Origin of the sequence: Micromonospora sp. NPDC002389 (assembly GCF_040296095.1) — a bacterium.
Lineage (GTDB): Bacteria > Actinomycetota > Actinomycetes > Mycobacteriales > Micromonosporaceae > Micromonospora.
In genome coordinates, this window is the sequence record NZ_JBEOWP010000003.1 from 1 (window position 1) to 108,198 (window position 108,198).

General features: G+C 72.4%; 101 protein-coding genes and 3 pseudogenes. 69 read left to right on the forward strand and 35 right to left on the reverse strand.

Annotated elements, in window-relative coordinates; all coding sequences use genetic code 11:
- Positions 1–113: 113 nt before the first annotated feature.
- On the reverse strand, positions 114–1,349 hold the full coding sequence (locus ABT008_RS06130; RefSeq protein WP_350694108.1) for a PucR family transcriptional regulator: 1,236 nt from the start codon (positions 1,347–1,349) through the stop codon (positions 114–116).
- Positions 1,350–1,433: 84 nt separating this feature from the next.
- Between ABT008_RS06130 and ABT008_RS06135 the strand changes: the two genes are divergently transcribed.
- Both ABT008_RS06135 and ABT008_RS06140 read left to right on the forward strand, forming a co-directional pair.
- Complete coding sequence (locus tag ABT008_RS06135; RefSeq protein ID WP_350694109.1) at positions 1,434–2,525, forward strand: ferredoxin reductase; 1,092 nt, start codon at positions 1,434–1,436, stop codon at positions 2,523–2,525.
- Positions 2,526–2,542: 17 nt separating this feature from the next.
- Positions 2,543–3,691, forward strand: coding sequence for a fatty acid desaturase family protein (locus tag ABT008_RS06140; protein ID WP_350694110.1), 1,149 nt, complete (start codon positions 2,543–2,545; stop codon positions 3,689–3,691).
- A gap of 25 nt (positions 3,692–3,716) precedes the next feature.
- Here ABT008_RS06140 and ABT008_RS06145 read toward each other — a convergent pair whose 3' ends face one another.
- Together ABT008_RS06145 and ABT008_RS06150 are read right to left on the reverse strand one after the other, a co-directional pair.
- Positions 3,717–3,893, reverse strand: coding sequence for a hypothetical protein (locus ABT008_RS06145; RefSeq protein ID WP_350694112.1), 177 nt, complete (start codon positions 3,891–3,893; stop codon positions 3,717–3,719).
- A gap of 72 nt (positions 3,894–3,965) precedes the next feature.
- Positions 3,966–4,709 carry a polyamine aminopropyltransferase gene (locus ABT008_RS06150; protein ID WP_350694113.1) on the reverse strand — a complete coding sequence of 248 codons (744 nt, stop codon included), beginning with the start codon at positions 4,707–4,709 and terminating at the stop codon, positions 3,966–3,968.
- Positions 4,710–4,813: 104 nt separating this feature from the next.
- On the opposite strand from ABT008_RS06150, the pseudogene eccB reads away from it, so the two are divergent.
- Positions 4,814–6,186, forward strand: a pseudogene (gene eccB, locus ABT008_RS06155) (type VII secretion protein EccB).
- A 66-nt stretch (positions 6,187–6,252) separates the two neighbouring features.
- Here the strand turns inward: eccB and ABT008_RS06160 are convergent.
- Positions 6,253–6,858 carry a class I SAM-dependent methyltransferase gene (locus ABT008_RS06160; RefSeq protein WP_350694114.1) on the reverse strand — a complete coding sequence of 202 codons (606 nt, stop codon included), beginning with the start codon at positions 6,856–6,858 and terminating at the stop codon, positions 6,253–6,255.
- A 23-nt stretch (positions 6,859–6,881) separates the two neighbouring features.
- Positions 6,882–7,484 (reverse strand): class I SAM-dependent methyltransferase, encoded by a 603-nt coding sequence (locus tag ABT008_RS06165; RefSeq protein WP_350694116.1) that lies wholly within the window; start codon positions 7,482–7,484, stop codon positions 6,882–6,884.
- A 104-nt stretch (positions 7,485–7,588) separates the two neighbouring features.
- On the opposite strand from ABT008_RS06165, the gene ABT008_RS06170 reads away from it, so the two are divergent.
- The 10 genes from ABT008_RS06170 to ABT008_RS06215 all read left to right on the forward strand — a co-directional run bounded on the left by ABT008_RS06170 (position 7,589) and on the right by ABT008_RS06215 (position 16,500).
- A complete protein-coding gene (locus ABT008_RS06170) occupies positions 7,589–8,950 on the forward strand; it encodes an MGH1-like glycoside hydrolase domain-containing protein (protein WP_350694117.1) in 1,362 nt (453 codons plus the stop codon).
- A gap of 119 nt (positions 8,951–9,069) precedes the next feature.
- On the forward strand, positions 9,070–9,714 hold the full coding sequence (gene phoU, locus ABT008_RS06175) for a phosphate signaling complex protein PhoU (protein WP_350694118.1): 645 nt from the start codon (positions 9,070–9,072) through the stop codon (positions 9,712–9,714).
- Positions 9,715–9,928: 214 nt separating this feature from the next.
- Positions 9,929–11,005, forward strand: a complete 1,077-nt coding sequence (gene pstS, locus ABT008_RS06180) for a phosphate ABC transporter substrate-binding protein PstS (protein WP_350694120.1) — start codon at positions 9,929–9,931, stop codon at positions 11,003–11,005.
- Between the two features lie 85 nt (positions 11,006–11,090).
- Positions 11,091–12,080 (forward strand): phosphate ABC transporter permease subunit PstC, encoded by a 990-nt coding sequence (pstC, locus tag ABT008_RS06185; protein ID WP_350694121.1) that lies wholly within the window; start codon positions 11,091–11,093, stop codon positions 12,078–12,080.
- Positions 12,080–12,994, forward strand: a complete 915-nt coding sequence (pstA, locus tag ABT008_RS06190; protein ID WP_350694122.1) for a phosphate ABC transporter permease PstA — start codon at positions 12,080–12,082, stop codon at positions 12,992–12,994. Before pstC ends, pstA begins: the two co-directional genes overlap by 1 nt.
- Before the next feature lies 1 nt (position 12,995).
- Positions 12,996–13,859, forward strand: coding sequence for a phosphate ABC transporter ATP-binding protein PstB (gene pstB, locus ABT008_RS06195; RefSeq protein ID WP_350694124.1), 864 nt, complete (start codon positions 12,996–12,998; stop codon positions 13,857–13,859).
- Between the two features lie 105 nt (positions 13,860–13,964).
- Positions 13,965–14,714 carry a response regulator transcription factor gene (locus ABT008_RS06200; protein WP_350694125.1) on the forward strand — a complete coding sequence of 250 codons (750 nt, stop codon included), beginning with the start codon at positions 13,965–13,967 and terminating at the stop codon, positions 14,712–14,714.
- Between the two features lie 77 nt (positions 14,715–14,791).
- Positions 14,792–15,316: a hypothetical protein gene (locus tag ABT008_RS06205; protein WP_350694911.1), complete on the forward strand. Its 525-nt coding sequence runs from the start codon at positions 14,792–14,794 to the stop codon at positions 15,314–15,316.
- A 120-nt stretch (positions 15,317–15,436) separates the two neighbouring features.
- Positions 15,437–15,820: a DUF2267 domain-containing protein gene (locus ABT008_RS06210; protein WP_350694126.1), complete on the forward strand. Its 384-nt coding sequence runs from the start codon at positions 15,437–15,439 to the stop codon at positions 15,818–15,820.
- A gap of 197 nt (positions 15,821–16,017) precedes the next feature.
- Entirely contained in the window at positions 16,018–16,500 is a 483-nt protein-coding gene (locus ABT008_RS06215) for a type II toxin-antitoxin system PemK/MazF family toxin (protein WP_131055938.1), read from the forward strand.
- A gap of 15 nt (positions 16,501–16,515) precedes the next feature.
- Here the strand turns inward: ABT008_RS06215 and ABT008_RS06220 are convergent, their stop codons facing one another.
- Both ABT008_RS06220 and ABT008_RS06225 read right to left on the reverse strand, forming a co-directional pair.
- Complete coding sequence (locus ABT008_RS06220) at positions 16,516–17,166, reverse strand: flavodoxin family protein (protein WP_350694128.1); 651 nt, start codon at positions 17,164–17,166, stop codon at positions 16,516–16,518.
- Positions 17,167–17,245: 79 nt separating this feature from the next.
- Entirely contained in the window at positions 17,246–17,893 is a 648-nt protein-coding gene (locus tag ABT008_RS06225; RefSeq protein ID WP_350694130.1) for a GGDEF domain-containing protein, read from the reverse strand.
- A gap of 254 nt (positions 17,894–18,147) precedes the next feature.
- Here ABT008_RS06225 and ABT008_RS06230 point away from each other — a divergent pair, with 254 nt between their 5' ends.
- The 5 genes from ABT008_RS06230 (at position 18,148) to ABT008_RS06250 (ending at position 22,407) form a co-directional block, all read left to right on the forward strand.
- Complete coding sequence (locus ABT008_RS06230) at positions 18,148–18,387, forward strand: DUF397 domain-containing protein (protein WP_350694131.1); 240 nt, start codon at positions 18,148–18,150, stop codon at positions 18,385–18,387.
- 137 nt (positions 18,388–18,524) lie between these two features.
- Positions 18,525–19,406, forward strand: a complete 882-nt coding sequence (locus tag ABT008_RS06235) for a Sco1979 family transcriptional regulator (RefSeq protein WP_502890369.1) — start codon at positions 18,525–18,527, stop codon at positions 19,404–19,406.
- 104 nt (positions 19,407–19,510) lie between these two features.
- On the forward strand, positions 19,511–20,566 hold the full coding sequence (locus ABT008_RS06240) for a LacI family DNA-binding transcriptional regulator (RefSeq protein WP_350694133.1): 1,056 nt from the start codon (positions 19,511–19,513) through the stop codon (positions 20,564–20,566).
- A gap of 3 nt (positions 20,567–20,569) precedes the next feature.
- A complete protein-coding gene (locus tag ABT008_RS06245; protein ID WP_350694135.1) occupies positions 20,570–20,776 on the forward strand; it encodes a hypothetical protein in 207 nt (68 codons plus the stop codon).
- An 89-nt stretch (positions 20,777–20,865) separates the two neighbouring features.
- Positions 20,866–22,407 carry a serine/threonine-protein kinase gene (locus ABT008_RS06250; protein ID WP_350694137.1) on the forward strand — a complete coding sequence of 514 codons (1,542 nt, stop codon included), beginning with the start codon at positions 20,866–20,868 and terminating at the stop codon, positions 22,405–22,407.
- 6 nt (positions 22,408–22,413) lie between these two features.
- Here the strand turns inward: ABT008_RS06250 and ABT008_RS06255 are convergent, their stop codons facing one another.
- Positions 22,414–23,121: a carbon-nitrogen hydrolase family protein gene (locus ABT008_RS06255; protein WP_350694139.1), complete on the reverse strand. Its 708-nt coding sequence runs from the start codon at positions 23,119–23,121 to the stop codon at positions 22,414–22,416.
- A gap of 81 nt (positions 23,122–23,202) precedes the next feature.
- Here ABT008_RS06255 and ABT008_RS06260 point away from each other — a divergent pair.
- Positions 23,203–23,988: pseudogene (locus tag ABT008_RS06260) on the forward strand (DedA family protein); the annotation flags it as partial.
- A gap of 338 nt (positions 23,989–24,326) precedes the next feature.
- Positions 24,327–24,749: a protein-tyrosine phosphatase family protein gene (locus ABT008_RS06265; RefSeq protein WP_350694140.1), complete on the forward strand. Its 423-nt coding sequence runs from the start codon at positions 24,327–24,329 to the stop codon at positions 24,747–24,749.
- Positions 24,750–24,857: 108 nt separating this feature from the next.
- Here ABT008_RS06265 and ABT008_RS06270 read toward each other — a convergent pair whose 3' ends face one another.
- The gene (locus ABT008_RS06270) at positions 24,858–27,131 is read right to left on the reverse strand and encodes an ATP-binding cassette domain-containing protein (protein WP_350694142.1); all 2,274 of its coding nucleotides are present in this window, start codon (positions 27,129–27,131) and stop codon (positions 24,858–24,860) included.
- Positions 27,132–27,314: 183 nt separating this feature from the next.
- On the opposite strand from ABT008_RS06270, the gene ABT008_RS06275 reads away from it, so the two are divergent.
- Positions 27,315–28,043, forward strand: coding sequence for a MerR family DNA-binding transcriptional regulator (locus ABT008_RS06275; protein WP_350694143.1), 729 nt, complete (start codon positions 27,315–27,317; stop codon positions 28,041–28,043).
- Between the two features lie 40 nt (positions 28,044–28,083).
- Here ABT008_RS06275 and ABT008_RS06280 read toward each other — a convergent pair whose 3' ends face one another.
- Together ABT008_RS06280 and ABT008_RS06285 are read right to left on the reverse strand one after the other, a co-directional pair.
- The gene (locus ABT008_RS06280) at positions 28,084–28,815 is read right to left on the reverse strand and encodes a class I SAM-dependent methyltransferase (RefSeq protein ID WP_350694144.1); all 732 of its coding nucleotides are present in this window, start codon (positions 28,813–28,815) and stop codon (positions 28,084–28,086) included.
- A gap of 161 nt (positions 28,816–28,976) precedes the next feature.
- Positions 28,977–30,227 (reverse strand): hypothetical protein, encoded by a 1,251-nt coding sequence (locus tag ABT008_RS06285; RefSeq protein ID WP_350694145.1) that lies wholly within the window; start codon positions 30,225–30,227, stop codon positions 28,977–28,979.
- Positions 30,228–30,539: 312 nt separating this feature from the next.
- Here ABT008_RS06285 and ABT008_RS06290 point away from each other — a divergent pair, with 312 nt between their 5' ends.
- From ABT008_RS06290 to ABT008_RS06300, 3 genes are all read left to right on the forward strand, one after another.
- Positions 30,540–31,826 carry a D-alanyl-D-alanine carboxypeptidase family protein gene (locus ABT008_RS06290; protein ID WP_350694147.1) on the forward strand — a complete coding sequence of 429 codons (1,287 nt, stop codon included), beginning with the start codon at positions 30,540–30,542 and terminating at the stop codon, positions 31,824–31,826.
- 98 nt (positions 31,827–31,924) lie between these two features.
- Positions 31,925–33,145, forward strand: a complete 1,221-nt coding sequence (locus tag ABT008_RS06295; protein ID WP_350694149.1) for a D-alanyl-D-alanine carboxypeptidase family protein — start codon at positions 31,925–31,927, stop codon at positions 33,143–33,145.
- A gap of 16 nt (positions 33,146–33,161) precedes the next feature.
- Entirely contained in the window at positions 33,162–34,001 is an 840-nt protein-coding gene (locus ABT008_RS06300; protein WP_350694150.1) for a M15 family metallopeptidase, read from the forward strand.
- Here ABT008_RS06300 and ABT008_RS06305 read toward each other — a convergent pair.
- Positions 33,979–34,800 (reverse strand): helix-turn-helix domain-containing protein, encoded by an 822-nt coding sequence (locus tag ABT008_RS06305; RefSeq protein ID WP_350694152.1) that lies wholly within the window; start codon positions 34,798–34,800, stop codon positions 33,979–33,981. The genes ABT008_RS06300 and ABT008_RS06305 overlap by 23 nt on opposite strands.
- A gap of 132 nt (positions 34,801–34,932) precedes the next feature.
- Between ABT008_RS06305 and ABT008_RS06310 the strand changes: the two genes are divergently transcribed.
- From ABT008_RS06310 to ABT008_RS06370, 13 genes are all read left to right on the forward strand, one after another.
- A complete protein-coding gene (locus ABT008_RS06310) occupies positions 34,933–35,301 on the forward strand; it encodes a nuclear transport factor 2 family protein (RefSeq protein ID WP_350694154.1) in 369 nt (122 codons plus the stop codon).
- Positions 35,302–35,509: 208 nt separating this feature from the next.
- Positions 35,510–36,439, forward strand: a complete 930-nt coding sequence (locus ABT008_RS06315) for an ion transporter (protein ID WP_350694156.1) — start codon at positions 35,510–35,512, stop codon at positions 36,437–36,439.
- 202 nt (positions 36,440–36,641) lie between these two features.
- A complete protein-coding gene (locus tag ABT008_RS06320) occupies positions 36,642–39,464 on the forward strand; it encodes a Na+/H+ antiporter subunit A (RefSeq protein WP_350694158.1) in 2,823 nt (940 codons plus the stop codon).
- Positions 39,461–39,934, forward strand: coding sequence for a Na(+)/H(+) antiporter subunit C (locus tag ABT008_RS06325; RefSeq protein ID WP_350694160.1), 474 nt, complete (start codon positions 39,461–39,463; stop codon positions 39,932–39,934). Before ABT008_RS06320 ends, ABT008_RS06325 begins: the two co-directional genes overlap by 4 nt.
- The gene (locus ABT008_RS06330) at positions 39,931–41,505 is read left to right on the forward strand and encodes a Na+/H+ antiporter subunit D (RefSeq protein WP_350694161.1); all 1,575 of its coding nucleotides are present in this window, start codon (positions 39,931–39,933) and stop codon (positions 41,503–41,505) included. The genes ABT008_RS06325 and ABT008_RS06330 overlap by 4 nt, the downstream gene beginning before the upstream one ends.
- The gene (locus ABT008_RS06335) at positions 41,502–42,131 is read left to right on the forward strand and encodes a Na+/H+ antiporter subunit E (protein WP_350694163.1); all 630 of its coding nucleotides are present in this window, start codon (positions 41,502–41,504) and stop codon (positions 42,129–42,131) included. Before ABT008_RS06330 ends, ABT008_RS06335 begins: the two co-directional genes overlap by 4 nt.
- Positions 42,128–42,391 carry a monovalent cation/H+ antiporter complex subunit F gene (locus ABT008_RS06340; protein ID WP_350694164.1) on the forward strand — a complete coding sequence of 88 codons (264 nt, stop codon included), beginning with the start codon at positions 42,128–42,130 and terminating at the stop codon, positions 42,389–42,391. Before ABT008_RS06335 ends, ABT008_RS06340 begins: the two co-directional genes overlap by 4 nt.
- Entirely contained in the window at positions 42,388–42,765 is a 378-nt protein-coding gene (mnhG, locus tag ABT008_RS06345; RefSeq protein WP_350694166.1) for a monovalent cation/H(+) antiporter subunit G, read from the forward strand. The genes ABT008_RS06340 and mnhG overlap by 4 nt, the downstream gene beginning before the upstream one ends.
- A gap of 400 nt (positions 42,766–43,165) precedes the next feature.
- Positions 43,166–44,365, forward strand: a complete 1,200-nt coding sequence (locus tag ABT008_RS06350; RefSeq protein WP_350694168.1) for an RtcB family protein — start codon at positions 43,166–43,168, stop codon at positions 44,363–44,365.
- Positions 44,366–44,489: 124 nt separating this feature from the next.
- Positions 44,490–45,716, forward strand: a complete 1,227-nt coding sequence (locus ABT008_RS06355; RefSeq protein WP_502890360.1) for a glycosyltransferase 87 family protein — start codon at positions 44,490–44,492, stop codon at positions 45,714–45,716.
- A complete protein-coding gene (locus ABT008_RS06360; protein ID WP_350694170.1) occupies positions 45,713–46,738 on the forward strand; it encodes a glycosyltransferase family 2 protein in 1,026 nt (341 codons plus the stop codon). The genes ABT008_RS06355 and ABT008_RS06360 overlap by 4 nt, the downstream gene beginning before the upstream one ends.
- Positions 46,735–47,730, forward strand: coding sequence for a lysylphosphatidylglycerol synthase domain-containing protein (locus ABT008_RS06365; RefSeq protein WP_350694172.1), 996 nt, complete (start codon positions 46,735–46,737; stop codon positions 47,728–47,730). The genes ABT008_RS06360 and ABT008_RS06365 overlap by 4 nt, the downstream gene beginning before the upstream one ends.
- A gap of 55 nt (positions 47,731–47,785) precedes the next feature.
- A complete protein-coding gene (locus ABT008_RS06370) occupies positions 47,786–48,409 on the forward strand; it encodes a class I SAM-dependent methyltransferase (RefSeq protein WP_350694173.1) in 624 nt (207 codons plus the stop codon).
- Positions 48,410–48,424: 15 nt separating this feature from the next.
- Here ABT008_RS06370 and ABT008_RS06375 read toward each other — a convergent pair whose 3' ends face one another.
- Genes ABT008_RS06375 through ABT008_RS06385 form a run of 3 tightly spaced genes read right to left on the reverse strand, consistent with a single transcriptional unit; the run spans position 48,425 to position 50,978 of the window.
- Complete coding sequence (locus tag ABT008_RS06375) at positions 48,425–49,231, reverse strand: AfsR/SARP family transcriptional regulator (protein WP_350694175.1); 807 nt, start codon at positions 49,229–49,231, stop codon at positions 48,425–48,427.
- Positions 49,231–49,980, reverse strand: a complete 750-nt coding sequence (locus tag ABT008_RS06380; protein WP_350694177.1) for a polysaccharide deacetylase family protein — start codon at positions 49,978–49,980, stop codon at positions 49,231–49,233. Before ABT008_RS06380 ends, ABT008_RS06375 begins: the two co-directional genes overlap by 1 nt.
- Positions 49,977–50,978 (reverse strand): glycosyltransferase family 2 protein, encoded by a 1,002-nt coding sequence (locus tag ABT008_RS06385; RefSeq protein ID WP_350694178.1) that lies wholly within the window; start codon positions 50,976–50,978, stop codon positions 49,977–49,979. Before ABT008_RS06385 ends, ABT008_RS06380 begins: the two co-directional genes overlap by 4 nt.
- Before the next feature lie 277 nt (positions 50,979–51,255).
- On the opposite strand from ABT008_RS06385, the gene ABT008_RS06390 reads away from it, so the two are divergent.
- From ABT008_RS06390 to ABT008_RS06415, 6 genes are read left to right on the forward strand one after another with little or no spacing between them, the layout of a single operon-like run.
- On the forward strand, positions 51,256–52,566 hold the full coding sequence (locus ABT008_RS06390; protein WP_350694914.1) for an aspartate aminotransferase family protein: 1,311 nt from the start codon (positions 51,256–51,258) through the stop codon (positions 52,564–52,566).
- Complete coding sequence (locus ABT008_RS06395; protein ID WP_350694179.1) at positions 52,560–53,579, forward strand: NAD-dependent epimerase/dehydratase family protein; 1,020 nt, start codon at positions 52,560–52,562, stop codon at positions 53,577–53,579. The genes ABT008_RS06390 and ABT008_RS06395 overlap by 7 nt, the downstream gene beginning before the upstream one ends.
- Positions 53,580–53,589: 10 nt before the next feature.
- Complete coding sequence (locus ABT008_RS06400; RefSeq protein WP_350694181.1) at positions 53,590–54,555, forward strand: UbiA prenyltransferase family protein; 966 nt, start codon at positions 53,590–53,592, stop codon at positions 54,553–54,555.
- Positions 54,555–55,568: a glycosyltransferase family 2 protein gene (locus ABT008_RS06405; protein WP_350694182.1), complete on the forward strand. Its 1,014-nt coding sequence runs from the start codon at positions 54,555–54,557 to the stop codon at positions 55,566–55,568. The genes ABT008_RS06400 and ABT008_RS06405 overlap by 1 nt, the downstream gene beginning before the upstream one ends.
- Positions 55,565–56,602, forward strand: coding sequence for a glycosyltransferase (locus tag ABT008_RS06410; protein WP_350694183.1), 1,038 nt, complete (start codon positions 55,565–55,567; stop codon positions 56,600–56,602). Before ABT008_RS06405 ends, ABT008_RS06410 begins: the two co-directional genes overlap by 4 nt.
- Positions 56,599–57,702, forward strand: coding sequence for an endonuclease/exonuclease/phosphatase family protein (locus tag ABT008_RS06415; protein ID WP_350694184.1), 1,104 nt, complete (start codon positions 56,599–56,601; stop codon positions 57,700–57,702). Before ABT008_RS06410 ends, ABT008_RS06415 begins: the two co-directional genes overlap by 4 nt.
- A 6-nt stretch (positions 57,703–57,708) precedes the next feature.
- On the opposite strand, the gene ABT008_RS06420 is transcribed toward ABT008_RS06415, so the two are convergent.
- Together ABT008_RS06420 and ABT008_RS06425 are read right to left on the reverse strand one after the other, a co-directional pair.
- On the reverse strand, positions 57,709–58,503 hold the full coding sequence (locus ABT008_RS06420; protein WP_350694185.1) for an NPP1 family protein: 795 nt from the start codon (positions 58,501–58,503) through the stop codon (positions 57,709–57,711).
- 550 nt (positions 58,504–59,053) lie between these two features.
- Positions 59,054–59,680: a hypothetical protein gene (locus tag ABT008_RS06425; RefSeq protein ID WP_350694187.1), complete on the reverse strand. Its 627-nt coding sequence runs from the start codon at positions 59,678–59,680 to the stop codon at positions 59,054–59,056.
- Between the two features lie 325 nt (positions 59,681–60,005).
- Between ABT008_RS06425 and ABT008_RS06430 the strand changes: the two genes are divergently transcribed.
- A complete protein-coding gene (locus tag ABT008_RS06430) occupies positions 60,006–61,040 on the forward strand; it encodes an ion transporter (RefSeq protein WP_350694188.1) in 1,035 nt (344 codons plus the stop codon).
- A gap of 151 nt (positions 61,041–61,191) precedes the next feature.
- Here the strand turns inward: ABT008_RS06430 and ABT008_RS06435 are convergent, their stop codons facing one another.
- Positions 61,192–61,956 (reverse strand): ABC transporter permease, encoded by a 765-nt coding sequence (locus ABT008_RS06435; protein ID WP_350694190.1) that lies wholly within the window; start codon positions 61,954–61,956, stop codon positions 61,192–61,194.
- Entirely contained in the window at positions 61,953–62,696 is a 744-nt protein-coding gene (locus ABT008_RS06440) for an ABC transporter ATP-binding protein (RefSeq protein ID WP_350694192.1), read from the reverse strand. Before ABT008_RS06440 ends, ABT008_RS06435 begins: the two co-directional genes overlap by 4 nt.
- Positions 62,697–62,806: 110 nt before the next feature.
- Between ABT008_RS06440 and ABT008_RS06445 the strand changes: the two genes are divergently transcribed.
- Complete coding sequence (locus ABT008_RS06445; protein WP_350694193.1) at positions 62,807–63,910, forward strand: sensor histidine kinase; 1,104 nt, start codon at positions 62,807–62,809, stop codon at positions 63,908–63,910.
- Positions 63,907–64,551, forward strand: coding sequence for a response regulator (locus tag ABT008_RS06450; protein WP_350694195.1), 645 nt, complete (start codon positions 63,907–63,909; stop codon positions 64,549–64,551). The genes ABT008_RS06445 and ABT008_RS06450 overlap by 4 nt, the downstream gene beginning before the upstream one ends.
- Before the next feature lie 3 nt (positions 64,552–64,554).
- On the opposite strand, the gene ABT008_RS06455 is transcribed toward ABT008_RS06450, so the two are convergent.
- The 4 genes from ABT008_RS06455 to ABT008_RS06470 form a co-directional block, all read right to left on the reverse strand.
- Positions 64,555–65,475 carry a Gmad2 immunoglobulin-like domain-containing protein gene (locus tag ABT008_RS06455; RefSeq protein ID WP_350694197.1) on the reverse strand — a complete coding sequence of 307 codons (921 nt, stop codon included), beginning with the start codon at positions 65,473–65,475 and terminating at the stop codon, positions 64,555–64,557.
- Positions 65,472–66,914 (reverse strand): ATP-binding protein, encoded by a 1,443-nt coding sequence (locus ABT008_RS06460; RefSeq protein ID WP_350694198.1) that lies wholly within the window; start codon positions 66,912–66,914, stop codon positions 65,472–65,474. Before ABT008_RS06460 ends, ABT008_RS06455 begins: the two co-directional genes overlap by 4 nt.
- Before the next feature lie 55 nt (positions 66,915–66,969).
- Entirely contained in the window at positions 66,970–67,650 is a 681-nt protein-coding gene (locus ABT008_RS06465) for a response regulator (protein ID WP_350694200.1), read from the reverse strand.
- Positions 67,651–67,758: 108 nt separating this feature from the next.
- Complete coding sequence (locus ABT008_RS06470) at positions 67,759–68,328, reverse strand: AMIN-like domain-containing (lipo)protein (protein ID WP_350694202.1); 570 nt, start codon at positions 68,326–68,328, stop codon at positions 67,759–67,761.
- 230 nt (positions 68,329–68,558) lie between these two features.
- On the opposite strand from ABT008_RS06470, the gene ABT008_RS06475 reads away from it, so the two are divergent.
- The gene (locus tag ABT008_RS06475) at positions 68,559–69,743 is read left to right on the forward strand and encodes a snapalysin family zinc-dependent metalloprotease (protein WP_350694204.1); all 1,185 of its coding nucleotides are present in this window, start codon (positions 68,559–68,561) and stop codon (positions 69,741–69,743) included.
- Between the two features lie 149 nt (positions 69,744–69,892).
- On the forward strand, positions 69,893–70,921 hold the full coding sequence (locus tag ABT008_RS06480; protein WP_350694205.1) for a TRM11 family SAM-dependent methyltransferase: 1,029 nt from the start codon (positions 69,893–69,895) through the stop codon (positions 70,919–70,921).
- Between the two features lie 50 nt (positions 70,922–70,971).
- On the opposite strand, the gene ABT008_RS06485 is transcribed toward ABT008_RS06480, so the two are convergent.
- Positions 70,972–72,837, reverse strand: a complete 1,866-nt coding sequence (locus ABT008_RS06485) for a sulfatase-like hydrolase/transferase (RefSeq protein WP_350694207.1) — start codon at positions 72,835–72,837, stop codon at positions 70,972–70,974.
- Positions 72,838–72,923: 86 nt separating this feature from the next.
- A pseudogene (locus ABT008_RS06490) lies at positions 72,924–73,655 on the reverse strand (CDP-alcohol phosphatidyltransferase family protein); the annotation flags it as partial.
- A gap of 94 nt (positions 73,656–73,749) precedes the next feature.
- Here ABT008_RS06490 and ABT008_RS06495 point away from each other — a divergent pair.
- The 7 genes from ABT008_RS06495 (at position 73,750) to ABT008_RS06525 (ending at position 79,580) form a co-directional block, all read left to right on the forward strand.
- Positions 73,750–74,730 carry a zinc-dependent alcohol dehydrogenase gene (locus ABT008_RS06495; protein ID WP_350694208.1) on the forward strand — a complete coding sequence of 327 codons (981 nt, stop codon included), beginning with the start codon at positions 73,750–73,752 and terminating at the stop codon, positions 74,728–74,730.
- Between the two features lie 3 nt (positions 74,731–74,733).
- Entirely contained in the window at positions 74,734–75,150 is a 417-nt protein-coding gene (locus tag ABT008_RS06500; RefSeq protein ID WP_350694210.1) for a 6-pyruvoyl trahydropterin synthase family protein, read from the forward strand.
- Between the two features lie 130 nt (positions 75,151–75,280).
- Positions 75,281–76,309, forward strand: coding sequence for a glycosyltransferase family 4 protein (locus tag ABT008_RS06505; protein WP_502890370.1), 1,029 nt, complete (start codon positions 75,281–75,283; stop codon positions 76,307–76,309).
- A gap of 76 nt (positions 76,310–76,385) precedes the next feature.
- Positions 76,386–77,207 carry a small ribosomal subunit Rsm22 family protein gene (locus tag ABT008_RS06510; RefSeq protein WP_350694212.1) on the forward strand — a complete coding sequence of 274 codons (822 nt, stop codon included), beginning with the start codon at positions 76,386–76,388 and terminating at the stop codon, positions 77,205–77,207.
- Between the two features lie 62 nt (positions 77,208–77,269).
- On the forward strand, positions 77,270–78,232 hold the full coding sequence (locus ABT008_RS06515; protein ID WP_502890361.1) for a lysylphosphatidylglycerol synthase domain-containing protein: 963 nt from the start codon (positions 77,270–77,272) through the stop codon (positions 78,230–78,232).
- Between the two features lie 11 nt (positions 78,233–78,243).
- On the forward strand, positions 78,244–78,876 hold the full coding sequence (locus ABT008_RS06520) for a GTP cyclohydrolase II (protein WP_350694214.1): 633 nt from the start codon (positions 78,244–78,246) through the stop codon (positions 78,874–78,876).
- A complete protein-coding gene (locus ABT008_RS06525; protein ID WP_350694215.1) occupies positions 78,873–79,580 on the forward strand; it encodes a RibD family protein in 708 nt (235 codons plus the stop codon). The genes ABT008_RS06520 and ABT008_RS06525 overlap by 4 nt, the downstream gene beginning before the upstream one ends.
- 40 nt (positions 79,581–79,620) lie before the next feature.
- Here the strand turns inward: ABT008_RS06525 and ABT008_RS06530 are convergent, their stop codons facing one another.
- From ABT008_RS06530 to ABT008_RS06540, 3 genes are all read right to left on the reverse strand, one after another.
- Positions 79,621–80,349, reverse strand: coding sequence for a class I SAM-dependent methyltransferase (locus ABT008_RS06530; protein WP_350694217.1), 729 nt, complete (start codon positions 80,347–80,349; stop codon positions 79,621–79,623).
- A gap of 330 nt (positions 80,350–80,679) precedes the next feature.
- The gene (locus ABT008_RS06535; protein ID WP_350694218.1) at positions 80,680–81,249 is read right to left on the reverse strand and encodes a GNAT family N-acetyltransferase; all 570 of its coding nucleotides are present in this window, start codon (positions 81,247–81,249) and stop codon (positions 80,680–80,682) included.
- Positions 81,242–83,317, reverse strand: a complete 2,076-nt coding sequence (locus ABT008_RS06540; RefSeq protein WP_350694220.1) for a penicillin acylase family protein — start codon at positions 83,315–83,317, stop codon at positions 81,242–81,244. Before ABT008_RS06540 ends, ABT008_RS06535 begins: the two co-directional genes overlap by 8 nt.
- Before the next feature lie 638 nt (positions 83,318–83,955).
- On the opposite strand from ABT008_RS06540, the gene ABT008_RS06545 reads away from it, so the two are divergent.
- Genes ABT008_RS06545 through ABT008_RS06560 form a run of 4 tightly spaced genes read left to right on the forward strand, consistent with a single transcriptional unit; the run spans position 83,956 to position 89,219 of the window.
- Positions 83,956–85,506: a pyridoxal phosphate-dependent decarboxylase family protein gene (locus ABT008_RS06545; RefSeq protein WP_350694221.1), complete on the forward strand. Its 1,551-nt coding sequence runs from the start codon at positions 83,956–83,958 to the stop codon at positions 85,504–85,506.
- Between the two features lie 34 nt (positions 85,507–85,540).
- Complete coding sequence (locus ABT008_RS06550) at positions 85,541–86,821, forward strand: lysine N(6)-hydroxylase/L-ornithine N(5)-oxygenase family protein (RefSeq protein ID WP_350694223.1); 1,281 nt, start codon at positions 85,541–85,543, stop codon at positions 86,819–86,821.
- Between the two features lie 5 nt (positions 86,822–86,826).
- Entirely contained in the window at positions 86,827–87,396 is a 570-nt protein-coding gene (locus tag ABT008_RS06555) for a GNAT family N-acetyltransferase (RefSeq protein ID WP_350694918.1), read from the forward strand.
- The gene (locus ABT008_RS06560) at positions 87,393–89,219 is read left to right on the forward strand and encodes an IucA/IucC family protein (RefSeq protein WP_350694225.1); all 1,827 of its coding nucleotides are present in this window, start codon (positions 87,393–87,395) and stop codon (positions 89,217–89,219) included. Before ABT008_RS06555 ends, ABT008_RS06560 begins: the two co-directional genes overlap by 4 nt.
- Positions 89,220–89,330: 111 nt before the next feature.
- Here the strand turns inward: ABT008_RS06560 and ABT008_RS06565 are convergent, their stop codons facing one another.
- Positions 89,331–89,924, reverse strand: a complete 594-nt coding sequence (locus ABT008_RS06565; RefSeq protein ID WP_350694226.1) for a TetR/AcrR family transcriptional regulator — start codon at positions 89,922–89,924, stop codon at positions 89,331–89,333.
- Positions 89,925–89,986: 62 nt separating this feature from the next.
- On the opposite strand from ABT008_RS06565, the gene ABT008_RS06570 reads away from it, so the two are divergent.
- Positions 89,987–90,715, forward strand: coding sequence for a CPBP family intramembrane glutamic endopeptidase (locus ABT008_RS06570; RefSeq protein ID WP_350694228.1), 729 nt, complete (start codon positions 89,987–89,989; stop codon positions 90,713–90,715).
- On the opposite strand, the gene ABT008_RS06575 is transcribed toward ABT008_RS06570, so the two are convergent.
- From ABT008_RS06575 to ABT008_RS06585, 3 genes are read right to left on the reverse strand one after another with little or no spacing between them, the layout of a single operon-like run.
- The gene (locus ABT008_RS06575; RefSeq protein WP_350694229.1) at positions 90,712–91,716 is read right to left on the reverse strand and encodes an aminoglycoside phosphotransferase family protein; all 1,005 of its coding nucleotides are present in this window, start codon (positions 91,714–91,716) and stop codon (positions 90,712–90,714) included. The genes ABT008_RS06570 and ABT008_RS06575 overlap by 4 nt on opposite strands.
- Before the next feature lie 34 nt (positions 91,717–91,750).
- Positions 91,751–94,459, reverse strand: a complete 2,709-nt coding sequence (locus tag ABT008_RS06580; RefSeq protein WP_350694231.1) for a hypothetical protein — start codon at positions 94,457–94,459, stop codon at positions 91,751–91,753.
- A gap of 49 nt (positions 94,460–94,508) precedes the next feature.
- On the reverse strand, positions 94,509–95,525 hold the full coding sequence (locus tag ABT008_RS06585) for a LacI family DNA-binding transcriptional regulator (protein WP_350694232.1): 1,017 nt from the start codon (positions 95,523–95,525) through the stop codon (positions 94,509–94,511).
- Positions 95,526–95,802: 277 nt separating this feature from the next.
- On the opposite strand from ABT008_RS06585, the gene ABT008_RS06590 reads away from it, so the two are divergent.
- From ABT008_RS06590 to ABT008_RS06600, 3 genes are read left to right on the forward strand one after another with little or no spacing between them, the layout of a single operon-like run.
- On the forward strand, positions 95,803–96,954 hold the full coding sequence (locus tag ABT008_RS06590; RefSeq protein ID WP_350694234.1) for a Gfo/Idh/MocA family protein: 1,152 nt from the start codon (positions 95,803–95,805) through the stop codon (positions 96,952–96,954).
- A complete protein-coding gene (locus ABT008_RS06595; protein WP_350694236.1) occupies positions 96,951–98,105 on the forward strand; it encodes a dihydrodipicolinate synthase family protein in 1,155 nt (384 codons plus the stop codon). The genes ABT008_RS06590 and ABT008_RS06595 overlap by 4 nt, the downstream gene beginning before the upstream one ends.
- The gene (locus tag ABT008_RS06600) at positions 98,102–98,920 is read left to right on the forward strand and encodes a sugar phosphate isomerase/epimerase family protein (RefSeq protein WP_350694237.1); all 819 of its coding nucleotides are present in this window, start codon (positions 98,102–98,104) and stop codon (positions 98,918–98,920) included. Before ABT008_RS06595 ends, ABT008_RS06600 begins: the two co-directional genes overlap by 4 nt.
- Positions 98,921–99,128: 208 nt before the next feature.
- Here the strand turns inward: ABT008_RS06600 and ABT008_RS06605 are convergent, their stop codons facing one another.
- Complete coding sequence (locus ABT008_RS06605) at positions 99,129–100,328, reverse strand: helix-turn-helix domain-containing protein (RefSeq protein ID WP_350694239.1); 1,200 nt, start codon at positions 100,326–100,328, stop codon at positions 99,129–99,131.
- A 325-nt stretch (positions 100,329–100,653) separates the two neighbouring features.
- Here ABT008_RS06605 and ABT008_RS06610 point away from each other — a divergent pair, with 325 nt between their 5' ends.
- Together ABT008_RS06610 and ABT008_RS06615 are read left to right on the forward strand one after the other, a co-directional pair.
- Complete coding sequence (locus ABT008_RS06610; protein WP_350694241.1) at positions 100,654–101,865, forward strand: helix-turn-helix domain-containing protein; 1,212 nt, start codon at positions 100,654–100,656, stop codon at positions 101,863–101,865.
- A gap of 11 nt (positions 101,866–101,876) precedes the next feature.
- Positions 101,877–102,404 carry a GNAT family N-acetyltransferase gene (locus ABT008_RS06615; RefSeq protein WP_350694243.1) on the forward strand — a complete coding sequence of 176 codons (528 nt, stop codon included), beginning with the start codon at positions 101,877–101,879 and terminating at the stop codon, positions 102,402–102,404.
- Here ABT008_RS06615 and ABT008_RS06620 read toward each other — a convergent pair.
- Complete coding sequence (locus ABT008_RS06620) at positions 102,401–103,309, reverse strand: 5'-3' exonuclease (protein WP_350694920.1); 909 nt, start codon at positions 103,307–103,309, stop codon at positions 102,401–102,403. The genes ABT008_RS06615 and ABT008_RS06620 overlap by 4 nt on opposite strands.
- Positions 103,310–103,403: 94 nt before the next feature.
- Here ABT008_RS06620 and ABT008_RS06625 point away from each other — a divergent pair, with 94 nt between their 5' ends.
- The 3 genes from ABT008_RS06625 to ABT008_RS06635 all read left to right on the forward strand — a co-directional run bounded on the left by ABT008_RS06625 (position 103,404) and on the right by ABT008_RS06635 (position 105,635).
- A complete protein-coding gene (locus ABT008_RS06625) occupies positions 103,404–103,784 on the forward strand; it encodes a VOC family protein (RefSeq protein ID WP_350694244.1) in 381 nt (126 codons plus the stop codon).
- A 137-nt stretch (positions 103,785–103,921) separates the two neighbouring features.
- Positions 103,922–105,064, forward strand: a complete 1,143-nt coding sequence (locus ABT008_RS06630) for an acyl-CoA dehydrogenase family protein (protein ID WP_350694245.1) — start codon at positions 103,922–103,924, stop codon at positions 105,062–105,064.
- A gap of 64 nt (positions 105,065–105,128) precedes the next feature.
- Positions 105,129–105,635 (forward strand): Lrp/AsnC family transcriptional regulator, encoded by a 507-nt coding sequence (locus ABT008_RS06635; protein ID WP_350694246.1) that lies wholly within the window; start codon positions 105,129–105,131, stop codon positions 105,633–105,635.
- Here the strand turns inward: ABT008_RS06635 and ABT008_RS06640 are convergent.
- Complete coding sequence (locus ABT008_RS06640; RefSeq protein WP_350694248.1) at positions 105,565–106,176, reverse strand: histidine phosphatase family protein; 612 nt, start codon at positions 106,174–106,176, stop codon at positions 105,565–105,567. The two genes, ABT008_RS06635 and ABT008_RS06640, sit on opposite strands and share 71 nt — an antisense overlap.
- 202 nt (positions 106,177–106,378) lie before the next feature.
- Between ABT008_RS06640 and ABT008_RS06645 the strand changes: the two genes are divergently transcribed.
- Complete coding sequence (locus ABT008_RS06645; protein WP_350694250.1) at positions 106,379–108,052, forward strand: ABC-F family ATP-binding cassette domain-containing protein; 1,674 nt, start codon at positions 106,379–106,381, stop codon at positions 108,050–108,052.
- The last annotated feature ends 146 nt before the right edge of the window (positions 108,053–108,198 follow it).

Sequence of the window (108,198 nt, forward strand, 5' to 3'; positions counted from 1 at the left end):
CGCGCCGCACCGCGCCGCGCACCGCGCCGCACCGCGCACCGCGCCGCACCGCGCCGCGCACCGCGCCGCACCGCGCCGCGCACCGCGCCGCACCGCGCACCGCGACGCGACGCTCAGGTGGTTGCGGCGGGCGGGGTGGGTGCCGGCAGCGCCAGCGCCACGGTGAGGTCGAGCAGGCTGCGCGGATCGGTGAGCCGCTCGCCGTAGAGCTGGCGGAGCTGACCCATCCGGTACCGCACGGTCTGCGGGTGGACGAAGAGGTCGGCGGCGACGTCGTCGCGTCGACCCTGGTGCAACAGCCAGGAGCGCAGCGTTTCGGCGAGCCGTTCGGCGCTGGCCGCAGGCAGCGTGGCCAGCGGTTGCAGGACCCGGGCCCGCAGGTCGGCGAGGGCCTCCAGGTCGGCGCTGAGCAGGAGTTCGGCCAGGTGACGCTCGGTGTCCACCGGCTCGCCGTCGTCGGGCGGCGCGATGCCCAGGGCGCTGACCCGCAGCACCCGGTGGTAGGACGAGCAGGCCCGAGCCCAGGGGCGGGCCGGCCCGAGGACGGCGCGTCGGCCCTGCAACACCCGGGCGAGCTGCCGTCGCCGGTCGCCGTGCATGTCCGGTACGAGCAACACGGCCGTCTCCGCGCCCGACTCCCCGGCGGGCAGTTCCTCGGTGCTCTCCAGCGTGTGCTCGTCGAGCAGGGCCAGCGCGCCACGCAGTTTCGTCTGCGGCAGCAGCGCGACGGTCAGCGTCTGCGGCAGCGGCCAGTCGGCCCGCTCCGCGCTGCGCACCAGCACGTCCTCCGGCTCGCCGAGGAGCAACTGCTGGGTGAGCCGTTCCAGGTTCCGTCGGCGGGCCCGCCCGACGCTGGCCAGTTCGTCGGCGTGCCCGGCCACGCTGGCGGCGGAGAGTTCGTCGATGTAGGCGAACATCAGCTCGGCGAACTCGGCGACCGCGGCGGCGGGTGACCCGATCGACACGGTGGTCGCGGCCAGTTCCCGCCAGGAGACCCGGGCGCCGATCCGGTACGCGGCCAGTAGCGCGTCCACGCTGCGACCCGACCGGGCCTCGCCGCTGCCCAGCGCGTACGCGGCCTCCAGCGCCGGGACCAGCGGTGTGCTGGGGTCGCCGCCGTGGGAGCGTTCGAGCAGTTGCAGGAACGTGCCCAACGCGATCTGCACCGCGTTCTCGATCTTGTCCCGCATCTGTCCGGTCAGGGTGCCGGAGTAACTGGGCACCTCCGCCGTGATCGCGGTGACGGTTCGTTCGGCGACCAGCGGCAGACGGTCGCGCAGCTCACCGGCCACCCGCTGGTCCAACTCGATGCGGGCCGCCCGGTGAGTGGTGCCGGAGTTTTCCGCCACGTTGTTCTCCCCGCACAAAACGGATGGGTCACTTTACCTTCGCCGGCCAAGATTTTATGCCCAGCACACCGCGACCATCGTCCTATGACCGCCACCGTTCCGCGACCGGGCGCCAAGGTATCCCTCCGACGCCGTCTGTGGCGACTCGCCGAGTCGGTGACCACACCGGTACTCCCTGCGGACTACCTCGACCTGGTCGCCCCGCTGCGGTCCGGCGCCGACCTGCGCGGACGGATCGTCGAGGTACGCCACGAGACGGCGGACGCGGCGACCGTGCTGATCCAGCCGGGACGCAGTTGGCGTGGCCACGTCCCGGGCCAGTACGTACGCCTCGGTGTCGACGTCGACGGCGTACGCCAGTGGCGGGCCTACTCGGTGACCTCGGCCCCCGGACGCCGCACCGACCCGATCTCGGTGACCGTCAAGGCGATCCCCGACGGCGTGGTCAGCAACCACCTGGTGCGGCGGGTGCGCCCCGGCACGCTGGTGCAGCTCGACCAGGCGCGCGGCGACTTCGTGCTGCCCTCTCCGGCGCCGGAGCGGGTGCTGTTCCTCACCGCCGGCAGCGGCATCACCCCGGTCGCCGGCATGCTGCGCTCCGGCGCGCTGGACGGCAGCGACGTGGTGCTGGTCCACTCCGCGCCGACCGCCGACGACGTGGTCTTCGGCCCGGAGCTGCGCGCCCTCGCCGCGCGCGGCGCCCTCCGGCTGGTGGAGCGCCACACCTCCGTCGAGGGACTGCTGGACGTCGCCGAACTCGACACCCTCGTCCCCGACCACCTGGAGCGTCGCACCTGGGCGTGCGGCCCGCTCGGCCTGCTCGACGCGGCCGAGGCGCACTGGGACGCCCGTGGGCAGGCCGAGCGTCTGCACACCGAACGCTTCCGGCCCACCATCATCACCGCCGGTGACGGCGGCACGGTCACCTTCACCACCTCGTCGGTGACGGTGGCGGCCGACGGCACCACCCCGCTGCTCGACGCCGGTGAGAACGCCGGTGTGCTGATGCCCTCCGGCTGCCGGATGGGCATCTGCTTCGGCTGCGTGCTGCCACTTCGCCAGGGCGCTGTCCGCGACCTGCGCAACGGACAGCTCACCACCGCCCTGCCGGGCGACGGCGTACGCGTGCAGACCTGCGTGTCGGCCGCGGCCGGGCCCTGCGAACTCGAGATCTGAATCGGAGAACCGCCGCCGTGACCGTGATCCAGAAGAAGGCCAACAACCCGATCGCGCACCTCACCGCCGAGGACATCGAGAACCTCGGCCGGGAGCTCGACGCCCTGCGGGAGCGGGTGATCAACTCCCGGGGTGAGCGGGACGCCGCGTACATCCGCAAGGTCATCTCGACGCAGCGCAAGTTGGAGGTCGGCAGCCGGGTGGTGCTGCTGTTCTCGCTGTTCCCGCCGGCCTGGATCATCGGCACCGCCGGTCTGTCGGTGGCCAAGATCCTGGAGAACATGGAGATCGGGCACAACGTCCTGCACGGCCAGTGGGACTGGATGCGCGACCCGAAGATCCACTCGACGAGCTGGGAGTGGGACCACGCCACCCCGGCCTCGCAGTGGAAGGAGTCGCACAACGAGCTGCACCACCGCTACACCAACGTGGTCGGCAAGGACAACGACCTCGGCTACGGCATCATGCGGGTGGACGAGGACCAGCCCTGGCACCCGGCCTACCTGGGTCAGCCGGTCTACAACTTCGTCAACGCCTGCTTCTTCGAGTACGGCGTCGCCGCGTACGACCTCGACCTGGCCAACAACCTCAAGGACGGCAAGCACAAGAGCCCGGAGTTCCGGGCCCGGCTCCGCGCGGTCGGCCGCAAGATCCGCCGCCAGGCGCTCAAGGACTACGTGATCCACCCGCTGCTGTCCGGCCCGTCGTTCTTCCACACCATGGCCGCGACCTTCACCGCCAACCTGGTCCGCAACCTGTGGAGCCACTCGGTGATCATGTGCGGGCACTTCCCGCAGGGCGTGGAGACCTTCGAGAAGACCTCGATCGAGGGGGAGACGCGGGGCGAGTGGTACCTGCGGCAGATGCTCGGCTCCGGCAACATCAGCGGTAGCAAGCTGATGCACATCATGACCGGCAACCTGTCGTTCCAGATCGAGCACCACCTCTTCCCCGACCTGCCCAGCAACCGTTACCAGGAGATCGCCCCCGAGGTGCGGGCGCTGTTCGACAAGTACGGCCTGAAGTACGTCACCGGCTCCCTGCCGCGACAGGTGCTCTCCGCGTGGGGCAAGGTCTTCCGCCTCGCCCTGCCGAACCGGCGCCGGCGCACCGACGTCACCGACGACCGTCCGGCGACGCCCGCACTCGTCGCCGCCGGCGTCTGACGCTGCCAGCGTCCGTCGCCGCCGGTCAGCGGCGGCTCGGATAGTTCTGGGCCGACTGCCGGCCCTTGACGAAAGCCAGCACGATCACCGCGGCGAGCGCGATGACACCGATGATGAGCAGCCAACGGACCGCTTCGAGGAGCAGCCCGAGCAGGACGAGCACACCGGCCACCACGGCGACCACCCAAAGCAGGGCACGCATCTGAACCTCCTGAGCAGGTCGCCCGGACGATCCGGGCGGCCTGCCTGGTCAGCTACCCCGTCCGGCCCGACCTCATGCCTGTTCGACCAGGTCGGGCCCGGTCGAGGTCTGCGCCACATAGACCGTGTTGGCCGATTCGCCACCGGTCAGCGGGTTCGGGAAACGCACCACGTGACTGCGGTGGGTCGGGAAGACCTCGGCGAGGACCTCCTCGAATCTCGCCTCGGGCGGGTCGTCGGACCAGAGCGCGAACACCCCGCCGGGACGGAGTAGCCGCGCCAGGCGGCGCAACCCCACCGGGGTGTAGAAGTCGGCGTGACTCGGGTGCAGCACGTGCGCGGGGGAGTGGTCCACGTCCAGCAGGACGGCGTCGAAACGACGCCCGGGCGCATCGGGGTCGAGGCCGTCGCCGCCGGCCACCCGGGCGAAGAAGTCGGCCCGGGCCAGCCGGGTACGCGGATCGGTGGCCAGCCCGGCGGCGAACGGCAACAACTCGCGCCGGTGCCAGTCGATGACGTCCTCGACCGCCTCCACCACCAGCAGCGCGCCCACCCGATCGTCGGCCAGCACGGTCCGCGCCGTGTAGCCGAGCCCGAGACCGCCGACGGCCACGTCCAGGCCGGTCCCCGACAGCGGTGCCAGGCCCAGCTCGGCCAGCGCGACCTCACCGGCGGTGAACAGGCTCGACATCAGGTACTCGTCGTCGAGCTTGACCTCGTACACGTCGAGGTCGAGACGGGGGTCCCGGCGTCGGCGCAGGCTGATCTCGCCGATCGGGGTCGGACGCCAGGCCAGTTCCTCGAAACGTACGCTCACCGGCCGGATGCTACGCGCAAGCCGGCGGGCGGTGACGCACGGTCCACGCGACATCGACGCGCCGCATATCCTGTGCGCCGACCGTCTCGCGCGGAGGAGATCGCATGCCGTCGCGGCAGGACCAGCTCCACTCGTACCAGTTCACCCTCCAGCGGGTGGTGGCGGCGCTGGTGATGCGCGAGACCGACCCGGTGCAGTCACCGATGCGGCGGCTCGCCGGTGCCGCCCTGGCCAGCGTCCTGGTGGCGGTCGTCGGGCTGGGCGCGTTCGCCCTCTACGGCCTGTTCACCGGCGGGGGCGCGACGTGGCGGGACACCGCCGCCGTCATCGTCGAGAAGGAGTCCGGTGCCGGTTCGTCTACCGTGACCAGCGGCTGCATCCGGTCCACAACTACGCCTCGGCCCTGCTCATCGTCGGTGCGGACCGACCGAGAACCGTGCTGGTGCCACGTCGCTCGCTCGACGGGGTGCCGCGTGGCGTACCGCTGGGCATCGGCGACGCGCCCGACTCGCTGCCGGACACCGGGCGGCTTACCACCGCGCCGTGGACGGTCTGCTCGTCGGTGACGACCCCGGCCGCACCGGAGCGGCCCCGCTCGGTGCTGCTGATCGGTTCCGGGGTCGACGGCGGTCGGCCGCTCGGCGCGCACGCCCTGCTGCTGCGCGCCCCCGACGGCGCGTTGCACCTGCTCTGGCAGCAGCGGCGGCACCTGGTCCGGGACACCGACCGGGTGCTGGCCGCGCTGGCGGTCACCCGGGCGCGGGCCGTGCCGGTCGCCGCAGCCCTGCTCAACGCCGTCCCGGCCGGCGCGGACCTGAAGCCGCTGGAGATGCCCGGCCTCGGCGACCGGTCCGCTCGGGTCGCCGGTGCGCGGGTCGGTGACGTGCTGGTGGTGCGCAACCCCGGCGGCGGACGACAGTACGCGGTGGTGCTCCGCGACGGTCTGGCCGGCATCACCGAGTTGCAGGCCGCGCTGCTGCTGGCCCGCACCGGCCAGCGCGAACCGGACCAGGTCAGCCTCGGCCGCTTCGCCGCCCTGCCGCAACTCGACGACCTTGCTCCGACCGGCCCGGGCGCACCGCCGGAGGAACCGCCCCGGCTGGCCACCGGCGACGCGCCGACGCTCTGTGCTCAGGTCGGCGACGACACCGGCCCGGTCGAGCTGCGCCTTGGCGTGGACCTGCCGGAGCCGGCCGTCGCGCCGCACCGACAGACCGGTCAGGTGGCCGACCAGGTGCTGGTGGAGCCGGGGCGCGGGGCCGTGGTCGAGTCGGTCGCCGCGCCCGGCGCCACCGGTGGGGCGATCTCCCTGGTCACCGACCTCGGTCGGCGGTACGTCCTGGCCGACGCCGCCGTGGCGGCCATGCTCGGCTACGGCGAGGTGCGTCCGGTCCGGCTACCCGCAGGCGTGGTCGACCTGATCCCCGCCGGAGCGCCCCTGGACCCCGAGGCAGCCCGCCAGGCCGCCACCCCCTGATGAAAGGAAGGGTCCCCTACTAACGCCTGGTGCATAGGAAGGGTCCCTTCCTAACATCCGGGGGCGTTACGGGGCGGGGCGGCGCAGGATGGTGACGGCGAAGTCGGCGTCGTCGTGCCACGGGCGCAGGTCCCAGGTGGCGAAGCGGTGCTCGAGGCGCAGTCCGGCCGCGACCACGTCGGCGTCGAAGTCGGTCAGCGGATAGCCCCGGTCGGTGCCGAAGCCCACCGCCGCCACCCCGTCCGGGCGCAGGTGCGCGGCGACGCGCCGGAGCACCGCGCCCTCGGTGCCCGCCGCCACGAAGGCCATCACGTTGCCGGCCAGCACGGCCGCGTCGAAGGGCTCGTGTTCGCCGGCCGTCGCCAGATCCAGCTCGGTCAGGTCGGCAACCAGCCAGCGCGGCCCCGGGTGGTCGGCGCGGGCCGCCTCGACCAGGACCGGATCGGCGTCCACACCGACCACGGTGTGACCCCGGGCGGCCAGCTCGGCGCCGACCCGGCCGGTGCCACAGCCGGCGTCGAGGACCCGGGAGCCCGGCGGCACCAGCGTGTCCAACAACCGGGCCTCCCCGGCCAGGTCGACCCCGTCGGCCGCCATGCGGCGGAACCGGTCGACGTACCACTGGGAGTGCTCGGGGCCGGTCTCGGTGGCCCACCGGGTCGGGTTGCCCATGCGCCCCACGGTATCCGGCGGCCTCAGGGCAGCCGGGCGACGGTCACGAACTCGTTGTAGGTGAACGCCCGCCCCGCGATCCGGGGGAACGGGAAGGAGTACTGCCGCAGCATCGTCAGCCCGAGCTCCCGGCAGGTTTCGGCCGCCTCGGCGAAGCCGACGAACCGGACGTGCGACGCGTCGCTGTCGTACCCGCGCTCCTGTGGGGTGATGAAGACGGCCCGGCCGCCGGAGCGGACGAACGGCAGGTACGACGCGACCACCTCGCGGGCCTGCTCGGCTGGCATGTGTTCGAGCAGATGCGCGGCGAGCATGGAGTCGAACGCGTCCGGACGCGCGTGCTCGCTGCGGAAGAACTCCTCCGTGGTGTACGCCTCCAGCCCCCGCGAGCGGGTGTGCGCCACCGAGGTCGGGTTGTGGTCCACGCCGACCGCTCCGGCCCCCAGGTTCACCAGGTTGCGGCCCAACCCGGACCCGACGTCGAGGGTACGGCCGAGGCCGAGTCGCCGCAGGTTCCACCGGTACGGCGCCTGCACGTCCAGGAGTGTCTTCCACCGTGCGCCACTGAGCTGCTGCAACCGGTGGGTGTAGTCCTCGCCCTCGGTTCCCGTGGGACCCTGCTGCATCGATGGGCTCCTTCGCGTCGAATCGTTCGCGGGCCCCCGTGCGCGGTGACTGATGCCACGATCGTCTAGCCTAGCGAGGACGTAGCGCTACCTGGATGTGACACATGGTTAACCGGACAGTTCCGTCGGCCGAGCCGAGCCCGGCGGCGGCCCTCCCGGCCGGCGGGCGGTACGCCCGGCTGTGGCAGTCGGCGCGGGCCACTCTGGACGGGAACTGGGAGCACGACCACACCGTCCCGTCGCGCACCCTCTATCCGCACCAGTGGAGTTGGGACTCGGCGTTCATCGCGATCGGCTGGGCCCACGTCCGTCCCGAGCGGGCCTGGTCGGAGTTGTCCAGCCTGTTCGACGCCCAGTGGCGCGACGGCCGGGTGCCGCACATCGTGTTCAATCCGGCGGTGCCGGCCACCGCGTACTTCCCGGGCCCGGTGTTCTGGGCCTCGACCGAGGTCGAGGGCGCACCTGCCGTGGACACCTCGGGTCTGGTCCAGCCGCCGGTGCACGCGCTGGCCGCCTGGCACGCCTACCAACGGGCACCCTCGCCGCAGGCCCGCGACGCGTTGCGTCGGCTCTATCCCCGGCTGGTGGCACAGCAGCGCTATCTCGCCACCCACCGGGACGTCGGTGGTGCCGGGCTGGCCGCCGTCGTGCACCCGTGGGAGTCCGGCCTGGACAACAGCCCGGCCTGGGACGAACCGCTGGCCGCCGTGCCCGCCGAGACGTCGGTCCTGCCGGCGTACCGGCGACGCGACATCGTGCACGCCGCCGCCGCGCACCGGCCCACCGACCTGGACTACGCGCGGTACGTCGCCGTCGTCACCGCCTATCGGGCGGCGGGTTACCGGGACGAGGGGCTGGCCGAGCGGCATCCGTTCCTGGTGGAGTGTCCGCTGTTCAACGCCGCGATGGGCGTCGCCGAGCACGCGTTGGCCCGGATCGCCGGCGAGGTCGACGCCGACCCGGGACCGCACCGGGAGAACGCGGCGCGGATCACCGCGGCCGTGGTGGACCGGCTGTACGACCCGACCACCGGCACGTTCCACCCCCGCGACCTGCGTACCGGCCGGTTGACCCCGGCCCGTACGGTGCTCGGGCTGGCCCCGCTGATCCTGCCCGACCTGCCGGCGCGGCAGGTCGAGGCGGTGCTGGCCGAGGCGACCTCGGCGCGCTTCGGTCTGGGCGCCCGCATGGATCGGCCGCTGCCCAGCCACGACCGCACCGCGACCGACTTCGAGCCGCTGCGCTACTGGCGCGGTCCGAGCTGGATGAACGTGAACTGGCTGGTGCGGCAGGGTCTGCTGGCGCACGGGCAGGACCGGCTCGCGGCCGGCCTGCGGGCGTCGATGATCGAGCTGGTCGAGACCGCCGGGTGTCACGAGTACTTTCACCCGCAGACCGGTGCTGGTCTCGGCTCGGCGGGTTTCGGGTGGACGGCGGCGTTGCTGCTGGACGTGCTGGCCGACTGACCGCTGTCGGGGATGCGCGCGGCGGGTAGCTTTGCGGGCCGGGCCGGGCCGGGCCCGGCCCCGGCGCGGCGGTGACGAGCCACCGGCGGTGGGACGGCCTGGACGGACGGAGGGGCGCGATGAGCCGGGACAGCTACGACGAGCAGCTCGACCGACTCACCGGCGTGCTGGCCTCGATGAGTCGGGACGCCAGCGCGGCGATCCGGGGTGCCAGCACCGCCCTGCTCGACGTCGACCGGGGCGCCGCCGACGTGGTGATCGCCGCCGACGCGGTCCTCGACCAGCGGCGGGCCGAGGTCGAGGCGATGATTCCGCAGGTGCTGGTCCGGCACCAGCCGGTCGCGTCCGACCTGCGGCTGGTGGTGTGCGCCCTGCGGATCGCCGGTGCCCTGGAGCGCATGGGTGATCTCGCCGTGCACGTCGCCAAGGTCGTCCTGATGCGGTATCCGGTGGGTGTGGTCCCGGAACCTGCGGTCCCGGTGATCACGGAGATGGCCGACGCGGCGGCCCGGATCGCCGACAAGACCGCCGTCGTGCTGGCCACCCGCGACCGGTTGGACGCGATGCAGCTCGGGCTCGACGACGACGAGGTCGACGCCGCTCAGGAGCGGTTGCTGTCGCAGCTCGTGGCCGGCTGGCCGTACGGGGTGGAGTCCGCCATCGACCTGGCGCTGGTCGGCCGCTACTACGAGCGGTACGCCGACCAGGCGGTCAACGTGGCGCGGCAGGTGGTCTACCTGACGACGGGCACGATCCGGCTCTGACCGGGTCCCATCCCGCTCTGGTCGGGGGTTCCATTCCGGGCATCCGGCACGCCGCTCCCGGAACGTCACATCCCGACTCCGGTCCGGCCACCGGTCGAGCCGCCAAGTTCACTTTTCGTTCACCTGGGTCCGGGAGTCCGGCTACCTGGGCCTCCTACCTTGACTCGCGTACGGCCCGGACGGGCTGATGCACCCCGATAGAGAGGCTTACCTGGTGAACCGCAACGTGCTTTCGCGGCGCGTCCTCGCCGGCGTCGCGCTTGCCGCGCTCGCGCTTACCGGCTGTGGTAGCAATGACAACAGCACGGAGCCGGGCGGTAGCGGCGGCGACAGCGCCTACGCGAACCTGTCCGGCGCGTTGAACGCCTCCGGCGCCAGCTTCCCGGACGCGTATTACCAAGAGGTCATCGAAGAGTTCAAGGGCGTTGCCTCCAACGTCACGGTCACCTACAACGCGACCGGATCCGGCACCGGCAAGAAGCAGTTCGGTGAGGGCCTGGTCGACTTCGCCGGCACCGACAGCCTGGTGAAGGACACCGACGGCGTGGCCGCCGACTCGTTCCTCTACGTGCCGACGGTCGCCGCGCCGATCACGATCTCCTACAACCTCCAGGGCGTCGAGAAGCTCCAGCTCAGCCCGGAGACGCTCGCCAAGATCTTCCAGACCGACATCAAGACCTGGGACGACGCCGCCATCAAGGCCGACAACCCGGGTGTCGAACTGCCCAGCACGCCGATCGTCGTGGCGCACCGCTCGGACGGCTCCGGCACCACCAACAACTTCACCAAGTACCTGGCGGCTGCCGCCGGCTCCACCTGGAAGCTCGGCAGCGGTGACACGGTGGCCTGGCCGGCCAGCACCCAGGGCGGTGAGAAGAACACCGGTGTCGCGCAGATCATCAAGCAGACCAACGGCGCCGTGGGCTACGTCGACCTGAGCGACGCGAAGGCCACCCAGCTCACCTTCGCCGCCATCAAGAACAAGGACGGCCAGTTCGTCGAGCCGTCGATCGAGGGCACCACCGCCGGCCTGGAGGGCGCCGCGATCGAGGCGGACCTCAGCTACAACCCGCTCGACGCCGCCGGTGCCAGCTCGTACCCGATCACCGCGCCGACCTTCATCATCGTCAAGACCTCGTACGGCGACGCCGCCAAGGCCGAGCTGGTCAAGGGCTTCCTCACCTACCTGCTCAACGAGGGCCAGGAGCTGGCTCCGGAGATCGACTTCGCGCCGCTGCCGGCTTCGCTCAAGGAGAAGGCGCTGGCCCAGGTCGAGAAGATCCAGGGCTGATCAGATCAAGATCGCTGGGCGTTCCATCCGGGGACGGGATCGACACGATCCCGTCCCCGCCAGGGGTACCTGAGCTGGAGTGAAGATGACCTTGACAACCAAGTCCCCCGACCCCCGGCCGACGCTGGCCCAACGCGGCTCCAGCGCCCTCGGCGACCGGGTTTTCTCCTGGTGGACGCTCGGCACCGGCCTGCTCGTGCTGGCCGTCCTCGGGCTGATCCTCATCACCACCGTGACCGAGGCGTGGCCGGCGTTCGACGCGATGGGGCTGCGCTTCATCACCGAGCGGGTCTGGGACCCGAACCCGGCGACCGGCGACGCCATCTTCGGCGCGCTGTCGTTCGCGTTCGGCACGGCCGTCTCGTCGCTGATCGCGCTGCTGTTCGCGGTGCCGGTCTCGATCGGCATCGCGCTGTTCCTCACCGAGTTGGCGCCCCGGCGGCTGCGTGCCCCGGCGGTGACCGTGATCGACCTGCTGGCCGCCGTCCCGTCGGTGGTCTTCGGCCTGTGGGGCATCCTGGTCGTCGCGCCGGCGCTGGTCCCGGTCTACCAGGCGATCCACAACGTGCTCGGCGGCGTGCCGGTGCTCGGCAGCCTCTTCGGTCCGGTGAGCAGCGGCCGGAACTTCATGACCGCCGGCATCATCCTGGCGATCATGGTGACGCCGATCATCACCTCGATCACCCGCGAGGTGTTCGGCACCGTTCCCCGCGCCGACAAGGACGCGGCCCTGGCGCTCGGCGCGACCCGCTGGGAGATGATCCGGGGCGCGGTCTTCCCGCACAGCTTCGGCGGCATCGTCGGTGCGGTGATGCTCGGCCTGGGCCGGGCGATGGGGGAGACCATCGCGGTGGCCCTCGTGATCGGCGGTTCGACCCAGATCACCGCCAACCTGTTCGCCTCCGGCAACACCATGGCCGCAGTCATCGTGCAGCAGTTCGGCGAGTCCACCGGCACCTTCACCGCCGCCCTGATCGGCCTCGGTGTGGTGCTGTTCGCGATGACGGTACTGATCAACGTGCTCGCCCAGGTGGTCGTCCGCCGGGCCGAGGCGCGGATGAAGGGAAGCAGGTAATGACCGTCACCGCACCTCCGGCCCCCCGGGCCGCAGCCGGCGGGCCCGACCTCACCAGGTCGGCCCTGTCCGGCCGTCGGCGGTTCCGCAACCACCTCGCCACGGCGGCCATCTGGGCGGCCGTGCTGCTCGCGGTCGTCCCCCTGGCCCTGGTGACGTACGAGGTCATCGTCAAGGGCTCCGGCGTGATGAGCCTGTCCTTCCTGACCGAGGACATCCCCAACTCCTACCGCCGCGACGGCGGCGGCATGTCCGCGGCGATCGTCGGCACGCTGACCATCACCGGCATGGCCGCCCTGATGGCCATCCCGCTCGGCGTCTTCGGCGCGATCTACCTCAACGAGTACGGCAAGCAGAAGCCGCTGGCCCGGATCATCCGGTTGATGGCCGACGTGATGACCGGTGTGCCGTCGATCGTGATGGGCGTGTTCATCTACATCGCCTGGGTACTGATGGTCGGCAAGCAGACCGGTTTCGCCGGTTCGCTGGCGCTGGCCTGCCTGATGTTGCCGGTGGTGATCCGCAGCAGCGAGGAGATGCTCCGACTGGTCCCCGAGGAACTGCGACAGGCGAGCATGGCGCTGGGCGCCCGCAAGTGGCGTACCACGCTCACCGTCGTGCTGCCGGCAGCGATCTCCGGCATCACCAGCGGTTCGCTGCTGGCGGTGGCCCGGGCGGCCGGTGAGACCGCCCCGATCGTCATCGTCACCGGCATCGTGTTCGCGCCGAACTGGAACCTCTTCGACGGCACCAACACCGCGCTGCCGGCACAGATCTTCCGCAACGCCAGCCAACCCTTCGAGGCGGCCCAGTCCCGGGCCTGGGGTGCCGCCCTGACGCTCATCGTGATCGTGCTCGGCTTCACGATCATCGCCCGACTCATCGCAAGCCGGTTCGCCATCAAGGAGCGCTGACATGGCCAGTAACGACACCGAACTCACCACCCGGCCGTCCGTCGCGGTGCACGCCCCCGGCACCACCGCTTCGGGGACCGTGTCGTCGACCGCACCGGTGATGCAGCTCAACGACGTCAGCGTGTTCTACGGCAGCTACGAGGCCGTCCGGGGCACCTCGATGCCGATCCAGCAGAACCAGGTCACCGCGATGATCGGGCCGTCGGGTTGCGGCAAGTCGACGGTGCTGCGGGCGCTCAACCGGATGAACGACCCGATCCCCGGCGCCCGCGTCGGCGGCGAGGTCCTCTTCCACGGCCAGAACCTGTACGCCAAGGAGGTCGACCCGATCCAGGTCCGCCGCCGGATCGGCATGGTCTTCCAGAAGCCCAACCCGTTCCCCAAATCCATCTTCGACAACGTCGCGTACGGGCTGCGGATCAACGGCATCAAGGGCCGGCTCGACGACCACGTCGAGGAGGCGCTGACCCGCGCCGCGCTCTGGGACGAGGTCAAGGACAAGCTGCGCAAGAGCGCCCTGGCGCTCTCCGGCGGTCAGCAGCAGCGGCTGTGCATCGCCCGGACCATCGCGGTCAAGCCCGAGGTGATCCTCATGGACGAGCCGTGCTCGGCGCTCGACCCGATCGCCACCGCCAAGATCGAGGACCTGATGTTCGAGCTGGCGAGTGACTACACCATCGTCATCGTCACGCACAACATGCAGCAGGCCGCCCGGGTCAGCCACTACACCGCGTTCTTCACCGCCGAGGTGGACGACAAGCAGGTGCGGCACGGCCGGCTGGTCGAGTTCAGCCAGACCGGCAAGCTGTTCACCAACCCCGCCGACAAGCGGACGGAGGACTACATCACCGGCCGCTTCGGCTGAGCCGGTGCAACGGCGGGCCGCACGCCGTCCTGCCGTGCGGCGGACCGTCCTGCGCGGCGTGTCGACGTCGCGCGGGGCCCGAATCTGAACCGGAGCCGGTGTGGAATGAACATCCTCGTCGAGGCCACCAGGGGTGACCACCGAGCCGACGGGCGATTCGTGCTGCTCGTGGTGGACGACGACGAGAGCGTCGGCGCCGCGCTGGTCGCGCAGTTGGCCGACCATCGCGTACGCGGGCACCACTTCCCGCACGCCGCGGAGGCGCTGCTGGCCACCGGTGCCCTGCAACCGGACGCCGCCGTGGTCGCCGCCGGGCTGGGCACCATGAGCAGCGCCGACCTGGTGCGGCTGCTGGCCGGTCGGGCCGGCATCCCGACGGTGGTCGGGGTGGGCGACGACGACGGGGGCGTGGCCGTGGCGGCGCTCAAGGCGGGTGCCACCGCCGGTGTCCGTCGTCCGTACCGGGCCGAGGAGGTGCTGCCGATCCTGCGGGCCATCCGTCCGGAAACCTCCGGCGCGCTCGACCCGCCGATCGAACTCGGTGGGCTGCGGGTGGATCCGGCCACCTTCGAGGTGAGCCTGGACGGCCGGTCGGTCGCCCTGCCGTTGAAGGAGTTCAAGCTGCTCTACTTCTTCATGAGCCACGCGGAGCGCACGGTCACCCGCGAACAGTTGCTCACCGCCGTGTGGGGCGGGGTCCCGGACGACAGCTCCAACACGCTGACCGTGCACATCAAGCGCCTGCGTCGGCGTCTCGCCCTGGACGGGGACCAACCACCGGTGATCGTGACCGTACGCGGCCTGGGCTACCGGTTCGTGCCCGCCACGGCCCCGGCCGCCCGCCCGACCTCGTGACCGCCCCGGCACCGCCGCCGTACCCGCCCCGGGCCGGGTGGGCGCCGACCCCTGAGTCGGGCCCGGCACCGGACGGGATGGTGCTGGTGGCGGTGCCCCTGGCGTACGTGCCGCACGTCGCGCGCCTACTGGCCGACCTCGACGCCGGTCAGCGGGCGGGACCGCCGCGTGCCCGGGTCGAGCCTCCGCCCGGCCCACCCACCGCCGACTGGACGGTCGAGGACCTGCGCCGACTCAGCCGGGGACGCAGCGCCACCCACCGGACCGTGGCCGCGGTGCTCGACGCGCTCGCCGCCGACCCCGACCGGCTGTTCACCGTGCGAGACCTGGCCCAGGCCACCGGGCGACCGCGTAAGAAGATCGTCGGGGCGATGGCGGGTCTGACCCGGCTGTTGAAGGCGCACTACGACTACGCGGGCCGGGGACTTCCGTTCGCCCGGCTGGACGGGCGGCCGGAGGCGCCCCGGGAACTCTGCTACACCGTTGACGCGCGGCGGGCGGCGCGCTGGCGCGAGGCCCGCTCGCCCCGGTCACCGGAGACCAGTACCCCGGGCGACCCCATGCCGTCGACCGCCCCCGAGCCGGCACACCCGTCAGGCTGAGCGCCGTCGGGCGCGGGCTGGGTGTTAGGAAGGGTCCCCTGCTATACACCAGGCGTTAGCAGGGGACCCTTCCTTACGCCCAGGGCGGTTTGTGTGGGGGTGGCCGGGGTAATCGGCGCCGTGCGGTTTCCCCTCTTCGTCGCCGCGGTGTCGCGCCGGTCGGGTCTGCCGTCCGACCAGGCCGCGGCCGTGGCCCGCGCGGTGCTGGACACCGTCGTCGAGCGGATGGCGGGCGCGGCGGCGACCGCCGACCCGACCGGGTACCTGCCGGACGAGTTGACCGGTGAGCTGCCCGCCGGATCCGGGCCGACCCGGCCGGTGGAGTTCCTGCGCCGGGTGGCCCAGCGGGCCGGGGTGGACGGGAAGACGGCCTCCGCCGGGGCGGAGGCGGTCTTCGCCACGCTGCGCGAGACCGTCACCGTGGACGAGTTCCGGCATCTGGTGGCACGGCTGCGGACCCCGTCGGCCGGGCGGGTCGAAGGGCCCGGCGGCCACCTGCCGTGACGCGGCCGGCGGCCGGGATGGGGGAGTGCCTGCGGCAACTCGACGCGGACATGCACCTGCCCTGACGCGGCCAGTCGCCGGAGTGGGGAAGTGCCTGCGGCGACTCGGCGCGCGGTGCCAGCCGGACAGACCGGTGCGGGGCCGGGGCGGCGCTCCCTGCCCGTGGGGCGGTCGGCGGCAGCGGATAGGCTGCCGCCGTGGCAGGTCTGTTGAGGAGTATGGCGGCCCGCGTCGGCGCGGTGATCCCGGGTCCCCGGCGTAGTGGGCCGACCCCGGCGAAGACCGCGCGACCGCGCCAGGTCACCGCGTTGCAACGCCGTGTGCTGTCGTACGCGCCGGAACCGGACGGCCAGGCTGACCCGGGGGAGATCGTCTGGACCTGGGTGTCCTACGAGGACGACCCCCGTCAGGGCAAGGATCGCCCGGTGCTGGTGGTCGGACGGCACAGCCGGACGCTGTTCGCGTTGATGCTGTCCAGCCGTAGCGACCGGGACGGCGAGCGGCACTGGCTGGCGCTCGGGCCCGGCGAGTGGGACCGGGAGAAGCGGCCCAGTTGGGTGCGGCTGGACCGGGTGCTGACCATGCGGGAGGACGGCATCCGCCGGGAGGGCGCGGTGTTGGACCGGGCCCGCTTCGACCGGGTCGGCCAGGCGTTGCGCGCCGGGTACGGCTGGCAGTGACGTTCCCGCCGGCGCTCAGCCCGATTCGGGGCGGGGGCCGGTGGCCGCGTGCCGGGTGTCCGGCGGCGGGTACGGCTGTTCGGCGAGCAGCCGGGCGAGGTGGGCGCTGTTGAGCGCGAGCGCCGAGGTCGTCCGGCCGGTGGTGTCGGGTTTGGGGCCGGCGTCACGGTAGTCGGTCTTGTGCAGGGCCTCACCGACCCAGTAGGTCGCGGCGGCTGCCGGGCAGGTGAAACCCACCTCGTTGAGGGCCTGCTGGACCTGGCCGATGGTGTGGTGCGCGCCGTCCTCGTTGCCGACCACCGCGACCGCGCCGACCTTGCCGTAGGTGAGCAGCCTGCCCTGCTCGTCGGTCTCGGAGAGTTCGGCGTCCAGCCGTTCCAGCACCATCTTGCAGACGCTGGACGGCTGACCCAGCCAGATCGGCGTGGCGATCACCAGGATCCGCGCGGCGAGCAGCTTCGCCCGGATGTCCGGCCAGCCGTCGCCGTCGCCCTCGTCGGTGGAGACGCCGAACCGGACGTCGTGGTCGACGACGCGGACCAGGTCACCCTCGACGCTCTGCTCGGCGAGGGCGTCGAGGACCTCGCGTCCGAGCACCTCCGAGCTGGAGGGCGCCGGTGAGCGCTTGAGGGTGCAGTTGAGGACCAGGGCCCGGATGCTCGCCACGATCGTCCCTCCGGTCGTCGTTCCGCCTGATCCGGAGCGAGTACCCCACTTCGGGCCGGCCACGCACGGGAGGGTCGGGTCAGCACTCGGCGAGGTGGGGACTGTCGTGCAGTTCCCGGCGGGCCCGGCCGGCGCCGATGCCCTTGGCCTCGTACATCGCGGCGTCGGCCCGGCCGAGGGCCTCGGCGAGTTGGGTGCCGGTCACCGGTGCCAGGCCGACCGAGGCGGTCACCCGGAGGGTGACGGTGTCCAGCGGGATCGGCGCGGCGAGCATGTCGCAGAGTCGCCGGGTGGCGTGGTCGATCCACCGGCGGTCCACCGTGGGGCTGGCCAGCAGCCCGGCGAACTCGTCTCCGCCGAGTCGGGCGACCAGGTTGTCCCCGGCGAAGGTGGCCAGCCGCTCGGCGACGCTGATGAGCACCTGGTCACCGGCGGCGTGCCCGTACCGGTCGTTGATCTGCTTGAAGTCGTCCAGGTCGAGCACCACGGCGACCAGTGGGCGGCCTGCGCAGTCGGTGAGCAGGGTCGCGGCGAGACGATAGAAGGCACGCCGGTTCGGCAGGCCGGTCAGCGGGTCGTGGCTGGCGGCGTGCCGCTCGGCGGTCAGCTCGGCCTGGAGGCGGCCGATCTCCGTCTCGGCGCGTACGGCCCGACGCCCGAGCTGCCAGGAGGAGAGCAGGGCACCGACGGCACACAGACCGGACGCGACAGTGAGCGGATCCGGCACCCACCTCTCCCTTCGCCGCGAGCGCGTCCCGCGCCCGGCCGACGGGTGTGTGCCAGACACCTCGTTTCCCCTGGTGGCGGCCGGGATCGCGTGACAGAAAGTGAGCGGATGGGCACCGCTCACTTGCGCTATCATGCTCGCTGTCCATTGCAGATGCAATAGCAGATGCACGTGCAGATGAGTGGACTCCATCCCTTTTGCCGCTACCGCTCCTCCCACGGCACCGGCGCCTACCGGAGAGAACCGACGCCACCATGCAGCAGCCGCCGAACGGCGTTCCCGTCGCCCAGTTGCCTCCCCTCGTCTGGCAGAAGAGTCGGCGCAGCAATCCCAGTGGGAACTGCGTCGAACTGGCGGAACTGCCCGAAGGGGCGGGGATCGCCATGCGCAACTCCCGCCACCCGGAGGGGCCGGCGTTGATCTACACCGTGGACGAGATCGCCGCGTTCGTGCTCGGCGCTCGGGACGGGGACTTCGACCATCTGATCGACTGACCGCCTGTCCCATCGCTGGGATTCGCCGCGCGCGGGACGGAGGTTCACCTCACTGATGGTTCATGGCATGCTTACACGTCGGTCGGACCGGTCCGTCGGTTCGATCGACGACGGCGTGCGGAGGACGGCAGGTGACCATGGTTTCCGCGGAGGAGGGTCCGGCGGCGGGCCCCACCGTGCTGCGGATGCTGCTGGGTGCCCAACTGCGACGGTTGCGTGAGTCGCGCGGGGTCACCCGGGAGAACGCCGGCTGGGAGATCCGCTCCTCCGAGTCGAAGATCAGCCGGATGGAACTGGGTCGGGTCGGGTTCAAGGAACGCGATGTCGCCGACCTGCTCACGCTCTACGGCGTCACCGCCGAACAGGAGCGCGGTGCGCTGCTCAAGCTGGCCCGGGACGCGAACAACCCGGGCTGGTGGCACCGGTACGGCGACGTACTCCCGTCGTGGTTCCAGTCGTACCTCGGCCTGGAGGCCGCGGCGGCGCTGATCCGCAGCTACGAGGTGCAGTTCGTGCCGGGCCTGTTGCAGACGCGCGAGTACGCCCGCGCCGTGGTGCTGCTCGGGCACGGCCAGGCCTCGCCCGCGGAGATCGACCGCCGGGTGGACCTGCGGATGCGTCGGCAGGAGGTGCTGCACCGGGCCAAGCCGCCCCGGCTCTGGGCGGTGGTCGACGAGGCGGCGCTGCGCCGCCCGATCGGTGGCCCGCAGGTGATGCGGGGCCAGTTGGAGGCCCTGCTCAAGGCCACCCAGACGCCGAACGTCCGGGTGCAGGTCATCCCGTTCGCCGCCGGTGGGCACGCCGCCGCCGGCGGCGCCTTCACCATCCTGCGCTTCGGCGACCAGGACCTGCCGGACATCGTCTACATCGAGCAGTTGACCAGCGCGATCTATCTGGACAAGCGCGAGGACCTCGACTTCTACGCGGTGGCGATGGAGCGGCTCTGTGTCGAGGCCGAGCCGCCGGAGCGTACGGCGGAGATCCTCGAACGGATGATCGCCGACCTCGACCCCAGGTGATCCACCAGAACCGCTGACGACAGTACGGCATTGACACCCGGCGAACTGCTGGCTAATCTCTGGATCGATCCAGTTACTGAATCGATCCAGAAGGGCGGAGTCGCATGAAACCGACCCTGCGGGCCGTCGCCGAGGCGGTCGGCGTCTCGCGCAGCACCGTCTCCAACGCCTACAGCCGCCCCGACCAACTCTCCAGCGAGCTGCGCGAACGCATCCTGGAGGCCGCCCGGCAGATGGGCTACCCGGGGCCCGACCCGACCGCCCGATCGTTGCGCCGGGGCTTCGTCGGCGCCATCGGTGTGCTGTTCACCTCGCGGCTGTCGTACGCGTTCACCGACCCCTTCGCGGTCCGGTTCGTCACCGGCGTCGCCGAGGCGGCCGAACGCCACGACAGCAGCCTGCTGCTGGTGCCGCTGCCGCCGGACGCGGCCGGTGCCCGGCGGGCGGTGGAGAACGCCGCCGCCGACGGGTTCTGCGTCTACTGCACCGGTGGCGAGGAGGGCATCCTCGACACCATCCGGCGCCGTGGGCTGCCCTTCGTCACCACCTCGTCGCGGCCCCGCGCGGACGACCGGTGGGTCGGCATCGACGAGCGGGCCGCCGCTCACTCGGTGGCCGCGCACCTGGTCGACCTCGGCCACCGCCGGGTCGCGTTGCTCGGCCACGACGTCCTGCCGCGCGCCGAGACCGGGCTGCTGCGCGTGGCCGACGTGACCGACGTGCCACATCCCACCACCCGCGAGCGGCTCGCCGGCTTCGCCGACGCCTTCGCGACGGCCGGCGTGGCCTGGAGCGGGCTGACGGTGCTCACCGCCGCAGACAACACCCGGGATGCCGGGGCCGCCGCCACCCGCGCACTGGCCCGGATGCCCGAGCCGCCGACGGCGGTGCTGGCCGCCTCCGACGTGCTCGCCCTCGGCGCGCTCGACGCCCTGCGCGAGCAGGGCGAATGGGGGCCACAGGTCTCCGTCACCGGCTTCGACGACATCGCCGAGGCCGCCACCGCCGGTCTGACCACGGTGCGCCAGCCCGCCGAGCAGAAGGGGCGCACCGCCGCCGAACTGCTCCTCGACCCGCCTGAGGACACCCGAGCGGGTCAGATCCTGCTGCCCACCACGCTCGTCGTCCGGACCACGTCCGGACCTGTCCCGAGGAGCTGACCAATGGAACAGCCCACCGGCTTCGTGTTCGCCATCGACGCGGTCACCCGCCACGTCAACTCCGCCCGACCGGACGCGCCGATCCGTCCCGATCCGCCCCGCACCGCGCGCTTCGCCGCCGGCCGTCGTCGCACCGCCGGAGCACTGCGCCGGCTCGCCGACCGGATCCAGCCGGCCCCGATGCCCAGTCCGACCAACTGCGTCCGATAAGAGCGACCGGTCCGGATCTGCCCGGACCGGTCGCCGATCGGGCCGCTCGGCTGGTGTGCGGGGCGGTGTACCAGGCAGACTGGAGACCCATGTCAGCCTTCACCCCCAGCCTGCGGTTGCACGACCGCTACGTGCTGCGCGACCGCATCGGCCTCGGCGGGATGTCCGAGGTCTGGCAGGCCGACGACGAGATCCTCGGCCGACCCGTCGCGGTGAAGGTCCTCGCCGGCTCGTTCGCCGTCGACCCGGACCTGCGGGCCATCCTCCGCCGCGAGGCCCGCGCCGCGGCGCGCCTGGCCCATCCGCACGTCACCCAGGTCTACGACTACGGCGAGGCCGCCCTGGACGGCGGCACCGTGGTGCCGTTCCTGGTGATGGAACTCGTCGACGGGCAGAACCTCGCCGACCGGCTGGCCGACGGCCCGCTGCCCTGGCCCTCGGCGCTGCGCACGGCCGCCCAGGTGGCCGCCGCACTGGCCGCCGCGCACCGCATCGGCGTGGTGCATCGCGACATCAAGCCGGGCAACGTGATGCTCACCGAGACCGGCGCCAAGGTGCTCGACTTCGGCATCGCCGCGCCGGCCGGGCCGCTGCACGCCCGGCCCGGCCCGACCGGCGAGCCGATGATGGGTACGCCCGCGTACACCGCGCCCGAACGGTTCGGCGCCGGCGCCCCGGACCCGGCCAGCGACGTGTACGCCCTCGGCGCGCTGCTCTACCGCACCGTCACCGGTGAGCCCCCGCTGCCCGTGCACAGCTGGGAGGACGCCCTGGTGGTGCACGCCAACCGACGTCCGGTGCCGCCGCCTCGCGTACCCGGGCTGCCGGCCGACATGGCCGACCTGATGCTGGCCTGCCTCGATCCCGATCCGAGCCGCCGTCCCACCGCGGGTCAACTGGCGGCGCGGTTCGCCGCCGGCGCGAGCGGAGGGGTGTCGTCGGCCACCACCGTGCTGCCGATCGTCACCACCGCCGCAGGCCCCGACGCGGCGGACCCGCCCGCCGGGGCCCGTACGGCGGCCGCCGCGCACCCGGCGACGCTCGTCGACCGGACCGGCACCTGGTCGGCGACGGCTCGACCCCCCTCCGGTGCCCGGTCCACGCCGGACGGTCCGCCCCGGAGCGTCGCCGGTCGCCCACGGCGTCCCCGTCGACCGGTCGGCGCACTCGTCGCGACCGGGCTGGTCCTGATGGCCGGCATCGGCACGGCGGTTGTCCTCAGTAGTGGCGACGAAGGGGTGCCGGCGGCCACGCCCAGCACCGCACCGGCGGCCCCGCCGCCGACCTCCTCGCCCCCGGCCACGTCGGCCGCCCCACGCCCCAGCCCCACGCCGTCGACCGCCCGGCCCGAGCCGGTGAACCTGCGCCAGACCGCCGGCGAACTCATCGCCCTGCTGACCGAGGGGCAGTTCACCGGCGACATCGACCGCAAGGTCGCCGACCGGCTGCGCAAGGACCTGGCCGAACTCGCCACCGGCAAGCCCAAGGACCGCGAGAAGCGGATCGAGAAACTGCGCGACCGCCTCGACGACGAGGTGGATCGCGGCCGGGTCCCGGCCGACTTCGCCGACCGCCTGGAGCGCCTGCTCGACCAGGTCGAGGACTCACTCGACGACGAGGACGACGACTGACCGGCCTCAGGTGAGCGTGGCCCGGACGAACTCGCCCGGCGTCGTGCCCGTGCGGGCCAGCACCGCGCCGTCGGGTGCCCAGATCGCCGACCGTCCGGCGGCCTCGGTGTAGCCACCGCCGGTCGAGCCGGCGAAGCTCGCCACCGCCACCACCACCCGGTGCGTGGTGGAGATCCGCAGCGCCCGTTCGTCGGGGACCGCCACGTCGGCCGCGTGGTCGAGGATCGACGCGACGTAGACGTCGACGCCGAGCGCGCAGGTCCGGGCGGCGTGCTCCGGCACGCCGGTGTCCTTGCAGATCGCCAGGCCCAGCCGCCAGCCGTCGACGGTCAGCACGACCGGTTCCGGGCCGGGCGTGAACCGCCGGGCCTCCACCGGGCCGACCGACATCTTCCGGTATGCCACGCGCGCGCCGGTGTGGTCCACGGCGAGGGTGGCGATGTGGTCACCGGCCACCGGCGCGCCGGCCAGCGCCAGCGTCCCCGTCTGCGCGCATGCCTCGACGAGCGGTGTCAGCCGTGGGTCGGTCGGGTCGAGCGCCGGGGCGTCCAGTTCGTACCCGGTCAGCGAGAGCTCGGGGAAGACCACCACCCGGGAGGCCGCGGCCCGGACCAGCGCAGCGTGTGCCGACACGTTCGCCTCGACGTCATAGGCCACGCACGACGGCTGGGTGACGGCGATCCGCAGTGGGCTGCGCGCTGGTGTGCCACTCATGCCGAGTAGCCTAGGGGCCGCTCCTTGCCGGATCGACGGGTGATTGTGCGATTCTCAGCTTGAGTTCGTAGCGTGTGGGCCATGATTCATGCCCCGCAGGCTCCGTCTGTCGCCGACGTCGTCGGCCAGTCCGCACCACCCGAGGACGGCCTGGTCGGCCTGGTGACCGACCTGATGGAGCGGCTCGGTGCCCCGGGGGCGGGGCTGGCCGTGGCGTTGGAGAACCTCTTCCCGCCCATCCCCAGCGAAGTGATCCTGCCGCTCGCCGGTTTCGTCGCTGCACAGGGCCGGATGAGCCTGGTCGGGGCGATCTTCTGGACCACCCTCGGGTCGGTGGTCGGTGCCCTGGCGCTCTATTGGATCGGTGCGGCGCTGGGCCGGGAACGGACCCGGGCGATCGCGGCCAAGCTGCCGTTGGTCAAGCTCAGCGACGTCGACCGGACCGAGGAGTGGTTCCTCCGGCACGGCGTCAAGGCCGTCTTCTTCGGCCGGATGATTCCGATCTTCCGCAGCATGATCTCCATCCCGGCCGGCGTGGAACGGATGCCGCTGCTGACCTTCACGCTCTACACCACGCTGGGCAGCCTGATCTGGAACACCACGTTCGTGATGGCCGGATACCTGCTCGGCGACAACTGGCACCTGGTCGAGGGGTACGCCGGCATCCTGCAGAAGGTGGTCATCGTGGCCTGCCTCGCCGGGCTGGTGTGGTTCGTGGTCACCCGGTTGCGGCGCTCCCGCCGGGCCGGCGGGCTGCGTGCCAACGACACCGCCTCCGCCGTGGCCGAGTCGGCGCCGACCGGGACACCCGACCCGGAGGGGCGGGGCACCATCTACCGCAGCGCCTGGGCCGACGACCGGCCGGTGACGGAGCAGCGCGCCTGGGCCGACGAGCCTCCGGTGGCGGGCCAGGCCGGTGGTTGGGCCGAGAACCAGCCGGTGGCGGGCCAGCAGGGCGGGTGGGGAAGCGACCGGCCCGTGGCCGGCCAGCCGGCCTGGGCCGACGGGCCTCCGGTGGCCGACCAACGCGCCTGGGCGGACGACCGGCCGGTGGCGGGCCAGCACGGCGGGTGGGCCGAGAACCAGCCCGGGGCGGATCAGCACGGCGGCTGGGGGAACGATCGGCCCGGGACCGACCAGCGGGCCTGGGCCGACGAGCGGCCGGTGGCGGACCAGGGACGCCCGGACCAGTCGGGACACCGCTGGTGAGCGGCGAGCCGCAGGACTGGGCCGGGCAGACCGGGGTGGTCGCGCTGCCCGGCGGCGTACGGGTGCGGGGGCGGCGCATCGCGGATCCGGCGACCCCGGCCGACTTCAGTCTGCTGCTGGCACCTGGGCCGACGCCCGGGTGGGCGTACCGGCGGGTGCGCTGGCCCGACTTCTGGGTGCCGGTGGACCGGGCCGATGCCCTGGACGCCCTGCGGGAGGCGCTGCGCCGGGGGTACGCGGGCGAGCGGGTGGAGGTGGCCTGCCGGGGTGGTACGGGTCGGACCGGCACCGCGTTGGCGGCGCTGGCGATCCTCGACGGGTTGCCCGCCGAACAGGCGGTGGACTGGGTCCGGGCCGCCTACCGGCCCCGCGCGGTCGAGACCCCCTGGCAACGTCGCTGGCTGCGTCGCCTGACCTGACGCACCCGCCCGACGACGAGGCGCCACGCAGGCCCCTCCGCCTGACGACGAGGCGCCTGCCCGGCACGTCCCTGCCCGGCGCGACCGTGCCGGGCAGGGACGTGGCCGTCAGCGGGCGACGTACTCGCGCAGGTGCCGGGCGGTGAGGGTGTCGCCGTGCGCGACCAGGTCGGCGGGGGTGCCGGTGAAGACGATCCGCCCGCCGTCGTGACCGGCACCCGGCCCCAGGTCGATCAGCCAGTCCGCGTGCGCCATCACCGCCTGGTGGTGCTCGATGACGATCACCGTGTTGCCGGCGTCGACGAGCCGGTCGAGCAGGGCCAGCAACTGGTCCACGTCGGCCAGGTGCAGACCGGTCGTCGGCTCGTCCAGCACGTACGTGCCGGCCTTCTCGGCCATGTGGATGGCCAGCTTGAGTCGTTGCCGTTCACCGCCGGAGAGGGTGTTCAGCGGCTGGCCCAGGGTGAGGTAGCTCAGCCCCACGTCGGCGAGCCGGTCCAGGACCACCCGGGCGGCACCGCCGGGGAAGAAGTCCTGCGCCTCGCTGACCGACATGCCGAGCACCTCGCTGATGGTGCGACCGCGCAGCCGGTAGGTCAGCACCTCGTCGGTGAAGCGGCGGCCCTCGCAGCGTTCGCAGACCGAGGCGACGCCGGCCATCATCGCCAGGTCGGTGTAGACCAGCCCGATGCCCTTGCAGGTCGGGCAGGCGCCCTCGGAGTTGGCGCTGAACAGTGCCGCCTTCACCCCGTTGGCCTTGGCGAACGCGGTGCGTACCGGGTCGAGCAGGCCGGTGTACGTGGCGGGGTTGCTGCGCCGTGAACCCCGGATCGGCGCCTGGTCGACCACGACCACCCCGTCCCGGCGGTGCAGCGAGCCGTGCACCAGGGAACTCTTGCCCGAGCCGGCCACCCCGGTCACGACGGTCAGCACACCGAGCGGGACGTCCACGCTGACGTCGCGCAGGTTGTGCAGGTCGGCGTGGCGGATGGCGAGCTGCCCGGTGGGGGTACGGACCTGCTCGCGCAGGCGTACCCGATGGTCGAGGTGGCGGCCGGTGCGGGTGTCGGAGCGCCGCAGTCCGGCGACGTCGCCGGTGTAGCAGATCCGGCCACCGGCGGTGCCCGCTCCCGGACCGAGGTCGATCACGTGGTCGGCGATCGCGATGGTCTCCGGCTTGTGCTCGACGACGAGGACCGTGTTGCCCTTGTCCCGCAGTCGCAGCAGCAGGTCGTTCATCCGGGCGATGTCGTGCGGGTGCAGGCCGACGGTGGGTTCGTCGAAGACGTACGTGATGTCGGAGAGACTGGACCCGAGGTGCCGGACCATCTTGACCCGTTGCGCCTCGCCGCCGGAGAGGGTGGCCGACTCGCGGTCGAGGCTGAGATAGCCCAGACCGATCTCGACCAGCGAGTCCAGCAGTTCCCGCAGGTTCCCGGTCAACGGGGCGACCGAGGAGTCCTCGATGCCTCGGACGAACGCGGCGAGGTCGCTGATCTGCATGGCGGCGCACTCGGCGATGTTGCGCCCGGCGATGCGGGAGGAGAGCGCGGCGGCGTTGAGTCGGGTGCCGTCGCAGTCGGGACAGGTGGTGAAGGTGACCGCCCGGTCGACGAAGGCGCGGATGTGCGGCTGCATCGACTCGCGGTCCTTGGCCAGGTAGAGCCGGCGCACCTTGACGATCAGACCCTCGTACGTGAGGTTCGTGCCGCCCACCTTGATCTTCGTGGCCGGTTTGCGCAGCAGGTCCTCCCACTGCTGCGGGGTGAAGTCCTGGAGCTTGACGTCCGGGTCGAACAGGCCGGAGCCGACGATGGTCTGCCAGTACCAGGTGTCGACCGCGAAGTTCGGCACGGTGATGGCGCCGTCGTTGAGGGACTTCTCCACGTCCACGAGTTCGTTGACGTCCAGGTCGGAGACGCGGCCCAGGCCCTCGCAGGCGGGGCACATGCCCTCGGTCAGGTTGAAGCTGAACGCCCCGGCGCCGCCGACGTGCGGGGTGCCGAGCCGGCTGAACACGATGCGCAGCATCGCGTACGCGTCGGTGGCGGTGCCGACGGTGGAGCGGGAGTTGGCGCCCATCCGCTCCTGGTCCACCACGATCGCCGGGGTGAGGTTGCGCAGCGAGTCCACGTCCGGCCGGGAGAGGTTGGGCATGAACGACTGGAGGAACGCGCTGTAGGTCTCGTTGATCATTCGTTGCGACTCGGCGGCGATGGTGCCGAAGACCAGCGACGACTTACCGGATCCGGAGACGCCGGTGAAGACGGTCAGTCGACGCTTCGGGATGTCGACCGAGACGGAGTCGAGGTTGTTCTCCCGGGCTCCGCGTACCTCGATCACGTCGTGACTGTCGGCGGCGGACCGTGCTGGCTGCTGCATGCGAACCCTTCGCGAGATCGTGGACGGACTCCCGCCCCGGAAAGGAGGAGCTGGGGATGGCCTGGCCAGGTTCAAGTGTCTCATTGACCAGCACGTGGAGACTTTCGTCGACCCTGAGCGCGACACCCAGGGACGAAAGATGCCGCAAAGTCTCAAACGACCGTGAGGCGCTAGGGTGAACCGGTGGCGGGACTGCGGGCGACCGGGCGGCTGCGCGCGGTGGACCTCGCCGCGGCGGCCGGCATCTCCGTGCAGCAGGTGCGCAACTACGTCGATCTCGGGGTGCTGCCGTCGGTGGAGCGCACGTCGAGCGGCTACCGGATCTTCACCTCGGCGCACCAGCGGGCCCTGACCGTGGCGCGGACGGTGGCCGACGGGCACGGCTGGGCGCGTACCCGCCAGATCATGGCGGCGGTGCACGCGGGTGACCTGCCGGCGGCGCTGGCCGCGCTGGACGCCGGGCATGCCGAACTGGATCGGGAACGGGCCGAGATCCGGCGGGTGCTCGGCGCCTTCGAGACGGTGGTGACCAACCCCGGCCCACCGGTCCCGGTGCCCCGCCGGGCCGTCCGGGTCGGCGCGGTCGCCGACCTGGTCGGGGTCCGCACCTCGCAGCTACGGTCCTGGGAGGCGCGCGGCCTGCTCCGGCCGGCCCGCGAGCCGTGCACCGGCTACCGGCGTTACGACGAGGCCGAGCTGCGCGCGGCCCAGGTGGTGGCGTTGCTGCGCCGGGGCGCCTACCCGTTCGAGATCATCACGGCGGTGCTGGACGAGCTGAGGAGCACCGGCAGCCCGCAGCGGGTCCGCGCGGAACTCGCCCGGCGGGAGCAGGACCTGCACCGACGCAGCCTGCGCCGGCTGGCCGGCTCCGCCGCGCTGCACGACTATCTGCGGCATCTCGGCCTGGCCTGATCCGCGCTCCGGTCGGATCAGCGCAACACCAGCAGCCGGATCAGCGCAGCACCAGCAGGTCGAGGTGGTCGACCACCGGTGCCGGGGCGCTGCCCTTGACCGCCTGGCGAAGCCGGGCCATGCCCGCCCGGAACTCCGCCTCGGTGATCAGGTGCAGGGGAGTGTGCGCGCGGCGGTCGATCCGGTCGGCGTACTCGGCCAGCGAGGTGGCCACGGTCTGGGCGACCGGCTCGACGCTGCTCACCGGGAAGCCCGCGACGGCGAAGGCCGAGCACACCCGGGACAGGCTGGGGAACCGGTCGAGCACCCGGATCGCCTCCGGGAACCACTCGAAGAGGGCGACGAGTTGGTGGCGCCCCGGGAACGGGGAGCGGATCAGCACGGGTGCGCCCGGACGCAGCACCCGGCGCAACTGTCGGGCCACCGCGTCGAGATCGGGCACGTGGTGCAGCATCGTCGACAGCCAGGCGCCATCCACACTGGACGTGGCCAGCGGGAGTGCGGTCGCGTCGCCGGCCAGCATCGGCCGGTGCGGGCATCGGTCGCGCATCGCCGGGGCGGGTTCCACCGCCAGCACCCGTACGCCGTACCAACCGGTGAAGGTGGTGGCCCACGCTCCCGTACCGGCGCCGAGGTCCAGCAGCGTCGACCCGGGGCGTGGTCGCAGGTGCTCCCGGACGGCGTGCCGCCAGTGGGTCAGGCCGGCGGGCGCCAGCTCGCGGGTGGCGGCGAAGGCGGCCGCCTCGGCGTCGTCGTACGAGATCAGACCCACGGTCACCCCTCCGACCGCGGCCGGCGGATCCGGCCCAGCGTTGTAACGTTTTGTAGTCGGTCGGTGACTGAGGGGTCAACCAGTTTGTGAATGATGCCGCAAAAATAGACGGTGGGCGATGGCCGGAGCCGTCGCCCACCGTCCGTGGGGTGTCGCCGAGGTCAGCTCACCGAGCAGGGGGCCAGGTTGACCAACTCGGCGGGCCGGTTGCCGTCGACCCGGCCGATCGCGGTGGCGATCCGGTTCAGGGCGGCGACACGCCGGTCCTTCAGCGGGCCGATCACGGTGTTCTGCACGAAGTTCGGTCCACCTTCCGGGCGTACCGCGAGCTGGGCGAGACGGGCGTTGGCGTCCGCGATCTGGTTGTCCAGGTTGGCCAGCTCACGCTGCACCTCGGCAGCGGCCTGAGCGGGTACGGCCGGCAGTCGGTCGGCGACGCTCGGGCAGTTCACCCGCTGTGCCACGCCGGCCCCGGCGTTGCCGTTGTTCCCGTTGTTCCCGGCGTTGCCCGCGTTGCCGTTACCTGCGTTGCCGGTGTTCCCGGCGTTGCCGTTGCCCGCGTTGCCGTTGACGGCGCTGGGGGCGCCCGGGGCGTTCAGGCCGCAGGTGGCGAGGCTGGCGAGGTTCGGGCGCTGTCCGCCGGCCCGGTTGATGTTGATGCCGATGCGGTCGAGGGCGGCGGTGCGCTTGCTGGCCAGCGGGCCGAGGATGGCGTTCTGGATGAAGTTGGCGCCGCCCTGGGGGTTGGCGGCCTGTGCGGCGAGGCGGGCGTTGGCCTCTTCGATCTGCTTGTCGAGGTTGGCCAGTTCCTGCTCGACCCCGGCGACGGCGGCGGCCGGTACGCCGGAGAGCTTGTCGCGGACCGTCGGGCAGTTCGCCGTCTGCGCGGCCCCGGCTCCGGCGTTGCCGGTGTTGCCGCCGTTGTTCGCGTTCCCGGCCGTGATGTCGCGGTTGCCCGCGCCGCCGTTGAGCGCGCTGCGGGTGCCCGCGGCGTTCAGGCCGCAGTTCGCGAGGCTCGCCAGGTCGGGGCGCTGTCCGCCGGCCCGGTTGATGTTGATGCCGATGCGGTCGAGGGCGGCGGTGCGCTTGCTGGCCAGCGGGCCGAGGATGGCGAGCTGGACGAAGTTGGCGCCACCCTGCGGGTTGGCGGCCTGCTCGGCGAGGCGGGCGTTGGCCTCCTCGATCTGCTTGTCGAGGTTGGCCAGTTCCTGTTCCACTCCGGCGACGGCGGCGGCCGGTACGCCGGAGAGCTTGTCGCGGACCGTCGGGCAGTTCGCCGTCTGCGCGGCCCCGGCGCCGTCGTCGGCGGAGGCCAGCGTCAAGCCCGCGCCGAGCAGCGCGACCGCGAGGATGCCGACCCCGCCGACTTTCAGGGCGGCCTGCTTCCGCTGGTTCTGGGTACGCCTGACCATGCTCTCTCCTCATGAATGACCGCCGGGCGGGCCGACCGCGTCGGCGGCCGCCGGCTGAAGCGCCGTGGGAAGCCCGGGTGGCTCGACAGCGGCGGCCGTCCGCGTGCCGGAGCCTGTTCCGGGGTGACCGTCGGGCGAGCTTCGGGAGCGCTCCCGTCGCAGGTCCGAACGTTGTGGTGTGTTCGGCTGTGGATACGGGGGGCGCGCGGGATCGGTTCAACGGGTGCGTGTGGAAGATCGGCGCGGTCGAGTCGAGTCGGCGGTCCGACCGAGCGCGTGCTGCCGCCGATCGTGCCGTTAGTCTGCGTCTTCATGAGAGTCCGGGCCTTCTCCGTCGCCGTCGTCGTGCTCGCGATCGTGGCGCTTCCCGCGACTCCGGGTGCGGCTGCGATCACCGAACGTGTCGTGGCCGCGTCGGCGTCGACCCCGCCGACCCCGGCCGCCGCACCGGCCGCGCTGCCCTGCCCGAAGGCGGTCGCGCCGAAGGTCGCCCGCTCGCCGCGACCGACCCCGCCACCGTCGGATCCGGAGCATCAGGTGGTCGGCGGGGACCTGCTGGCGACCTCGGGACTCGTCGTGCCGCCGGGCGCACCGGTCCCGCCGAAGGTCACCGCGACCTCGTGGCTGGTGGCCGATCTGGACACCGGTGCGGTGCTGGGTGGCTGCGGCCCGCACGAGTACGCCACCCCGGCGAGCGTGCAGAAGCTGCTGCTGGCCGCCACCATGCTGCCCCGGCTCGATCCGCAGCAGGTGATCAGGGTGACCCGGGAGGACCTGGACATCGCGCCCGGCTCCTCGGCGGTCGGGCTGCTGCCCGGCGGCCGGTACCGGGTGGAGACGCTCTGGTTGGGCCTGCTGTTGCAGTCCGGCAACGAGGCGGCCAACGCGCTGGCCCGACTCGGCGGTGGTCCGGACGGCGCGGCGGGCGGGGTGCGGGCGATGAACGAGTACGCCCGCCACCTCGGCGCATTGCAGACCCACGCGGTCACGCCCTCCGGGTTGGACGGTCCGGGGCAGTTCACCAGCGCGTACGACCTGGCGTTGATCGCCCGCGCCTGCTTCGCCGACCCGACGTTCCGCCGGTACGCGCTCACCGAACGCACCCGGATCCCGGCCCAGCGGGGGTTGGGCGCCAAGGGTTTCCAGATCCAGAACGAGAACCAGCTCGTCTACCGCTACCCGGGTGCGCTGGGCGGCAAGACCGGCTTCACCGACTACGCCCGGCACACCTATGTCGGTGCCGCCGAGCGGGACGGTCGCCGCCTGGTGGTCACGCTGCTCGGTGCCGAGCCCCGACCCCAGCGCGGCTGGGAGCAGGGTGCCGCCCTGCTCGACTGGGGCTTCCGGCTGCCCCGGGAGGCGGGCGTGGGCCGGCTGGTGGAGCCGGGGGAGTGGGAGGCCGCCCGTACGCCGGCTCCGCCGTCGCCGGCCGTGCCCACGCCGGCCGAGACGCCACCGGCGAGCACCACCACCTCGGCCGCCGTCGACGACGGTCCGGGCGCGGGCACGGTCGTGGCGCTGGCGGTCGGCGTCGCCGCGATCGCGCTGGCGGTGGTTGCCGCCCGCCGGGTCCGCGCCTCGGCCCGCTCCCGCGACTGAACGGGCGACCCGCCGCTGGTCGTGGTGGGCGCGCCGGTGGCGTGCTCGATGGTCGATTTGCCGGACCAGTCGGTAATCACCCGATAGTGTCGCTGAATGTGAGAGTCCGAGCCCTTGCCGTCGCGGTGGCGACGGCGCTCATGACCACACCGCTGCCGGCGACCGCTGCCGTGGCGGCACCGGTTCCGTGCCCACGTCCGGCACCGCCGGCTCCCGGGCCGTCGAGTCCGGTCACGCCGTCACCGGACCCGGTGCAGCGGGCGGTGGGCGGCGCGCGGCTGGCCACCCAGGGCCTGGTCGTCCCCTCGGCGGTGCCCCGACCGCCGCAGGTGGCCGCCACCTCGTGGCTGGTGGCCGATCTGGACACCGGCGCGGTGCTGGGCGGCTGCGGCCCGCACGAGTACGCCACCCCGGCCAGCGTGCAGAAGCTGCTGCTCGCCGCCACCATGCTGCCCCGACTGGACCCGTACGACATGGTCACCGTCACCGCCGGTGACCTCGACATCGAACCCGGCAGTTCGGCCGTGGGGCTGGTGGAGGGTGGCCGGTACCGGGTGGAGACGCTCTGGCTCGGGCTGCTGCTGCGCTCCGGCAACGAGGTGGCGAACGCGCTGGCCCGGGCAGGTGGCGGGCCGGACGGTGTGGCGGGTGGGCTCCGCGCGATGAACGAGCAGGCCCGGGCCCTCGGCGCGTACCAGACACACGCGGCGACCCCGTCCGGCCTGGACGGTCCGGGGCAGTTCACCAGCGCGTACGACCTGGCGTTGATCGCCCGAGCATGCTTCGCCGACGAGCACTTCCGCCGGTACGCGACCACCCGGGAGGCGACCGTCCCGCCCCAGCCGAGGCAGGGCGCGAAGGGCTTCACCATCGACAACGACAACCAACTGCTCTACCACTACCCGGGTGCGCTGGGCGGCAAGACCGGCTACACCGACCTGGCTCGGCACACCTACGTGGGCGCGGCCGAGCGGAACGGGCGTCGGCTGGTGGTCACCCTGCTCGGCGCGGACGTCGTCGACAAGCGGGGCTGGGAACAGGGTGCCGCGCTGCTCGACTGGGGTTTCGCACTGCCCCGGGACGCCTCGGTCGGGGTGCTGGTGAGTCCGGGCACCGCCACGTCCGCCGTACCGTCGGCCTCGGTGCCGCCGCAGGCGCTGCCGGGTGGGGCCGCCGGTGAGCCCACATCGCGTACCCTCGGCGCTCCACTGCGGTGGACCTCGCTGGCCGTACTCGCCGTCGGCGTGACGCTGCTGGCCGGCGGGCTGGTCACCCGGCACCGCCGCCGGGCAGCCCACCGTGGCCGCCCGGCCCGCTGAGCCGTCCTGAGCGGTCGTGACGGGGACGGTGTCGGCCCGCCTCACCCGGCGCGGTCGGTGGGCGGTCGGCCTGGGGGCGGCGGTCCTGGCCGCCGGGGTGGCCGGGTGCGGGCGGGACACGCCGCCGCCCGAACCGTCGCCGCCGCCGGTGTCGGCACCGGCGCGGCCGGGTCTGGTGGTGCTCTCCGACGTGGACGGGCGCATCCTCACCGACATCCGGTACGCCACCGCGCACAACTTCGTCGGCCGTCCCGTCGACGGCTACCAGGAGCCGCTCTGCCTGCTCACCGCACCGGCCGCGCAGGCGCTGCGCCGGGTGCAGGACGCCGCCCTGGCCACCGGTCACCGACTCAAGGTGTACGACTGCTACCGCCCGCAGCGCGCCGTGGACGACTTCGTCGCCTGGGGCGCCGACCTGGGGCGGCAGGAGACCAAGGCGGAGTTCTATCCCCGGGTGCCCAAGTCCGCGCTGTTCGACCGGGGCTACCTCGGTGCGCCCACGTCGCACAGCCGGGGCAGCACGGTCGACCTGACGCTGGTCGCTCAGCCGCCGCCCGAGCAACCCAGGCACGTGCCGGGTCAGCCCTCGGCCGCCTGCACCGACCCGTACGGCCGGCGCTTCCCGGACACGAGCGTGGACATGGGGACCGGGTTCGATTGCTTCGACCCGCTCTCGCACACCGACTCGACAGCGGTCGGCGTCACCGCGCGGGCGAACCGGCAGTTGTTGCGGGACCTGATGACCGCCGGGGGCTTCGTCGGCTACGACCGGGAGTGGTGGCACTTCCGCTACCGCGACGAGCCCTGGCCGGACACCTACTTCGACCTGCCGGTCACCCGCTCCTCGGCGGGCTGACCGGGGCGAGGTCGCGCAGCGTCTCGGCGGTCGCCGGGTCGGCGGGGAAGAACGCCTCCACGGCCAGCCCGGAGACCGTCACGTCCAACGGCGTGCCGAAGAGCGTGGTGGTGCTGAAGAAGGACAGCTCACCGTCGCCGTGCTGGAACCGCAGCGGGACGGCGACCCGCGCGGCGAGGTCACCGGCCGCCTCGGCGGAACCGTCGCCGCCGGGATAGCCGCGAAGCTCGTCGTGCAGCGCGGACAGCACTGGGTCGCTGGTCGTCTGGGCCTGGTGGCGCAGCCGCTTGAGCAGGTGGGCGCGCCACTGCGCCAGGTTGCGGATGCGCGGTGCCATTCCGTCGGGGTGCAGGCTGAGCCGCAGCACGTTGACCGGCGGGGTGAGCAGGTCGGGGTGGGCGTCGGCGGTGAACAGGGCGACCGTGGGATTGGCCTCGAGGAGCTGCCAGTGCCGGTCGACGAGCACGGCCGGGTACGGGTGGTGCCCGTCGAGGATCCGGCGCACGGCGGCGCGGACCGGCGCCAGTTCCGGGTCGGCCAGTTCGTGCGCGGGGAAGGCGGGCGCGTACCCGCCGGCCAGCAGCATCACGTTGCGGGCGGCCAGCGGCACGTCGAGTTGTTCGCCAAGCCGCATGAGCAGCTCCCGGCTCGGCCGTGACCGACCGGTCTCCACGAAGCTCAGGTGCCGGGTCGACACCCCCGCCTCGATCGACAGGTCGAGCTGGCTCATCCCGCGCACCCGCCGCCAGTCACGCAGCAGGGTGCCGACCGGACTACTCGGCGAGGTCACAGTGGTCACCACACCGACCCTAGTGACCGTCGGGTGCACGAACCATTACCCACGAGGTAATCGACACCGTGCACGGCGGCCGGGAAACATCGGTCCCGGCACCGAGAGTCGGGCCGTGTGTGTGGCGACGAGGAGACGGGGATGGCTGTCGAGTACGACGAGTTGGTCGAGCGGTATCTGGCGATCTGGAACGAGACCGACCCGGCGCGGCGACGCCGGGAGATCGACGACCTGTTCGCCGCCGAGGGGCGTTACGTCGACCCGCTGGTGGTCGCGGAGGGGCGCGACGCCGTCGACGCGACGATCGCCGCGGTGCAGGACCGTTTCCCCGGGATGACGTTCCGCACGGTGGGTCCGGTCGACGGCCACCACCAGCAGGTCCGCTTCGCCTGGGAACTCGGCCCCGAGGGTGTCGAGGCGCCGATCGCCGGTTTCGACGTGGCGACCGTCGACGACGACGGACGACTGACCCAGGTGCTGGGGTTCCTGGACCGGGTTCCGGTGGCGTAGTCCGACGGCACCGCCATCGGTCCGGAGTGGACGGGGGATGTCGCACCGGCGGGGCACGCCGGTGCGACATCGCGCTCCGCAAAGGTGGGATCGTCGGCCCCTCGGCGTCCCGTACGCTGTGGGCCATGACTGCCGTACGTCGATGTCGCCGTGACGCACGGTGGCCGGCCTCGCCGGTCCCAGACCTCCCGTCGAGGTCGGTTGCGAGGTGACTGTCACGCGTGTGCCGGTCCAGCGAGGTGGACCGGCGGACTCGCCGCCCGAGTCCCGGCTCGCCCGTGCCTGCGCCGAGATCGCCGCCTCGCGGTCGTTCGAGGTCACCATCGTCGCGGTGATCCTCGCCAACGGGGTGGTGCTCGGCCTGGAGACGTACCCCAACCTCGGCACGGCGGGCACCGCGCTGCACGGCGTCGAGTGGTTCTTCCGGACGGTCTTCGTGGTCGAGATCGCCATCCGGCTGCTGGCCTACGGTCGCCGTCCACAGGACTTCTTCCGGCACGGCTGGAACGTCTTCGACTTCCTGGTGATCGCGGCGATCTTCGTCCCGGGCCTGCACGGCGACTCGGCACTGCTGCGGGTCGTCCGGGTGTTGCGGATGGTACGGCTGGTGCGGTTCTCGCCCGGTCTGCGCATGATCGTCGCGGCGTTGTGGCGCAGTCTGCCCGGTATCGGCGGGTTCCTCGCGCTGGCGATGGTGACGCTCTACGTCTACGGCATGGCCGGTTGGTTGATCTTCAAGGACGTCTACCCGGAGGAATACGGGGACATCGGGCGGTCGTTGTTGACACTGTTCGTGCTGCTCTCGCTGGAGACCCTGCCGGACCTGATCGAGCAGGGCATGGAGTTCTCGCCGTGGACCGTGCTCTACTACGTGAGCTTCGTGGTGATCACCGTCAACCTGCTGCTCAACATCCTGATCGCGGTCTTCGTCAACTCGATGGAGGAGGCCCGGCGGTTGGAGATGACCGAGGGGCTCGCGCCCGGCTACGACCAGGACGGTGACGGGGTGCCCGACGAGCTGGACCGGATCGCGATCAGCCAGCGTCTCGACGACCTGCGCACGCTCATCGTCGAGTTGGAACGAGAACTTCGTATCGACCGCGACGACGGACGACTCCGACGTGCGGGACGAGACTGAACGTCCGTTAAGGTGAGAGCGGATCTCCTGGTGGGCGGCGGGTTTCGGGCGTGGGTCCGGTTGTGAACCGCACGTGAACTCGCACACGAGCCAGGGCGGTCTGTCAGGGTGACACACCTTTGATCCGGATCACGGCAGATGCGGATTGCGGTCCTTACCGGATAGGGTCGTCACACCGACGAATGATCTCTGGGGAGGGTGTGTGCTGGTACTGGTGGCGGTCCATGCGCTGACAGCCGTGATCGCCCCGGCGCTGGTGCGGACCTGGGGACGGCACGCCCTCTACCTGGTGGCACTGGTGCCTGGCGCGACGCTGGTGTGGGCGTTGACTCACACGAGCGGGGTCCGCTCCGGTGAGCCGGTGGTGGAGACCGTCTCCTGGGTACCGCAGTTGGGGCTGGAACTCGCGCTACGGATGGGCACACTGTCCTGGCTGATGGTCGTCCTGGTCGGCGGGGTGGGCGCGTTGGTGCTGGCGTACAGCGCCCGCTACTTCCGCTCCGACGACCCCAGCCTGGGACGGTTCGCCGCCGTGTTCGTCGCCTTCGCCGGCGCGATGCTCGGCCTGGTCGTCTCCGACGACCTGCTGCTGCTCTACGTGTTCTGGGAGCTGACCACGGTCTTCTCCTACCTGCTGATCGGCTACGACCCCGCCAAGCGGGCCAGTCGACGGGCGGCCATGCAGGCCCTGCTGGTCACGACGCTGGGCGGCCTGGCGATGCTCGCCGGCTTCGTCATGCTCGGCCAGCACGCCGGCACCTACCGCTGGTCCGAGATCGCCGAGAACCTGCCCGGCGGCGGTTACCTCGCGGTGGCCATGGTGCTGGTCCTGCTGGGCGCGCTGAGCAAGTCCGCGATCTTCCCCTTCAGCTTCTGGTTGCCCGGTGCGATGGCGGCTCCGACGCCGGTCAGCGCCTACCTGCACGCCGCGGCGATGGTCAAGGCCGGCGTCTTCCTGGTCGCCCTGATGGGCCCGGCGGTCGCCGAGGCCGGACCGTGGCGCCCGGTGCTCCTGGTGGCCGGTCTGCTCACGATGTTCTTCGGCGGCTGGGCCGCGTTGCGCCAGGTCGACCTCAAGCTGCTGCTTGCCTACGGCACGGTCAGCCAGCTCGGCCTGCTGATGGTGATCCTCGGTGGCGGCACCCGGGACACCGCGCTGGCCGGCGTGGCGATGGTGCTGGCCCACGCCCTGTTCAAAGCGACCCTGTTCCTCACCGTCGGGGTGGTCGACCACATCACCGGCACCCGTGACCTGCGTGAACTCAGCGGTCTCCGGCGTCGCGCACCCGCCCTGGCCGTGGTCGCCGGTCTCGCCGCCGCGTCGATGGCCGGCCTGCCGCCGATGGCCGGGTTCGTGGCCAAGGAGGCGGCGGTCGAGGCGCTGCTGCACGGCGGCACCGCCAACCTGGTCGTGCTCGCCGGAGTGATCCTCGGCTCGGTGCTGACCGTGGCGTACACCCTGCGGTTCATGTGGGGCGCCTTCGCCGACAAGCCCGACACCCCGGCCACCGAGTCCACGCCGGTGTCCTGGTCCCTGCTCGCCCCGGCCGCGGTGCTGGCGGCCGCCGGTGTCACCGTCGGCCTGTTCGCCCCGGCGGTGGACCGCCTGCTCGCCCCGTACGCCGACCTCTACCGCTCCGCCGAGCCCGGCTACCACCTCGCGCTCTGGCACGGCCTGACGCCGGCGCTGGGCCTGTCGGTGCTGGCCATCGCCGTCGGTGCCGGCCTGTTCCACCTGATGCGGCGCGAACGGGTACGCGCGACGCTGCGCCTGCCGTTCGACGGCGGCACCGCCTACAAGAAGGCCATCAGCGGCATCGACCGCCTGGCGGTCGAGCTGACCGGTGCCACCCAGCGTGGTTCGCTGCCGTTCTATCTCGGCGTCATCCTGGTGGTGCTGGTCGTCCTGCCCGGCGGCACCCTGATCGCCGGCAGCCCCTGGCCGCAGCGCTTCCACCTGTGGGACACGCCGTTGCAGGGGGTCGCCGCCGCGGTCGTCGTGGTCGCCGCCGTGATGGCCGCCCGCGCGCTGCGCCGGCTCACCGCGATGATCCTGGTCGGCGTCGCCGGTTACGGCATCGCGCTGCTGTTCGTCCTGCACGGCGCCCCCGACCTGGCGTTGACCCAGTTCCTGGTGGAGACCGTCACCATCGTGATGTTCGTGCTGGTGCTGCGCCGCCTGCCGGTGAAGTTCTCGGAACGGCCGATCCGGGCCAGCCGCCGGGGACGCGTCGCTCTCGGCGTCGCCGTCGGCGCGGTCACCGCCGGCATGGCGTACGTCGCGACCGGCGCCCGCCAGGCCATCCCCATCTCGGTGGACTTCCCCGACGAGGCGGTCTCCTACGGCGGCGGCAAGAACGTGGTCAACGTGACGCTTGTCGACATCCGGGCCTGGGACACCATGGGCGAGATCGCGGTGTTGGTGGTGGCCGCCACCGGTGTGGCCAGCCTGATCTTCCGCCACGCCCGTGACCTGGACCGGCGCGGCGAGATCCCCGGCGGCAACCCGACCGAGTCGACCCGACCCCGCTGGCTGACCACCGGCGCCACCGCGCGTGCCCAGTCGGTCATCCTCCAGGTGGTCACCCGACTGCTGTTCCACGCCATCCTGCTGTTCGCCATCTACCTGCTGTTCAGCGGCCACAACGCCCCGGGCGGCGGGTTCGCCGCCGGTCTGGTCGCCGGCCTCGCCCTGGCCGTGCGCTACCTGGCCGGTGGGCGTACCGAGCTCAACGGCGCGGCACCGGTCGACGCCGGCGCGGTCCTCGGCGCCGGACTCTTCGTCGCGGTCGGCACAGGTGTGGCCGCGATGCTGCTCGGCGGCGAGTTCCTCCAGACCGCCCTGCTCGACTTCCACCTGCCGGTGCTGGGGCACATCCACTTCGTCACCTCGGCCTTCTTCGACGTCGGTGTCTTCCTGATCGTCGTCGGGCTGGTGCTGGACATCCTGCGCAGCCTGGGTGCCGAGATGGACCGCCAACACGAGACCGAGGACGCCGAGATCCGCGAGAAGGAGCTGGTGTGACACCCAACCTCACCTACGTCATCGTGGTGGGCGTCCTCGTCGCCGCGGGCGTGACGTTGCTGCTGGAGCGCAGCCTGACCCGGGTGCTGATGGGCGTCATCCTGCTCGGCAACGGCGCCAACATGCTGCTGCTCACCGGCGGGCGCTCCGGCACGCCGCCGATCGTCGGGGACGGCCCGCAGGAGGAGATGAGCGATCCACTGCCGCAGGCGATGATCCTCACCGCCATCGTCATCACCCTGGGCATGACCGCCTTCCTGCTCGCCCTGGCCTACCGGAGCTGGCACCTCAACGGGCACGACGAGGTGCAGGACGACGTCGAGGACCGCCGGATCATGGATCTCGCGGAACGCGACGAGGGGCCGGGCGACGCCGACGCCGGCACCGGTGACGACGACGATGACGACGACGCGAACACCGACACAGAGCGGTCCCGGACCGCCTCGGTCGACGCGGGGAGGGCCGGATGACCTACCTCGTTCCGCTGCCGGTGGTGATGCCGCTGCTCGGCGCGGCAATCACGCTGCTGCTGCTGGGCCGTCCGCGCGCCCAGCGGTGGGTCAGCCTCACCGTGCTCACCGCCACCGTCGCGGTCGCCGCGATGCTGCTGGTGCGTTCCAGCATCGACGGTCCGCTCGTGGTGGAGGTGGGCGGCTGGGTCGCCCCGCTGGGCATCGTGCTGGTCGCCGACCAGCTCGCCGCGCTCATGCTGGTGGTCTCCGCGTCGGTCACCCTCTGCGTGCTGGTCTACTCCATCGGGCAGGGTATGGCCGACGGCAACGAGGAGACGCCGCTGTCGGTCTACCACCCGACCTATCTGGTGCTGACCGCCGGTGTGTGCAACGCGTTCCTCTCCGGCGACCTGTTCAACCTCTACGTCGGCTTCGAGATCCTGCTGGTCGCCAGCTACGTGCTGCTGACCCTGGGCAGCACCGAGACCCGGATCCGGGCCGGCACCACGTACGTCGTGGTCAGCCTGCTCTCCTCGGTGATCTTCCTGGTCGCCATCGGCCTGGTGTACTCCTCGACCGGGACGCTCAACCTGGCCCAGCTCGTCGACCGGCTGGACGCCCTGCCCGACGACATGCGCCTGGTGTTGCAGGGCATGCTGTTGCTCGCCTTCGGCATCAAGGCGGCGGTGTTCCCGCTGTCGGCCTGGCTGCCGGACAGCTATCCCACCGCACCGGCCCCGGTCACCGCGGTCTTCGCGGGCCTGCTCACCAAGGTCGGTGTGTACGCCATCATCCGGACCGAGACACTGCTGTTCCCCGGTGGCCGTACGTCCACCCTGCTCCTGGTGATAGCGGTGTTGACCATGCTGGTCGGCATCCTCGGTGCGGTGGCCCAGTCCGACATCAAGCGGTTGTTGTCGTTCACCCTGATCAGCCACATCGGGTACATGCTGTTCGGCGTGGGGCTCACCTCGTCGCTCGGCCTGTCTGCGGCGATCTTCTACGTGGTGCACCACATCACCATCCAGACGACCCTGTTCCTCGCCGCCGGCCTCGTCGAACGCCGCGGCGGCAGCACCGCCATGGACCGCCTCGGCGGCCTGGCACGGCTGTCGCCGGTGTTGGCCATCCTCTTCTTCGTGCCCGCGTTGAATCTCGCCGGCATCCCACCGTTCTCCGGGTTCCTCGGCAAGGTCGGCCTGGTCCAGGCGGGTATCGCCGACGGCGGGGTGCTGGCCTGGATCCTGGTCGCCGGTGGCCTGGTGACCAGCCTGCTCACCCTCTATGCGGTGGCTCGGGTGTGGAACCTCGCGTTCTGGCGGGCGCCGCACCCGGACATGCCGGACTCCGGTGACTCCGACCGGGCCTCCCGCACCGAGGGTGCGGTCCAGCCGCAGGTGAGCACCACCGGCCAGAGCGGCGCCGTGCTGCCCGGCCTGATGATCGCGCCGACCGTCGCCCTGGTGGCGCTCGGGCTGGCGCTGACCGTGGTGGCGGGTCCGCTCTTCGACATCAGCACCGACGCCGCCGACGACCTGCTGCGGCGGACACCCTACGTCGAGGCCGTCTTCCCAGGGGGTACGCCGTGAGCCCCGACCAGATGACCCCAGCCCCGCCGACCGACTCGCCGAACCCACCACTGACCCGGGCGGCGCGACGCCGTAACCGCATCGTCGCGGTGACCGTGCTGGTCGTCGTCTGGGTGCTCCTCTGGGGCACCTTCTCCTGGGCCAACATCATCAGCGGGCTGGTGGTGGCCGCGATCCTCATCGCGGTCTTCCCGCTGCCGCCGGTGACCTTCGCCGGTCGACTCCACCCGTTGGGGATGCTGCGGTTCTGGGCACGTTTCCTCTACGACCTGGTGGTCGCCTCCGTCCAGATCGCCTGGCTGGCGTTCCGGCCCGGGCACGTCCCGCGCAGCGCCATCATCGCGGTGCAGCTCCGGGTGAACACCGACCTCAACCTCACCCTCACCGCCGAGGCGTTGTCGCTGGTGCCGGGGAGCCTGATCCTGGAGGCCGACCGGAACACCGGCACCCTGTTCGTCCACGTCATCAACGTGAACAGCATCGACGAGGTGGAACAGTTCCGGCGCGAGGTGCTGGCCCTCGAGGCCCGCATCATCGAGGCCATCGGCTCCGCCGACGAGCTGCGCCGCGTCCGCCAGAACCCCGACCCGACCCCACCGGCCGACCTGGAAGGGGCCGCGACATGACCGTCGTCGCCGTGACCGTCACCGTGCTGCTCGCGGTGGCGGGCGGACTCACCCTGATCCGCATCATCCGGGGCCCGTCGATCCTCGACCGGGCCGTGGCCACCGACGTCCTGCTGGCCATCATCGTGACCGCGATCGCCGCCGAGGCCGCCTACAGCCGGGACGCCACCGCACTGCCGGTGCTGGTGGTCCTCGCCGTCCTCGGCTTCGTCGGGTCGGTCAGCGTCGCCCGATTCGCCGCGCGGAGAAACACCAAATGAGCCTGGACGCCATCCTCGACATCGTCGCCGCCGTCTGCCTGATCAGCGGCGCGCTGCTCAGCCTCGCCGCCGGGGTGGCGCTGGTGCGCTTCCCGGACCTGCTCACCCGGATGCACGCCGCCGCCAAGCCGCAGGTCCTCGGGTTGCTGTTGGTGCTGGTCGGCTGCGCGCTGCGGCTGCGTACCGGGGTGGACATCACCACCCTGGTGCTGGTGGGTGTCTTCCAGTTGGCCACTGCGCCGGTGGCGGCGCACATGGTCGGCCGGGCAGCGTACCCGCACGACGAGATCCGTGCCGATCTGCTGCTCACCGACGAACTCGCCGCCCACCTGGACCGGGTCGGCGGCGACCAGGGCGAAGGTGCCCGCGTCTGAGCCCTGGCTCAATATCGTTTGCGGCCCACCGGCGGTCGTCCCTACTCTTCTCGGCATCAGGTCACATCGGACCGGAGTCGAGAGGAGTACGCCGTGTCGACGCACGTCAGAACGCAGGACGGTTGGCCGACTCGGGGTGAACCCTGTCGGTCCGGGAATTCGGCGGCGCTGAGCGGCGCCCGCCTCCGTCCGCCTCGACGACCGGCGCGCCACCGCTAGCGCGTCCGCCCGTTCGTCGAGGCCGCCCACCCGTCGCGGGTCCGGGCGGCCTCGTCCTGTCCACCTACTTTTCCACTCGTCGCACCGGTGCCGGACGGCACCGGTCGCGCACCCCTGCCCGGCGTCGGCGCCGACAGGGCCGTGCCCGGACGAGGAGGCCCACACACTTCGGGGGTACGCCATGGGATTCAGTCTGCTCGCGGGAACGCGGGCGCCGGTACGGGTGTGGACCGACCCGTACGCCATCGAGCCGCAGGCCGCGCGGCAGCTTCGCAACATCGGGGCGCTGCCGTGGGTGCAGGGCGTCGCGGTGATGCCGGACGTGCACTTCGGCAAGGGCGCCACGGTCGGGTCGGTCATCGCCATGCGGCAGGCCGTGTCGCCGGCCGCGGTCGGCGTCGACATCGGCTGCGGCATGTCGGCGGTCCGCACCTCGCTGACCGCCGCGGACCTGCCCGACGATCTGGCCGGGCTGCGTCGGGCCATCGAGGACGCCGTCCCGGTCGGCTTCGCCAAGCACGACGACCCGGTGGATCCGCGCCGGGTCCGGGGCCTGGAACAGCGCGGCTGGGACGACTTCTGGCGGGGCTTCGCCGGCCTGGACCGGCGGGTGCAGCAGTTGGAGTCACGGGCCCGGCGGCAGTTGGGCACGCTCGGCGGCGGCAACCACTTCATCGAGGTCTGCCTGGAGCAGGGCGGGACGGAGCCGGGTCGGGTCTGGCTGATGCTGCACTCCGGCTCCCGCAACATCGGCAAGGAACTGGCCGAACGGCACATCGCGGTGGCCCGCCGGCTGCCGCACAACGCCGACCTGCCCGACCGGGACCTGGCGGTGTTCCTCTCCGGCACGCCGGAGATGGACGCGTACCGCCGGGACCTGTGGTGGGCGCAGGAGTACGCACGGCGCAACCGGGCCGTGATGCTCGCCGTGTTGATGAACCTGATGCGGGACCGGTTCCCGCAGGTCGGCTACGACGAGCCGATCAGCTGCCACCACAACTACGTGGCCGAGGAGCACTACGAGGGGGTGGACGTGTTGGTGACGCGGAAGGGCGCGATCCGGGCGGGACTGGGCGAGCTGGGCATCATCCCCGGCTCGATGGGCACCGGTTCGTACATCGTCCGGGGCGGAGGGAACGACTGGGGGTACTGCTCGGCCTCGCACGGCGCGGGACGGCGGATGTCCCGGGCACAGGCGAAGCGGACGTTCAGCACGGCCGACCTGGCGGCACAGACGGCGGGGGTGGAGTGCCGTAAGGACGCCGGGGTGGTCGACGAGATCCCCGGCGCGTACAAGGACATCACCGAGGTGATGGCACAGCAGAAGGACCTGGTCGAGGTGGTCGCCCACCTCAAGCAGGTGGTCTGCGTCAAGGGATGAGGACGCCGGCCGGCGTCCGCGGGGGCGGACGCCGGCCGGCACCGTCGGTAATCCAGATCAGTTACAGAAACCGTTGTCGCATCGATTGTTACCGTCGTCCCGCCGACGCCTGAAGGGGGATGCGGTGACGACCCTCTCGCCGACGACCGACTCCCGGCCGGCGCGCCGACTCGCCACGGTGCTGCCGGCCGCCGCGCTGTCGGTGCTCGCGGTGCTGGTGGCCGCCGCGGCGGTCGTCGTACACCGCAGCACCGGCCGGTTCTGGGGCGACCTCGCCGTCTACCGGGCGGGGGCGGTCGCCGCCGCCGATGGTGACGGCGCCCTCTACGATGTGGTCCACCGGGGTACCGACGGCATCGCGCTGGGCTTCACGTACCCGCCGTTCGCCGCGCTGCTGCTGCAACCGCTGGCGTACCTCGACGCGGCCACCGGGATCGGGCTCTGGACGCTGGCCTCCGTCGCCGCCGTGGCGGCCGTGGTCCGGGCGACGCTGCGCGCCGCCGGATCGGACACCGGCCCCGGACCGGTCCTGCTGGGCACGGTCGCGGTGCTGCCGGTCTTCCCGGTGGCCGGGCACCTCCAGGTCGGCCAGGTGGGCCTGTTCCTGGCACTGCTGGTGCTGCTGGACCTGACCGGCGATCCGGACAGCCGCTGGCGCGGCCTCGGGGTCGGCGTCGCGGCCGGGATCAAACTCACCCCGCTGCTGTTCGTGGTGTATCTGCTCTGCCTGCGTCGCTGGCGGGCCGCCGGGGTGGCGCTGGCCGCGTTCGCCGCCACCGTCGGGCTCGGGCTGGCCTGGCGGCCGGTCGACTCGGTCCGGTTCTTCAGCGGTGGCCTGTTCGACACCGCGCGGGTCACCGGTGATCCCCGGACCGTGTTGAACCAGTCGCTGCACGGCGCGGTGGCCCGGATCGGCGACACCGCCGACGTGCGGGCGGTCTGGCTGCCGCTGGCGGCGCTGACGGCGGTGGCCGGGCTGGTCGTCGCGGTCCGCTGCGTCCGCGCCGGTGACGAACTCCTCGGTGCGCTGGCGGCCGCGACGACCGGCCTGCTCGTCTCCCCGATCTCCTGGCACCACCACTGGGTCTGGTGCGTACCGGCCCTGGTGCTGCTGGTGGTGCGCGGCCGACGCAACCGGTACGCGGTCACGGTCGCGGTGCTGCTCTGGACCGCGCTGGTGGCCAGCGCCGCCTGGACGGTGATCGGGCTGCTCGGCGTCGACCTGCACTTCCACGGCTGGCAACTGCTGCACAGCAACCTGTACGTGCTCGTCGGGTACGCGGCGTTGGGCTGGTTGGCGTGGCGGCCGGACGGTGCCCGGGCCGGCGGCGACGAGAGGTGGGGCCGGTGAGGGTGTCCGTGGTGGTGCCCAACTACAACAAGGAGCGGACCCTCGGCGACTGCCTGTCGGCGGTGTACGCGCAGACCGTGTCGCCGGCCGAGGTGATCGTGGTCGACGACGCCAGCACCGACCGGTCCCGGCGGATCGCCGCGGGGTTCGGCTGCACCGTGCTGGCGCTGCCGGTGAACGGGGGAGTGTCGGCGGCCCGTAACGCCGGTGCCGCCCGGGCCACCGGTGACGTGCTGCTCTTCGTCGACTCGGACGTCGCCCTGGCCCCCGGCACGCTGGCCGCGGCGGTACGCGTACTTCGCGAGCATCCGGACTGCGGCGTGGTGCAGGGCATCTACGACCTGCGTCCGCTCTACGACGACGGGCCGGTCGAGGCGTACAAGACGTTGTTCGAGCACTTCTGGCGACGCCGGGCCACCGGGGTCACGTCCACCACGATGTTCGCGCTGACGGCCGTGCCGACGACGGTCTTCGCGCTGGTCGGGGGCTTCGACGAGCGCCTGCGCGACGCCGAGGACGTGGAGTTCGGCACCCGGTTGCCGGCGCGCTACGAGATCCGGGTCAGTGCCGAGATGGTCGGCCGCCACGACGACGTGGACCGGCTCCGGCCGTACCTGTCGGAGCTGTTCCGCCGCGCGGTGACGTACGCCGACGCGGTCGTCGCCGCCCGCTGGGAGCCGCCGGTCGCCGACGGCCGCCCGCCGCACCGGGTCGACGTCGCGGCGGTGGTCGGCATGGCCGGCACCGGGCTGGCCGTGGCCACCGCGCCGCTGGTCCTGGTGGCGCCCGGGCTGGCGGTGCTGCCGCTGGCCCTGCTGGTGGCCGTCGGGGTGGCCGACCGGGACCTGCTGGCGTTCGCGGCGAGGCACCGGGGTCCCCGGTTCGCGCTCTTCGCCGCCGGGATGCGCCTGCTCACCCACCTGACCGAGTTCGTCGGGATGGGCCTGGGGATCTGCGCCGCGCTGACCCGCCGGGTACGCGCCCGCAACTCCCGCCCGGCCACCGTGGGATCGCGCCGGTGAGCGGCGGCTGGTGGCGGTGGCTCAACCGGGCCTTCACCGTCGCCTTCGTGGTGGCGCTGACCATCGGGCTGGTGCTCTTCGTCCGCTCCCAGGACTGGACGCCGGTGGCGACGCTGGCCGGTCGGCTCGACCCGTGGCGGGTGGGCGCGGCGGTCAGCGCGGCCCTGCTGGTCAACGCCCTCGGGCTGCTGCTGGGAGTGGCGTCCTGGCGGGCCATCTTCGTCGACCTCGGCGCGCCGGTGGACAAGTGGACCGCGTACCGGCTGTTCTTCGTGGGGTTCCTGACCAAGTTCGTGCCCGGCCGGTTCGTCGCCCTCCCGGTGCTGCTGCGGATGGGTCGGGAGATCGAGGTCGGGCCGGTCCGACTGGCCGGGGTGTTCCTGCTGAGCTGGGCGGTGGTGGCGATGACCGGCATGACGCTGGGGGTGGCGGCCGGTCCGGCGGTGCTGTCCGGCGCCACCTGGTGGCTGCTGCTCGCCAGCGTCCCGCTGCTGGTGCTCGTGGTCCGGCCGGATCTGCTCGACACGGCGTTGGTCCTGGTGACCCGGCTGCTGCGGCGTCCGCCGCCGCAGGTGCGCGCCTCCCCGGCGGGCCTGCGGCGGGCCGTCGCCGCGCAGTCGCTGTCCTGGTTCGTCTCCGGGCACCACCTGTGGCTGCTCGCGGTGGCAGCCGGCGCGCCGCCGTTGCGGTCGTACCTGGTCTGCGTGGCCGGGTTCGCCGCCGCGACCGTCGCCGGGCTGGCCGTGGTGGTGGCCCCGGACGGCCTGGGGGTGCGGGAGGCGGTGCTGATGATCGGGCTATCCACCGTGCTGCCGGTGGCCGTGGCCACCCCGGTGGTGCTGGTCAGCCGGTTGGTCTGTGCGCTCAGTGAGGTGGCCGTCGGCGGGGGAGGGCTGCTGCTGGCCCAGTACCTGCACCGGCGCCGGTTGCGGCGCGGCGGGCCGCTGCTCGCCGGACCGGTACCGGTCGAGCGGTCGGCGCCGGTGGGGTGAGCCGTTCGTGTTGGCAGCCGCCGGGTGGGCCCGGCGGAGAAGGTCGGTGAGGGACGTGTCGAGACTACGGACGACGGCGGGGCTGCTGGGCGCACCGGTCCGGGCGCTGGTGCGGCGCAGTCCACGGCTGAACGCGGTGCTCTGGGATGCCCAGTACGCGCTGGGGATGTGGGGCTACCTCGACCAGGCCGGCGACGGCAGCGTGCCGCTGTCGCTGATCGAGACGTGGGCGCCGCAACCGGCGATCCTGGACCTGGGCTGCGGCACCAGCGTCAACCTGGCGCTGCGTCGGGGCAGCTACCGGCACTACCACGGGGTGGACATCAGCCGGCGGGCGATCGGGGCGGCCCGGGCGCTGCGCCGGCCGGACGCGTCCTACGCGGTGGCCGACATCCGCACGTACGTGCCGCCGGAGCGCTACGACGCGATCCTGTTGCGCGAGGTGATCTACTACCTGTCCGTGGTGGAGGCGGCGGAGCTGCTGCGCCGGTTGCCGGGGATGCTCACCGCGCGGGGGCGGATCCTGGTGCAGATCTACGACGTGCAGCGCTCGCGGCAGTTCGTGGCGGTGATCCGGGACTGCGGGCTGGACGTCGACACCTGGCGACCGCCGCAGGCCGGTGACGCCGGGCGGGACGCCTTCTTCGTCCTCACCCCTGCCGCCGTCGCGGAGCCCTGAGCGCGCGGTCGGTGCCTACACCGGCACGCGCCGTTCCCACCAGGGCCACACCGTCACCGGTTCGCTGCGCAGCAGCCGGCGGTGCAGGTCCTGGAGGCGATGCCCCGGCTCGACCCCGAGTCGGTCGGCCAGGGTGGTCCGGGCGTCCTGGAAGGCGGTCAGCGCCTCGGCCCGCCGCGACGTCTGCCCGAGCGCGATGAGCAGCAGCTCCCACAACCGCTCCCGCATCGGGTGCTCGGCCAGCATCCAGCGCAGCTCGGCGACGACGTTCTCGATGTCGCCGAGCAGCAGCCGTACGCCGGTGGCCTCCTCCCGGACGTCCTGGCGCAGCTCGGTCAGCCGGATCCGTTCGGCCTCGGCCAGCGGGCCGGTGGCCTCGTGCATCGCCCGTCCCGACCAGCGGGCGAGGCTGCTCTGGAACAGGTACAGCGAGCCGGTCAGGTCCGCCTGGGCGCGGGCCGCGCGGGCCCGGCGGACGTCCTGCTCGAAGCGGACGGTGTCCACCGCGTCGGGCGGCACGTCCAGGGTGTAGCCGGGTCGGGTGGAGCGCAGCACCCGAGCCACCGCCGGACGGTCACCGGGCGGTTCGAGGGCCCGTCGCAGCCGGCCGATGTAGGTGTGCACCATGTTCTCCACCGAGTCGGGTCGTCGGCCGACCCAGATCGCCTCGACGATCTGGGCGACGGACATCACCATGCCGCTGCGCATCGCCAGCACCGCCAGCACCTCCCGCTGTCGCGGGGTGCCCAGGTACAGGACGGTGTCTCCCCGGCGGGCCCGCACCGGGCCCAGGAGCAGGATGGACAGGTCACCGTGCGACATCAGGGGCCTTCTCCCACCCGGCGCGGCCGGGGCGTCACGTGTGCGGGGACGGTGGCGAAGCGCAGCCCACGGGCGATCAGCCCGGGCAGCACCTCGGCCAGGGCGGCGACGGTCTGCGACCGGTCGCCACCGCCGTCGTGGCAGAGCATGATCTGCCCGGGCCGGGTACGCGACAGCGTGCGGGCGATCCGCGTGACACCCGGACGACGCCAGTCGCTGGGGTTCACCGTCCAGTCGACGGGGGTGAGACCGAGCTCGGCGACGGTCCGCAGGACCGCCGGGGACCAGTTGCCGCCGGGCGCGCGGAACAGTCGCGGGGACACGCCGAGGGCGTCCTCGATGTCCCGCTGCGTCTGCGCGATCTCCGCGACGATCTCGGGTCGGGACAGCGCGGCGAACGGCTGCGGGTGCGACCGGGAGTGGTTGCCGATCAGGTGACCGGCGGCGAGCACCCGCCGGGCCAGGTCCGGATGCTCCCGGACCCGGTCGCCGATGAGGAAGAAGGTGGCGCGGACCCGGTGCCGGTCGAGCAGGTCCAGCAGCGCGGGGGTCCACTGCGGGTGTGGCCCGTCGTCGACGGTGAGGGCGATCTCCGCACCGGCCAGGCCGAACACCGGCCACTGCGGGCCGCCGAGGGCCGCCCGGCGACGCAGTGTCTGCCCGCCGCGATAGGCGAACAGCAGGTAGTGCAACGCCTGTGCGTGCAGGTGCGCGCCGAGCCGGGTGACGGGTCCTCGGCGGCTGCTCATCGGGACGTCTTCGCGACGGTCGTCCGGCTCGGTCCGAAGTCGCGGTCGGCGAGGTGACGGATCCCGCCGACCACGGCCCCGCCGACGACGGCGAGCTGGACCAGCAGGTGCACGGCGAAGAAGAAGAGCGTGAACGGCAGCCCGCGTCGGCGCAGGACGAACCGCAGCAGCGCCGGCTCGGCGACCGTGAACAGGACCAGGAACAGCAGCGACAGCACCGGCCAGCCGCCGGTGAGCAGCGCCGTCGGCAGCATCGCCGGCACCGCCGCCGCGGTGAGCAGGCCCGCCGCGCTGTTGGCGCGGATACCGGCCGGTCCGCGTTCGGCCCGGGCCACCGGGATCAGCATCTGCGAGCGGCGGAACTGCTTGGCCAGCAGCGCGCCGAGCCGGCTGTCGTCGTCGTGTCGGCAGACCACCGTGTCGGTGAGGACGATGCCGTACCGGTCGCCCATCCGGTCGCCGAGCTCCACATCCTCGGAGGCCCGCAGCTTCTCGTCGAAGAGGCCGACGGTGGTGAAGACCTCGCGGCGGATGAGGCAGATCGCGAAGAGGGTGGTGCGGACCCGCCCGACGTGGCGCAGTCGCCAGTAGTGCCCGTGCGTGAGCCGGTACGCCTCGACCGGGCCGTCGTCGAAGAGCGGTTCCAGCGCGTAGATGCCGTGCACGCAGGCGACGTCGGGCTGCTCGCGCAGGACGGCGAGGGCGTTGCCCAGGGCGTCCGGTTCCGGGGCGCAGTCCGAGTCGAGGAAGAACAGCAGGTCGCCGGTGGCGGCCCGGATGCCCCGGTTACGGGCGGCGGCCGGTCCGGCGTTGCGGTCGGTGACCAGTAGCCGGCACGGGAAGCGCCGGGCGACGGCCCGGGTGTCGTCGGTGCTGGCGTCGTCGACCACGATGACCTCGGTCACCGGGTGCCGTTGTCGGTGGACCGCCGCGAGGCACGCACCCAGGGTCTTCGCGCTGTTGTGGGTGGGGACGATTACCGACACCGTCGGCGGCATGACGGGCACCTCAACGAGTGTTGGCTAATGTGCAGATGAATTGATCGGCGGCAATTGTGTTGCGCCTGGACCAAATTATCCATGCCTCGCCCGCCGTGGCAAGGGTTGCCTTGCGTAGTCAAGGTTGCATCCAGCCTCGGTCCAGGAAAGATCGCGAGGCAATAGATAGCGTCGCGGCATGCCCAATCTCGTCAGTGTCGAGGAATGCGAGCGGTTCACCGTTCGCGAGGTGCACGACCTCTATCGGCGGTACGTGAACGCGAGCCAGGTCAATCTGATGACGTCGTTCGGGTTCGGTCGGGAATTGGTGGAGCAGGCCGAGGGCGCGTACCTGACCCTGCGCGACGGCCGGCGCGTGCTCGATCTGACCGGCGGGGTGGGGGTACTCAACCACGGCCACAACCATCCACGGATCGTGGCGGCCCGGCAACGCTTCGCCGAGCGTCGGCGAATGGAGGTGCACAAGACGTACTTTTCGCCCTACCTCGCGGCGCTCGGCCACAACCTGGCCCAGTTGCTGCCCGGTGATCTGTCCATGTCGTTCCTGCCCAACTCCGGCGCCGAGGCGGTGGAGGGCGCGGTGAAGCTGGCCTACAAATACCACGGTGGTCGACGGGGCACCATCCTTCGCGCGGACTGCGGTTTCCACGGAAAGTTGCTCGGTTCCGGTGGGCTCACCGGACAGCCGCACTTCAACTTTCCGACAATTCCGGGAATCGTCCCATTCGCGTACGGGGATCTGGAATCCGTCCGGTCCGCAATCGAGCGGCATGCGGGCGACGTGTACGCCCTGATCGTCGAACCTTTCAGCGCCTCCACCATTCAATGGTGCGACGAAGATTTCCTTCGCGGCGTTCGTGAACTCTGCGATCGACACGACATCGTACTCATCTTCGACGAGATCTACACCGGCTGGGGCAAGACGGGCAGCCTCTTCTACTTCATGCGTTACCCGGATCTGATACCGGACGTGCTGACCACGAGCAAATCGTTCGGCGGCGGCAAGTCGTCCATATCGGCCTTCGTCGCCCGCAAGCCGGTGTTCCGGAAAGCGTACGACAACCTGACCGACGCGCTGTTGCAGAGCACCAGCACCACGTACTACGGCATGGGGGAGGAGTGCGTCACCGCCATCGAGGCGATCAACATCGTGGTGGAGGACGACTACCCGGCGCGGGCGCGGGCGCTGGAACGGGTCCTCGAACCGGGGCTGCACCGGCTGGCCAAGGAGCATCCGGAGGCGGTCGGCCGGGTGGCCGGCGCCGGGGCGCTCTGGGGCGTGCACATCGACGGCGGGCCCAGGATCCTCGACCTGGTGGGCCGACTCGCCCCGGCCGGGGTGGCCCGCGACCCCCGCTTCAAGGCCAAGCTGGTCACCTGCGCCGTCATCAACGCGCTCTACCGGGACCACGACATCTTCACCTACTACACGCTCAACGGGCGCAACCCGCTGGTCGTCGGACCGTCGCTGGTCACCGAACCGGCCGACGCGCAGCGGGCGGTGGACGCCCTGGGCCAGGTGCTCGACCAGGGGCTGACCCGACTGGTGACCCGGTTCGTCACGCAGAAGGTGGGATCGCTGTGGTAATCGCGATCACCGGTGCCGCCGGCATGCTCGGCTCCCGGCTGGCCGACCGTCTCGCCGCCGACGGCCACCAGGTCCGTGGCGTCGACCTGCGGCCGGAACCCACCGTCGGGTACGTCGGCGACATCCGCGACCCCGCCCTGCTGGACCGCGCCTTCACCGGGGCCACCGTGGTGATCCACTGCGCGGCGGCGCTGCCGAGCTATCCGACCGACGAGATCCGGTCGGTCATCGTCGACGGCACCCGCGGTGTCTTCGACGCGGCGCGCCGGGCCGGGGTGGAGCGCGTCCTGCACGTCTCCTCGACCGCCGTCTACGGGCTGCCGAAACAGGTGCCCACCACCGAGGCGTACCCACGCAGTCCGGTCGACACCTACAGCGCGGCCAAGGCCGCCGCCGAGGAGATCGCCGAACGGCACCGCGCGGACGGCCTGCCGGTGGCGGTGCTGCGGCCCAAGACCTTTGTCGGCCCCGGGCGGATGGGACTGTTCGCCATGCTCTTCGAGTGGGCGGAGGAAGGCCGCAACTTCCCCGTCATCGGGCGCGGCGACGTACGGATCCAGATGTTCGCCGTGGACGACCTGGTGACCGCCGTGGTGACCGTCCTGCACGCCGCCGACGACGTCGCCAACGACACGTACAACCTCGCCGCCGAGCAGTTCGGCACGCTGCGCGAGGACTTCCAGGCGGTCCTGGACGCCGCCGGTCACGGTCGACGGGTGGTCTCGCTGCCCGCCCGCCCCGCGCTCGCCGCGCTCAGCCTGCTGGAACGCAGCCGACTCTCACCCGTCTACGGGCGCCTGCTGCACAAGCTGATGGCCGACTCGTACGTCAGCATCGACAAGGCGCGGGACCGGCTGGGCTTCCGGCCGAAGCTCTCCAACCAGGACGCCATCCTGCGCACCTACGAGTGGTGGCGGGCGCAGCGACAGCGTCACCGACCGGCCCGGGACGGTCGGACCAGCCGCGATCCGTGGCGGCAGGGCGCCCTGGCCGCCGCGAAGATCTTCTTCTGACGGGCCCGCGATGACCGCCGCCGAGACCGTGGTGGAGCCGGTCGCTCCGGTCGCCCCCGACCGGGTCGTACGCCCGCTCCTGCTGCCACGCCACCTGCTCGCCCTGGCCCGACCGGGGCACGTCGTCAAGAACCTCCTGGCCGTCCCGCTCGCCCTGGTCGACACCCCGGTCTGGACGGCGTCGGCGCTGTGGCGGTGCCTCTGGGCGATCGTCGCGTTCACCCTCGCCTCGTCGGTGATCTACGTGCTCAACGACATCGCCGACCGCCACCTCGACCGGGAACACCCCGACAAACAGCACCGGCCGATCGCCGCCGGGCACGTCCCGGTCCCGGTCGCCTGGGCGTACGCGGTGCTGCTCGCCGTCGGACTGGTCGCGGTGACCGTCACCGGCCCGCAGATGACCTGGTGGCCGCTGATCGCCTACCTGGCCCTGAGCGCCGCCTACAGCCGGTGGCTCAAGCACCTGCCGCTGCTGGACGTCTGCGTGGTCTCCACCGGCTTCGTGCTGCGTGTCCTCCAGGGGTACGCGGCCACCGAGACGGTGCCCGCCAGCCTGCTGCTGACCGCCGTGTTCAGTGGCTGCCTGGTGCTCATCCTCGGCAAGCGACGACACGAACTGGCCGCCCTCGGCACCCCGCACCGGCCGGCCCTGCACGGCTACAACCTGCTGCTCGCCGACCACCTGCTCGGCCTGACCACCTCGCTGGCCGGCACCACCTTCCTGCTGTACCTGCACCTGGACGCGCCGATCGCCGCCTACCCGCCGGCCGTGCTGGCCCTCGTCGTACCCCTGGGGCTGCTGGCCGCGTTCCGCTACCTCCAGGCGGTCCTGGTGCTGCGGACCGGCGGCGACCCGATCCGGATCCTGCTACGCGACCGGACGATCGTCGGCTGTGCCGTCCTGATCGGCGTCGTGCTGGCCGTGGCACAGATCAACGCCCGTTATCCCCACCTGCTGACCTGGATGGACTGATGAGCCCTCCCCTGGTGTCGGTCATCGTGCCGAACTACAACTACGCCCGCGCGCTGCGGCTCTGCCTCGACTCCCTGCGGGCGCAGACGTACCCGCGCCTGGAGATCATCGTGGTGGACGACTGCAGCACCGACGACTCGGTGACGGTCGCCGAGGCCCACGGCGCACGGGTCGTCCGGACGCCGAGCAACAGCGGTCCGGCCGCGGCCCGTAACCTCGGCGCGGCGGTCGCGGCGGGTGAGATCCTGTTCTTCGTCGACTCCGACGTGGCGGCCCGACCGGACGCGGTCGCCAACGCGGTCGACCTGCTCACGTCGGACCCGGACATCGGGGCGGTGTGCGGCAACTACGACCCGGTGCCGCTGATCCGGGACAGCCTGCTGGAGGAGTACCGCTGCCTCCAGCAGTCCTACTGGCTGATCGCCGACGAGGGGCAGATCATGACGCTCTACACCGCGCTGCTGGCCGTGCCGGCCCGGGTGTTCGCCGAGATCGGCCCGTTCAACCCGCGACTGCGGGAGACCGAGAACGCCGACTACGGCATGCGGCTCGCACAGCGTTACCGGATCCTGCTCTCGCCACGGGTGCGGGGCGTGCACGACCACGACCACGAACTCGGCGTCCTGGTCCGCAAGGTGTTCACCCGCACCGCGCTGCACATCCCGATGTACGCCAGCAAGCCGGAGTTCCCCGGCGGACTGCGCAGCGGCCCCCGGGCCTGGGTCAGCATCGCCGCCCCACTGACCCTGCTCACCCTCGTGCTGCCGGTGCTGCTCGGCCCCGCCCACCTGCTGGTGCCGCTGGCCGCGTTCGCCGCCTTCGTCGCCGGCGACCTGCCGATGTACCGCTTCGTCCGCGCCGAACGCGGCTGGGGATTCCTGGTCTACTTCGTGGCGATGCACTTCTTCCTGAACCTGGTCATCGCGGTCGCCGCGGCCTGCGGCGTGCTGGCCTGGCTGACCTCCGCCCGCTTCCGTCGGCTCTACGACCGCCCGGAGGTCGCCACCCGATGAACGCCCTTCCGCTGGTCTCGGTGATCGTGCCCAACTACAACTACGCCGAGTCCCTGGACCTCTGCCTGCGCTCCGTGCTCGACCAGACCTACCCGAACATCGAGGTGCTGATGGTCGACGACTGCAGCACCGACCAGTCCGTCGCGGTGACCGAGGCGCTCGGCGTACGCGTGGTCAGCACCGGCGCGAACGGCGGCTGCGGGACCGCCCGCAACGTCGGCGCGGCGCACACCCGAGGCGAGCTGATCTGCTACGTCGACTCCGACCTGGCGTTGGCCCCCGACGCGGTCGCCAACGCGGTCCGCATCCTGCGGGACGCGCCCGACGTCGGAGCGGTCTGCGGGATCCAGGACGCCGAACCGCTGATCCACGACACGCTCGTCTCCCGCTACCGTGGGCTCCAGTACCACTACTGGTCGATCAGTTCGGAGGGCGACGTGTCGTTCCTCTTCCCCGCCGTCTGCGTGATCCGACGGGCCGTGTACGACGAGATCGGGCCGTTCAATCCGGCCCTGCGGCAGACCGAGGAGGTCGACTACGGCTACCGGCTGACCCGCCGGCACCGGATGCTGCTCACCTCCGAGGTACGCGGCCGGCACGACCACGACCACGAGCTGCCCGGACTCCTGCGCAAGCTGTTCCACCGGGGACGGTTGCGCATCCCGCTGTACGCCCGTGCCCGGCGCTTCGGCAAGGGCTTCGAGACCGCCTCCCGGGCGTGGGGCAGCCTCGCCGCGTTCCTCGCCCTGCCGGCGCTGGCCGTACCGCTGCTGTTCTGGCCGTGGGGCGCGGTGCTGCCGGCGGCCCTGCTGGTCGCGTCGCTGGCCTGCGACGCCGGGATGTACCGCTTCGTCCTGCGGCGGCACGGGCCGCTGTTCCTGCTCGGCTTCGCCGGGCTGCACTTCCTGGTCAACGTGACGATCACGGCCGGTGTGGCGACCGGTGCCGCGCAGTGGCTGCTGTCCCGGCCGTTCCGGCAGCTCTACGACGCCTCGTTCCCGATCGACGGCACCCCCCGGTGGGAATCGGCGTGACCACCGCCGTGCCGGTCGCCGCCGACACCGCGTCGCCACCCGGGCGCGCGGTACGGTGGCGCTGGCCGACGGTGTTGTGGGTGGCCGCCGCCGGGCTCTGGCTCGCCTTCACCGTCGCGCATCTGGTGCTGAGCGGGCGGTGGTGGCTCTGGCTCGCGGTGGACATCGTGCCGCCGCCGCTCTTCCTGTTGGTGCCCGTGGTGCTGGCGGCCGCAGCGGTGGTGAGTCGCCGACGGCGCGTGGTGGCGGTGCTCGCCGCCCTGGGCCTGCTGCTCGGCGCCGGGCTCAGCGGCGTCAACATGCGCCTGTGGCAGGGCGGCGACGGCCCCGCCCCGGCCGACGCGGTACGCGTCTTCTCCTGGAACACCGGCTACTGGGACTCCGGCGGCGAGACCGAGACGATGTACCGCGTGCTGCGCGACGCCGACGCCGACGTCTACCTGTTGCAGGAGTACTGGTACGAGCAGGGCCCCCCGACGGAGGCGACGCTCGACCGGCTGCGCGCCGAGTTCCCCGGCTTCCAGGTGGTGGTCGTCGGCGAGTTGGTCACCCTGTCCCGGCTACCGGTGCTGCGGCAGGCACCGCTGGAGCCGGTCGGCCTGCCGCCCGAGGTCGCGGCGGCCGGTGACGAGTGGCGCTACAAGACCCTGCGGACCGACCTGGACCTGGGCGGCGGGCGGGTGCTCTCGGCGTACAACCTGCACCTGCCAGTGCAGCTCTCCCCGCAGCACGGCCCCTTCGACGCCGCCTTCTACCGCATCCTGCGCGAGCAACGGGCCCAGCGGGAGCCGCAGTGGCGCGCGCTGGCCCGCGACGTCCGCGACAACCCGCATCCGGTGCTGCTCGCCGGTGACCTGAACACCACGCCGGCAATGGGCGACCTGCGCAAACTGCCCGACGGTCTGCGTGACGCGGCCCACGCCATGTCGACGCCGTACCCGGCCAGCTTCGCGGCCCGGCCGGGCTGGCCGCACTGGTGGCGACTCGACTGGGCGCTCGCCTCGCCGCAGGTCCGGGTGCACTCCTACCGCTTCGGCGATGCGCGGGGCGTCTCCGACCACCGCACCCAGGAACTGGTGGTGTCGCTGGGCGACCGGTGAGCCGGGTCAGGCGTACGGGTCGAAGGGGATGCCGGTGGGCTTGGCGACGCCGAGCAGGTACTCGAACGCCCCATCTTTGATCTTGATGCTGGCCGCGCCGAAGTCGGCCGCCATCAGACTGTTCCGCAGGTCCAGGCTGGGCCAGCCGTTCCAGTCCACCACCGGCGGGTAGTGCCAGGTGCCGTAGTGGTTCTCCGGCGGCTCGTCGTTGGCGTTGGCGAGCCGGAAGAAGTGCGTCGACGCGCCGTCCTTGTGATAGACCACCTTGGGATGCGTGCCGTCGAAGCGCACCTGGGCGCGCGGGTAGGTGCGCCGACTGCTGTGCTGCGTGGTGGTCACGTACTCGACCCGGTCGGTCGCCTGGTCGACCCAGGAGATCACGTGCTCCCAGTCGTGCCGGTGACCGCCGAGGCCGCTGCCGTGCACCGCCTGGTCCTTCTCGAAGTAGCTGGCGTAGACGATCGCGCACCAGCCGTTGTTGCACGTCGACCGCGCGTACGTCTGCGACATGTCCAGGTCGGACCGGTCCCGGCAGCTGCCGTTGATCGCCCCGGTGGTCCGCAACCCACCGTTGATCCGCCCGTCCTGGCTGATCGCCGAGACCGCGTAACAGCCGTCGGTGTCGTAGTCGTAGGCGGGGGAGAAGGAGGACTCGTACCCGCCTGCGTGGTGCGGCAGGTTGGGCAGCGAGTTGGCGTACGCGGGCGCGGCGGGTACGAGGACCGCGAGCGCGGCCAGCCCGGCCAGCACCCGGGACAGCGGGCGACGCCGCCGCAGGGGCGGGTGTGCGTGCGGTGTCATGTCTCGCCTTTCCGGACGACGGCTCCGGGCCGGCATCTCCATCGACGTGTGGCCATGTATCTCACGGTCGACCGGCGTGAGTCAACGGAAACGCGAGGAATTCTCGTGCGCGAGCGTCCGGTGTGTTTGTCCGGCGGTGGTGGCCGGCTCGGTGGCCCGGTCGACGCACTGGCGTGTGGTCGTCGCCTGCGTTGCGGGGACGGTGTCCGGGCGCGACGGACGGCGTGGGAAGTCGTGCGCTGTCGCCGGGTGCCGTGCAAGCCGGTTCGGGCACGGTGAGGCCACGTCACTGGGAAGGTGGGTAGATCTGTTGTCGCTGGAGCGACAACAGATCTACCCACCTGGCCCCGGATTCGATGCCCGACCCGGCCCACGCATGCCCGACGCACGCGCATGCGACGCGTCCGCGCCGATCGGGTGCGCGATCGGCCCAGCCGGTGCGGCCATCCGCGATTCCGCTACCTGTCGAGGCCGGACGCTGGAAGGCCGGGACGGCAGAGCGGCGCGTGCGGCGGCGCGTGTGGGCCGCGTGCACCCGTGCGGGCAGGCGCTAGAAGACCAGGCCGGCGTGGCGGCCGGTGCGGCGGCGGACGTGGCCGCGTACACCGGCGAGCAGGGCGATCAGGGTCCAGCCGAGAGTGCCGAGGACGAGGCCGGTCACCTTGCCGGCGGAGTCGACCCGGTCGGCGTCCCGCAGGGCGATCCGTCCGTCCGGGTCGGACAGCACTGTGAGCGTGTCGCCGACCCGGTAGCCGGGGGCGCTGCCCTGGTAGACGAGCGGTTCGTCGAGCGGGCCGGTCGCGCCGCGCAGGGTGAAGGTGTGCCGCTTGCCGGTGGCCTCGGCGTCCACGATCGTCACCTGCTGGCGGACGCCGCGTTGCTCGAGGGCCAGGTCGGGGGCGAGCTGCACCGAGCCGACGAGGACGAACAGGGCCGGCAGTAGGGAGAGCAGGGCGAGCCAGGTCGCTCTGTGCAGGAGATGCACGCCGGTCGCGAAGGCCAGGCAGAGCAGTACGCCGGTGCCGATCGGGATCGCCCGGATGCCCGCGGTGACGTACCCGATGCCGGTGTTCAGCCCGACGGCGAGGAAGCCGAACAGGACCAGCAGTGCGGTGCGGCGGACCGACCGACCGACGGTCCAGGCGCCCGCGTACTCGGTGGCGGCGGAGGTAGACACGACGAAGATCGTAAGGGCCGCCGTCCAGACCACCCCCGCCGCGCGGTCGAGGCCACCGCCGCGCGGTCGAGGCCACCGCCGCGCGGTCGAGGACGACGCGCGCGGTGGAGGCCGACCCGCAGGGGAGTGAGCGACCCGCGACGAAGTGAGTGACCCGCGACGCAGAGAGCGACCCGCCTGAGAGGGCGGGCGCCACGCCGGGATCGCCGTGCCGGACGGCGCGCCGGGGTGACCAGGCATCCGTCCTATGTGGGCGGTCCGGGTGCCCGGCCTGTCCCGGGATGTCATAGGCTGCCGTCCGGTCGTGAGCCGGTCGAGGAGTAGCATGACGCGTACTGTCCGTGGTCCGTTGCACCGGCTCGCCGTACGCTGCGGGGTCGTCGTCGGCGCGCCCTGGTTCAACCTGGCCAGCTTCGCCGTGGTCATCGTCAACGCGGTGGCGTTGGGCCTGGAGACGTACGGGAACGTGGTGGCGTCCGTGGGCGCGGCGCTGCGCGCCGTCGAGTACGTCTGCATCGCGTTGTTCGTGCTGGAACTGCTGATGCGTTTCGGCGCGCACGCCACCGCCCCGGCTGGTTTCTTCCGGGACCGGTGGAACGTGTTCGACCTGGTGATCGTGGCCGCGCCACTGCTGCCTGGGGTGCGGGAGAACGTGACCCTGCTCCGGCTGCTGCGGCTGGCCCGGATCGTGCGCGCGTTCCGGCTCTTCCCGAGCCTGCGGGTGATCCTGGTGGGCATCCGGCGCAGCCTGCCCGGCCTGGCCAGTTTCCTGCTGGTCACCGCGCTGCTGCTGTACGGGTACGCGATGCTCGGCTGGATGCTGTTCGGCACCGCCTACCCGGAGGAGTACGGCACGGTCGGGCAGGCCATGCTCACGTTGTTCCTGCTGCTGTCGCTGGACGGCATCACCGACACGCTCCAGGCGGGCCGCGACGTCACCGAGTGGGCGGTGCTCTACTACGTCTCCTACATGGTGGCCGCCTGCTATCTGTTGACGAATCTGCTGGTCGGCCTGGTACTGACCGCGTTGCAGGAGGCGCACCAGGACGAGCAGGTCGCCGCGCAGCGGGCCGGTCGGCCCACCGGCGGGCACGCCGAGGACGAGCCGTCGGTGCGGGAGCAGTTGGCCCGCGTACAGGCGATCATCACGGACCTGGAGCGGCGGCTGCCGGAACCGGTCCCGGTCGGTCCGCAGGCCGCCGCGCGCGCCGATGCCGCGCCGGAGGTCGGGACGCTCGTCCTGCCGCCGGTGCCACGGCCGACCCGGGAGGCCGACGCCGCCGGGACCGCCTCCGCGCTGCCGAGCAGCGTGCGTGACCAGCGGCGGGCCCGGACCAGGAATCGCCGCAAGCGGCGCTGACAGCCCTGCCGCAAGCGGCGCTGACCGCCCCGCCGCAGGCGGCGTTGACGGTGCTGCCCGCCGCGAGCGGCGCCGACGGTGCCGTCGGCCGTCCCGGGGCACCCGCCGTGGCGGCTGCTCCGGGACGGCCTGGGCCGCGCGGCAGGGCGGGTCACTCCCAGCGGAACAGCAGGCCCGCCACGGTCGCGCCGAGCACCACCGTCACCCCCAGGCCGACCAGTTGCCCGATCCCGATCGGCGTGCCCTCCCAGGCGGCGCCGAGGGCTTCCACCGAGGCGCCGAACGGCAGCAGGCGACCGAGGTCGGCGAGCGGCCCCGGCAGCGCGTCGGGTCCGCCGAACATCCCGCCCATGGCGCCGAGGAGGAAGAACGCGACCAGGCCGATGGCGACGGCAGAGTTCGGGGTGGGCGCGATCGCCGCGACGATCATGCCGGCGCTGTACATGGCGGCCATCGCCAGCGCCGTCACGCCGAGCGCCGCGCCGACGTTGACCGGAGCGTTCGCGCCGAACACGAGGAAGGCGAGCGCGACGGCGGCGGCGATGCCGACGACCGCCTGGAGCAGGCTGACGATCACCTGCGCGGCCAGCACCATGGCCGGCGAGGCGGGCGTCACGCCGAGGCGGCGCAGGATGCCGGAACGCCGGTAGTAGGCCAGGAAGCTCGGCATGTTGATGATGCCGATCAGCGCGATGACCATGGTGAGCACGAGCGGGAGGACGAACAGGTCCAGCGCGGTCAGCCCGCCCGAGACCTCCTGTTCGTTCGCCGAGCCGGCGCTGGTCAGCATGATCAGCAGCGGCAGGCACAGCGGGACGACCAGCCCGGGGGTGTCCCGCATGACCATCCTCGCCTCGCAGCGAATCAACGTCAGCAGCGAGCGCATCCCCGGTCGATGAGCGACGACGGTGCTCATGCGGCCTCCTCCAGGTCGAGTTCCTTGCCGGTGAGCGCGACGAACGCGTCGTCCAGGTTGGCGGTGCCGGTCTGTGCGACCAGCCCGGCGGGAGTGTCGGTGGCGATGACGCGGCCGGCGTCGAGGACGGCGACCCGGTCGCAGAGCCGCTCCACCTCCTCCATGGCGTGGCTGACCAGCAGCACGCTCACCCCCTCGGCGCGGAGCTGCTCGATCGTCGCCCACATGCGGCGGCGGGCCTTGGGGTCCAGGCCGGTGGTCAGCTCGTCGAGGATCACCACGCGCGGGCGGCCGGCCAGCGCGAGGGCGATCGAGAGCCGCTGCTGCTGGCCGCCGGAGAGCTTCTCGAACGTCGCCTTCCGGTGCCCGGTCAGGTCGACCATGTCCAGCAACTCGTCGGTCGGGCGAGGGTCGGGATAGAAGCTGCGGTACAGGTCGACCAATTCGGTGACCCGCAGCGCGCCGTGCAGGTACGCGTGCTGGAGCTGCACGCCGAGCACCTGCCGTACGCGCCGCCGGTCGGCCCGGGGATCGAGTCCGAGTACGCGTACCCGCCCCCGTTCGGGTACGCGTAGCCCGGCGATCATCTCGACCGCCGTCGTCTTCCCGGCTCCGTTGGTGCCGAGGACGCCGACCGCCTCCCCGACGTCGACCCGGAGACCCACATCGACCACGGCCCGGGTCGATCCGTAACTCTTGGCGAGGTTCTCGGCGAGGATCGCCGGTTCGGCGTTGGTCATGCCTCGACGCTACGGACGCCCCGACCTGGCCACCTGTCCCAGAAGTCACCTCCCGGAGGCATGACTTTCGGCACGGGTACGCCTGAGCCGGGCCGACCTAGAGTGGGAGCGTGCGACGCGTCGGGACGGAGGAGTGGTCCGGCATCGCGACGCTCGTGGTCGCGATCGCCGTCGCCGCGCCCGTGCTGTTCGGGGCCGTCGGCACCAAGATCCCCCTGGTCCTGTGGATCGCGCTGTTCGTCATCTACCTCGCCGCGCTGCTCACCTCGGTCGCCGTCGAGCGGGCCGGCCCGCTGCGGACCGGGTCGTTCGCGGTGGCCGTGCTGGCGTCCTGGGCGGTGCTGCTGGCACTGCCCAACTCGGGACTGCTTCCGGTGCTGCTGGTGCTCACCTCGGCGGTCAGCGTGTACCTCGCGCCGCTGCGGGTGGGGCTGGTCCTCGTCGCCCTCAACACCGTGGTGATCGCCGTGAGTCTGCCGCCGGTCGCGTTCCGGTCGCCGGAGGCGGTCGTGGTGATCGGCTTCTACCTGCTCATCCAGTTGGCCAGCATGCTCAGTTCCAGCACCCTGGTCCGGGAGCAGCGGATGCGCCGCGAACTGGCCGAGGCACACGTGGAGTTGCAGGCCGCGAGCGTGCTGCTCTCCGAGTCCGCCCGGACGGCCGAACGCCTGCGGATCTCCCGCGAGCTGCACGACCAGATCGGTCACCAGTTGACCGTCCTGACGCTGGAGTTGGAGACGGCCCGGCACCTCGACGGCGAGGCGTCGCGTACCCACGTGGAACGGGCCAACCGGGTCGCCCGCGAGCTGCTCGGCGACGTCCGCGCCACCGTCGGCCGGCTGCGCACCGAGCCGCCCGACCTGGAGCAGGCGTTGCGGCGGATGGCCCGCGACCTGCCGGGGCTCGACGTGTCGGTGGACGTCTCGCCGACCGTACGGGTCGACGAGGAGGAGAGCGCGGCGTTCGTCCGGGCCACCCAGGAGATCGTCACGAACACCATCCGGCACGCCGGGGCGCGGGAGTTGTGGATCTCGGTGAGCGCGGACGCCCGGGGCACCGTGCTGGAGGCCCGCGACGACGGGTGCGGTGCACCGGACCTGGTGCTCGGCAACGGGCTGCGGGGGTTGCGCGAACGCTTCCAGGCGCTCGGCGGCGACCTCGCGGTCGACGGGCGGACCGGGTTCCGGGTGACCGCGCGGGTGCCGGCGGCATGACCCGCGTGGTGGTGGTCGACGACCAGACGCTCATCCGGCAGGGCATCCGGGGGCTGCTGGAGGTCGCCGACATCGACGTGGTCGGCGAGGCCGACGACGGGCGGGCCGCGCTGGCGGTCGTCGCCGAGACCACGCCGGACGTGATCCTGCTCGACCTGCGGATGCCCCGCTTCGACGGCATCTGGACGCTCGAACGACTCCGCGCCACCGAGGTCGAGATCCCGGTGCTGGTGCTGACCACGTTCGACGACGACGAGCTGGTGTTGGCGGCGCTGCGCGCGGGTGCCCGTGGCTACCTGCTCAAGGACGTGACGCTGGACCAGCTCACCCGGGCCATCCGCACGCTCGCCGACGGCGGGACGCTGATCGCCCCGTCGATCACCGACCGGATGCTGCGGGCGATCCGTTCCGGGCCGTCACCGGCCGGGCCGCACGCGGGACCCGTGCCCGGCCTCACCGAACGCGAGCAGGAGGTGCTGCGGCTCGTCGCGCAGGGCTACAGCAACCGGGAGATCGCCGAGGTGCTGTTCCTGGCGGAGGGGACCGTCAAGAACCACGTCTCCACCATCCTCACCAAGCTCGGCGCGCGGGACCGGACGAACGCGGTGCTGCGCGCCCTGCACGAGGGGCTCCTCGACTGACGGTCACCGGGTCGCGGCCAGCGTCACCGGTACGGCGACCAGCTTCGTACGCGACCCGTCGGCGGCGGACACCTCGTACGCCTCGACGGTGCCGGGCTGCTCCCGCGCCGAGGCGTAGGCCAGGGTGAGCCGGTAGCCGCCCCGGCAGCCGGTGCCGCAGGTGGCGGTGGTGAAGCCGGTGGCGAGTGGGCGACCGGCGGCGTCGAGCAGCCGGACGTTGAGCGTCGCCTCGAACACGTCGGCGCTGCCGGAGACGGTGACCGGGCTGCTCACCCGCGCGCCGATGACCGGTTCGGCGATCACCACCGGGGGCAGCAGGTCGGCGTAACCGGCGCGGCCGGCCGGTGCGGCGGTGCCGAAGTCGACGCGCAGGACGGTGGCGAACTGGGTCAGCGTGTAGACCACCTGCGCCTCGCGTAGCCGTGCGGTGGCCGGATCGGGTGCGTCGGGCAGGCGTACCGTGGCCGTTCCGCCGGCGATCCGGCTCACCTGTGCCCCGTCGGGCAGCAACGTGACCAGACCCGCGTCGGCCTCCGTCCGGGTCGGTCCGGCGGCCAGTTCGGCCAGTGCCAGGCGGGAGGTGGCCGGGGTGGTGGGCCGGGTACGCCGGGTCGGGGCGAGCCGCCCGTCCCGGACGTACCACAGCTCCAGGGTGAGCGTCGCGGGCCGGGTGGTCGGCGACGGTCCGGCACGCGGCGGCGCGGATCCGGGGCCGGTGACGGTCGGCGGCGTGGTCTCCGCCGGTGGGGCCGTGGTGCCCGGCCCGGTGCTCGCCACGCCGGTGGTCGCCGCCGAGGCGACGGTGGGTGCCGGGCCGAGCGAGCCGGACCGCGACGGCGCGCACCCGGCGGTCAGGAGCAGCAGGACGGCGGTCGCCCCGGCCACGCGGTTCCCGGTCCGGCGGCGTCCCCGATGCGGGCTCACCCGGCACCACCGTCGGACGGTGCCCCGAACACGCGGGGCTCTGCGGGCACGGTCGCCTTCCCGGGCACGGTGCCCTCCCCGTCGGCGTCGACCTCGGCGTCGAGCTCCGGGTCGCGGTGATCGGGCAGGTCGAGGCGGAAGCGGGTGCCGTCGCCCGGGGCGCTGTGCACGGTGAGCCGGCCGCCGAGCAGCCGGGCGTTCTCCCGGGCGATGGCCAGGCCGAGTCCGCTGCCGCCGTCGGAGCGGGCCGGGTCGACCTTGTGGAACCGGTCGAACAGTCGGGGCAGGTGCGCGGCCGGGATGCCCGGCCCCTCGTCGTCGACGTCGAACAGCACCCGGTCACCGGCGCGTACCACCCGGGCCCGGATCGCGCCGCCGCCGTGCTGCACGGCGTTGGCGACCAGGTTGCCCAGCACCCGTTCCAGGCGGCGCGGGTCGGTGCGGACCCGGACCGGATCCGCGTCGACCTCGACCCGGCCCCGCCAGCCCCGATCCCTGACGATCGCGCGCAACAGGGCCGGCGCGTCGACGTCGGTGACGGTGACGACCTCCTGACCGGCGTCCAGCCGGGAGATCTCCATCAGGTCCTCGACCAGCCGGCGCAGCCGCACCACGTCACCGACCAGCAGCTCACCGGCGCGCCGGGCGTCGCCGGGCAGGTGGTCGAGGTGGTCGCGCAGCAGCGAGGCCGCAGCCACCAGGGCGGTCACCGGGGTACGCAGCTCGTGCGCCACGTCGGCGGTGAACCGCCGCTCCCGGTCCCGGGCCCGGTGCAGGTCGGCGATCCTCGACTCCAGCGCCTCGGCCATCTCGTTGAACGCCACCGCCCAGGCACTGAACTCGTCGCGCCCCCGCACCGGCAGTCGGGTGGCCAGCAGTCCCTCGGTGATCGCCCGGGCGGCCCGGCCGGCGCGGCCCACCGGCTCCAGGGTGCGCCGTGCCAGCGTGTGACCGACGGCTGCGGCGAGCAGCACCACCGACACCCAGCCCGCCGTCAGGGCGGTGCGGAGTTGGTCCAGGTCGGCGGCGATACCGGCTTCCCCGGTGACGACGTACAGCTCGGCGGTGGAGCCGGGGATCCGACCACCCACCACCAGCAACTCGGCGCGTCCGGTGGGGCGTTCGTAGCCGAGCTGCCCGGCGGCCACGGTGGTCCGCAGCCGCGTGTCCAGCGGCGGCGCGTACGCCGGGTGCGACGGCCAGGTGTCGCCGTCGACAAGCACCACATGCCGTCCGCTGCTCTCGAAACTGGTGAGCAGCTCGGCCCGGCGGGGCTCGGTCAACGGCAGGAACTGACCGGAGAGCACCAGACGGTAGCGGGCGTCGGCCGCGGCGGCGTGCAGCGAGGCGTCGTAGCGGGCCTGCCGCAGCAGCAGGTACGACCCACCGGCGAGCACTCCGGCGGAGACCCCGGCGACCAGCACGAACGCGATGGTCAACCGGCGCCTGAGCCGGCCCGGGCGCACGGTGTCGGTGCCCATCGCGGTGGCCCGGTCAGCCGGCGGTGAACTTGTAGCCGGCGCCGCGTACGGTCCGGATCAGCCGGGGGTGGGCCGGATCGGGTTCGATCTTGGCGCGGAGCCGCTGCACGGCCACGTCGACCAGGCGACTGTCGCCGAGGTAGCGGTGGTCCCAGACCCGGTCCAGGAGCAGCTCACGGGTGAAGACCTGCCCGGGGCGGCGGGCCAGCTCCAGCAGCAGACGGAACTCGGTGATGGTCAACGGCAGGTCGACGCCGTCGCGGCGGGCCACGAACGCGCCCGGATCGATCTCCAGATCGCCCACCCGCAGCGGCCCCGGCTCGGGCGGGGCGACCGCGCGACGCAGCACCGACCGCACCCGGGCCACCAGTTCCGGCAGGTCGAAGGGCTTGCGCAGGTAGTCGTCGGCGCCGCACTCCAGGCCGACCACCACGTCGATGGTGTCCGTGCGGGCGGTCAACATGAGGATCGGCACCGCACTGGACCGCCGGACCTCACGGCACACCTCGAGGCCGTCCAGCCCGGGCAGCATCACGTCCAGCACGATCAGGTCCACCGGCCGGGCCCGCCAGGCGGCCAGTCCCTGCCGCCCGTCGACGGCGGTCTCCACCCGGAACCCGGCGCGGCGTAGTCCGAGGGCGGCGACCTCCCGGATGGAGGCATCGTCCTCGACCACCAGCACGTGGCCGTCCATGATGCACCCAGCGTAATCCCGCCCCGCCGCTGATGTAAGGAGGGGACCCCTGCTATCGCCTGGTGCATAGTAGGGGACCCCTGCTTACATCCAACCCTGCACGGAGGGTCACTCCTGCCACTGGTGGGCGACGTCGAGCACGATGCGGGTGTGCGTGCCGGGGCCGGCGAGGACGGACACGCGGAACGGCAGTCGGGCGCGTACGCCGACGGCGAAGGTGGTGTAGCCCTCGAAGCTGCCGCCGAAGACCACGTCCCGCAGCGTGGTGTAGCGCAGTACGGTGGCGACGTGGTCGCCGACCCGGTATGGCACGGTGGCCAGGTGCGCGTCGTCGTACGCGGGCGCCCGCAGCGACACCCGCAGCAGCGCGCCACCCGCCGTGTACGGCGACAGCGCCAGCCCCTCGCCCTCGGTGTACGTCTCGCCGTACCCGACCGAGTAGCCGTTGACCGTGCCGTCGAACTCGAACACCACCCGGTCGTGGCACTCGTGCCGGCCGGTGCGTACCTCCACCAGCGGGGCGCTGCTCAGCGCCCCGGCGGTCCGGTCCCCGCTGCCCCAGGTGATCCCGCAGTACGGCGCACCGGTCGCCGCCGTGCCGGGCGTCCCGGTCGCGGTGGTGGCGAGCAGCGCGGCGACCGCCACGACCAAGGCGGTCAGGGTCCTTCTGATCCTCATCGTCGTCTCCAATCCGTCCACCCGGCGCCGCCCGGGGCGCGGGCTTGACCTCGTGCGTCCACGGTCGTGACGGTCTGCCACCGCGCTTTCACTGTTACGTAACACCCGGGTAACAGCTCTCGGGCGGTATGACGCTTTCGCGATGACATCGGACGGAGGGTGGCCATTAATATTCACGGACATCGATCGCGGCGTATCGGCGCGCCGCGCAGTCCGCAGGGGAGTACCTGATGATCCGACGACAACTGCTGCGCGCGGCCACCGCCGCGCTCGCGGCGGTGCTGGCGGCGACCGGCGTGCAGGTGGTCACCGCCACCGGCGCCGCCGCGGCCCGGACCGTGTATTACGACGCCAGCCGGGCCGGCGAGTTCCGGACCAACTTCGACCAGGCCGCGCAGATCTGGAACAGCCGGGTCAGCAACGTCCGGCTGGTCCCCGGTACGCCGGCCAACGTCACCATCCTGGTCGACACCGGCTGGCCCCGGGCGCAGGTCACCGGGCTGGGCTCCGGCCGGATCTGGATGGGGTGGCAGGCCGTCGACCAGGGTTACAACCGCACCCGCATCGCCACCCACGAGTTCGGCCACATCCTCGGGCTGCCCGACCGGCGTACCGGGCTCTGTTCGGACCTGATGTCCGGCAGCAGCGCGCCGGTCTCCTGCACCAACGCCAACCCCAGCGCGGCCGAGGCCAGCCGGGTCAACCAGCTCTTCGCGGGCAGCCTCAGCACGGCCGGGGTGGCGCAGTCGTACACCTGGACCGAGGACGGGGACTTCGGCACGTTCGTGGTCGGCGGTCGGCCGGCCACCGAGAACTACCCGTGGCTGGTCTACACCTCCGGCTGCACCGGCACGCTGATCAAGGCGAACTGGGTGGTCACCGCCAAGCACTGCCCGACCCCGTCGTCGGTGCGGGTGGGCAGCGTCAACCGCAGCAGCGGCGGCGTCGTGGTCGGCGTGAGCCGGGCCGTCAACCACCCCACCATCGACGTGAAGCTGTTCCAGCTCGCCAGCTCGGTCAGCTACGCACCGGCGGTGATCCCGTCCACCTCGGGCGCGGTCGGCACCGCCACCCGCATCATCGGCTGGGGCCAGACCTGCGCACCCCGTGGCTGCGGCTCCGCGCCCACCGTGGCGAACGAGTTGGACACCTCGATCGTGGCCGACAGCCGGTGCAGCGGCATCAACGGTCCGTACGAGATCTGCACCAACAACACCAACGGCAACGCCGGGGCCTGCTACGGCGACTCGGGTGGCCCGCAGGTGCGTCGGGTCAACGGTGTGTGGCAGGTGATCGGCGCGACCAGTCGGGCCGGCAACAACAGCTCCACCTGCGCCACCGCCCCCTCCATCTACGGTGACCTGCCCTCCATCCGCTCCTGGATCAACACCCAGGTCGGCGGCCTGCCGGTCTGAGTAGTTCCGCGATCATGGAGTTGTGGTGCCCGGAAGGCCGCGAGGTGCGGCGTCCGTGGTACCACAACTCCATGATCGCGTAGGGGGACCGGGGGCGGGACCGGCTGGGCGGGGGCGTGGGATAGTGCCTGGTTGTGGAGCGTTATGGGGTGTTGATCCTGCCGTCGAGCAACCGGGTGTACTCGGGGGCGGCGGTGGAGCTGACGCGGGCCGAGCTGGAGATCTTCGGCGGCAGCGTGCTCGGTGGACGGATCGGGGCGGTGGAGACGATCGCCGTCGGCGGGGTCCCGTACGTCACCTTCGAGGTCGAGGGCGGGCTGAGCGAGCGGGACGCCGCGCTGCTGGCCAACCTGTCCAGCGCGTACGCGTTGTTCGAGTTCGTCGGTGACCTGCTGCGGCCGGTGCCGGTGAGCCGCCTGGACCGCTTCGACGACGACCTGGTCACCATCCAGAAGTACCCGGGCAAGACCAACGAGCAGTTCACCAAGCTGCTGCTCAACGTCACCCTGCTCGCCTCGGACTGGGCCGACGACCTGCTCACCCGGCGGTTCCGGGTGCTCGACCCGCTCTGCGGCCGGGGCACCACGGTCAACCAGGCGATGATGTACGGCTTCGACGCCGCCGGCCTGGACCGCGACAGCAAGGACTTCGAGGCGTACCAGACGTTCCTCAGCACCTGGCTCAAGCGCAAGCGGGTCAAGCACCGGGTGCTGGAGTCCGGGCCGGTCCGCCGGGAACGCAAGGTGGTCGGCAAACGGCTGCGGGTGGAGGTGGCCGCCTCGAAGGAGGCGCAGAAGGCCGGCGACGTGCAGACCGTCGACGTGGTCAGCGCCGACACCACCCGGGTCGGGGAGTTCTTCCGCCCGGAGAGCGTCGACGTGGTGGTGGCCGACGCCCCGTACGGGGTGCAGCACGGCAGCCGTACCGCCGAGACCGGGCTGGCCCGCGACCCGCTCGCGCTGCTCACCGCCGCCGTGCCGGGCTGGGCGCGGCTGCTGCGCCCCGGCGGCGCTCTCGGCATCTCCTGGAACACCAACGTGGCCCGGCGGGAGGCCGCCGCCGAGCGGCTGGCCGCGGCCGGTCTCGACGTGCTCGACGAGGGCCCCTGGCGGGCGCTGTCCCACCGGGTCGACCAGGCGATCGTCCGCGACGTCCTGGTCGCCCGCAAACCCGGCTGATCCGCGTTCCCGCACCGGCCGTCGACGGCCGGTGCGGGAACCCGGTCAGGTCAGCGGCCCTGCGCCTGGGTGCGGGAGTTGCCCGGTCCGAAGGCGGTCAGGAACCGGTCGCGGAAGGTGTCCATCCGCCAGACCGGGGCGTCGGCGTCCGGGGTCATGCCCTCCTGCCACTTCCAGTCCTCGATCTGCGCGAACACCGCCGGGTCCTTGGCCACGATGTGGATCGGCACGTCCGGGCTGGGGTTCTCCCCGGTCACCACCGGCGCCGGCTGGTGGTCGCCGACGATGACCATCACCGTGTCGTCATTGCCGTACCGCTCCAGGTAGGAGATCAGGGTACGCAGCGTGTAGTTGATCGAGTGCCGGTAACCGGTGCGGGCCTGCGCGGCCGGGGTGCCGATGATGCCCCGCTGGAACACCTCGCCGTCGTCGATGTCGTCCCAGTCCACCACCGACGGCACCTTGGTCCAGGGGGAGTGGCTGGAGACCAGCGCCAGCTCGGCCATCACCGGGCGGTCCCGGGGGGTGGTCATCTCCCGCTGGTGGAACTGGTGGATGGCGAACTGGTCGGGCATCGGGGCGAAGGCGAACTTCGGGCCCTGGTAGTCGAGGTCGGGCCCGCCGTAGAACTTCTCGTACCCGTAGAACGCGCCCTCCGGCCAGGCCTGGTTGACCGCCGGCATCACGCCGACCGTACGCCACTGCGCGCGCTGGAACGCGTCACCCAGGGTGAACCGGTCGGTGGCGAGCAGGTTGCGGTGCCGCTGGTTGTTGTCGATCCAGAGCCCGGAGAGCAGGGTGGCGTGCGCCAGCCAGCTCGCCCCGCCGATGGTCGGCGAGGTGAGGAAGCCGCTGCGGGACGTGTAGCCGGCCGCCGACAGCCGCCCGGCCCCCTCGTCGAGCACCCGTTGGATCGAGGCGAAGTCGGGGTCGGCGACCGCGTCCCGGCCGTAGCTCTCCACGAAGGTGATCAGCACGTCCTTGCCGCGCAATCCGGTGAGCAACTGGTCGCCGGGCAGATCACGGAACGGGTCCACGTTGATCTCTTCGGTGAACGCGGCCCGGTCGTGCAGCCGCGCGTACACCTCGACGGCGTGCTCCTGGACCAGGGTGGTCGCGTTGGAATCGGCGACGTACACGCCCGGCACGATCCGTGCCCCGAAGGCGGCGAGCACCACCCAGACCACCACCAGCGACGCGACGGCCCGGGTGCTGCGGGTGCGGTGGCGGGCCAGCACCCCCGCCAGCCGGACCGAGGACAGCGCGGTGAGCACGGGGATGCCCAGCAGCAGCAGTCCGACTCCGGCGGCGATCGCGATGGCACCCGGCCGACCGATCGACTCGGCCACGAACGCGAACGCCGGGCCGAGCAGGGACCAGTCCAGCACCAGGTCGAAGGGGCGCCCCAGCGACGAGTAGAAGCCAATGTCACCGACCTTCACCATGGCGACGAGGCCGAGCAGCACACCGGAGACGGCGGCCACCACCCGGCGGGGTCGGCCGGGCAGCGCCAGCAGCAGCGCGGCCAGCAGCAGCGCCTCCAGCGGGATCCGCAGGAACGTGCCCGGCTCCAACTGCCACGGCCGGTTCGGCAGCGTCAGCGTGGCCAGCACCAGGGCGGCGGCCAGCACGGTCACCACCCGGGCCAGCACCGCCCGCCGCCGGCTGGGCGCCGCTGCCGGCCCGTCGACCGTCTCCGCCCCGGCGCCGGCCTCGGACTCGTCCGCCTTCTCGGGGTCGTCCGCCTTCTCGGGCACGCTGGCCGTCCCGGACCCGCTCGCCGCCGCGGAGTCGCCGACCGTCCCGGCGACCTCCGGTGCGGGTGGGGTCGCTGTCGTGTCGTCCGGTCGCTCGGTGGGCTCGGTGGTGCGGGTGCGGTCGGTGCCCGGCGTGGGGGCCGGGTCGGAGATCGACAACTGCTTCTCCCGGGTCAGCGCAGCGACAGGACAGGCGCGGGCGGCATGTCGCGGTCCTCGATCCGGTCGACCCGGCGGGCGACGACCGGTGCCGGCAGGACCACCACCGCGGGTACGACCCGAGGCGCGCGTTGCCGCCACAGCCACCCGACGTCCCGCCCGAACGACTCGACCAGCATGCCGAGCGCCGCGACCAGCACGAGGGTGGTCAACGGCCCGGGCAGCACCTGGGACGCGGCGACGGCGAGCATGATCCCTTGGACCGCGGCGACCACCTTACGCCAGTACCGGGGCGGCAGTTGCCGGTCCATCCAGGGCAGTGCCCAGCCCGCGACCAGGAAGGCGTACCTCATCAGGCCGATGGCGAGCACCCACACCCCGACCGACGGGGCGACGTAGAAGCTCAGCATCAGCACCAGGAACGAGTCGACCTCCATGTCGAACCGGGCGCCGAGCGCGCTGGAGGTGCCGGTGCGGCGGGCCACCTTGCCGTCGACGGCGTCCAGGGCCAGCGCCACCACGGTCATCGTGACCAGCACCACCACCGGTGCCGGGCGGCCGGCGATCAGCGCGTCGGCGATCAGCGCGGTCACCCCGCCGACCAGCAGCCCCCGGCCCATGGTCACCCAGTCGGCCGGTCCGAGCCGGTCCGAGCCGGATCGGCGCAGGCCATGTACGAGAACCGCGCAGGTCACCGTGCCGTACGCGAGCCCGGCCACCCAGCCGGCGACCCCCAGACCGACGGTCGCGGCGAGCCCCGCCAGCAGGACGATCTGAACGATCAGCCCGATTTGCGGACCGGTTCGAACTGTGGACACCGTGCCTCCGTGTTTATGATCGACGACCCCTGTCAGAGATGTACGGAAAACATGACGGATCGGTTCGGTCCGGACCCAGGCAAAGGAGAACTCGGTGACCCGAACGGCTCGCGCCTTCTGGCTTACCCTGCCAGGCCAGGGTGAGATCCGCTCGGTGGAGCTGCCGGCGCCCGGCCCGGAAGAGGTGCTGGTCCGGGCACTGTTCTCGGGTGTGAGCCGGGGTACCGAGACGCTCGTGTTCACCGGCGCGGTACCCGAGAGCCAGTACGACACCATGCGCGCACCGTTCCAGGAGGGCGACTTCCCGGCCCCGGTCAAGTACGGCTACCTGAGCGTCGGCACCGTCGAGCAGGGACCGGAGAATCTACGCGGACGGACGGTGTTCTGCCTGCACCCGCACCAGAGCGCGTACGTCGTGCCGGCCGGGGCGGTCACCGTCGTACCACCGGACGTGCCGGCGGCCCGTGCGGTGCTGGCCGGCACCGTGGAGACCGCGGTCAACGCGCTCTGGGACGCGCCGCCGCTGGTCGGCGACCGGGTCACCGTGATCGGCGGTGGGATGGTCGGCTGCGCGGTGACCGCCCTGCTGGCCCGCTTCCCCGGGGTACGGGTGGAGCTCGTCGACACCGACCCGAGCCGCGCCGAGGTAGCCGCCGCGCTGGGTGTGGACTTCGTCACGCCGGAGACCGCCACCGGGGGACGTGACCTCGTGGTGCACGCCAGCGCCACCGCCGCCGGGCTGCAACGCGGCCTGGACCTGCTCGCGCCCGAGGGCACGGTGCTCGAACTGAGCTGGTACGGCGACCGCGAGGTGCAGCTCTCGCTCGGTGGTGCGTTCCACTCGGGACGACTCACCGTCCGCAGCAGCCAGGTCGGCATGGTCGCCTCCGCCCGGCGCAGCAGTCGCGGCTACGCCGACCGGATGGCCCTCGCGCTCGACCTGCTCGCCGACCCGGCATTCGACGCGTTGATCACCGGTCGGTCGCCGTTCCCGGAACTGCCCGACGTCCTGCACCGCCTGAGCGAGGGCAGCCTGCCCGCGCTCTGTCATCTCATCACCTACGACGGGGAGTGAACCGTGTTCAGCGTGACCGTCCGTGACCACATCATGGTCGCCCACAGTTTCCGGGGCGAGGTCTTCGGCCCCGCCCAACGGCTGCACGGCGCGACGTTCGTGGTCGACGCCACCTTCCGCCGCCCCGACCTCGACGCCGACGGCATCGTGGTCGACATCGGACTGGCCACCGACCAGCTCAAGGCCGTACTCAGCGAGCTGAACTACCGCAACCTCGACGACGAGCCGGCCTTCGCTGGCACGAACACCACCACCGAGGTGCTGGCCAAGACCATCGCCGACCGGCTCGCCGACGGGGTGGCCTCCGGCGCGCTCGGCGCGGGCGCGCACGGGCTGACCGGGATCACCGTCACCCTGCACGAGTCGCACGTGGCGTGGGCCGCCTACGAGCGGTCGTTGCCGGGCGGCGGCGCCGCCTGACGTGCTCGTACCGCATACGCCTCCGTCGGGCGACCCGGATCACGTGCCGACCCTGCACGTGATCCGGCCCGGCGACTCCCACGTGCCGCTCCTGCACGTGATCCGGCCCGGCGACTCCCACGTGCCGCTCCTGCACGTGATCCTGCCCGGCGACATCGACGATCCGGCCGCACCCAGCGGCGGCAACGGCTACGACCGGCGCGTCTGCGCCGGTCTGGCCGCCGCCGGCTGGCCGGTCCGCGAACACGCGGTGCCCGGGGGATGGCCGCAGCCGTCGCCGGCCGAGCACGCCGCGCTGGCCGAGGTGCTGGCCGGCCTGCCCGACGGTGCGCCGGTGCTGATCGACGGACTCGTCGCCTCGGTGGTCCCGGACGCGCTCGCGGCACACGCCCGGCGGCTGCGCCTGGTCCCGCTGGTGCACCTGCCCCGCGACGACGACGCCGAGGCCCGGGCGCTCGCGGCGGCCACCACCGTCGTCGCCACCAGCGCCTGGACCCGCGACCGGCTGGTGGACCGGTACGCGTTGCCCGCCGACCGGGTGCACGTGGCCGTGCCCGGGGTCGACCCGGCTCCGCCCGTGCCCGGCTCGCCGGAGGGTTCGGCGCTGCTCTGTGTCGCGGCCGTCGCCGCGCACAAGGGCCACGACGTGCTGGTCGAGGCGCTCGCGGCGGTCGCCGACCGGAGTTGGACGCTGACCTGCGCCGGACCGCTGCACCGGGATCCACCCTTCGTCGACCGGCTGCGGGCCCGGCTCGCCGAGCACCGCCTCGTCGACCGGGTACGGCTGACCGGCCCGCTCACCGGCGACCGGCTCGCCGCCGCGTACGCCGCCGCTGATCTGCTGGTGCACCCGTCCCGGGGCGAGACGTACGGGATGGTGGTGACCGAGGCGCTGGCCCGGGGCGTGCCGGTGCTCGCCTCGGCCGTCGGTGGGCTACCCGACGCTCTCGGTCACGCCCCTGACGGCGTACGGCCGGGGCTGCTGGTGCCGTCGGAGGACCCGCAGGCGCTGGCCGAGGCGCTGCGGCACTGGCTGGACGACGCGGCCCTGCGGGCGCGCCTGCGCGCGGCCGCCCTGCGGCGCCGGGACACACTCGACGACTGGACGGCCACCACCACCCGGATCACCACCGCCCTCAAGGAGGCATTGGCGTCATGAACGAGCGTCAGCGAGTGAATCATCGGTGCAGGGTGGTGGTGCCTCATGGTGGCACGCAGCGGAGCGGAGTGCCGGGATGAGCTTCTTACTTCCGCCAGGCTTCGCACAGTGGCTCTCGCTGCGCGAACCCGCCGACGTGGCGGCCCGGTCGACGGAGTTGGTCGACGCGGTACGGGCCACCCTGACCGACGGCCCGTACGTCGTGCGCGACTTCGGCGCCGGTACCGGCTCGCTGGGCCGCTGGCTGGCCCCGCTGCTGCCCGGCCCCCAGCAGTGGGTGCTGCACGACCAGGACCCGGACCTGCTCGCCCGGGCCTGCGCGGACATGCCCACCACCGCCGCCGACGGCAGCGCGGTCACGGTACGCGCCGAGGCGGGGGACCTGACCCGGCTGACCGCCGACGACCTGGCCGGCACCGCCCTGGTCACCGCGTCGGCGCTGCTCGACATGCTGACCGCCGAGGAGATCGACCGCATCGTGGCGGCCTGTGTCGAGGCCGGCGCCCGGACGCTGTTCCTGATCTCGGTGACCGGCGGGGTGCGGCTGACCCCGTCCGACCCGCTGGACGACGAGGTGGCGGAGGCGTTCAACGCCCACCAGCGGCGGGCCGTGGCGGGCCGGCATCTGCTCGGCCCGGACGCGGTCGAGGCCTGCACCGCCGCCTTCGCCCGGCACGGGGTGCCGGTGCGGGTGCAGCCCAGCCCGTGGCGGCTCGGGCCGGAGCAGGCCGACCTCGCCGGGCAGTGGTTCGCCGGCTGGCTGGAGGCCGCCCGCGAGCAGCGTCCCGAACTGGTCGACCGCACCGCCGAGTACGAGCGTCGTCGGCACGAAGAGGCTAGAACCGGTCGTCTCGGGGTACAGGTCGATCACGTCGACCTGTTGGCGCTGTGCCATTGAACCGGTGGCCGGCCGGCTACGTGCGTACAGTCAGGGAAGATCGCCATGCCGGGGAGGCACGCGTGGGGGAGTTAGCTGGTGGCGCCGTGTCCACGGCCGCCCCGGCGGGTCGGTCGTTCTGGGGTTGGGCGCGACTGGCGCTGGGGCTCGCCGTGATCGTCGGCCTTCTGCTGTGGCTGGGAACGGGACCGTTCCTGGCCGGGCTGCGGCTGATCGACGCTCCCGCGCTGGCTGCCGCACTCGCCATCGGCCTGTTCACCACGATCTGTGTCGCCTGGCGGTGGAGCCTGGTCGCTGGTGGTCTCGGCGTCGGGCTGCCCCTGCGGGAGGCGGTCGCGCACTGCTACCGGGCGATCTTCCTGAACGCCACCCTGCCCGGCGGGATCCTCGGCGACGTGCACCGGGCGGTACGCCACGGCCGCGACGTCGGTGACGTGGGACGCGGCATCCGGGCGGTGGTCTGGGAGCGCGTCGCCGGCCAGGTCGTGCTGGTGGCGGTCGCGGTGGTGCTGCTGTTCGTGTTCCCCTCGCCGGTGCGTCCGTACCTGCCGGTGGCGACCGCGGTGGCGGTCGCGGTGCTGGCCGGCGTGGTCCTGACCGCCCGGGTGCTACCGCAGTCGGGCGCCACCCGGGTCACCCGTGCGATCGGTACGGCCGTCTCCGACGTGCGCAACGGCCTGCTGGGCCGACGCACCTGGCTGGGTGTGCTGGTCGCCTCCGCGCTCGCGATCGGCGGACACCTGGCGACGTTCCTGCTGGCGGCGCGGACGGCGGGCTCCACGGCGCCGCTGACCCTGCTGCTGCCGCTGACCCTGCTTGCCCTGCTCGCGATGGCCGTACCGGCGAACGTCGCCGGTTTCGGCCCGCGCGAGGGGGTGGCCGCGTGGGCGTTCGCCGCCGCCGGCCTGACCGCCGCCGAGGGGGTGGCCGCGGCGACCGTGTACGGCGCTCTCGTGCTCGTCGCGAGCCTGCCCGGAGCGGCTGTGCTGCTGGCTCGACGTGTTCGTGTACCCGCCACCGTATGACGAGGAGACCCATGTCCGACTCCCTGCCTCTCGCCACCATCCGGACGCAGGTCACCGTGCCGCTGCGGTTCCCCGACGGCTACGCCACCACCGCCCGGTTGTTCACCTTCGACGGCCTGGTCGACGGCCGGGAACACCTTGCGTTCGCCCTCGGCGACGCCGAGCAGGGTGGGGCCGTGCCGCTGGTCCGCCCGCACAGCGAGTGCCTCACCGGCGACGTCTTCGGCAGCCAGCGCTGCGACTGCGGCCCGCAGTTGCGGGAGGCGGTGCAGCGGATCGCCGAGGTCGGCGGGTACCTGCTCTACCTGCGGCAGGAGGGCCGGGGCATCGGCCTGTACGCCAAGCTCGACGCGTACGCGTTGCAGGACGCCGGGCTGGACACCTTCGAGGCCAACGTGGCCCTGGGGCACGAGGAGGACGAACGCGACTACACGGTGGCCGCGCAGATGCTCGTCGCGCTCGGTGTCGGGCCGATCGCGGTGCTCAGCAACAACCCGGAGAAGACCGAGCAACTGGGTCGCCTCGGGGTGACGGTCACCGAGCAGGTACCCACCGGTGTCTTCCTCTCCCCGGCCAACGCCGACTACCTCGCGGCCAAGGCCAGCCGGGCCGCCCGCACCGCCGATCTCCCCTTCGTCCGGTGACCGGCCCGGCGACGGCGCAGCGCCCGTACGTGCTGCTGAGCTGCGCGACCTCGATCGACGGCTACATCGACGACGCCACCGAGGAGCGGCTGCTGCTCTCCAACGACGCGGACCTCGATCGGGTCGACGCGGTCCGCGCCGACTGCGACGCGATCCTGGTCGGGGCCGGTACGGTCCGCCGCGACGACCCCCGGTTGCTGGTCCGCTGCGACCGGCGCCGGGCCGACCGGGTCGCCCGGGGCCTGCCCGAGTCCCCGACCCGGGTGACTCTGACCGGCTGCGGCGATCTGGACCCGACTGCCCGGTTCTTCACCGTCGGCGATACCGAGCGGATCGTCTACTGCGCCAGCGAGGCGTTGGAGAAGACCCGCCACCGCCTCGGTGACCTGGCCACGGTGGTCGACGCCGGTGACCCGATCGACCTGTCCCGGGCGCTGGCCGATCTCGCCGACCGGGGGATACAGCGGCTCTTGGTGGAGGGCGGCGCGGTGGTGCACGGCCAGTTCCTCGCCGCCGGGCTCGCCGACGAGCTGCACCTGGTGGTGGCGCCGTTCTTCGTGGGGGACCGGCGGGCACCCCGGTTCGTCGGCGAGGGCCGGTTCCCCTGGCACCCGGGCCGGCGGGCCCAGGTGATGGAGGCGCGCCAGATCGGGGACGTGGTGCTGACCCGTTACGCGCTGTCGGAGCGCTGCCAGCCGGCTTGAGTCTGATGCGCCCCGCCCTGCCGACCGAGGCCGTGCCTGGTCATGGGCGGTGGCCCAGCACCAGCGTGGTGCGCAGGTCGAGGACGACAGTGCCGCCGAAGTCGTCGACCAGTCGGCCGAGGACGGTCAGGCCAGCCTGTTGCTGCTCCGGCGACCGGGAGAGGTACGGCCCGAAGGTGCGCACCAGGTCGAGATAGCGTTGCCGGTCGAGGGGCAGGTCGCGTCGGAAGACCTCCTTGCGGACGTTGACGAACTGGCCGTGGTCGACGATGTCCTGGTGGAACCAGTCCGTGGGCCGCTCCCGTGCGGTGGCGTCCAGGGCGTGCAGCGCCGATCGGATCGCCGCTCGTTGGCCGGGGTCGGCGTAGTCGTAGCGGTGCCCGAGGACGGCCAGTGTGCCGCCGGGCGCGAGTGCCTGCCGTGCGTGTGCGTTGCGGGTGGCCGGATCCAGCCAGTGCCAGGCCATGGCGCAGGCCAGCACGTCGGCCCCACCGGGAGGTGGCGACCACTGTTCGAAGGTGCTGACGTGGATGCGGACATCGGAATGACGCGTGGCCAGCAGCGCCGCCATCCGCGGATCGGGCTCGATGCAGGTCAAGGGTGCGCCGATGCGGGCGAGCACGTCGGTTCCCTTACCGGTGCCGGCGCCTATCTCGACCACGGACGCAGGCGCGCTGCCGTGATAGGCGACGATCTCCTCGGCGATCTCGGACGGATAGCCCGGCCGGGCGGTCTCGTACAGGTCGGCCACCGATCCGAAGACGTCCACCACCTCACTCCTCTCGATCGATGTCGATGTGCGCTTCGGCCACCCGATCCTGCGGTGCGTTCGTGGCCCTCTGAGCGACAGGGGTTCGGGGAGGTGCACTCGGGCCCCTGTCGAGCTGATAGCGCAGACGAATCGAACCGGGTGTGCGCCCGTCGTCTTCCCCACCGCACTCATCGAAGAGTGTGACAGAGCTATGGCCCGTCCTCGGCGCGACGGATGGGACGGGCCGTAGCGGTGGGCGGTGGTGGACGGGGCGGCGGTGAATCCGTTGATGGTGTCGGCGTTGGGGTCGGTCATCTGGCGGTGATCGGACGTCGTGTTCGGGCGGGCTTACCCGTCCTGCTCGCCATCCAGGTCATCGGGGCGGTCCAGGAACATCAGGCGGGCCTGCTTGTGCGGCAGGTCGATCAGTGGACCCTCGACGAAACCGGCCCGCCGGAGTCGGGCGATCGCCTTGTCGTTGCGGGCGTCCGGCTCCATGATCAGCCGCCGTCGGGTGGGGTCGGTGAAGACGAACGCGACGAACTCGGCGAGCAGCGTGCCGGTGAAGCCGGGCTCGGGGCGTACCGGGGTGCCGATCAGCAGGTGACCGCCGCAGTCGCCGGGGCGTACCGGGTAGCACTCGCCGACCGGGTCGTGCTCGGGCTGGTAGCCCTGGAACAGGGCCACCGGTTCCCCGTCGCGCAGGGTGAGGTACGCGTGGTGGCTGGGCAGCGAGTCGACGTACCGGTAGACCTCCACGACCCGGTCCCGGTCGGCGTCGCGCATGCCCCAGAAGCGGGCCCGGTCCTGGCTGACCCAGCCGTGGATGACGTCCGCGTCGGCCTCCGGGTCGACCGGCCGGAAGGTGACGGTGCCGAAACCGGGGATGTGTCGCGTGTGGTGGTGCGGGTCAGTCATCGTGCTCCTCGGTGAGGCGGTCCCAGTCGCAGGTCACCTCGACCAGGTCGCCGCGCAACCAGTGGGTGAGCTGGTCGTCGCGGTGCTCTCCGGTGCCGGTGGCGCCGAGCGGCACCACCCAGCGGCTGTCCTCACGGCGGGCCAGGTCCCACACGTACCGGGCGGCCGGTCCGCGCAGGCACAGGTCGGTGACGCCGGGGACGCTGGAGGTGGCCAGCACGCAGTCGCTGTCGCCGTGCAGTTCCGGCCCGGGCGGAGCGGCCGGGTCGGGCAGGGCCTGCCACGCCAGCAGCCGGTGCCGCTCACCCCACCGGCGGGTGTCGCCGGTGGCGGCGACCTCCTCGGCCGCCGACCGCACCAGCGCGTCGCGGTCCACGCCGCGCAGATCGGCGTGCAGCAGCGGGACCACCGCGTACCCGACTCGGGGCACCAGCGCCAGCCAGGGGTGGAACACCTCCGGGTGGGCCGGCGGCTCGGCCAGCACGGCCAGCGCCGGATGGGCGGCGAGTCGTCGGGCCACCGCCGAGCGCAGGTCGGCGAAGGTCGCCGCGTCGACGCTGTCGGCGGCCATCCGGCGGTCCCAGGCCAGCAGCCGGGTCCGCAGGGCGTCGGCGGCGGCGCTGAGCCCGTCCAGGCCGGCCAGCACCGCGAGTAGCGGCTCGGCTCCGGCCAGGTGGGTGTCGGAGTGTACGGCGGCCATCTGCTCCGCGCGCCAACCGGTGCGGGCGGTGAGCAGCGTACGTATCCGGTCGGCGCGGTACGGCGGGGCGAACTCCACGCCGAGGGCGGCGGAGATGCCGCGCTCGTTGGCCATCACCGCGACCCCGTCGACCGGGGACTCCGGTGTGTCGTGCCAGCCCTGCCAGGTGTGCTCGGCCGACCAGCCGGGCACCACCCGCAGCCCGTTGTCCGGGTGCCGTCGCGGCACCCGCCCGGCGACCCGGTGCAGCAGCCCACCGTCGGTGTCGGCGGCGAGCACCACGTTGACCGGCTCGACCCAGCCGTCCAGGGCGGCGTCCAGGTCGCCGACGGTACGCGCGCGCAGCAGCGCGGGCAGCACGGCGAAGCCGAGGTCAGCGGTGACGCGGGGCGGGTGACGCAGGCTGACGGTCAGCTCGGGATCGTCGTCGGGTCCGCCGGAGACCACCGGCCCGCGCTCGGTCTCGATCACCTCGACCTCGACCGGGTCGGCACCGGCCACCTCGATGGTCTCGACCTGCCGGTACGTCGGCCGCCACCCGTCCGGTCCGTACGCCTCGACCGCGTCACCTCGGCGGCGCAGCCGCTCGGCGTACAGGTCCTGGTAGTCGGACATCGCGTTGGTGATGGCCCAGGCCACCGCACCGGCGTGCCCGAAGTGCGGCAGGCCCGGCACGCCGGGCACGGCGAACCCGAGCACGTCGTACTCCGGGCAGGCCAGGCGGATCTGCTGGTAGATGCCGGGCGCCTCGATGAACCGGTGCGGGTCACCGGCGATCAGGGGCGCGCCGGTGGCGGTGCGGTCGCCGGTGACCAGCCAGCCGTTGCTGCCGGAGGTCACCTGCCCGTCGACGGCGAACAGGCGGGCCGCCGTCGATCCGAGATTTCGCACCACGTGTTCGCGCCAGAGCTTGGTGGGCAGCCCGGCGAAGAGCACGTGGTGGCCGAGCCAGACGGCCAGCGGCGTCCACGGCTGCCAGGTGCCGGGGGACAGGCCGGTGGCGGCGAACTCGGGGGCCCGGGCCGCGCCCTCGGCGAAGCCGCTGTTGACGCCGTCGACGTACCGGCCGACCCACTCGGCGGTGGCCGGGTCGAGTGCCGCGTGGCAGCGGCGCGCGGTGTCGGCGAGCCGGACCTGCCGCGCGAACCGGTCCCAGGCGAGCGCGTCCGGGCCGAGGAAGGCGGCGCTGGTGCCCTGGGAGCGGTGTCGTTCCACCTCGATCTGCCAGGCCCGGTCCAGGGCGGTGACCCGACCCTGCGCGTACGCCAGCGAGCCGGGGTCGTCGGCGCGCAGGTGCGGGATGCCGTACCGGTCCCGGTATCGCCGTCCACTGTGTGCGCAGGATCCGGTAGCTGTCCGCTCGCTCACGGCGTAACCGTACCGGTACGCAGCGGGACGTCGGAGAACGGCGGTGGGGCGGCGGGGTGCGGCTCGTTGCCGCCCGGACGAGTGACGGCCGACGGCGACCGGTCGTGCCGGGTGGGGCGACGGCTCGTCGTCTCGTGGGGTGGTGGGTCGATGACGGACAGTGTGAGCTCCAGTGTGGCGCGAAACGCCGATCGGGACTTGACAGGGGGTTAGGTTAGGTTAACCTAACCGCGGTTGTCCAAGGTCCTCTCGACCCTGATCGAAAGACGACGCGATGCCTGATCTCGTCTCCACTCGCCGCCCCGTGTTCCGGGGCTCGGTCGTGGCCGGCGCTACCGTCGTGGTTGCCGTGCCCGCCTGTTGCGGCGGAGACGACGCACTGGTCACTTTCGGACTTCGGCGCGCCGGCCGCATCGGCCGACCTCGCTTCGCGTCCGCCGTTTCCGGCCTCCGGCCGAGCACCGCCCCGGCACCCCCGGGTGCGAGGAAGCTCACCTGACGCCTCCGGGCGACCCGCGCGTCATCCCGCCAGCCGCCCCCTTGCCACCACCCGCCGAGACCGCAGCGCCCGCCGCTCGACGTACGAGCGGCGGGTTCCGGCTGCCCGAAACCCGATCCGCCGAGCGTGGAGGACGTCCATGACCCTGCCGGTGCACACCGCCGAGGCAACGCCGACCCGGCCGCCGAACGGGCCCACAACAGCCCGGGCCCACCTGTTCCATGCCGGCACAGTCGAGGAGTACCGGCGCGTCGTGGCGGCCGGCACCGAGCGGGTGGCCCGGCGGGTGGCCGAGGCGACCGGACCCTGCACCGGCGTACGCCCGGACGAATTGACGCCGCTGGTCGACGCGGTCGACCTGGACCGTCCGCTGGGTGACGCCACCGCCGCCCTGGACGAGTTGGAGGAGGTCTACCTGCGCGACGCGGTCTACTTCCACCACCCCCGCTACCTGGCCCACCTGAACTGCCCGGTGGTCCTCCCGGCGTTGCTCGGCGAGGCGGTGCTCAGCGCGGTGAACTCCTCGATGGACACCTGGGACCAGAGCGCCGGCGGCACCCTCATCGAGCGGCGGCTGATCGACTGGACGGCCGGCCGGATCGGGTTCGGCCCGACCGCCGACGGGGTGTTCACCAGCGGCGGCACCCAGTCCAACCTGCACGCCCTGCTGCTGGCCCGGGAGGAGGCCCTGGCCGGAGCCACCCCGGCCGACCGACGCATCCTGCTGCCCCGGCTGCGGATCATCGCCTCCGCGGCCGGCCACTTCAGCGTGCAGAAGGCCGCCAAGCTGCTCGGTCTGGCTCCCGACGCGATCGTGCTGGTGGAGACCGGCCCGGACCGGCGGATGCGGTCCGGCGCGGTCCGCCACGAGATCGCCCGCTGCCGACGTGACGGTCTGCCGGTGATGGCGGTCGTCGCCACCGCCGGCACCACCGACTTCGGCACCATCGACCCGCTCGACGAGATCGCCGAGGTGTGCGCCACCGCCGAGGTGTGGCTGCACGTCGACGCCGCGTACGGCTGCGGGCTGCTGGTCTCGCCCACCCGCCGGCACCTGCTCGACGGCATCGAGCGGGCCGACTCGGTGACCGTCGACTACCACAAGTCCTTCTTCCAGCCGGTCAGTTCCAGCGCCGTGCTGGTCCGCGACGGGCGGACGCTGCGGCACGTCACCTGGCACGCCGACTACCTCAACCCGGCCCGGATGGTCGCCCAGCGCATCCCCAACCAGGTCGACAAGAGCATGCAGACCACCCGGCGCTTCGACGCCCTCAAGCTCTGGCTGACCCTGCGGGTGATGGGCCCGGACGCGGTCGGCGAGCTGTTCGACGAGGTCTGTGACCGGGCCGACGACGCCTTCGGGCTGGTCGCCGCCGACCCCCGCTTCGAGGTGCTGACCCGCTCGCCGCTGAGCACGGTGGTGTTCCGCTGGCTGCCCACCGGGCCGGGGCGGAACCTGGCCGACGCGGCCAACCTGCGGGCCCGCGAGGCGTTGGCCGCCTCCGGCCTGGCCGTCGTCGCGGGCACCAAGGTGGACGGTCGGCAGTACCTCAAGTTCACCGTTCTCAATCCGCACACCACGCGCGAGGATGTCGGGTACGTGCTGGATCTGATCGCCGAGCACGCCGGCCGGTACGTGCACGCCCACGCCGGCACGCCCGCCGTTGACCTGACCTGCCCGGTCGGCTGACATGCCGCCGGAGAACCCGAGCCTGGAGGGCCGGATGTCCAGCTACGACTTCATCGGGATCGGTCTCGGCCCGTACAACCTCGGCCTGGCCTGCCTGACCGCGCCGATCGCCGACCTCGACGGGCTGTTCCTGGAGGCCCGCGACGACGTGTCCTGGCACCCCGGGATGCTGCTGGAGTCGTCCCGCCTGCAGACCCCGTTCATGGCCGACCTGGTGACCCTGGCCGACCCCACCTCGCCGTACTCCTTCCTCAGCTATCTGAAGGAGATCGGCCGGCTCTACCCCTTCTACATCCGGGAGAACTTCTACCCGCTGCGCGTGGAGTACGACGCGTACTGCCGGTGGGCCGCCGGGAAGCTGTCCAACCTGCGCTTCGGCCACCAGGTGACCGCCGTCGAGTACGACCCGGCCGACGACCGGTACGTGGTGACCGCCACCGTCGACGGCGACACCGTCTCGTACCGGGCCCGGCACGTGGTGCTCGGCACCGGCACCCCGCCGCACCTGCCGCCCGCGTGCGCCGGGCTGACCTCCGACGCGGTGCACAACTCGCGCTACCTGTCCAACCGGGACGCGTTGCGGGCCAAGCGGAGCATCACCGTGGTCGGCAGTGGACAGAGCGCCGCCGAGATCTATCACGACCTGCTCGGCGACATCCACACATACGGCTACCGGCTGAACTGGGTGACCCGCTCGCCCCGGTTCTTCCCGCTGGAGTACACCAAGCTCACCCTGGAGATGACCTCGCCGGACTACGTCGACTACTTCCACGCGCTGCCCGAGGCGACCCGCTACCGGCTGGAGTCCGAGCAGAAGGGCCTGTTCAAGGGGATCTCCGCCGACCTGATCGACGGCATCTTCGACCTGCTCTACGCCACCAGCGTGCACGGCCCGGTGAACACCCACCTGCTGACCAACACCGAGCTGACCGAGGTGAGCTACGACGAGGCAGCCGGGGTGCACACGCTCGCGCTGCGCCACGTCGAGCAGGAGCGCGACTTCACGCTGGAGAGCGAGGGGCTGGTGCTGGCCACCGGCTACCACTACCGGGTGCCGGCGTACCTGGACCCGATCCGGGACCGGCTGCGCTTCGACGGGCACGGCCGGCTCGACGTCGCCCGCAACTACAGCATCGACCAGACCGGGCGCGGCGTCTTCCTCCAGAACGGCGGTACGCACACGCACAGCATCACCTCACCCGACCTCGGGATGGGCCCGTACCGCAACGCCTGGATCATCCGCGAGCTGCTCGGCCGGGAGCCGTACCCGATCGAGAAGTCGATCACGTTCCAGGAGTTCGGGGTGCCCGCGTGACCGAGATCGTGTTCACCCGCCACGATCCGGGGCTGGGCGAGTTCGCCCTGCGTACGCTCGACGTGGCCGCCGACGCGCCGCTGCTGCACCGCTGGGTCACCCACCCCAAGGCGGCGTTCTGGATGATGCAGGACGCCGACGTGGACCGGGTCGCGACCGAGTACGGCGCCATCGCCGCCCACCCGCACCACGACGCCTACCTCGGGCTGTGGCGTGGTGAGCCGGCGTTCCTCGCCGAACGGTACGACCCAGCCCGGGTGGAGCTGGTCGGCCTCCACGACGCGCAGCCCGGTGACGTGGGCATGCACTTCCTCTGCGCGCCCACCGACACCCCCGTGCACGGCTTCACCACCGCCGTGATCACCACCGTGATGGCCTGGCTCTTCACCGACCCCGCCACCCGTCGGGTCGTGGTCGAGCCGGACGTGCGCAACACCGCCGTGCACGCGCTCAACGCGACGGTCGGGTTCGAGGTGGTCGGCCCGATCGCCAAGCCGGAGAAGACGGCCCTGTTGAGCATCTGCACCCGGGAGCGGTTCGTCGCCGCGACCCGTAGCGAAGGAGCATCATCGTGACCACCCCCACCTCGCCCGCACCGGTCGCGCACCTGCGCCCGCAGACCTGGGAGCGGGTCAACCGGCTGCTGGTGCGCAAGGCCCTCGCGGAGTTCACCCACGAGCGGCTGCTGACCCCCGAGCCGGTCGACCCGACCGCAGGGCCCGCCGACGCGCACGGCCGCCGGTGGTACGCGGTGAGCGGCGACTCCGGCGCGGTGCGGTACCGCTTCGCAGCGCGGGTGCTGGCGTTGGAGCACTGGGACATCGACCCGGACAGCATCACCCGGCACCGGGGCGACGAGTCGCTGCCGCTGGACGCCGTCGACCTCTGCCTGGAACTGCGTGACGCGCTCGGGCTCGCCGACCGGATCCTGCCCGTCTATCTGGAGGAGATCACCTCCACGCTGGCCGGTGCCGCGTACAAGCGGGACCGCGCGCTGCCGAGCGCCGCCGAACTGGTCGAGGCCGACTTCCAGGTGATCGAGACGTCGATGACCGAGGGCCACCCGTGCTTCGTGGCCAACAACGGCCGGCTCGGCTTCGGCGTCGACGAATACCACCGGTACGCCCCGGAGGCCGCCCACCCGGTCCGGCTCGTCTGGGTGGCCGCGCACCGCGACCACGCCCGCTTCACCTGCGCCGCCGACCTGGAGTACGCGAGCTTCCTGCGGGCGGAACTGGGCGAGGCGACCCTGGCCCGGTTCACCGACACGATGCGTGAACTCGGTCTGGACCTGGACGACTACCTGCTCATGCCGGTGCACCCGTGGCAGTGGTGGAACAAGACGTCGGTGACCTTCGCCGGTGAGGTGGCCCGCCGCCGCCTGGTGCACCTCGGCGAGGGGCCGGACGAATACCTGGCCCAGCAGTCCATCCGGACCTTCTTCAACGTCAGCGCACCGCAGCAGCACTACGTCAAGACCGCCCTGTCGGTGCTGAACATGGGCTTCATGCGGGGGCTGTCGGCCGCGTACATGGAGGCCACCCCGGCGATCAACGACTGGCTCGCCGAGCTGGTCGCCGGCGACGCGGTGTTCGGCGCGACCGGCCTGACCATCCTGCGGGAGCGGGCCGCCGTCGGCTACCGGCACCGGCAGTACGAGGAAGCGACCGACCGCTACTCGCCGTACCGCAAGATGCTGGCGGCGCTCTGGCGGGAGAGCCCGGTGCCCGGCCTCGCCCCCGGCGAACGGCTGGCCACCATGGCGTCGCTGCTGCACGTCGACGCCGACGGGCGCTCGTTCGCCGCCGAACTCGTCGCCGCCTCGAAGCTGGCGCCGACCGAGTGGCTGCGCCGCTACCTGAACGCCTACCTGACGCCGCTGCTGCACGCCTTCTACGCCTACGACCTGGCGTTCATGCCGCACGGTGAAAACGTCATCATGGTGCTGCGGGACGGCGCGGTGGAGCGGGTGATCTTCAAGGACATCGCCGAGGAGATCGTGGTGATGAGCGCCGACGCGGAACTGCCGGCGACCGTGGAGCGCATCCGGGCCGACATCCCGGAGGACATGAAGCTGCTCTCCATCTTCACCGACGTCTTCGACTGCTTCTTCCGCTTCCTCAGCGCCACCCTGGTCGCGCAGGGCGTCGTGGACGAGGAGACGTTCTGGCGGGCCGTCGCCGACTGCGCCACCGAGTACGCCGACCAGGTGCCGCACCTGGCCGACCGGCTGGCCCGCTACGACCTGTTCGCCCCGGAGTTCGCGCTGTCCTGCCTCAACCGGCTGCAACTGCGCGACAACCAGCAGATGGTCGACCTCTCCGACCCGTCGGCCGCCCTGCAACTCGTCGGCGCCCTGCCCAACCCGCTGGCCCCCTTCGCGCCCGCCGCCCGGTGAGTCGCCGACCCGCCCTGCCTGACGGCGGCCGGGCGGGTGGCGTTCGCGGTGTGGTGGCGAGGCCGGGCGTCCCGCCGTCGAGCGTGGGCACGGCGGGACCGGGTGCCGCCGTCAATCGTCTGCCGGCGCGAGTCGGGCGAGGTGCGTGTCGATCTCCGTGTGGGCGTCGGCTGTACTCAGGCCGGTGGTCAGGATCCGGACCGTGAGGCCGTCGGTCAGGGTGGTCAGCGCGGCGGCCTCGGCGTGCGGGTCGACGTGGGCGCCGAGGTCGCCGTCGGCCCGGCCACGGGTGAGCAGCCGTTCGAGGTTGGCCCGCAGGGCTGCCTCGCTCGTGGCGAGGATCTCCGATATCTGCGCGTCGACCAGCGCCTCGGCGGTCAGGACGAGCCAGACCCGGGCCTCGAAGGTCCGCTCGTCGTCCAGCGGGACGATCTCGCACGCCGCCTGCCGGAGGACGTCCACGGTGATGGCGTCCGCCGGGATCGTCTGCGCCCGCCGGGTCACCCGCTCGGCGAGGTGCGCGATGGCCGCCTGCACCATGCGTTCCCTGGTCGGCAGGTAGTGCTGGGCGGTCGCCAGCGCCATGCCGGCCTCGGTGGCGACCGCCCGGACGGTCATCCCGACCGAGCCCGAGCGGGCGAGCACCGTGCAGGCGGCGGCACCGAGATGCCGCCGCCGCTCCTCGTGATCCACAACCTTCGGCACGCCCTTGATCATAGATGATCGGTCATTTGACCGATATAGGTCAGCGACCTAATCTAGCGCTCATGAGCAGTTCCGCACCGGGCCGTACCACCCCGATCACGCACGCCCCTCGATTCACCTACCTCGACATGGCCCTGGTGTTCCTCGTCGGCATCGGTCTGGCCAACTCGGCCGTGGCGGACTTCCTGGCACAGGGACCGGCCCGGCTGGGCATGTCCGAGATGGCGGCCACGAGCATCGCCTGGGTCCTGATCAACGGCACCCAGTTGGCCGTCGGCCTGCTGGTCACCTGGCACCGCTTCGGCGCGATCCGCCGACCGCTGCTGCTGGAGCGCCCCGACCGGGGCCAGCTCGGCGCCGCCGCCGGATGGGGCCTGGCCAAGGCCGCGCTGACACTCGGTCTGCTGCTGGTGCTGCCCACCGCGCTCACCGAGGGCGGCGGTGGAGAGGGCGGCTACCCCGCCGGGAGCCTCCTGGCGCAGTTCACCTTCGCGTTCGCCTTCGGCGCCGTCGCCTCACCCGTCTACGAGGAGGTCCTCTACCGGGGCGTCTTCTTCCGCGGACTGGCGGCCCGGATGCCCGCCGTCGCCGCCGTCGTCCTCTCCGCGGCCTTCTTCGCCGTGGCGCACCTGCCCCGGGTCTTCAACACCATCAGCGCGCTCGTCGCCGGGCTCATCTTCGCCTGGCTCCTGCACCGGTACCGCAACCTCTGGGTGCCGATCCTGGCCCACGCGGTCAGCAACGGCACCCTGGTCGTGCTGGCCTTCGCCGTCGAGGCCACCGCAGGTTAGTCGTCCGACAGGTCGGCCAGGTCACGCGCCAACAGGTCGGCCAGCAGTGTGTGTCGCCCCGGGTCGTTGTCGGGCGTGATGCCCCGACTCGGCATCTCCACGGTCATCAGCAGGTGCAGGTGCATCCGGTACAGCGCCAACCGGCGGCGAGCCCCGTCGTCGAAGACCAGCGGCGTGCCGGTGGCCTCGGCGTACCCGCGCAGGAACGGATGCGTCGGCTCGTCCTCGGCGCGCCGGAACAGCAGCGGCGAGACCAGGTCCAGCAGCGGGTCGCCGTAGAGGAAACGTTCGCCGTCCACCAGCCCGCACATCCGGTACGCGCCGGTGTCGTCCGGCGCGGCCAGCACGTTGCCGTCCCAGCAGTCGAAGTGCAGCAGCGCCGGGCGGCGTACCTGGTCGAGCAGGTCACCGTGCCGGGCGACCAGCGTGCGGAACCGCTGCGGCGGGGCGGGCAGCGCGATGTCCCAGTCGGCGGCGTCGGCGAGCAGGTCCTCGATGATCGCCGTGAACGCCGCCCGCCACGTCGCTGCGCCCGTCCGGCCCGCGTCGTAGCCGAACCGGTCGCCGATGATCCGGTGCACGGCCGCCGTCGCCGCGCCCAGGTCGGCGCGGGCCGGTGCGTCGTCGACGTCCAGGTCGGGCAGGGCGCGTCCGGGCAGCCGGCTGGTGACCAGCCACTCGCCGAGGCGCGGGTGCACGCCGTGGTGCAGCACGGCCGGCACCGGCACCGCAGGTGCGCCGGTGGCGACCAGCCGGAAGTAGCGGGCCTCGGCGGCGAGCAGCCCGGTCTCGTACCGCAGCAGCCGGGCGGTGGGCGGCGGGCCCACCTTGAGCACGACCTCGCGGTCGTCGTCGAGGTGGACCCACCACACGGTGGCGAAGCCGCCGCCGGTCAGCGGAGCACAGTCGCGGACCTTCCGCTCGGGGCTGAACGAGGCCCGGACGTAGTCGGCCACGTCGTCGGCGGTGAGGACCTGTTGGGTGGGGCTGAGCGGCGGCACCGGACCAGGGTATGCGTCCGGTGTCGCCGACCGGTCAGCCGCCGGTCACCACTCCGGTCAGCACCACGTCCACGACCGGCCCGTCCTCGGGCTCGTCGAAGGACAGCTCGATCCACTCGTCCGGCTCGGTCACCGAGTCGGCGACCGTCGGCACGATGACCTCACCGACGCCGGTCTCGGCGGGAATTACCAGGTACGGCGTCAGCCAGGTCTGCGACAACGGCCGTTCCGGCTGCACCGGCTCGAACGCGTTGTCGGTGAACCAGTCCGGGTCGACGTCCAGGGTGGACAACTCCGGTCCGTCGCTGGGCGCCTGCGGCCAGGTGGACAGGAACAGGCCCTGCTCGGTCGGCGCTGACGCTGAGAAGCGCCAGCTCAGCAGTTCGCCCTCGGCTACGCGCGCCTCGCGGGACTCGACGGTGAGCACCGGCACCGGATCGTCGTTGCGGACGTCGAGTCCGCCGACGTAGTCGCCGACCACCACGCCCCGGTCCGTCTTGACGGACAAGGTGTACTGCTCGGTGTAGTTCCACAGCGTGTCCCCGACCACGTCGACCGGCACCCGGATGCTGCGCTGACCGGGCCGCACGGTGGCCGTCCAGATGCGCGTCTCGAGGGTCACCGGGTCGAGCAGGTACAGCCGTACCGCGCCGCTGCCGCGTCCGGTCAACGACACCGGGATCTCGTGCGTCCGCGTGCCGGTGTCGCCCTCCTGCACCTGGAGGAAGCCGACGTCGAGGCGGGGCAGGGCGGCCGGGCGGGGGTCGGGGGTGCCCGGCGCCCATCCCCACGCGTCGAGCAGCCAGGCCCGGCCGTTCGCGCTGCGCGGGGTGATCTCGATCGTGGCCAGCCGGGTGGGGGCGCCCTTCAGCGGTACCCGCACCTCCTGCGCCCAGTACGAGGTCGTGTACCCGGTGCCGGGCAGGCCGTCGACCCGGACCTCACCGAGCCGGGTACGCCGTCCGTCCGTGCCGACGACGGAGACGTCCCACCGGTTGTCGGTGGTGTTCGGCGGGACGATGACGCGGAGCGCCAACTCGCGGGCACCGGCGACGGAGACCGGCCGGGGCGGCGTCAGCCGGATCGGGGTGCCGGCGCGAGACCAGGTCAGCTCGGCCGCGTACCGGTCGACGTCGGGCACGGTCCAGTGGAACGGCACGAAGTGCGCGAACTGCGCGTTGCGGTCGTCCGGGTCGAGGCAGGACCGCTGCGGATCGTAGGTGACCTGGTCGCAGAGGCGTGCCCCGCCGGACAGGGTGGTCGACGCATCCGGCGTCAGGACCGGCGTGCGGTTGCCGCCGAGCGCGTGACTGAGCACCCGGGCCGGATCGGCCGAGGGGGCGCGTCGGCCGCTGCCGTCGAGCAGTGGCCGGACCCGGTCGTCACCGGCGACGAACAGCCGTGCGGCGGCGGCGACGTAGGTGGCCCCGACGGTCTGCTGCTGCGCGGCGGTGAGCCGGGTCGGGGTGCCGGGATCACAGACGGGATCCGGTCCACCGTCCTCGGTGTAGAAGTCGTCCCACGACGGCGCCACCGCCTGTCCGGGTGTCCATTCGGTGTTGAAGAAGTTGTGGTTGGCCCCGATCACGTAGAGCGCACTGTGCAGCGCGCGGCCGGAACTGACTCCGCGTGTGCCGTCCACGAACATCTGGCCCTGCTGGTCGAGGACGTCACCGTCGCAGCCGGGCAGGATCGTCACCGACGGGACGTCCGGCGCGGGGTTGTGACCGAAGATGGTCGGACCGATCAGCAGCAGACCGCGTACGGTCCACCGGACCCGGCCCGAGTAGCCGTCGACGGCGGCCGGCGGCGGGGTGAGCGAGTCCATCGCGGCGCGGTTGACTCCCTCGCCGCCACGGGAGTGACCCACCAGGAGCACCCGGGACAGGTCGGCGCGGGGTGCCGCGCGCACGATGTCCGGCGCGGTGGCGCGTCCGGCACCGGCCCAGTCGGCCCACTTGGCCAGGTGCAGCCGGATCAGGGAGGAGCGGGCCTGGGCCCCGCCGTCCTCGACGGCCCAGTCCTGGCCGTTGATCCCGTTGGCCGAGATGGAGACGGTCAGGTAGCCCTGCGAGGCGAGCAGCCGCTGTGCCTGGAGGTAGCCCCGGTGGCTGGGAATCGGATCGGTGCCGTCCGGGCACGGCCACTGGAGGAACAGATCGTCGGCACCCTCCTGATAGCAGGTCGTGTGGCGGCCGTGCAGGAACACCGCGAGCGGTCGCGCTCCGGTGCTGCCCTGCGGCGCGACCACCACCGCGCGCATCTCGACCTTCTTCGGGAAGTCCGGCAGCGTGACGGCGGGCAGGTCGTACTCGCCGGTGATCGGTGCGTGGGGTCCGGGGACACCGGGATCGACGGCGGCGGCGGGCTGCGGAGCGGGCACGGCGGTGACCGGAGCCGACCGGCGAGCGGCGGGCGGTGCCTGCCCGTCGAGCCGCCTGCCGCCGGCCCGCACGCTGAGCTGGTCGGGTTCGACCGGCCCGGTCAGCGGCAGGCTGAACGTGCGTCCGTCCGGGTGCGGGCGGGCCTGGCCGAGCCGCCGGTCCCCCGACCAGAACTCGACGGCGGCGCCGCCGACCGGCACCCGTGTGCTCGAACGCCAGGTCAGCTCGCCGCCGGCCATGGACCAGCCGGTGGCGGCCGGCCGGGGCGCGGGGCTGTCCGGCGGAGCAGCCACCGCTTGCCCGGTGGCGCCGGCCACCATCGCCACGGCGAGCGCGGCGGAGATCAGGAGTCTACGCATGTCACTACGTCTATCTCAGCCGCGCAACCCGGTCGCGGCGGCCCCACGGTCAGTCCGGTGGCTGGGCGGAACTGTCGCGGCGGACCAGCTCGGCGGCGAGCGACTCCACCCGGGGGCGGTCCGCACCCGGGTCCAGGGCCAGTGCCATCGCCCGCGCGCCCATCTCCACCAGCGGCAGCCGGATCGTGGTCAGCGTCGGTGTGACGTCCCGGGCCATCGGCATGTCGTCGAAGCCGACGACGCTGACCCGGTCGGGCACCGCCAGCCCGCGCGAGCGCAGCAGCGCCAGCGCGCCGATCGCCATCGAGTCGTTGAGTGCCGCGATGGCGGTCAGCTCCGGTTCCGCGTCGAGCAGGGCGGCGGTGGCGGCGGCCCCGCTGTCGCGGTCGAACTCGGCGTACCGGATGCGGTGCTCCGGCAGATCCCGGCCGTGCGCGGTGAGCCCCTCACGCAGCCCGGTCAACCGGTCGGTGGTGGTGGTCAACACCTGGGGGCCGGCCACCACGCCGATCCGTTCGTGGCCCAGCCGGCACAGCTCCTGCCCGAGCAGTCGGGCACCGCTGCGGTTGTCGGGCATCACCGCGTCGCCGGAGTGTTCGTGCCGGCCGATCACCGCGACCCGCCCGCCGGTCGCCTCGTACGCGGCCAGCTTGCCGTTGAGCAGGCGGGTGAACTCCGCGTCGTGGTAGCCGGAGCCGGCCAGGATGATGGCGGCCACCTGGTGCCCGCGCAGCAGCTCGACGTACTCCAGCTCGCGCTCCGGGTCGCGGTAGCTGTTGCAGATCATCAGCAGCCGACCCTGGTCGGTGGCGACCCGTTGCAGGCCCCGGGTGATCTCGGAGAAGTACGGGTCGGAGACGTCGTGCACGATCACGCCGACGGCGCCCCGGTGCGAGCGGGCGAGCAGTTGGGCGTGGGCGTTCGGTACGTACTGCAAATCGGCGACGGCCTGGAGCACCCGCTCCCGCAACTCGTCGGTGACCGGCTTGCTGCTGCCGTTGATCACCCGAGAGGCGGTGGCGGGGGAGACGCCGGCCCGCCGGGCCACATCGGACAGAGTCGCCACGTACCGCCCCCTTGGCCTCACGCCGCGCGCCTGGCGGCCAGCGTCACCGTACCGCAGTCAGGGTGACTTGCTCGGGGGTCGGTTCCGGCAGCTCACGCCGCTGGTCGCGGCCCAGCTCAGCGCGGTGTGCCGGGTGCCGTGGCGGCGTCCGACAACGGCCGGTGGGCGGCGGGGGCCGGAAATATCGCTGCTGGGAGAGCGCTTGCCTCGGCGCGGCGGCCCGGCCTAGGCTACGCGGGAAAGCGCTTACCCGTGCGTGTGCGACGGAAGGACCCCCATGACCCGCAGGTCGATCGGCATCATCGTGAACGGCGTCACCGGCCGGATGGGATACCGGCAGCATCTGGTGCGCTCCCTGCTGGCCATCCGCGACGCCGGCGGCGTGCGGCTGCCCGACGGCACCACCCTCTGGCCGCACCTCGTGCTGGTCGGCCGCAGCGAGACCAAGCTGCGGGAGATCGCCGAACGGCACGGCCTGACCGACTGGACCACCGACCTGACCTCGGCGCTGGCCCGCGAGGACGTCGAGATCTACTTCGACGCGCAGGTCACCCAGCAGCGGGAGAAGGCGATCCGGCAGGCCATCGAGGCCGGCAAGCACATCTACACCGAGAAGCCCCTGGCCGAGGACACCGCCGCCGCCCTGGACCTGGCCCGGGCCGCGAACGCCGCCGGCATCCGCACCGGCGTGGTGCAGGACAAACTCTTCCTGCCCGGGCTGCGCAAGCTCAAGCGGCTGCTCGACGGCGGCTTCTTCGGCCAGGTGCTGTCGGTGCGCGGCGACTTCGGCTACTGGGTCTTCGAGGGCGACTGGCAGCCCGCCCAACGTCCCTCGTGGAACTACCGGGCCGAGGACGGCGGCGGCATCGTGGTCGACATGTTCCCGCACTGGCACTACGTGCTGGCGGAACTGTTCGGCGAGGTGCGCAGCGTCTCGGCCACCGTCGCCACGCACATCCCGCAGCGCGTCGACGAGCTGGGCCGCCCGTACGCGGCCACCGCCGACGACGCCGCGTACGCCGTGTTCGAGCTGGCCGGCGGCGTGATCGCCCAGCTCAACTCCTCCTGGTGCGTCCGGGTGCACCGCGACGAACTGGTCGAGTTCCAGGTCGACGGCACGCAGGGCAGCGCCGTGGCCGGACTGCGCCGCTGCCGGGTGCAGCACCGCGCGGTCACCCCGAAGCCGGTGTGGAACCCGGACCTGCCGGCCACCGAGGACTTCCGCGCGCAGTGGACCGAGGTGCCGGACAACGAGGAGTTCGACAACGGCTTCAAGGTGCAGTGGGAGGCGTTCCTGCGGCACGTCGCGGTCGGCGAGCCGTTCCCGTGGGACTTCCTGGCCGGGGCGCGCGGCGTGCAACTGGCCGAGCTGGGCCTGGTGTCGGCCCGCGAGGGACGCCGCATCGAGATCCCGGAGCTGTCGCTGTGAGCGCCGCCGAGGTCACCCTGCCCGGTGGCCGGCGACTGCGGCTGGCCGGCGGGACCGGACACCCCCGCCCCGACGGCCCGCCGCGCAGCCGGATCGCGTACGCCGCCGCGCACGTGGTGGCCGACCCGCAGGCCGACAACACCCCGGGTACGCCCGCCGTCGTCGACTGGGAGAGCACCCTCGCCTTCCGTCGCCACCTCTGGTCGTACGGGCTGGGGGTGGCCGAGGCGATGGACACCGCGCAGCGCGGCATGGGCCTGGACTACTCGGCCACCCGGGAACTGATCCGGCGCAGCGCGGCCGAGGCCCGGGCGGCCGACGGCCGGATCGTCGCCGGGGTCGCCACCGACCAGCTACCGGCCGGTCCGGTCTCCCTCGCAGAGGTCGCCGCCGCCTACCGCGAACAGCTCGACGACGTGCAGGCCGCCGGGGCGGTGCCGGTGCTGATGTGCAGCCGCCACCTGGCCGCCGCCGCCCGTGGCCCCGAGGACTACCTGCGGGTGTACGACGACCTGCTGACCGCCGCCGACCGGCCGGTGGTGCTGCACTGGCTCGGCCCGATGTTCGACCCGGCGTTGACCGGCTACTGGGGCTCCACCGACCTGGACCTGGCCGCCGACACCGTGGTGGAGCTGCTCAAGACGCACGCCTCCCGGGTGGACGGGATCAAGGTGTCGCTGCTCGACGCCGGTCGCGAGGTGGCGTTGCGCCGCCGACTGCCGGCCGGCGTACGCCTCTACACCGGCGACGACTTCCACTACCCGGAGCTGATCCGGGGCGACGAGGTCGGCTACTCCGACGCGCTGCTGGGCGTCTTCGCGGCCATCGCCCCGGCCGCCTCGGCCGCGTTCGCCGCCCTCGACCGGGGCGACCTGACCGCGTACGACGAGATCTTCGCGCCGACCGTGCCGCTGGCCCGGCACCTGTTCGCGGCCCCGACCTGGTATTACAAGACCGGAATCGTCTTCCTCGCCTGGCTCGCCGGCCACCAGGACCACTTCACCATGGTCGGCGGCCTCCAGTCCGGCCGGTCACCGGCGCACCTGGCCACCCTGCTCACCCTGGCCGACGCCGCCGGTCTGCTGCCCGACGCCGAGCTGGCCGCCGCCCGCGCCCGGGCCTTCTTCCAGGTGGCGGGGGTGGCCCAGTGACCGCCGGTCGCCCGGAGCTGGCCCGTTTCTCGTTCAACCAGGCCACCGCCAAGCACTGGGCGCTGCCCGACGTGGTGGCCGGGTGCGTCGCCGCCGGGGTGCCCGGCATCGGCCTGTGGCGGGAGCCGGTCGCCGAGTACGGCCTGGACCGCGCCGCCAAGCTGGTCCGCGACGCCGGGTTGGCGGTCACCACGCTGTGCCGGGGCGGGTTCTTCACCGCCGACGACTGGCGGGACGAGAACCGGCGCGCCGTCGACGAGGCCGCCACCCTCGGCGCGCCGGTGCTGGTGCTGGTCTCCGGCGGCCTGCCGCCCGGCAGCAAGGACATCGACGGGGCCCGCGCCCGGGTGGCCGACGCCATCGCCGAACTGGCCCCGTACGCCGACACCGCCGGGGTGACGCTCGCCATCGAGCCGCTGCACCCGATGTTCAGCGCCGACCGCTGCGTCATCGCCACCCTCGGCCAGGCGCTCGACATCGCCGAACGGTTCGACCCGAGCGTGGTCGGCGTGGTGGTCGACGCGTACCACGTGTGGTGGGACGACACGGTCTACGACCAGATCGCCCGCGCGGGGGAGTGGATCGCCTCGTTCCAGGTCTGCGACTGGATCACCCCGCTGCCCGAGGGCGTGCTGTTGGGGCGGGCCCTGCCCGGCGACGGCTGCATCGAGCTGCGCCGGATGCGCGAGGCGGTGGACGCGGCCGGCTACACCGGCCCGATCGAGGTGGAGGTCTTCAACGCGGAGGTGTGGGCGCGTCCCGGCGAGGAGGTGCTGGCCGCCTCGATCGACGGCTACCTGCGCGAGGTGGTCTGACGACCCGGATCGCCTCGATCACGCCAGCGCATCTGCCTGATGGTGTCGAGGACGCTGCGGGCAGCGGTGGCTGCCGGGCAGTCCGGCGGCACACGGCAGATCGGGCAGGTGCCGCTGGGCGTGGGGTGATGGTCGCGGAGGGTCCGCCGGGCAGTGATGGCGAGTCGGTTGAGAATCTGGGCCAGGGACAGGAACGGCGCGGTCATGCTCAACCCACCCCGAGAGTGGTGGCGAGCCGAATGATCGGCATCGGAATGTCCGGGTGTCGGATCATCTGGGTCAGCAGGTCTCGGGCGGCAGGCCGGTGCCGCACCTCGGCCGGTGCGGTCTGATCGGCATCGAGGAGGATCCGGGCGGCGTGGGCCGGGTCGTCGCCGTGAAGATGGGCGCGGGTAGCGTCGAGCAGATACGCGGCACGGTGCTCTGCGGGCAGCCACCGCCAGCCATCACGGCGTACGACCTCCTGGTGCAAGGTGGCGGCCTCGCCCGAGTCGCCCAACTCCAGCGCCGCCACCGCCCGCGCTACGGCGACTGCGGTAGGTCCGAAGGCGGTGTGATGATGGTCGTGGCCGTCGCCCACCCGGGCAGCCAGGTCGGCGGCCTCGTCCAGCAGGCTTGCCGTGGCGCGCTCGTCCCCCTGCCGAGCCGCTGCGAGGGCGGCCTGCACGAGCAGCGTGCCGCACAGCGACAGTTGCGCCGGCTGGTCGCCGTCGAGGTCGGCCCGGACGATGCGGTACGCGGCTGTCCGCATTGCCGACACCGCCGAGCCCGACCGGCCGGTGGCACGTAGCACCTGCCCTAGCTGAACCGCCGCAGCGGCGACCAACTCCGCATCGTCGGTGGCGATGGTCATTGCGCGGTCGACGGCCAGCCAGCCCAGCTCGCCTTCGCCGAGTTTGACGAGCAGGGCGGCCGTCACCCGGTACGCCTCCACCAGTGCGATCCGCCCCGATCCCGGGTCGAGGACGTAGCGGCACTGCGCCCCGACCAGCAACTCCGGCAGCCCACTGATCAACTGCGGGTACCGCGCGTGCTGGTAGGTGGTCCACGCATGCCCGGTGCTGCGGGCCACGTGAGCTGCCGAGGGTGCTTCCCGGACCGCCGCCCGGCGACCGAGAGTCATGTCGTACGTCGACAGTGCCGCCCGAATCCGCTGCACACCCTCTGCTCGTACGTCGACAGCGGAGCGCTGACGGTCACGACCGAGCAGTGTGGCCTGGTCGATCCGGAGCACTGCGGCAACCTCTGCGATCGTGGATACCTTGTCCAGTGATCGAACGCCACGTTCGACCTTGTCGACCCAACTCTTCGACTTACCCAACCGGTCGGCGAGCACCTGCTGAGACATCCGCCGCCGCCCCCGCCAGTACGCCACCCGCCGGCCGATCGGCAACAACTCGCTACCCATTGTCGTACGGCACCCAGTGCACTGACGTGCCAGGGGCGATGGCTGAATCGACTCGCATTCGTACTCCCTTGTTGCCTGAATCGAAGGGGCTGCGGGATCGCATCGCCGCCAGACTGGAGACCTCCGTGCAGACGTCGCGATCCCGCAGCCCGAGGGACTACCGCAGGCCGCCGGCCTCGACATCGATGTCAGTGACCGTCGGCGCGTTATCCCAGCCGGTCCGCCCGGCCCGTCGGGGGACCTACACGCAGCCTTGTCGCTACTCTGCGTGTGGGGTAGGTGTGAGCAGTGGGCCCACACAATTGCCCACATCGCGGGGATGCCGATGGGACGCTTTGGGGAGACACTGAAACAACACCGGCTCGCCGCCGGGTTGTCGCTACGCGCCTTGGGTTCGGCTGTTCGTCTCGACTTCTCCTACCTGTCTCAGGTGGAGCGGGGCGTAAGGCCGCCGACCCGGCCACTCGCGGAAGCGTGCGACGACGCGTTGGGCGCGGGCGGTGCGCTCGTGCAGGCGTGGCAGCGGCAGGCAGGTGAGACCGACATGCGGAGGCGGAAGGTTCTCGGCGCGATGGGTGCCCTCGCCGCAGCACCGGCCGTGGCACCGCTCGTCGGCCTGGAAGCTCTCCGTCACGGCTTCGGTGTCGCCGCTGGGCACGCCGATGAATGGGACAGGATCGTCGAAGACTACGGCTACGACTACTACCGGCTGCCCGCAGACCAACTGGACCGCCAGCTCACCGTCGACATGACCGTCCTGCAACATCAACTCGCGGCGGCTGACGGGCCCCAGCGGGCAGGGTTGTTGCGGGCCGCGTCGAAGCTCTCACTGATGGTCGCATTCGGAATGGTCGCCGCAGGTCAAGGCTGGGCAGCCGCCCGATGGTGGCGGTCGGCGCGCGAACTCGCGGACAAATCCGGCGACCCGGACTCGGTCGTGGCGGGGTGGGCGTGGGATGTCGTCAATGGCTGCTACGACGGCCGGGACCCCAACACGGTCGTGCAAATGTCCGATCAAGCCCTGCCGCTGGTGCATCAGCGGGCGTCGGCGGCTACGTGCGGCCTACTGGCCGGACGGGCACAGGCGCTTTCCCTGGCCGGCCGGCATACGGAAGCAGTCGCCACAGTCGAACGGCTATCGGACCTCGCCTCTCAGCTACCCACCCCCGTGATCACCGATGTGGAATCGGTCTGGGGCTGGCCGGAACACCGGCTGCATTACACGGCGTCGTGGGTGTTCACCCACGCTGGTCGGTTCGCCGACGCGAAACGGGCGCAGTCCCTGGCGCTCGCCCTGTACCCGCAGTCTCAGGCGCGGCTCCGCGCTCAGGTGCAGTTGCACCAGGCGGTCTGCCTGATCCGCGAAGGCGACATCCCTGACGGGCTGCGACTCGCCGCAGACCTACTCGACGCGTTGCCGGGCGAGCACCGCAACGAGCTGCTACTGACGGTGGCCCGTCAAGTGGTGGACGCCGTTCCGGGGAGTGAGCGTCGGCGGCCCGCGTACGGGGACCTGACCGCCATCGTCGGCGCATAGGGCTGCGGGCCGTGGCCGTGACCTACAGCCTCCACACCTCGATAACGCCTGCACAAGTTCACACCCTCGCCGACCTGTACGGCATCGTCTATGCGGAGCCGCCGTACGAGGAGGGTCCGGAGGAAGTGGCCGGATTCCGCAAGGGTCTCCCCGAGGAGGCGCGTCGGCCCGGCTTCACCCTGATCACGGCCCACGACCAGGGTGTGTTGGTGGGTGCCGCGTACGGGTGGACGATGGGATCCGGGCGCTGGTGGAGTCGCGCCGGCCAGGACCCGCCCGCCGACGTGCGCGAGGTGGACAAGTTCGCGGTGATGGAGTGGATCGTGCGCCCGGAGCAGCGCGGTCGGGGCGTGGGTGCGGAGTTGATGCGGCGACTACTCGCTGCCCGGCCGGAGCCGGTGGCGACGCTCGCGTCGAATCCGCGTTCGGCTGCCCGCACCATCTACGCGCGAGCGGGCTGGGTGCAGGTGGGCGATACGGCGACACCGTGGGGTGCCCGCATGGACCTGTTGGTGCTGAGGACGTCGGCCGAGCGCTAACCCGTCGTGGTGCGGTTGGCGAGGGCGTCGACCAGGCGGCGGGTGGAGCCGGCCAGGTTCCACCGCTCGGCCAGCTCGATCAGGCGCTCCGGTTGGGCCGGTGCGGCGGGCAGCTCGGTGGGCAACGACGGCAGCGGCACGTCCAGGGCGACCCGGACGACCTTCGGTGCCACCGCCAGGTAGTCGCGGGCGGCGTCGAGCTTGGTGCGTAGGCCGGGCGCGAAACCGGAGGCCGGATCGTCCAGCGCGGCCAGGATGCCGGCGATGTCGCCGTACCGCTCGATCAGGCGGGCGGCGGTCTTCTCGCCGACGCCGGCCACGCCCGGTAGCCCGTCGCTGGGGTCGCCACGCAGCGCGGCGAAGTCGGCGTACCGGTCGGCGGCCACCCCGTAGCGGGACCGGACGGCGTTGTCGTCGCAGTCGTCCAGCTTGGCCACGCCCCGCCCGATGTAGAGCAGGCGCACCCCACGGGCGTCGTCGACGAGCTGGAACAGGTCACGGTCACCGGAGACCACCTCGACCGGCCCGGGTTGGGTGACCGAGAGAGTGCCCAGCACGTCGTCGGCCTCGTATCCGGCCGCGCCGACCACGGTGATGCCGAGGGCGTCGAGCACGTCCAGGATCATCGGCACCTGCGGGCTGAGAGTGTCCGGCACCACCTCGCCGCCCTCGGGGGCAACCCGGTGCGCCTTGTACGACGGCAGCAGCGCGACCCGCCAGTCCGGCCGCCAGTCGTGGTCCATCGCGCACACCATCCGCCCCGGTCGCCGGGTGCGGACCAGTTGGGCGAGCATGTCGAGGAATCCGCGTACGGCGTTGACCGGCTGGCCGTCGGCGGTCCGCGCGGCCGACTCGGGGATGCCGAAGTAGGCCCGGAAGTAGAGACTGGGCGCGTCGACGAGCATGATCGGGGTCTGCTGTGCCACGCCCGACAGCCTGGCACATCCCACCGACGTTCGCGGCGGACGGCACGTCGACGGCGCAACCCAGGAGGACGCGATGACCACGACGACCCGACTCGCGCTGACCACGGTCAACCTGGACACGCCCGACCCGGCCGCGCTGTCCCGCTTCTACGCGCGACTGCTCGGCTGGAGCATCGAGGTGGAGGAGGCCGACGACGTCATCCTGCGTGCGCCCGAGGGCGGCGTGGGCCTGTCCTTCCAGCGCGAGCGGGCGTACGTGCGGCCGACCTGGCCGGCCGAGCCGGACCGGCAGCAGATGATGATGCACCTGGAGATCGGGGTCGAGGACCTGGCCGCCGCCCTGGACCACGCGTTGGCCTGCGGTGCCACGCTGGCCGAGTTCCAGCCGCAGGACGACGTACGGGTCTGCCTGGACCCGGACGGTCACCCGTTCTGCCTGTGGCTGATGGACTGACCCGGGCCGGTCGGCTCGTCGACACGACCACACCGTCCGTGCCCGTCACCCGAACGAACGTTAAGCTGGGCGGGTGGGAGCCAGAAGCTGCCACGGCGTACGACGGCTCAACACCATCCCACGGAGCTCATCGCGCTATGACTGTCGACCGGATCCTGCCCACCGAAGAGGCCCACGACCTGCTGGAGTTGGCCACCGAACTCGCCGACCGCGAGCTGGCCCCGAAGGCCGTCGAGTTCGAGCAGCGTGCCGAGTTCCCCCGCGAGCTGCTGCGCACCCTGGGCCGGGCCGGTCTGCTCGGTCTGCCCTATCCGGAGGAGTACGGCGGCGCCGCCCAGCCGTACGAGGTCTACCTCCAGGTGCTGGAGATCCTGGCGAGCCGCTGGCTGGCGGTCGCCGAGGCGGTCAGCGTGCACACGCTCTCCTGCCACCCGGTCGCCACGTTCGGCGACGACGCCCAGCGCAAGCTACTGCCCGACATGATCGGCGGCGAGCTGCTCGGCGCGTACTGCCTCTCCGAACCGCAGGGTGGGTCGGACGCCGCCGCGCTGACCACGAAGGCGGTCCGCGACGGCGACGCGTACGTGGTCACCGGCACCAAGGCCTGGATCACCCACGCCCAGGTGGCCGACTTCTACAACGTCTTCTGCCGCACCGGCGGACCCGGCGCCCGGGGCATCTCCTGCCTGCTGCTCGACCGGTCCACCCCCGGCATCCACCCGCAGGCCGCCGAACGCACCATGGGACTGCGGTCGTCGCCGGTGGCGCAACTCGCGTTCGACGACGCCCGGGTGCCGGCGGACCGGCTGATCGGCGGCGAGGGAGCCGGTTTCACCATCGCCATGTCCGCCCTGGACTCCGGTCGCTTGGGCATCGCCGCCTGCGCGGTGGGGCTGGCCCAGGCGGCGCTGGACTACGCGGTCGGCTACGCGCGGGAACGTCGCCAGTTCGGCCGCTCCATCATCGACTTCCAGGGCCTCGGCTTCACCCTCGCCGACCTGGCCACCCAGATCTCCGCAGCCCGGGCGTTGACGCTCGCCGCCGCCCGACTGCGCGACGCCGGTCGGCCGTACTCGATCGAGGCGGCCAAGGCGAAGCTGTTCGCCACCGACATGGCGATGCGGGTCACCACCGACGCGGTGCAGGTGCTCGGCGGTGCCGGGTACGTGGCCGACCACCCGGTGGAGCGCTACATGCGGGAGGCCAAGGTGCTTCAGATCGTGGAGGGCACCAACCAGATCCAGCGTCTGGTGATCTCCCGGGCCCTGGCCAAGGAGTGACCGCACGTGATCCCCGGTGGTTTCGTCGTCGCGCCGACCGGTCTTTCCCGGTAGGTTGCACGCCGTGGAGGAGATCGACCGGGCCATCGTCGCCGCGCTGACCACCGACGGCCGGCAGTCGTACACGGATCTCGCGGAAAAGGTGGGCCTGTCCGTCTCGGCGGTGCACCAGCGGGTACGCCGGCTGGAGCAGCGCGGTGTGGTCAAGGGCTACACCGCGCGGGTCTCGTTCGAGGCGCTCGACCTGCCGTTGACCGCGTTCGTGGCGATCCGGCCGTTCGACCCGTCGCAGCCGGACGACGCCCCGGTGCGGCTCGCTCACCTGCCCGAGATCGACTCGTGCTACTCGGTGGCGGGGGAGGACTTCTATCTGCTGCTGGTGCGGGTGGCCGGTCCGGTCGACCTGGAACGCGTACTCCAGGAGATCCGGACCGCGGCGAACGTCACCACCCGCACGACGGTGGTGCTCTCCACCCCGTACGAGGGGCGGCCGCCGAAGATCAGTGGCGAGCCGTCGAGTCGCCCCCGGCCGCGGGCGGCGGGGGAGGCGGCTGGTTCCACCGGAGGATGACCCGCCGGCCGTGCTCGTGACCGAGCACGCTCATGGTGGCGGTGTCCAGCCGGAGCAGCCCACCGGCCGACGGCGGCAGGCCGATCCACCGGGCGCCCAGCACGCGCAGCGAGTGCGCGTGCCCGACGATCGCGACGGAACCCCGCTCCAGCAGCGGATGCACCGTGGCGAGCAGCCGGTCCAGGCGTTCGCCGACCTCGCTCGGCGACTCCCCGCCGGGGCACCCGTCGGTCCACACGTTCCAACTGGACCGTTCGTCGTGGATCTCGGCGGTGGTCCGTCCCTCGTACTCGCCGTAGTTCCACTCGGCCAGATCCTCGTCGGTGCTGGTGACGGTCAGCCCGGCCAGTTGCGCGGTGAGCAGCGCCCGGCGGCGCGGGCTGCTCAGCACCGCGACGAACCGCCGGCCGGCGAGCGCCGGACCGAGCGCGCGGGCCTGTCGCTCGCCGTCGGGGGTCAGCTCCAGGTCGGTGTACGAGGTGTGCCGGCGACTGGCGCTCCAGGTGGTCTCGCCATGCCGGACGAGCAGGATCTCGCTCATGTCCTCAGTCAATCAGGATGTGCTGCATGGGTTAGGATGGGGGCATGAATTGCCGCGCCTTCACGATGAAGCCCTGGTTCCGCCGCTGACGGCGGCAGGGTTGACCGGCTTCTTCTAGATCCGCTCTGTTTCGCCGTCCTGGTGTTCCCGCCGGGCGGCCTGATCGCGCTGCCCGGCTCCACGACGAGCCGAAGAGCGCAGAGTGAACAATCTTGAACTGAACCCCACCCAGGACGCGACCCCCGGCCTGCCGGCCGGTGACCGGGCGCATGTCCGGGCCGAGGGCGTACGCGTGGTGCTGGGCGGACGGGTGGTGCTGTCCGACGTCAGCGTGACCGTCTCCGCTCGTTCGCGGCTTGCCGTGGTCGGCGAGAACGGCCGGGGCAAGACGACCCTGCTCCGGGTGCTGACCGGGGAACTCACCCCGGACCAGGGCACGGTGGAACGAACGGGCACGATCGGCGTGGCCCGGCAGGCGCTGGAGGCGCGCAGCGGCGAGACGGTCGGCACCCTGGTCGCCGCGGCGATTCGGGAGTCCCAGGAGGCGGTGCGGGCGCTGGACGAGGCGGCCGTGGCGCTGACTGAGGGCCGCCCCGGCGCGGACACCGCGTACGCCGTCGCCCTGGACGCCGCCACCCGGCTGGACGCCTGGGACGCGGAACGCCGCGTGGACGTGGCGCTGGCCGGTCTGGACGCCTGCCCGGACCGGCAGCGCCCGCTGTCGACGCTGTCGGTCGGCCAGCGCTACCGGGTCCGTCTGGCCTGCCTGTTGGGGGCACGACACGACCTGCTGATGCTGGACGAGCCGACCAACCATCTCGACGCCGACAGCCTGGCCTTCCTCACCCTGCGACTGCGTCAGCACGCGGGCGGCGTGGTGCTGGTCAGCCACGACCGGGCCCTGCTCGGTGACGTGGCCGAGGAGTTCTTGGACCTCGACCCCAGCGAGGACGGCCGCCCACGGGTCTTCGCCGGTGGATACGCCGGCTGGCAGGAGGGCCGTCGGCGGGAGCGGGAACGCTGGCTGCACGACTTCGAGGCCCAGCAGGCCGAACACCAGCGGCTGGCCGACGCGGTGAACGAGGCGCGGCAGCGGCTCAGCACCGGTTGGCGGCCGGAGAAGGGCCACGGCAAGCATCAGCGCCAGTCCCGCGCTCCCGGCGTGGTGCAGGCGTTGCGCCGCCGTCAGGAGGACCTCGACGCCCATCGGCTCACCGTGCCCGAGCCGCCGCTGCGGTTGCGCTGGCCCGAGCTGCGGACCAGGGCCGGGGTGCCGTTGCTGCGCTGCGACGACGTCACGGTGGCCGGGCGGCTGCACCAGCCGGTCACGCTCACCCTGGACGGTGGGGAGCGGCTGTTGGTGACCGGGCCGAACGGGGCCGGCAAGTCGACCCTGCTCGAGGTGCTCGCCCAGAACCTGGAGCCGTCCACCGGCGCCGTCCGGCACCTGGGGCGGGCCCGCGTCGCGTACCTGGGGCAGGAGGTGCCGGCCTGGCCGCCGGCCGCGCTCGCCCGCGACCTGTACGACCAGCACGTGGGTCGGCTCCAGTCCGCAGGGCGGCTCCGCGAGGGCGACCGCCTGCCGCTGGGCGCGACGCACCTGCTGGACCGGGAGGCATTGCGTACGCCGGTGGGCCGGATGTCGCAGGGGCAGCAGCGGCGGCTGAACCTGGCCCTGCGGCTGGCCGAGCTGCCCGACCTGCTGATCCTCGACGAGCCCACCAACCACCTCTCGGCGCTATTGGTGGACGAGCTGACCGCCGCGCTGCGGGAGACCCCGGCGGCGGTGGTGGTGGCCACCCACGACCGCCAGATGCTCACCGACCTGGCGGACTGGCCGATCCTGTCGCTGCGAGCCGCCGAGGAGTCGCCCTGAGGTGCGAGCCGGGCACCCGACAGCGCGGGTGATGCCGGTTGACGCTGTCGCCGCGACGAAGCCCTCGGCCGAGGGGGGTGTTAGCGCGGTAAAGCCCCCTTAGGCCCCGGCGGCCCCGTAGTAAGACGTCCCACAACCCCCCCCCC

What these genes read in the sequence shown, in the direction of transcription:
- ABT008_RS06135 (WP_350694109.1), top strand. Translation starts at nt 1,434, where the DNA reads ATGACCGCCACCGTTCCGCGACCGGGCGCCAAGGTATCCCTCCGACGC.
- ABT008_RS06145 (WP_350694112.1), bottom strand. Translation starts at nt 3,893, where the DNA reads ATGCGTGCCCTGCTTTGGGTGGTCGCCGTGGTGGCCGGTGTGCTCGTC.
- ABT008_RS06160 (WP_350694114.1), bottom strand. Translation starts at nt 6,858, where the DNA reads ATGGGCAACCCGACCCGGTGGGCCACCGAGACCGGCCCCGAGCACTCC.
- ABT008_RS06165 (WP_350694116.1), bottom strand. Translation starts at nt 7,484, where the DNA reads ATGCAGCAGGGTCCCACGGGAACCGAGGGCGAGGACTACACCCACCGG.
- ABT008_RS06170 (WP_350694117.1), top strand. Translation starts at nt 7,589, where the DNA reads ATGGTTAACCGGACAGTTCCGTCGGCCGAGCCGAGCCCGGCGGCGGCC.
- phoU (WP_350694118.1), top strand. Translation starts at nt 9,070, where the DNA reads ATGAGCCGGGACAGCTACGACGAGCAGCTCGACCGACTCACCGGCGTG.
- pstC (WP_350694121.1), top strand. Translation starts at nt 11,091, where the DNA reads ATGACCTTGACAACCAAGTCCCCCGACCCCCGGCCGACGCTGGCCCAA.
- pstA (WP_350694122.1), top strand. Translation starts at nt 12,080, where the DNA reads ATGACCGTCACCGCACCTCCGGCCCCCCGGGCCGCAGCCGGCGGGCCC.
- pstB (WP_350694124.1), top strand. Translation starts at nt 12,996, where the DNA reads ATGGCCAGTAACGACACCGAACTCACCACCCGGCCGTCCGTCGCGGTG.
- ABT008_RS06200 (WP_350694125.1), top strand. Translation starts at nt 13,965, where the DNA reads ATGAACATCCTCGTCGAGGCCACCAGGGGTGACCACCGAGCCGACGGG.
- ABT008_RS06205 (WP_350694911.1), top strand. Translation starts at nt 14,792, where the DNA reads ATGGTGCTGGTGGCGGTGCCCCTGGCGTACGTGCCGCACGTCGCGCGC.
- ABT008_RS06230 (WP_350694131.1), top strand. Translation starts at nt 18,148, where the DNA reads ATGCAGCAGCCGCCGAACGGCGTTCCCGTCGCCCAGTTGCCTCCCCTC.
- ABT008_RS06235 (WP_502890369.1), top strand. Translation starts at nt 18,525, where the DNA reads ATGGTTTCCGCGGAGGAGGGTCCGGCGGCGGGCCCCACCGTGCTGCGG.
- ABT008_RS06240 (WP_350694133.1), top strand. Translation starts at nt 19,511, where the DNA reads ATGAAACCGACCCTGCGGGCCGTCGCCGAGGCGGTCGGCGTCTCGCGC.
- ABT008_RS06245 (WP_350694135.1), top strand. Translation starts at nt 20,570, where the DNA reads ATGGAACAGCCCACCGGCTTCGTGTTCGCCATCGACGCGGTCACCCGC.
- ABT008_RS06250 (WP_350694137.1), top strand. Translation starts at nt 20,866, where the DNA reads ATGTCAGCCTTCACCCCCAGCCTGCGGTTGCACGACCGCTACGTGCTG.
- ABT008_RS06255 (WP_350694139.1), bottom strand. Translation starts at nt 23,121, where the DNA reads ATGAGTGGCACACCAGCGCGCAGCCCACTGCGGATCGCCGTCACCCAG.
- ABT008_RS06270 (WP_350694142.1), bottom strand. Translation starts at nt 27,131, where the DNA reads ATGCAGCAGCCAGCACGGTCCGCCGCCGACAGTCACGACGTGATCGAG.
- ABT008_RS06285 (WP_350694145.1), bottom strand. Translation starts at nt 30,227, where the DNA reads ATGGTCAGGCGTACCCAGAACCAGCGGAAGCAGGCCGCCCTGAAAGTC.
- ABT008_RS06290 (WP_350694147.1), top strand. Translation starts at nt 30,540, where the DNA reads ATGAGAGTCCGGGCCTTCTCCGTCGCCGTCGTCGTGCTCGCGATCGTG.
- ABT008_RS06310 (WP_350694154.1), top strand. Translation starts at nt 34,933, where the DNA reads ATGGCTGTCGAGTACGACGAGTTGGTCGAGCGGTATCTGGCGATCTGG.
- ABT008_RS06330 (WP_350694161.1), top strand. Translation starts at nt 39,931, where the DNA reads ATGACCTACCTCGTTCCGCTGCCGGTGGTGATGCCGCTGCTCGGCGCG.
- ABT008_RS06340 (WP_350694164.1), top strand. Translation starts at nt 42,128, where the DNA reads ATGACCGTCGTCGCCGTGACCGTCACCGTGCTGCTCGCGGTGGCGGGC.
- mnhG (WP_350694166.1), top strand. Translation starts at nt 42,388, where the DNA reads ATGAGCCTGGACGCCATCCTCGACATCGTCGCCGCCGTCTGCCTGATC.
- ABT008_RS06350 (WP_350694168.1), top strand. Translation starts at nt 43,166, where the DNA reads ATGGGATTCAGTCTGCTCGCGGGAACGCGGGCGCCGGTACGGGTGTGG.
- ABT008_RS06375 (WP_350694175.1), bottom strand. Translation starts at nt 49,231, where the DNA reads ATGTCGCACGGTGACCTGTCCATCCTGCTCCTGGGCCCGGTGCGGGCC.
- ABT008_RS06380 (WP_350694177.1), bottom strand. Translation starts at nt 49,980, where the DNA reads ATGAGCAGCCGCCGAGGACCCGTCACCCGGCTCGGCGCGCACCTGCAC.
- ABT008_RS06385 (WP_350694178.1), bottom strand. Translation starts at nt 50,978, where the DNA reads ATGCCGCCGACGGTGTCGGTAATCGTCCCCACCCACAACAGCGCGAAG.
- ABT008_RS06390 (WP_350694914.1), top strand. Translation starts at nt 51,256, where the DNA reads ATGACGTCGTTCGGGTTCGGTCGGGAATTGGTGGAGCAGGCCGAGGGC.
- ABT008_RS06400 (WP_350694181.1), top strand. Translation starts at nt 53,590, where the DNA reads ATGACCGCCGCCGAGACCGTGGTGGAGCCGGTCGCTCCGGTCGCCCCC.
- ABT008_RS06405 (WP_350694182.1), top strand. Translation starts at nt 54,555, where the DNA reads ATGAGCCCTCCCCTGGTGTCGGTCATCGTGCCGAACTACAACTACGCC.
- ABT008_RS06410 (WP_350694183.1), top strand. Translation starts at nt 55,565, where the DNA reads ATGAACGCCCTTCCGCTGGTCTCGGTGATCGTGCCCAACTACAACTAC.
- ABT008_RS06420 (WP_350694185.1), bottom strand. Translation starts at nt 58,503, where the DNA reads ATGACACCGCACGCACACCCGCCCCTGCGGCGGCGTCGCCCGCTGTCC.
- ABT008_RS06430 (WP_350694188.1), top strand. Translation starts at nt 60,006, where the DNA reads ATGACGCGTACTGTCCGTGGTCCGTTGCACCGGCTCGCCGTACGCTGC.
- ABT008_RS06435 (WP_350694190.1), bottom strand. Translation starts at nt 61,956, where the DNA reads ATGAGCACCGTCGTCGCTCATCGACCGGGGATGCGCTCGCTGCTGACG.
- ABT008_RS06440 (WP_350694192.1), bottom strand. Translation starts at nt 62,696, where the DNA reads ATGACCAACGCCGAACCGGCGATCCTCGCCGAGAACCTCGCCAAGAGT.
- ABT008_RS06450 (WP_350694195.1), top strand. Translation starts at nt 63,907, where the DNA reads ATGACCCGCGTGGTGGTGGTCGACGACCAGACGCTCATCCGGCAGGGC.
- ABT008_RS06465 (WP_350694200.1), bottom strand. Translation starts at nt 67,650, where the DNA reads ATGGACGGCCACGTGCTGGTGGTCGAGGACGATGCCTCCATCCGGGAG.
- ABT008_RS06470 (WP_350694202.1), bottom strand. Translation starts at nt 68,328, where the DNA reads ATGAGGATCAGAAGGACCCTGACCGCCTTGGTCGTGGCGGTCGCCGCG.
- ABT008_RS06475 (WP_350694204.1), top strand. Translation starts at nt 68,559, where the DNA reads ATGATCCGACGACAACTGCTGCGCGCGGCCACCGCCGCGCTCGCGGCG.
- ABT008_RS06510 (WP_350694212.1), top strand. Translation starts at nt 76,386, where the DNA reads ATGAGCTTCTTACTTCCGCCAGGCTTCGCACAGTGGCTCTCGCTGCGC.
- ABT008_RS06520 (WP_350694214.1), top strand. Translation starts at nt 78,244, where the DNA reads ATGTCCGACTCCCTGCCTCTCGCCACCATCCGGACGCAGGTCACCGTG.
- ABT008_RS06535 (WP_350694218.1), bottom strand. Translation starts at nt 81,249, where the DNA reads ATGACTGACCCGCACCACCACACGCGACACATCCCCGGTTTCGGCACC.
- ABT008_RS06545 (WP_350694221.1), top strand. Translation starts at nt 83,956, where the DNA reads ATGACCCTGCCGGTGCACACCGCCGAGGCAACGCCGACCCGGCCGCCG.
- ABT008_RS06550 (WP_350694223.1), top strand. Translation starts at nt 85,541, where the DNA reads ATGTCCAGCTACGACTTCATCGGGATCGGTCTCGGCCCGTACAACCTC.
- ABT008_RS06570 (WP_350694228.1), top strand. Translation starts at nt 89,987, where the DNA reads ATGAGCAGTTCCGCACCGGGCCGTACCACCCCGATCACGCACGCCCCT.
- ABT008_RS06580 (WP_350694231.1), bottom strand. Translation starts at nt 94,459, where the DNA reads ATGCGTAGACTCCTGATCTCCGCCGCGCTCGCCGTGGCGATGGTGGCC.
- ABT008_RS06590 (WP_350694234.1), top strand. Translation starts at nt 95,803, where the DNA reads ATGACCCGCAGGTCGATCGGCATCATCGTGAACGGCGTCACCGGCCGG.
- ABT008_RS06605 (WP_350694239.1), bottom strand. Translation starts at nt 100,328, where the DNA reads ATGGGTAGCGAGTTGTTGCCGATCGGCCGGCGGGTGGCGTACTGGCGG.
- ABT008_RS06610 (WP_350694241.1), top strand. Translation starts at nt 100,654, where the DNA reads ATGGGACGCTTTGGGGAGACACTGAAACAACACCGGCTCGCCGCCGGG.
- ABT008_RS06620 (WP_350694920.1), bottom strand. Translation starts at nt 103,309, where the DNA reads ATGCTCGTCGACGCGCCCAGTCTCTACTTCCGGGCCTACTTCGGCATC.
- ABT008_RS06625 (WP_350694244.1), top strand. Translation starts at nt 103,404, where the DNA reads ATGACCACGACGACCCGACTCGCGCTGACCACGGTCAACCTGGACACG.
- ABT008_RS06630 (WP_350694245.1), top strand. Translation starts at nt 103,922, where the DNA reads ATGACTGTCGACCGGATCCTGCCCACCGAAGAGGCCCACGACCTGCTG.
- ABT008_RS06640 (WP_350694248.1), bottom strand. Translation starts at nt 106,176, where the DNA reads ATGAGCGAGATCCTGCTCGTCCGGCATGGCGAGACCACCTGGAGCGCC.